The organism is Colwellia maritima, assembly GCF_022669015.1.
GTDB lineage: Bacteria > Pseudomonadota > Gammaproteobacteria > Enterobacterales > Alteromonadaceae > Colwellia > Colwellia maritima.
Map to the genome: position 1 here is coordinate 1 of NZ_JAKKSL010000003.1, position 115,343 is coordinate 115,343.

Consider the following 115,343-nt stretch of genomic DNA (forward strand, 5'->3'; position numbering starts at 1 on the left):
CTGCTGTTTCAACGCGTTTTTCAAAATCTTCACCAAGTAATTCTTTATCTTCTAACCCATTTTCACCTATGGTAAAACCATGCTCTATCGTGAATTTTTCAGCAAGATCATCTTTAATTAATGCCAGTTCTTTTGTTAAGTCAACACTTGCATTATTACCCTCACCTAATAATTCATTAAACGCTAAGTTTACCCCTCTATTGCAAGATCCACCCCTTCAATAGCAACTTTCCTTGCTTGTGGTATGGTAGTACGAATGTGGCTAGCATATTGTTCAACGAGTGCTTGCTGACTTGAATTTAAAGAAATGGCTTTACCACGAACAGTTAAATTATGTTTATTATCAATGGTATAAAGAGTGTTTTTCTTATTTTCAGATTCAAAAAATTCTAATTTCGATTTATCAACCGTCATACCGGCTTTCATGTCAACATCACATGAGCTATGCGCATACACAGCTGAAGTTGAGAATAGCGACACTAATGATGCTGCTATCAATGTTTTTGGAAGTAACGTTTTTGGAAGTAATGTTAATTTAATTTTATGATTCATGATGGCAACCTTTTATAAATATTTGCTGAATAAGTGATTTAACGCTATTAGTTGAATAAGTAATTACAAATACAATGCCAACTTTAATGTCTTATTTTTCAATAGGATATTAAAAACCTAAAGAGCGTTGGTTATCAAAACCCTACTATTTAGTGTAAAAAACTAATTATTAGTGAGAATTCGTTAAAAATTTTGCATCTCGAATAATCGAGACTGGCAGCGTTGAAACTCAAAACTGAGCTGCGTTCCTTGGTAAAGCTGAGTTATGTCAACATCAGCGCTGATGATTAATTGCACCTTAGAATCATAAAATTCGTCAACTAAGGCTATAAAACGGCGCGCTTCATCGTCTAAATGTCGCAACTCGCCCATTAATACTCCGCTACGTTGGTAGCAATCTTCAATGCCTGAAAACACAGCCGGTATAAGATCTCCGGAAACTGTGGCACATTACTAATAAGCACAGTGTCAAATTCATCTGCTATTTGTATATAGTCGCGTTGACTTCTTGGCCCAGAACACAACGCATAAAAATCAAACCAAATATGATTAGATGTTTTAGCTAAATAATTAATTTCTCGGTTATTGACAACAATCACGTTTTTCTTATCTTCATCTATATGTGGCGTTGTTCTCTCTCGTAAACCTTGAAATCGATTTGCTAATAATGTTTCACCTTGTAGGTGAGTAAAATAATAATTTTTGTACGCTTGATTCACGGTATTCGTTAAGCGATGATCTGTATCGCCATCGATAGAGATCACTTGACAATAGTGATTAATCAAAGCAATAGTCGGAACAAAGCGTTCCCGCTGCAAACCATTACGGTAAAGCTGTTCAGGTTGACAGTTAGAGGTGAAAACCAAAATCACGCCTTGCGAAAATAAGGTTTCAAACAAGCCGGCAAGTAGCATTGCATCACCAATATCGCTGACAAAAAACTCGTCAAAACATAACAATTGAAGATCAGTAGCCCAAGTATTTGCTATGTGTGTTAAGGGGTTTTTATCTAAGCGTGTCTTTTGCAATGACTGTTGCATGGATAGCTCATTAAGTTCCGGTGAACATTCTCCATAAAACGGTGAAAATGTATACGTTTCTTTTTTTAATTGGCGTATATTGATAAAACAAATCCATTAACATAGTTTTGCCACGCCCTACTCTGCCATAGAAGTATAAACTTTTAATTGGTGAGGTGGCTTTAGGCTTTGTTTTCTTGGATATATAATGACTGAACAAGTTACCCGATATTATGGGTTCATTTTTCTTTGTGGCTATTAACTGTTTTGATAATAACTGTTTTGATAATAACTGTTTTGATAATAACTGTTTTGATAATTTTTCTAGTTCGTCTACAGCATTAGACTGTGCTTTGTCTTCACAAAGCACTTCTTGCTCGATAAGTTGTTGGTAATGTTTACGCAAAATATATAACTTACTGTTCGACTATTTGTCTCATTAGTTGTCTTTGTGTGTGTGTTTAAACAGTTAAGTGACGTACTTTGTATGTACGCCCTTTCATTTTACCTGTGGATAATTTTCTTAACGCTGTTTTTAAAACTTTTTTATTAACAGCAACATATGATTTATTATCTAACACATTAATTTTACCAACATCTTTGCCTTGCAACTCAGTACCGCTATTTTTAGCATCCGTATTTTTCGACGTTAGTGCTCCCAAAATGTCACCCGGTCTAACTTTTTGCTTTTTGCCACCGTCAATTTGAATAGTCGACATTTTCGCTTGCGCTCTAGCATTATTCAAGACTTCAGTAGAGGGTAATAACTCAGGCTTAATCACTTGATCAAGGGTATCTTCAATTAAACCAACTTTATAACGTTCTTTATCACTAAATAAAGAGATGGCTTTTCCTTGCGCTCCTGCACGCCCAGTACGGCCAATACGATGAATATGTATTTCACTGTCGTGTGCAATGTGGTAGTTCACTACTAAGTCCAAAGAATCAATATCTAACCCGCGGGCGGCAACGTCTGTTGCAACGAGAATTGCCGCACTTTTATTGGCAAAGCGCAATAAGGTTTGATCTCTATCTCTCTGTTCTAAATCACCATGAAGGGCTAATACGCTAAAACCATCATCATGCAAGTTATTGCATACCGCTTGAGTTTCTTTTTTAGTGTTGCAAAATATCACCGTTGATTCAACGGGGTTAGCTAGCAGTAGTAAACGTAATGCTTCAAATCTTTCTATTTCGTTTTCAATAGCATAAAACTGCTGACTGATGTTCGACTGGTCTTCACTCGCACTGATTTGCACCATCACAGGATCTGTCATAATGCTTTCGCTAATAGCTTGAATTTGTTTTGGAAAAGTGGCACTAAACAGTAACGTTTGACGGTCTAATGGAGTACGTTCAATAATATTATCTAACGCCGCTTCAAAACCCATTTCTAGCATACGGTCAGCTTCATCAAGTACTAGTAAATTTAAATCGTCTAGCTTAAGTGTCCCTTTAATAACATGTTCTTCAATTCTACCTGGCGTACCAACAATAATATGAGCGCCATGTTCTAAAGAGCCTATTTGAGGACCAAACGGTGTTCCGCCACACAAAGTTAGCACTTTAATGTTATGAACAGCACGAGCGAGTTTACGAATTTCTGTTGCTACTTGGTCGGCTAATTCACGTGTGGGGCATAGTACCATTGACTGAATTCTAAAACGCTTAACCTGTAGTTTTTCTAACAGCGCCAAACCAAAGGCAGCCGTTTTTCCTGAGCCTGTTTTCGCTTGAGCAATGACGTCTTTACCCACAAGCATTTTTGGTAAGCTTTGCGCTTGTATTGGTGTCATTTCCTGATATCCAAGCGATGTTAAGTTTTTCAATAAATCTTTATGTAAATTTAATGAAGAAAAAGCTAATGGAGATTTGCCATTATTAGTTATTACGCTCAAGATAGTGCCTCTATTGTGTTCAAGTTAGATGTAAACTTTACATCTAGATTTTAAGAAATGTAAAAAAACTTTCAAGGGAAAGTGAATGAGCGCATAATAACAGCAATCTTGCTTTACAGCCATTTAATCAATTTGCTTTAATTAACTTGTTCTAGTTAATTAAAGCAAATTGACGAGCTACTCACTTTAAAGAATAAATAATGAATCGTAAAAAGAAAATCAACGACACCTTAAAAAAGAAACAAAAAAAGCGAATGCTAAATTACATACGAGTAACAAGCCTCGTTACATTTCTAAAGCAGAGCGTGAAAAACTAGCGTTAGCTGAACAAATATCTAAAGACGATTAAAACACAAAAAAAGCTATGAACTACTTTTGCAAGTGATGTCATAGCTTTTAACGTTTTTGCTCTTTTGCTCGATTATTCTAGATTATGCTAAATTCATTTCTTGTACTTTTTCATGCGCAATTTCTGGCGCTGTACTTTGAGGTTTTTCATGTAAATTGGCTTTTAATTGCCCTTTTCGATGTTTTAATGCCGCATCAAGTTTTTTTATACCACTAGCAATCGCCGGGTACATCACATCATTCATACCTTTAACTGATATTCGTGCGCCTTCATAATTCGTTACTACTTCAACTTGGTATTTATTGTGTTCTTTGGAAATAATAACGTCTAAGGCGATTAACGTTGGAAAATGGTTTGCTATTTTTGAGAATTTCTCATCGATATCCTCTTTAATTGAAGGGGTTATTTCAACGTGGTGACCAGAAAGATTTATTTTCATAGGTATTCCTTTTTAACATTTACTTTAAACATGTACTTTTAACATGTACTTTAAAAAAGTATGGTGAACTAAGGTTGCGATTTAAAACGTTGCTATTATAAATAACGTCCTATTAAATAGCTGAGGGCATAAAAATAAAAAACAAGCCTTCGGTGTTTTTATTTATATACTATTTAAAAGTAGCTCAAAAATATAAGAATTACTATAGTGTTATGTAAAGAAATATTTATGTGGGCAGAGTCTGTCGATTAAAAAATCAACTGCATGATAATTAAAGAAAAAATACCGGCTAAAATATCATCTAACATGATACCTAAGCCCCCTGATATTTTTTTATCAATAAATGAAATTGGCCAGGGCTTTAATATATCAAACAAGCGAAATAATACGAAACCAACGGCAATACTTTGCCAACTTATTGGCACCATAATCATGGTGATAAAGTAACCGGCAAACTCATCCCAAACTATAGCGGGATGGTCGTGAACACCTACATCTTCGGCTGCTTTATCGCAAATATAAATACCGACAATACTCACAACGACTACAGCCAACAAATACATTATAGGGGTAAGCAGTGAAAGCAATAAAAACAACGGGATTGCGGCTAAAGTACCAAATGTTCCGGGTGCTTTGGGGGCTAAACCACTACCAAACCCTAATGCTAAGAATTGAATCGGTTGTTTGAGATCAAACTTAACATTTGGCTTTGTATGTTTCATATTGTTTTGTAAACGTTATTTGGCTATTTTAGTTAGATTTTATGTGTTATTGGGTGATGAAAAGTGTTCAAAACATGAATTTTTAATAGGCACAGGCTTATTGTTTAATGTAGTAGAAATGGTTTGCGATGCATTAATTTGACCAATACAAGTTATAGCGACACTTGTTTGAGATAACGCGGTTTCTAATCCCACTTTGTTATCTTCAGAGACGGTAAATAAAAGTTCATAATCATCACCACCATTGAGTGCAAGGTCAATCGCGTCGTCAAATAATAATGACTGCTTCATGGCGTTTGACATTGGAATAGCGTCTAAAACTAGGTTAGCTCCTACGTTAGATGCCTGACAAAGGTGTCCTAAATCTGCGAGTAGTCCATCCGAAATATCAATAGCTGCGGATGCGTATTCACGCAAGGCCTGCCCAACAAGCACTCGGGGTCGAGGAAAGTCTAATTTTTGTTGAACCTGATCAATAACATCTTGGTCGGTTAAGACGTTTTCTTTTAGATGTTGTAAAGCAAGCGCCGCATCACCAAGATCACCCGTAACATAAAGCCAGTCACCTGTTCTAGCACCAGAACGAGATAAATATTGCCCTTCAGGAGTTAATCCTTGTGCGGTTATGGTAATACTTAATGGTCCTTGCGTGGTGTCACCACCAATCAGTTGAACGTTATAAAACTCACATAGCTCAAACACGCCTAAACCAAATTCACTTAACCATTCGTCATTTACATCAGGTAACGTAATAGCCAGTGAAATCCGCTTGGCTTAGCACCCATTGCGGCAATATCTGATAAATTAACAGCAACGGCTTTATGACCAATAGCTTTAGGAGAAGTCCCTAAAGGAAAATGTACTCCCGCCACAAGCGTATCAGTAGTGACAACGATATTTTGTTTTTCTGTACTAGAAACAACGGCACAATCGTCACCTATACCAAGTAATACATCTTTTCTTTTAACGGCTTGTTTGGTAAAAAACTGTTTTATTAATTCAAATTCTTTCATAGCTTCAACAATTTATTCTCGGCAAAAGATACAGACATTAAGCTTGTGGGCGAATCAGCTTGACTGCTTTGTCTAAGACACCATTAATAAATTTATGGCTATCGTCTGCAGCAAATAACTTAGCTAACTCAATTGCTTCGTTAATAACTACGCGGTAAGGAACATCCAGACAGTCACTTAATTCAAAAACAGCCACACGTAAAATGGCTTTTTCAACATGGTCAATATCCTCAATAGGACGATCAACATGCGGAGAAATAGCAAGATCAATTTCGGAAACGTTTTTCGTAACTCCGCGTAACAATTGTTGAAAATATTCAATGTCAAAACGACGCTTACTGTTATCAGTAATAAAACCAACTTCAACATCGGTAACTGAATTTTGACTAATTTGCCACGAATAAACGGCTTGCACCGCTAGCTCACGAGCTTTTCTTCTAGGAGAAGGTTTCACAATAGTTTTCCTAAATTTGAGAGAGAACGTTAACCATTTCTAATGCACCAAGGGCTGCTTCAGCACCTTTATTACCGGCTTTAGTTCCGACTCGTTCAATAGCTTGTTCGATTGAGTCAGTGGTAATTACGCCAAAAGAAACAGGGATCTCTGATTCTAAACACACTTGTGCTAAGCCTTTATTACACTCACCAACAAAATCAAAATGTGGTGTGCCACCACGGATAACCGCCCCTATGGCGATAATTGCATCAAAGTCACCTTTTTTAGCAAGCTTTTTAGCTGCTAAAGGTAATTCATATGCGCCAGGTACACGAACAACGGTGATGTCGTCATCATTAACACTGCCATGTCTTTTAAGTGCATCAACTGCACCTTCTAATAGGCTATCAACAATAAAGTGGTTAAAACGTGATACAACGATGGCAAATTTTTTGCCTTTTGCTTGAAATGAACCTTCAATAATATTCATCTAACTGTTTCCAATAATATTTATATCAAGTTGATTACCCTGTTTGTGGTTAAACAGGTGTTCATCAATTAGACATTAGTAAAAAATTGCCGCAATTCTAGCAAACTACGGCTAACTTCGGTATAGGTTTATAGCTTTTAATGATAATTAATACGTAAACTATTAATAATCAAGTTGCTCTAATAATGCTTCTATTTCAGCTTCTTTATCTTCATCGATAACTATAGGGGGGTTACCATCATATAAACGATAATTCATATTTTGAAAATAAGCGTTTTTAATAAATTCATAGGAATCTGTCGATTCTGATAATAATTGCTCTTGATCTCGTATTGAGGCGCGACCTTCAAGCGCGAGTATGCTTAAACGTGCAACATTTGGCCAAAAATCTATCACAGCTAGTGGCCAATATAATTTATCGACATAATCCCCGACTTCTTCTCTAACAGAGCGGGACCAAGTGCAGGTATTACAATGTATGGGCCATCGCCCACGCCATAACTACCCAATACCTCACCAAACTCTTCTTGGTCTCCAGACCGACCAAAGTCACTAGCGGGGTCATAAAAACCAAACAATCCAATCGTTGAGTTTAGTAGAAAACGACCTGTACTTTTTGATGCATTAACAAACTTCAACTGTAATAAATTATTGATGATGTTAGAGGGTTCATTTAAGTTTAAGGCCATATTGTAAAGCCCTGTTCTTAAAAAAGTTGGTGTGTAATTAGTGTAAAATTCAGAGACGGGTTTAGCGACATACTTATCAGCATAGTCCCAAGTAAAAGTCCAAAAAGGTCTATTGATTGACTCAATAGGATCACGTGGGTCACTATAACTTTCGTTGTTTCTTCGGAGTGCTTGAACATCCTGACAGAATAAAAATACTGGAGATGAATACTAGTCGAAAATATTTGAATACTGAGTACTTCACTTGGAATAGTTCCTTGCCATGTTTATGCGAAATAAGATAAAAAAATTATAAAAAGGTATTTTAACGTGCTTCTTTGTTAAAACACTACCTATCCTTGCGTTTTATTTTGATAAACGGATATTAGCATTTCAACTTCGGCATAAGGCAATTCGCATTCAGCAACTATTTCATCAATACCTGCACCTATTTTGGCTAGCTTAATTGCCCGAGAGTAAAATTTATCTTCACCTTGGTCGGTTTGTAATTGTGCAATAAGATCTTGTTGGGATGTTATTTGGGCTTGGAGGGTTTTGATTCTATGCTCAAGTTGTTTTGAAATAATCGCATTTTCATTATTTGCTTGTTCTTGCTTGACTGATAACGCTTGCAATGCGTTATTTAGTGACTCATTTGTTAGTTGTAAATTATTAACAAGTAATTCGAGCGCTTGAACTTGGGATTCATAAACAGCAAATTTAACCTTATGCTTCTTTGTAATAGCAAAGAAAAAAATAAAGCTAAATATGCTGAGAGCAAGTGCAGTCACAGCGATAATAGGCACCGCTAGCAAAGACATAGTTCAGTGAACTTAAGCGTAAGTATAATAAGCATAGTCGTAATAACAAACCATTCTAAATCAACCTCATTAAGACATCATAAAAGCAATTAGAATTGTTTTAATTCGTCCCATTCGTCGTCAGATAGTAATTTATCTAGATCAACTAAAATCAGTAGTTCACCATCTCGATTAGAAACGCCTTGAATAAACTGGGCACTTTCTTCATTACCTACATTAGGTGCATCATCGATTTCAGATGCTTTTAAGTAAACAACTTCTGAAGCACTATCAACTAATATACCAATAACCTGTTTTTCTGATTCAATCACGACTATTCGAGTGTTATCTGTAACATCACGCGGCTCTAAACCAAAACGAGCACGAGTATCAATAACTGTAACAACATTACCACGTAGATTAATGATACCTAGTACATAAAGTGGAGCTCCAGGCACAGGGGCAACTTCCGTATAGCGTAAAATTTCCTGCACCTGCATAACATTAATTCCATAAGTTTCGTTTTCTAACTTAAATGTTACCCATTGAAGCACTTCATCATTTCCGCTTACTTTACCACTTGAATTACTGTTCTCATCAGACATAGTACTTGCCTCTCAATTATTTATGAATTTACAATCTTGCAATTATATAAAAATCAGTCTTACTAAAGCTAATGTTTTATCGTTTTAATTATCTTGATAGATTCCACTGCCATCATTAAGTAATTGAACTAATGAATCTACATCAAGTAAGGCACACATTTTATCTTTTACCAATCCCGCTAACCATGGGCGCTTACTGGCTGAATCTAACCACTTTACTTCATCTTCTTTCAATACAACAGTATCGACTATATTTTCTGCAGCTAAGCCCCAACCACTATTATTAAGCATAATAACATATTGATAATTTAGCGAACTTTTCATTTTATCGTCACATTTCTCAGGCATTACCCACAAGGCCGTATCGACAATATTAATTTTTTCATCTCTGTGCAGCATCACGCCTTTAAACCAGTTAGGTTTTCCCATTAACGTCGTCGTTTTGTCAATATTGTATATACCGCCTAATTCAATTAATGGCACGGCCACTGTCAACCCCCCTACATTAAAGAACAGGGCTTGAAAACCGCCTTTCCGATAAGCTTTAGGATCTTTTAATGGCAAGGCACCCGTACTTTTGTGGGTAACTAAGGGCTCAGGCTTATTTTCTTTAACAACAGTGTTGATACTGACTTTTCTGACATCACGTTGTTCTATTGTACTTTTACGCGTACTAATAGCATCTTCTTTAACTTTTAGATCTACACTCACATTTTTTAGTAAAGCTTCTAAACGCTTCGTTTCAGCAAGCTTTGTGTTTGTACTATTTTTTAGGTTATCCTGACTACCTTCTTGTATAACAGGATCATCTGTCAATAATTCAGACAGATAATTTGTCATTACTTTTTTACTTGCGGATAATGGTTTTGACATTTATTTAATGCTTCTCTGTGAGATTTTCAGTAAGTACTCTAATAAATTTCTATAAGCCAAAACGCCTCGGGTATTTTCTGCATAATGTGAGGGGACTTGCTGTGCTAAACTAGCATTTCTAAAGTTTGTATCTACGGGTATAACGCCTGACCACACTTTTTCTTGGTAGGTTTCTTGTAATTGTTGGTACGCTAATAGTGATGCCTTTGTTCGTTTGTCGAACATAGTAGGAATAATAGTATATTTAAATGGCTTATCTTGCTCTACTTGCATCATATCCATTGTTTTTATCATACGATATAAGCCTTTTAATGCTAAAAACTCTGTTTGAACAGGGACTAATATTCGGTCTGCCGCGGCAAGCGCATTTACCATTAACACGCCTAAAATAGGAGGACAATCAATCAAAACAATATCATAACTATCGGATAGTTTTAACATTGCTTTTTTCAACACTAAACCCATTCCACCTTTAGCTCCTAATGAGCGATCTAAGGTTGCTAACCCCATGGTTGCAGGCAAGATATCAATATTTTCATATTGCGTTGGGCATAAGCTTTGTAGTATTTGCTCTTTTGAAGAGACTTGCGTAAATAAATCATACACACTTAAGTCTAAATCTTCTGACTCAACACCAAAATAATAAGTCAATGAGGCATGTGGATCTGTATCAACGAGCAATACTCTGTTGCCACGCTCAGCTAATAACCCCGCTAAAGCAATAGTAGTGGTTGTTTTGCCAACACCACCTTTTTGATTTGCTACCGTCCACACTTCCAATCTTTTTTCCTACTTTTTAGTTAATGAATAACATTATATAGTTATCTTAGCTTTTCAGCTCTTTCTAGTTCTTTCTAGTTCTTATTCTCAGACATGTTTTCATTTTCTTTTCTGGTGGAAATTCTAATTCCGCCATTAGGTAAACGAATTACCTGTATTTCATTCTCTTTTTCTTCCGAGATAGCTTCATTTGTGACAGCTTCAACTTCTTCAATTTTAATAGCCGGTGTATTAAGTAAGTTTGATTTTTCTAAACCATACTTTGAAATTGCCACGACTACTTTTCTATTTTTTGCACGCCCTTGTGACGTTGAATTATCTGCCGTAGGATAATACTGGCCATAACCTTCTATTGCCATGCGTGCGGGAGTCATTCCTTGTTTTTCTAATACCCGTAAAATAGCAGTGGCTCGCGCAACGGATAATTCCCAATTAGATGAGAAAATTTCGTTGTTGATCATTTGATCATCTGTATAGCCTCTTATACGAACAAAGTTGCTTGATTCACCAATAACATCAAAAATAACCCCTAAAATACTCTCCGCTGAATTGGTTGCAGAAGATGATCCACTTGGAAACAACAAAGCACTATTTAATTCTATTTCTAACCAATCACCATCAATTTGCAATTGCGCGAAACCTGATTCAATTAATTCGTAAAGCGCTGTATGTAATTCAGTTTCTAATGACGTTAAGTTACTTCCCACTCTCGCGTCTGAAATATTAGAAAGTGTTTGCTCTCCTTCCAACAATTCAGGACCTGCGTCTTCAAGAATGCCATTTCCAAATAATCTTTTATTGGTTTTACTGCTATTAACATCAAGAATGTCATCCCCGTGCCCTCTATTTTTGGGCTTAATTTCATTTGCTTGAAAAACGCGACCAACAGATTCAGTGATCGTTTCAAAAGGCTTTTCATTAACCATGGCCATTGCATACAATACTACAAATAAGGCAAAAAGAAGGGTCATATAATCCGCGTAAGAAACCAACCAACGATGGACATTGTCATGTTCTATCGAGTCTCTTCTTTTACGGAAACGCTTCATTTTCCTAACCTGTATGCTGATAGCTTATTTTCAATCGCATGGGGGTTTTCACCATGGGCAATAGCCACTAAACCTTCAAGTATCATTTCTCGGTACATGGTTTGTTGGTGTATGATTTCTTTGATTTTATTTGCTATGGGTAAATAAAGTAAATTTGCAAACCCCACACCGTAAATTGTCGCAATGAATGCCGTTGCAATACTTTGCCCCAGTAATGCCGGCTCGGTCAAGTTAGTCATCGCATGGATCAAACCCAATACGGCCCCTAATATACCAATCGTTGGGCTATATCCCCCCATCGATTCAAAAACATTAGCAGACCGTAAGTTATATTCTCGGTAAACATCGAGATCTAATTCAAGAGACACTTGTAGGTTTTCTAGCTCTACTCCATCAACCAGTAAATTTAAGCCTTTTTGAGTATAACTATCCTCTTCATCTAGGGCGTCATTCTCAAGAGATAAATAGCCAGACTCCCTAGACTTTATAGCCCAAAGTACAATTTTTTCTATGCCTTTTTCGATATTATAACGAGGTGGAGTAAAAACCCATTTTAATAATGAAAGTGCATGATAAAATTGCGCACTTGACGATTGCAGCATGACAGCGCCTAACGTGCCGCCCACAACAATAATAAAGGCAGGCAATTCAAATAAGGCTGAAATTGAGCCACCATCTAAGATAAAGCCTAAATAGATAGCAAATAGAGCAATAACCAGGCCAGTGACACTGAGCCTATCCATGCTTAATTTCCTTCACTATCGTGCTAGCTATTGTATCTAAGGGTAAAGATACTTGGGAAATACCCGCAACGGCAACAGCTTGAGGCATACCATACACAACACAACTATGCTCATCTTGTGCCCAAATTGTTGCCCCTTTTGCTTTTAGCATGCGTGACCCTTCTCTGCCATCTGAGCCCATGCCCGTTAAAATAACCCCCAAAACATTACCGCCAAAAACCTTTGCCGCTGAGCCAAAACTCACATCAACACTTGGTTTAAACGCTATTTTTAAGGAGTCATCATCAATTATTTTAATTTTGGCCGTGCTTTCGGTACCTGAAATAATCATTTGACGACCACCTGGTGCTAGATAAGCACATCCAGGTTTAAGAATATCGCCGTTAGCCGCTTCTTTTACACTGATTTTGCACAAGGAATTAAGCCTACTCGCAAATGCGTTAGTAAATGTTGCGGCATATGTTGGATAAGAATAATTGGTAACGGAAAATCTTGGGGGAATTCAGTTAATATTTTCTGTAATGCGACTGGACCACCTGTAGAGGTGCCAATAGCTAATAGACTATATTTTTTTCCTGAGGCTGTTCTTTTGGAATGAGAAGATGTCCCTTGTTCTCCGGCAATAGATCTTGTCCTAACCACGGGTTGAGCGCCTTGGCTACCTTTAGCAGCTTGGCTATCTCGCCCAACGTTTAGCTTACTGACACTGCCTTTTTTGGCTAACTGAACAACTCGTTGACGTAATAAACTGCCGGCAACTTCACTATTTTGGGCAATTTCATTGAATTTTTTAGGTAAAAAATCCAATGCTCCCGCTTCCAATGCATCTAAGGTTGATTTTGCCCCCTGATGTGTCAATGAAGAAAACATCAATATCGCCGTTGGCGACTGTGCCATGATTTTTTTTACTGCCGCAATACCATTGAGCACTGGCATTTCAACATCCATCGTAATGACATCAGGCTTAAGTTTAATGGCTTTATCTACAGCCTCTTGTCCATTGACAGCAACATCAATAACTTCTAGCAGCGGATCCCTATTTAGAATATCAGTGACTCGTCGTCTAAAAAAACTCGAATCATCAACAACGAGTACTTTGTAGGTCATTTATTTCCTCTACTTTTTAATTACACGACTTTATGAACGCAGCTTTTTATTCACTGGTGATTTTTTCGCATAAAACTTTAACATGTTAGGTATATCAATAATTAAGGCAATACCACCATCACTAGTGATCGTTGCTCCGGCCATACCTGGAGTACCATGTAATAATCTATCAAGTGGTTTAATCACCACCTCTTCTTGCCCTATCAAGCGATCTACCACAAAGGCAACTTGTTGGCTGCCTAGTTGCACAATCACAACATGGCCTTTATCTCGGTCTTTGACTTTAAAGTCTCTTACAAGCCATTCATCTAAATAAAATAACGGAATCGCTTTTTCACGAACAATAATAGTTAACTGACCATCAACACGATTTGTATTGGTTAGGTCTAAATGAAAAATTTCATTTACTGCAGCCAATGGTAAAGCAAAAGTTTGCTCTCCAATAACCACCATTAGAGTAGGCAATATAGCCAATGTCAGTGGAACTTTTATTTCTAAAACAGTACCTACACCCATTTCTGAGTCTATATTAACGGTACCATTAATTTGGGTGATTTTGGTTTTAACAACATCCATACCAACGCCACGTCCTGACACCTCTGATATTTCAGTTTTTGTTGAAAATCCTGGGGCAAAAATTAAGCTAAACGCTTCTGTATCAGACATTCTTGCCGCTGCATCAACATCAAGAACACCACGTTCAATCGCAATTTCTTTCAGTTTTTCAGCATTCATTCCTGCGCCATCGTCTTTAATGGTTAACAGGATATGATCGCCCTCTTGTGAGGCTGATAATGTAACCGTACCTTGACGTGGTTTACCTTTCGCTTCACGTACGTCAGGCTCTTCAATACCATGATCAACTGAGTTTCGAACCAAATGCACTAATGGATCAGCTAATGCTTCAACCAAGTTTTTATCTAAATCAGTTTCTTCGCCGACTAACACTAATTGAATGTCTTTATGGAGGCTACGTGCTAAATCTCGTACTACTCGAGGAAAACGACCAAATACTTTTTTAATTGGCTGCATGCGGGTTTTCATCACCGCACCCTGTAAATCAGTAGTAACAGCATCTAAGTTAGATACTGCTTTGGTTAAGTCTTCATCGTCAGAAATTAAACCTAAACTGGTTAGGCGATTTCTAACTAAAACCAATTCGCCAACCATGTTCATAATTTTATCTAATCGCTTAGTGTCAACCCGTACTGTTGTTTCGCCTTGTGGCGCCGATGGTTGCGCAGCTTTTTTAGCGGCAGGAGCAGGTGTTGGTTTAGCGGCTTGTTGAGCAGGCACTGGTTTGGCAATAGGAGTCGGCGCAGCAGCATGGCTAGCTTGAGTATTTGCTACTGGCGTTGCTACAGATGGTTTTACCTCACTGGGTTTAGGTGCATTACCTTTACCATGCAACTCATCAAGTAGACTTTCAAATTCATCATCATCTATTTCATCAGACGAGCTATCAGAAACAGACGCTGCTGAGTTATTAATGTCAGAAGAAAATGCACCTTGCCCATGTAATTCATCTAATAGGGATTCAAATTCATCGTCAGATATATCACCACTTGCGTCTGCACTAACAGACGTTTCATTCACTGGGGCTGTACTGGCAGAAGGACTTCCGCCACCACCGTGTAATTCATCTAGTAAGCGTTCAAATTCATCTTCACTCATTTCATCACTGGCATCAGTGCTTTCTACTTCCACACTCGCTTCTTGAGTGGTAACTACAGGCTCAGGAGCAGGCGTTTCAGCTACAGGTGCAGCGCCTTCTGGGCGGCTTAAACGGTGTAATTCTGCTAATAATTTAGCATCTGCTGTGACAAGTGGCTCTCTGCCTTTGACTAAGTCAAACATGTCATTAATGGTGTCGAGTGCAGATAAAATAGTATCCATTAAATCAGCATTAACAGTACGTTTACCGGTTCGAAGTAAATCGAAAATATTTTCAGCACCATGACAAACGTCAACAAGCTCATTTAACGCAAGAAAACCTGCACCACCTTTTACTGTGTGGAATCCTCTAAAAATTGCATTGAGCAAATCAGCATTATCAACATCATTTTCAAGCTCAACTAATTGCTCTGATAGCAATTCAAGTATTTCACCTGCTTCGACTAAAAAGTCCTGTAGAATTTCTTCATCTGCTTCAAATGACATTCATTAACTCCCGTTAAAACCCTAAACTTGATAAAAGATCATCTACATCATCTTGATCTTCTACAACATCGTCTCTTTCTTCTGCATTAACTATTGGCCCTTCAACTAAGTTTTCACCTAATTTAGGTACAGATTTTTCTTGTTCATTAACCGATGATATGCCAAATGCAGTTAACATATTAATTAAGCTTTCTTCAACTTCTCTTACCAAATCAATTACTTTTCGAATAACTTGTCCGGTTAAATCTTGAAAATCTTGCGCCATTAATACATCAGTCATCAAACTGTGAATATGTGTAGTTTCTTTACCTGTAGTCGTTAACAAGCTGTCAATATCTACACATAACGCTTTAAATTCTTTTAAATCAATTTCATTATTCATTAATTTAGCCCATGCAGGATTAACAGCACGAACTTGTCCGGCAATGTCTTCAAGTACGGGGAAAATAGATTCTACTGCATCCATCGTTTTATTGGCTGCTTCTTCCGTACGCGTAATTACATAATTCAGTCGTTCTTTTGCGTCTGGAATATCCGCAGTAGCTAAATCACTCAACCGAGAATCAATATTAAAATTGGTTAAAGAGTCATGTAGTTGACGAGTTAATTTACCGATTTCAGCAAACAATTCTGAATTGATCGGGTTTTGAATTTTAGCAATAACCTCATCTGCTTTTTCTTGCTGATCAGTTTCTAAAAATTCAACCAAAGATCTAGCTTGTTCTAATGAAATGCGTCCCACCATTGCCATATTCATGCAAAGTCCTCAATACCTAACCTAAAGCGCTAACAAAATTTATTTGTGAGCCTTAATTTACACGGCTCACCTAAATAAACACTAACCTAGACGTTCGAAAATTTTATCTAACTTAGTTTTTAGCGTAGCAGCAGTAAATGGTTTAACAATATAACCATTTACACCCGCTTGGGCTGCCATTACAATTTGTTCTTTCTTCGCTTCAGCTGTAATTAATAGAACGGGGATGTGAGCTAAATTTGCATCTGCTCGAATAGCTTTCAATAAATCGATCCCTTGCATTCCTGGCATGTTCCAGTCAGTAACAACAAAATCAAAATCGCCATTTTGAAGCATAGGTAAAGCAGTGCTACCATCATCCGCTTCTTGAATGTTTGTAAAGCCTAAATCACGCAACAAATTTTTCACTATTCGTCTCATGGTTGAAAAATCATCAACAACAAGCACTTTCATATTTTTATCCAAGACACCCTCCGGCTAAACATTCATATTTGTATAGGTTAACATAATTATTATTGTACTTAACTTTGCCAAGATTGCATACGAGCTTTTAATCGATGCATTGCTTGACTATGAATTTGGCTGACACGTGATTCACTCACATCCAGTACTTGACCAATTTCACGTAAATTCAATTCTTCATCATAATATAGAGACAGTACTAGAGCTTCGCGTTCTGGTAAAGTACTAATACACTCAGTTAGACCTTTTTTAAAGGCATTGTGTTCAATACTTTGATATGGGTCATCACTATGGCATGCACCGTCAAACTTCAATGCATCTTCACTCACACCTAAATCATCAATACCCAATATCTTACCTGTACTGACTTCACTTAATATATGATGATACTCATTCAGCGAAATTTCAAGTTTTTCAGCAACTTCAACATCAGTGACATCTCGACCTAAACTTGCTTCTAGTGTTTTAATAGCTTCACTAACCATTCTGCTATTCTTATGGACTGACCTAGGTGTCCAGTCTCCGCGGCGCATTTCATCAAGCATAGCACCCCGAATACGAATACCTGCGAAGGTTTCAAAGCTTGCACCTTTAGTGCTGTCGAAGTTATTAGCTGCTTCAAATAAGCCGATCATACCCGATTGAATTAAATCATCAACAATGACACTTGCGGGTAATCGAGCTAGCAAGTGGTACGCGATTCGTTTAACTAATACAGTGTGCTGTTCAAGCAGCACTGTTTTGTCAATTGGGTTATTATAGGCATTAGTCTTTACCACTTTTTACTATTCCCACCTAAATTATCTTAAAATGTTTGTTGTTACTGTTACACACGACAAACGAGTGATATTAATTAAAAGTTAGTAATCAAGTAATTGTTCAATAAAAAATTCCAAGTGACCTGAAGCTTGATGTGGTATAGGCCAACTGCTGACATTCTTAGCTAAGTTTTTAAAGGCTATTGCTGCAGGAGAATTGGGAAAGGCTTCAACGATAGCTTGTTGTTTGCGTACCGATTTGCGGATATTTTCATCAAAGGGAATTACGGCAACCAATTCAAGTGCGACATCTAAAAACCTATCGGTAACTTTCGTCAATTTTGCAAATAATTGCTGTCCTTCTCTAGGGCTACGAACCATATTAGCGACAACTTTAAATTTGAAAACATTGTGATCTCGACTAAGAAGCTTCATTAAAGCATAACAGTCTGTAATCGATGTTGGTTCATCACACACCACTAGCATGACATCTTGTGCTGCACGTGTGAAGCTTAAGACCATATCAGAAATACCGGCAGCAGTATCAACAATAAGTACATCGAATTGAGTTTTCATTTCACTAAAAGCACGAATTAATCCAAGCATGCTCCGCAGGCGTTAAATCAACCATTGATTGAGAACCCGAGGTCGGTATAATTTTTATATTGCCTGGACCTGTTATAATAATATCATCAAGTTCGCATTCTCCTGATAATACATGGGAAAGATTACGTTTAACTCGTAATCCTAACATAACATCTACATTGGCTAATCCTAAGTCGGCATCTAACACTAAAACTCGTTTACCTTGCTGACCAAGAGCAATAGCTGTGTTTAATGAGACGTTGGTTTTACCAACACCGCCTTTACCACCAGAAACTGCTACTACTTTAACTTTTTTTAAGTCTTGCATTTTTCTTAAGCCGCTCGCTTGATCTGACATTTTTTACTCTTATATTACTGCTTGTATTAATGCATAGTTTATTAAAACACGTCAACGAAAATACCGTTATACAGCCATGGCCTGAGCTACTGGCATAGGCCTAGCTGTTCGTTGAGCATAGGCTACATTATGCTTTGCCGCCATTTTATCAGCAAGCGTAACTAATTTTTCAACATTTGCAACTTTAATATCTTCAGGAACTCTCTGTCCATCAGTAAGATAACCTATTGGTAAGCCATTTTGAATTGAAGTTGTAATTATTTCACCAATACTGACGCTTTCATCAAGTTTAGTATAAATACAACCCGACAGTGGTACTTTTTTAAAGCGATCAACATTTTCTTGCATAACCTGTTGTTGGCTGTTCGCTGCTAATACTAAATAATTTCTTATTCTAACGCGAGTATTGGAAACTAGGTTAGCTAAATTTTCAGCTAAACGGATATCTCTTTGCCCCATGCCTGCCGTATCAATTAACACGAGTTTCTTTTTAGCAAATTGTTCAAGTAATAAATCTAATGCTTGGCTGTCTTTTGCTAGTTTTACTTGGCAACCAATAATTTTTCCGTACGTTGCCAGTTGTTCAAAACCTGCGATACGAAAGGTATCCGTTGAAATCAAGGCAACATGTTCATTTCCATGTACTTGGGCAAATCGTGCTGCAAGTTTGGCAATTGTTGTTGTTTTGCCTACACCTGTAGGTCCAACTAAAGCGACCACACCACCGCGATGAATAATGTCATTCTGAGTAGTATTAAGTTGTTCACCTATTAATTTGGTTGCTTGTTGCCATGCTTCTGTATCGCTGTACTGACTTGGCACATAACCCGCTATTTGGTCTGCTATTTGATCATTTAACCCTAAACCTAATAAACGATTAACTAAAACTGCCCGTTGGGGTTCTTTTTGAGCCATTTCTTGCCACATAAGACCCGACACCTGATGTTCTAATAATTTTCTTATCGATGCCATTTCTTCTTGCATTTTATCAAAATTTTGTTGGTTCGCAAAACCGTTTTGTTCTGTTTGTTGCGTTGTTGAGTGCTGTGATTGCATTTTAATTGCCATATGCTCCGCTTCAAGAGATGTATGACCGTCATGTTGCTCATCATTGTTTGTATTAACTGTTTCTGGTGCTAGGATTGTTCCATCAGGCTTTGAGTGACGTAAACGTTCTGTAAAACTACGCAACTGATCTTCAATATTTTCATCTTGAATTGTAGCTTGATGCATCTGCTCTGCGTTTTCTTGTGCTGAATTACGTGGTAATGCATCATTAGCATCGTTCATATTATTCGACGAACCATTTATATTTGGTTGATGCTGAACTTGTCTATTTAATAAAGCTGATAAGCTATCTGCAGGCGCTGAAGCATTGGTTTCTGTGCTTTGTTGTTCTTGCGCACCAGATGCTGTCTTCGGTGGTATTGATGAAGAATGAGTAATACTTACCGTATCATTTGTTACTTCACGGTTTTGTTGACTATTTTGACGATGTGCGTCGTTTTCTTTCGAAGCTACTCCGGGTTGGTTGGTTATAGTCAACCGCTGCCATTAATTCGACACCTTCAGGTATTTTTTTATTAGACATAATAACGGCATCTACACCTAATTCATCTTTTATTTGGGCTAATGCGCTACGCATATCTTTGCCAACAAAACGTCTAATCTTCACAGTGAACTCCTCATATAGTTTCAAGTTAATGTTAACAAGATGATGTTTGAAATAACGTAATGTCATACGCTGCTTTCTTCTCGTTACATTATTTACTTGTTACTTTTCATACTCATTACTTTATTGCCCAATAGCGCTGACAATTTTAATTTGTTTGTCGTCTGGTATTTCTTGGTACGAGATAACCCGTAAACCCGGAATGGTATATTTTACAAACTTAGCTAACACAGAGCGTAAAATTCCTGACGTTAATAAAATAGGCGTATCACCTGCTAATTCTTGCTTCTGAGCGCCTTCTGTCAGTGACTTTTGTAATCGTTCTGCTAAGCCTGGTTCAATGCCTGCACCATCATCTCCGATACCATCTGCATTGACTGGTGCAACATTTGTTCCAACTCTGGTGCCAAGGTTATGACAGGTACTTCATAAGTTGGTCCAACAAGGTCTTGAATAATGAATTTTCGTAGACTAATTCTCACTGCTGCCGTTAATACTTCCGCATCTTGACTCTTAGGTCCATATTCAACCAAGGTTTGTATAATTGAGCGCATATCACGTACAGCAACACCTTCGTTCATTAAGCTTTGCAAAACTTTAACAACAGTACCGGCGATAATGTATCGGGAATAAAACCCTCCACAAGTTTGGGGTAAGTTTTGGCTAGCATATCGAGTAAATTTTGAACTTCTTCATGGCCTAATAATTGTGAGGCATTATTGGTTAGTATTTGACTTAAATGGGTTGCCAATACAGTCGCTGAATCAACAACGGTATACCCTAATGTTTGTGCCTGCTCGCGTTGACTTTGGTTAATCCAAACGGCATCTAAGCCAAAGGCCGGATCTTTTGTTGCTACACCATCAAGTTTGCCAAACACCTGGCCTGGGTTAATCGCTAATGCTTGATCGTGACGTATTTCTGCACTGCCAATGGTGACCCCCATTAACGATATTTGGTAACTATTGGGATCTAAATCTAAGTTGTCACGAATATGTACTGGTGGTACTAAAAAACCAAACTCTTGGGATAGTTTTTTACGCACGCCTTTGATTCGACTTAGTAACTCTCCACCTTGTGCTTTATCAACTAATGGAATCAATCGGTAGCCAATCTCCAACCCAATAACATCAACATGGTGAACGTCATCCCAATCTAATTCTTTCACTTCCTCTTCTTTTTGTTGAGTTTGTACTTGCTCTTCTTCTGCTATTTTTTCTAATGTCATTGCTTTGGTAATTTTATGTTTACCACCAAAATATGCTACTGCACTAATGCCTACAGCAAAAAGTAAAAAAGCAAAATGAGGCATGCCAGGTATCACCCCCATGACAAACATAACGCCAAGCAGCAATATAAAGTGACTTGGCTTGTCCTAATTGACTACTAACTTGATCTCCCATGTCTTGAGAGGTATTTTGGCGTGTAACAACAATCGCCGTCGCAACAGATAATAATAAACCTGGGATTTGTGCCACTAAACCGTCACCAATGGTGAGCAGGGTATAAATCTCAACCGCGCTATCAAAACTAAGGTCGTGTTGCACCATACCAATCACTAAGCCGCCGATGATGTTAATAAATAAAATCAAAATACCGGCAATAGCATCGCCTTTAACAAATTTACTGGCACCATCCATAGAGCCATAAAAATCAGCTTCACTGGTTACTTCAATACGGCGCTCTCTTGCTTGTTCAGCATTTATAAAGCCTGCGTTTAAATCCGCATCAATCGCCATTTGCTTGCCCGGCATAGCATCAAGAGTAAAACGTGCTGTTACTTCCGCAATACGTCCTGCCCCTTTGGTAACCACAACAAAGTTGATAATAATTAAGATCAAAAATACCACCAAACCTACCGCGTAGTTACCACCGATCACCACAGAGCCAAAGGCTTCAATCACTTTACCTGCCGCATCAGTGCCTTCATGTCCTTCAAGTAAAACTACCCGAGTACTGGCAACGTTTAGCGCTAATCGTAAAATAGTTGCGATTAGAATAACGGCAGGAAATGAACCAAACTCTAATGGTTTAAGGGTATAGACAGTTATGAGTAATACGACTAATGATAAGGCGATATTAAAGGAAAATAACACATCAAGCAGCCATGCCGGCATAGGTAAAATAACCATACCTAAAGCAGCCATTACTAATAGCGGTGTACCAAGTCCCGATATTTGGGATAGGTTTTTCTTATTTATTTGATTTAAATAGGCAGTTAATTGCATTGGATACAGCTTGCTCTTAATGATAATTTTTTGACGCTAATTATGATTTAGCAAAAGGTATACCAACAGGGAAAAATAAATACTTTAGTATTTAAATTCATCTGGAATGGGGAGGTTTTTAGCAACAGGTATTGGCCTTTTAGCACGACCTTTTTTATGCTCATTAAGTTGAAAAATAAAGGCAAGTACTTGTGCTACAGCGGCATATAATTCTTCAGGAATGTCTTGGTTAACTTCTGCAGTATAGTACAATGAACGTGCTAATGCTTGGTGATTGAATAATTTCAACTTTATGTTCTTTTGCAATAGTACGAATATGCATAGCCATTTCATCTAGTCCTTTGGCGACAAGTATGGGTGCCCCACCAACATTTGCATCATATTTTAATGCAACACTGTAGTGGGTAGGGTTAGTGATAACGACATCTGCATTTGGCACTTCCCCCATCATTCTTCTTTGCGACATTTCGTATTGTGTTTGCTTTATGCGCCCTTTAATTTCAGGATTACCCTCAGTATTTTTAAATTCGTCTTTAATTTCTTGTTTTGTCATTTTTAATTGGCGTGTGTGATTCCACACTTGATATGGCGCATCAATCGCCACAATAATGCCAATTGACAGTGCCAATGCTAAAAACATCCATAACAACATGTTAACAGCATGACCAAAATTTAATGGGATTGCTTCTAAGCTTAAGCCTAAAATTTGATCAAAAAGTCCATCAAGTAATAAGAAAGCAACAATAAATACAACAAAAAATTTTAAAATTGATTTTAGTAATTCGACAACGGCTTGCACGCCAAACATGCGTTTAAAACCTGCAAACGGCGATAACCGGCTTGCTTTTGGTGCCATAGCTTCCCAAGAAAACGCCATGCCCCCCAAAGATAGTGTTACCAATAAATGCCGCAATAATAATAATAGCGAAAATGGCAAGCATGGGAAAAACAACATGACCAATACCACTAAAGATGATGTTTGACATAGCATGTACATCCATCGCTTCTTTTCGACTTATTGAAAACATGCGCTTCATTGTTGTCGCCAATGCACTAACCAAAGCATTACCCATTAACATCATAGCGAGAGCACTTCCCACTAATACAAACATGGTACCTAAATCTTTAGAACGTGCTATTTGACCCTTTTTACGGGCGTCAGAGAGTTTTTTTGCCGTGGGTTCTTCTGTTTTTTCACCACTGTCTGACTCAGCCATAAATTATTTCCTTTAAGACATTATGTCCAAGTTACGTTGCTGAACAATCAATTAGGTAACAACTAAAATCAAGCGCTCGTTGCCACTGTAGCTCAAAATGAGTGAGAAAATTACCAAAGGTTAACCACATAATTAATAAGCCGCCCATCATTGTAATAGGAAAACCTATGGCAAATATATTAAGCTGAGGAGCTGCTCGTGTCATCACCCCAAAAGAAAAGTTAATTAATAGCATCGCCGTTAATGGCGCTAAAGCAAGCGACAAAGCGGTTGCAAACATCGACCGCCCCATAAAACAATTTCTTTGTACTTAATACTAGCAAAATGTTCATTGCCAATAGGCAGCGTATCAAAACTGGCGACAATAAATTGTAAATACGCTAAATGGCCATCCATAGTCCAAAAGAGCAAGGTGGATAGTATTAAGAAAAATTGACCTACCGCGGGAACATTCATGCCGCTAGCGGGATCAACCAATGATGCAAAGCCCAACCCTGATTGCATCGCAATGATTTGACCCGCTAAAGTAAAAGTATTAATAACCATCACAGTGATAAAGCCTAAGCTAATACCAATGAGTGTTTGCTGAGCAATCATTAAAAAAGTAGTAAAAGAAAGTAATTGTTCAACTTTCGTTGGTGGAATGGTCGGCATAATAGCCAATGTTAACGTGACACATAAAAAAAGTTTAATACGCGTCGGGATAGTCCGTGCGCCAAAACCAATCATCATCATCACTAACGCAGAAATACGAGTAAAGGGCAAAATAAAATCAGCCAGATATTGATTAACAACTGACTCAGTAAATTCCATTAGCTGACAACACTCGGAATACTAGCGACTAACCTAAAGGTGTAATCCATTAGCTTTTGTACCCCCCAGTGACCACCATAAACAAGTGCCAGTAAAGTGACGATAAGACGAGGCAAAAAGCTCAAGGTTTGTTCATTAATTGACGTTGCCGCCTGAAAAATAGCCACAAGCAAGCCAACAAATAAACTGGGTAAGATCACAGCGCTTACTAGCATAATCACTAGTAATAAAGCATCTCTTAATATGTCTACAAAGACTTCTGGTCCCATCTTATGTTCTCTTCTTTACTTTTATTGAGGTAGTAAAAAACTAAGTGCCTAAACCATAACTGGTTGCAATTGTACCAATGACTAAATTCCAACCATCAACCAATACAAATAACATGAGTTTAAAGGGGAGAGACACGATCATGGGCGATAACATCATCATCCCCATGGCCATTAAAATACTCGCAACGACTAAATCTATAATCAAAAAAGGAATAAATAATATAAAACCTATTTGAAAAGCTGTTTTCAACTCACTAATAATAAAAGCAGGTATAATGACAGTCATTGGTAAATCAGTTGGTTTATCTACAGTCTCAAGACCTGCCATAGAAGCTAACGTATCTAAATCTTTTAATCTTGTTTGTTCAAGCATAAATGCTCGCAATGGTACTTTACCTTTATCAATGGCTTCAACTGACGTTAATTGATCGGATAAGTAAGGCCGATAGCCACTTCATTAATTTGATTATACACAGGGGTCATTATGAACAATGTCATAAAAAGCGTTAGCCCTATAATGACTTGATTCGATGGCGTTTGTTGTAAACCAAAGGCTTGACGTAATATTGCCATAACCACCACTATACGAGTAAAAGAGGTCATCATGATCACAGCGGCAGGTATAAAACTGAGCGCTGTCATAAACATCAAAATTTGTAATGTTACCGAGTATTCTTGTGAACCATCAGGATTTGTGGTCAATTTTAATGCCGACATAGACAGATCATCAGCAGCAAAAACCCCTACACTCAATGTAGAAGCAACTAGCGTGAATAAAACTAACCAGAGAATTTTTTTCATAGGCTCTTATTTGTTGTTTGTTGTGTTACTTGTTGTTTGCGTATCGGTTTCGTTTTTACTATTTCTATTTTGTTGCAAAAAAGATAACACATTCGTCGACAATGCTAACGGCTTACCCACTTGAACATCAATAGGGGTTTCTAAGTTTTTCAATAAGTTTATTTGTTGAGAACTCACGCCCAAAACTAATTGTTCATCGCCTATTTGTACTACAACGATGCGTTCTTTGGCACCTAAAGATAAGCTTGCAATAACCTTTAATTGACTTGAGTTTTGTTGGGTCAAATTAAAACGTTTTAAGACTATTGCACTTATAATTATGACCCCTAACACCATTAATAAAGATAAAATCATACTACTAGCATTCATATTTGCCATAACATGCTTACCCACTTGTGGGGCTTGCTCTATAGCTGAGGGTTCACTCTGCTGAGCAAACGCATATGACGTTAAAAAATAAGAATAACTGCAACAAATGAAAGCTATAATTTTAGTCATTATTTTAATTTTTTAATTCGTTCTATTTGGCTGATAACATCTGTTAAACGAATACCAAACTTGTCATTAACCACAACAACCTCACCATGAGCGATAAGCGTTCCATTAACTAAAACATCTAATGCTTCACCGGCTACACGGTCTAACTCAACAACAGAACCTTGGTTCAATTGCAATAAATTTCTGATGCTGATGTTACTACGTCCCACTTCCATTGAAATAGTGACGGGGATGTCGAGTATGGCATCAAGTTTACGTTTTTCTTCGCCTGTAATGGGTTTTTCATCCTCGGTTAACTCTTCTAGCTCAACAGCTTCAGCTTTACTTGCTCCTTCAGCAGAGGCTTCGGCTTGTTCATCTAACGCCTCGTCCCACATACTTAAATCTTCATCATTGTCATTACTCATTCCGCTTGCCTCAATTTTCAATTTTTTACGATTAATATTCTATACACGCTAGGTGTTATAAGTCGTCTTCTAAAAGCTCAAGTTCTGTTTCGCTGTCAAGGCGTTTGCCGCCTTTGGTTAAAATAGTTAATTCTGATTTAACAGATTCTGGACGTCTAATTTTTTCTTGAATTTTTAGTGCCACGTTTTCTCGACTACGTCCTAGTTTTGCTCTAAACGTAGGCAAATCTTCAATTAACACCGTAATATGTTCAGGCATTTCAATGGGAATTATATCACCTGCTTGTAATTCCATAACCTGGCTCAAGGGTAATTCCACGTCTAAAAATTTAGTATTGAGTGATACAGAAACATCCATAATTTCATCGCGTAGTGCTTTAGACCACCGCATATCTGTGTCTTCTTTATCACTTTGAACACCAAGATCGAGTAGTTCACGTATAGGTTCAAGCATGGAATAAGGTAATGCAATATGGAAATCGCCACCACCACCATCTAGCTCTATATGAAAAGAACTTATTACAACGACTTCTGTTGGGCTAACAATGTTAGCCATAGATGGGTTTACTTCTGAGTCCAAGTATTCAAACGATACATCCATCACTGGAGACCAAGATTCTTTGTAATCTTCAAATATTAATTTCAATAACATTTGAATAATTCGACGCTCCGTTGGGGTAAACTCCCTACCTTCTATTTTTGCATGATATCGACCATCTCCACCGAAAAAGTTATCAACTAAAATGAAAACTAAGCGCGCTTCCATAGTAATAAGGCCGGTGCCTTTTAATGGTCTAAAGCGCACCATATTTAAACTGGTTGGTACAAATAAGGTATGAATATACTCACCAAATTTGATCATTTGAATTCCGTTTATTGATACTTCTGCCGTTCTACGCATCATGTTAAATAAGCTGATACGCATGTGCCGAGCAAATCGTTCGTTTACCATCTCCAACGTTGGCATACGGCCACGGACAATACGATCCTGTGAAGAAAAGTCATAGTCAGCACTACCGTCCTTTAATAGGGAAGGATCCTCAACTATTTCTTCTTCTTCAACATCATCAACACCATGTAAAAGCGCGTCAATTTCGTCTTGGGATAATAAATCACTCACTCATTAATCTCTTTTTAGCTTAATTATATTTTATATGAATTTGTTTACTCTAGTGTGTTTTAACGTAAGTTACATCACTTAATTAAACAGGTTTTAAAGTACATTTTATCCGTTATCTATTGTTGAAACTTTTTAACTTAATATTTTATTTTTCTATTTAAATTTAACACGTTAAATTAAAAAACTTATTGCATCACAAAGCCTGTGAACAGTACTTGTTCAACAGTATCATTACCCTTGAGTTCTTTCATTATCAATTGTACTGCCGTCAAAGATTGTTGCTTTAATGCTTCTTTACCAACACTTGTGCCTAAATCATCAGCATTTGCCTGTGAAAAAACATTGAGTAACGTGCTTTCAATTAAAGGAATATTCATTTTAACACTTTCTTCATTGTCGCCTCCACGTACCAATAACTGTACACGAATTTCAACAAAGCGATCACGTGCAGCTCCGGGCACATTAAAACGAAACGGTCTAGGCATTGGCACATAAAGCGCAGACCCTACTTTAGCATTTTCAACTGCACCTGCTTGAGTACTCTCTGCAGTTGCAGCACCATCAACAGCAGTTTGGGCTGTAGAGTTAGCACTATCGTCTCCCATCAAGAAAAAATACGCACCGCCACCACCGGCAAGTAAAATGACAACAGCGATGATGATAATGAGCATTTTTTTCTTTTTACCACCACTTTCTATTTCTAGATCGACTTCTTTACCCTTTTCGTCTGCCATGAGTTACCTTTATTCTAACCTTAATAAATATTCTTAAACTATATCCTTGAATAGCACGCTAGCCAATGAGTTTTCATCAACTTAGCAGTATTTAGCTTAATTTATCTGCAATTAACAAAGTATATTTTTATTTGTGTCTAAATTTAAGCATAATAATCAATCCCGCGTGTTGAAGATTCGATCATTCTTGCTGACACAGTATGCTCAAGTACATCACTCGCCTCTGCGGTATTTGTTACTGAACGATGATTTGTATCATCACCTTTTTCATTGCTATTTGACTGTTGTGATTGCTGTTCAACATTTGCATCACCAACATCGACACCTTGATTTGCCAACATATCCCTTAGCTTCTGCATATTTTGATCAAGAGCCTCTTTAGCTTGTTGATTTTGCACAATAAAATTAACTGTTGCTTGCTCTCCTTGCAAATTAACTTTCACATGAATATTTCCTAGCTCAGGAGGATCAAGCGTAATATCAAACTGCTGCAATTTTTGTGAGATCATCAACATAACTTTATCTTTAACCGCTTCAGAAAAATCTTTTCTAAAGATAGAAATCGTTTCATTATGTAATTGCGTATTCGTTTTTTGGCTTTGTGCAACCTCAGTGCTGCTCATTGGGTTAATCGTATCTATTGTTTGATGTTCTACCCTATCGTGAGTCGCTAATGTCGCTCTGTTTGTTGCATCAGACGAGTTAGTATTAAAGGCAAAATCAGTATTGGTTTTAGCCATACCTTTAGGGTTCAACTCTTTACTATCACCCACAACCTCTTTGCTTTGCTCAACAGGGTTCTCCGCAATTTTCGTGCTTAATTGCGATTCAGACGATTTTAAATTTACCTCTTTATCTAAAGACTCTGCTGTAGCCTCTCCCAAACTATCTGTCCCGCTATGTTGAACTTTATCTTTAACAACAGGTTGAGTAAAAGACTGCTGAGCATTGGAGTTTACTGATATTAATTTGTCAGCTGATTTTAATATGCCTTTCTCAGCTTTAACATTTTCATTTTGCTCTGTCGTTAACCGCTCTTCATCACTTATTAACTCGTTTTCAAGCAACACTTCATCATTAGCATTCTTCTTCGCCATACTTTGCGATGTCATATTTTGCGATGTCATACTTTTCGTTACGGCCGTTGCTTGAATTTCGTCCTCAGATTTTAGTATGCTAGCTTTCTGATTCACGTCAATATTAATACGCTCTGACATTAAGTCATCTTGCTCACGTGCTTGTTGGATTTGTGTCTTAGCCGCTTTTTCAACATCACCGACGATTTGACTCGATGCTTTTACTGCATTGTCATCCACTTTATTCACTGCTAACCCTGCATCCGGTTGACTTGTTGTTTTAGAGTCAATGGTATTCGTTACGCCTGCATTGATCGCTTTATTTTGAACTAAATCAACAGATTTTTCTTCGGCGTTATTACTTATATCAACGGGGGTTTCATCTATGTTATCCGTGTTATCCGTATTATTTGTTGTAACGTTAGCCAAAGCATTACCATCAATGCTTGGTTTTGTTAGCAGCGGCTTAACATCTTGAGTTTCTTTCCCTTCGCTAGCACTGACTTTTGGTATATTTTGCAATTTCTCTTGTTCAAATGAATAAGCTGATCCAGTTTCTGATGTCGATTTTATTGCCTTTGCTACACCGGATAAGTCAGCGATTAAATCACTCGATTTCAAGAATAGTTGTGCTTCACCTTTTACTTTTTGGATCTCTGCACTCTCTTCAAACGTCGGTATTCTCAACGTTTTTTACAATTGAGGCAGTTTCAGTTAAATTTTTATCGATAAGTATTTTGTCGACAGGCGCTTTTTCTACTAAACCTTGTTCTGTTAGTGTTTTATCCACTTTTGAGAAAAAAGACATTAATAATTCTGATTCACTGGCACTTTGATTCGCTTCGTCTGTTAGTGATCCGTTTGTCATCATTTCACTATCATTGCCGTTTGCGGCAATTTTTTGCGTGTCACTTGCCGAGAGTTCCTCATCCGAAAGGGCATTAACATTATTTTGAATGTTATCAACTTGGCTTTCAGTTTTTATTATTTTTTGATTAGATTCACTGTTATCAGAGGAAGTCTGTTTCGGGGTAATAACCGCATCAAATTCTTTATTTTCAGTTTCACTAATATCCTTATTTTTAGCTAGATGCAACTCAATATGCTGTGAAAATTCATCTTTTAATGGCGAAGGTAAAATAGCAGCTATACTGTCTTTAACTTCGACATTTTGAGAGCCGGAGATAGTTGAAAAATTGAGTTGTTGCATAGTAATCCCAATCGCTAAAATCGATATTAGTTTAAGTATAAACGGACAGAATTTTCTCTTTAATGATATTACAAAGCAATAATCATTCCACTTTAGGTTCGGTGAACTTTATACAATTTAGTTAGCAATGAATGACAATAACTTGACCTCAGGAAAAATAACAAAAAACTAAAATTGCGATATTCTGCGTAAAAACTGCTGTGTCGAAATTTCATCAAACATGCTTTGCTCTTTTTTGCTTTCCACTTTCATCAAAGCAATATTACGTTTATCCGTTAACATTTCTACGGCTTGTACTTTTTGTCTTTGCTTTATCCGGCGTTGTTTACTCTGTTCAACTAACGCTTTGGCTTGATGCATTGCAATTTTTACTTGCTCAGAGGCATAGTCAAGCTTACTGATAAATGCGTGGTAATGATTATATGTAGCACTATCAACACCTTGCAAAGATCGTTGACTTAACCTGTTCATGTATTCAAGCCGATAATCGGCCACACTCTGCAAGCGATTTAAATTCTGTTGGTAATCATGTTCAGCATTTCGTAATGTGTTGGCCGCTTGTTCTTCTTTTTTTTGTTCAAACTTTAATAGGGTTTCAAGTTGCTTATTATTAGCCGCCATAATGTTATTTCCTTAACGTGCTTGCACGCTCTATCAGTCGTATGATTTATGCCGTAGCTTGTTGTTTACTATTAGCCGTTGCCGCTGCGATAATTTCTTGCATTTGCTGTATACTTTGTCCATAAGGTATAACTTCCTGAATTTGCTGCTGTAAAAAGAAATTAATAACAGGTTGAACATTGATTGCTTGATCAATTCTAGGGTCGTTACCCTTGGTGTATGCACCAATAGCGATGAGATCTTTATTTTGCTGATAGAGTGAATATATTTGTTTAAGTTGTCGAGCTAGAGTTTGATGTTCAATACTGGTTACCATTGGCATTACCCTTGAAATAGAACCTTCAATATCAACTGCCGGGTAGTGCCCTGCGTCTGCTAGCTCTCGAGATAAAACAATATGTCCGTCTAAAATGGCTCGTGACGCATCAGCAATGGGATCTTGCAGATCATCCCCTTCAGTTAATACAGTATAAAACGCGGTAATCGACCCTTGTCCTTCTCCTCCGTTACCAAGACGTTCAACTAATTGAGGTAATTTTGAAAAAACTGATGGCGGATAACCTTTTGTTGCCGGTGGCTCACCTACCGCTAACGCAATTTCACGTTGTGCTTGTGCATAACGTGTTAATGAATCAAGTAGTAGTAAAACATTAAGCCCTTGATCACGAAAATATTCACTGATTTGTACGGCGCTTTCGCAGCCTTTTAAGCGCATTAAGGGCGAATTATCTGCAGGTGCAGCAACAACAACGGAACGAGCCCGACCCTCATCGCCTAAAATTTCTTCAATAAACTCTTTTACTTCTCTGCCCCGCTCACCAACTAAGCCCACCACAATGACATCAGCAGTGGTACCGCGCGTCATCATCCCCATGAGTACACTTTTCCCAACCCCCGAACCGGCAAATAAGCCCATACGTTGGCCTTTACCGACGGTAATAAAACTATTGATTGAACGAACCCCTACGTCTAATGGCTCAGTTATGGCTCGGCGTGATAACGGATTAATTGGTTTATTATCTATTTTATAGGTTTCATCGGTTTTAATTGGCCCTTTACCATCAAGTGGCTTACCCACACCATTAATGACTCGTCCAAGTAAATCCATTGATAAAGGTAAATGCAATTTGGTTGAGATAGGTAGCACCCTTGCGCCAGGTAACACGCCTCGTAAACTTTCTTCGGGCATTAAGTAGGTTATATCTTGAGAAAAGCCAACCACTTCTGCCAATAAGTCACCTTGGTTTGTTTCAACTAAACATTGGCTACCAATGTGTGCTTTGACGCCTACGGCTTCAAGAGTTAACCCCACTACGCGTACTAAACGTCCAAAGAACAGGCTCTTTAAATGGATGAATAAAGTCTTGGCTTTTTTTAATCTATCGCTAATGCGCTTGCTATCGACCATGTTTACCCTATAAACATTAAACAAATACACATTGAATTAAAGCGCAAAATAAGTTCCCGCTATAAGTCAAAAAAATTACTGATGTAAAGCATCTTGCAAGAAAGACTCCAATACTTGCTTTAATCGTGACTTCATTTGTAGATCAATATTGGATGTGCTGTTTTCAATCTGGCAGCTGCCAACCGTTAATTGGGGAGCGGCAATAGCTTCCAACCACTTTCTTTAATAAATTGCTCGCCAAATTGTTGTTCTACTTGTTTAATATCATCAGGGTGCAGATAAATTTGGGTAGTCGGTTCATTACTTGGTAAAGCTTTAATACCGGTATTTATCGCCGCCATTAAAATGTCAGGGTTAGTTTTAGCTTCTTGCAAAACAACAGCTTCGGTTAATTGAACAACCAAGGTTAATAGCTGTTCTTCAATATTTTTTTCGACACTGGCTAAAGGTTTGTTCAATTGCTCAATTAAGTGTTGCCAATTTTCACTTAACGTATCAATCGTTTCTTTACCTTGCGCTAAGCCTTGCTCGGTACCTTCTTTAATACCTTGTGTCGTACCTTCCTCAATACCTTGCGCCTTGCCTTCTTCATAGCCTTTAGCAAAACCCTCTTCTTTACCTTGACTAAAACCTTCTTCGTGAGCTGCTTGTCTTATTTCTTCAATTTCTTGAGCGGTCAGTGGTTCCGGTTCTATGATCTCCTCTTCTGGAGGTTCATATTGCCATTCGCGTTTTTGGCCGAAGGCATTCGTTTGGTTTTCTTGCGCTTTGCTCACTGTAGCTTTCACATTAGGGAGCGACCAAACATCTAAATCTTTTGATTGATTAGCTTTTATAATATGTGAGGGTGTTTGGCTCATTTAATGTCTCAAGGCTGATTTTTTAATTTGTCGAACAAAAGTCCGGTTTACGAAATAAATTATAAGAACTCGTCGCCACCGCCACCGCCAAGCATAATTTCACCGGCGTCTGACAATCGACGAGCAACGGCAAGTATTTCTTTTTGCGCTGCTTCTACTTCACTAATACGTACAGGTCCCATGGCTTCAAGATCATCTGCTAACATCTCTGCAGCACGTTTGGACATATTGCCTAAGAACTTCTCTTTAAGTGCTTCATCTGCACCTTTAATTGCTTTCATCAGTGCGTCTTGTTCTACTTCGCGAAGAATCGCTTGCATACCTCGATCGTCAACATCCACTAAGTTTTCAAACACGAACATTAAGTCTTGTATTTGCTGACTCATTTCTTCATCGCTTTCACGCATAGAATCCATCAATATGCCTTCAACATTAGTATCAAAATAGTTCATGATATCTGCTGCTGCTTTCAAGCCACCCATTTTGGCTGCTTGAGCGCCACTTGTCCGGCAAATTGTTTTTCCATTATTTCGTTTAATTCTTGTAATGCTGCCGGTTGCACTTCTTCTAAGTTAGCAATACGCATCATTAAATCTAGGCGCGTTTTATCTGTAAACTGACTCATTATTTCGGCAGATTGTTCAGGGGCTAAATAGGAAAGAACAATCGTTTGAATTTGCGGATGCTCATTTCGAATGATATTAGCCACTTGTTTAGAGTCCATCCATTTTAAAGAATCTAAACCTTTAGAGGCTCCACCCATGACAATTTGATCAATTAAATTACCCGCTTTGTCCTCGCCTAGAGCAGCCGTTAACGCTTTACGAACAAAATCTTCACTTTGGAAACCAATGGTTGAAAAGTTTTGAATCTCATGAATAAATTGTTTATGAACAGCGGTGATTTTTTCTTGTGTGAAATCTTCCATTGCCGCCATTACTGTGCCCACTTGCTGCACTTGTTTTGGCTCTAAATGCTTTAATATTTGGGCGGCATCTTCTTCTGATAAGCTTAGTAATAAAATAGCAGCTTTTTCAGCGCCTTCTAATTTATTAACATCAAAGCCAGAAGGTGCGGCGGCAAGTTCTCCACCTACTTGTGTTTCATCACTCATCTTCGTTCAACCAACTTTTAACTACTTGCGACGATAATTCTGGTTCATTTGCGACTAATGCGCGAACCGCTTTTAATACATCTTCATCTCGGTGAAGGTCTGGTAATTGTAGACTACCATCAGGTGCAAAGCCTACATTGCCTGCGTCAAATTCTGAGGTTAGCATATCCATGGTTTCATCACCTAGATCTATATGGCTATCAAGTGATTTATCGCCATAATCTTGTGGTGTACTGTCTGGGTATATTAAACGTTTCAGCATAGGACGAACTACGGCTACAATGAGAACAATAATCACCAAGGCAGCCATAACGAGCTTTAACATTTTTAAGAACCATGGTTGCTCCCACATTGGTACTACATCAACAGGACCAAAATCAGAGCGACTAAACGGAATAGTAATCACTTCTAGCACATCACCTCGCTGAAGATCGAAACCAATACTGCCTTGTAATAATCGACGAATTGACGCAATTTCAGTTACATTTCGTGGTTCTTTGGCTGCCACAGATGATACGGCATCACCATCGGCATTAGTCGATGCCGGCGGAGCTATTCCATCTACATAATCAAGGGCAACCGACACACTCACTCGGCGAATAACGCCTGCTTGTTGTTTAGTATGGCTAATAGCTTCGTCTAATTCATAATTTTTGGTCGATTCACTGTGTTTTCTGCTAGGTATTGCTTTATTTTGTTGGCCTAATGCATTTTCAGGAATACTTGATTCAAGTGGTGGCTGATTGCTTAATGCGCCAGGAATACCGCCTAATGCACCACCCATGGTATTATCTTCTACTTTCATTTCACTACGCAGTGCAGGTAAATCTGAATTATAACGACGTGCAGTTTCTTCTACATTCGTGAAATCCATTGTTACATCCACTTGTGCGGTGTAATTCCCTAGGCCAACAACAGGAATAAGAATATTATCAATTTTTTCCATGTATTCTTGTTCACGTTTTTGTTCAATATCTAATTCATTTCGTGAACGGGAAGAAATTGAATTCTGGCTTCCTGAATTTAATAAACGTCCGTTTTGATCAGTCACCGTTACACGATTTGGACTCATTCCTTGTACAGCGGAAGCAACAATATCAACAACGGCATCAACTTCTTCAGCAGACAGTAGTCGGCCGCGTTGCAAAGTAAGCACTATGGTTGCAGAGGGGTTTTTCTCTCTACGAGCAAAAATATTTTCAGGGGGAATAGCAAGTAAAACTTTGGCACGTGAAATACTTTGTAATTGTTCAATCGTTTTAGCAACACGTTGCTCCCTACCATACTTTAAACGTTCACGCTCGACACGTTGGCTAACACCGAACCCCATGTCTTTCATAACAATATCTTCACCTTGAGAAGGCTCACTTGTTAATCCTTCACGCGCTAACAAGAGTTTTACTGATTGATATTCGTCAGTGGGGACTGAAATAGTGTTATTTTCTTGACGGTAGTCCACTTCATTGGCATCAAGAAAGTCCATTGTTTTAATCAACTGTTCAGTTGGTTGTTTAGATAAAAAACGATATTCAGGCTCATTAGCTAAGATAATAACGAAGACAGCAATTGCTAAACAAATTGATAATGCAACCACGAGAGTAATTTGTCGCAACATGTCAGCATTACCTAAGCTAGCTGCAAAGCCTGATTTTTTTTCTTCGATAGCATTATCATCAGAATCATTGGCAATCATTGAATTACCACCATCTGCTGCTACCATTGAATTTGTATCTGCCACTGAACTTCTCCGCTTACTACTGCTATTTATTTTTAATTTACTACGTATGACTCAAGTTTAGATGTGAATAAATCATTTGTAACAAGGCGCTTGAATGAGTAATAGCTCGCCTATTGCGATTGAAAGCAACGATGTTAGAATTAATTTAGGCCATATAAACTAGACTGGCATGCTCATTATTTCTTTATAAGCTTCTACAAATTTATTACGCACTTGCACGGCTGCATCTAACGCTACACCCGATTTGGATGAGGCGATCATGACTTCACCTAAAGAAACATTAGGGTCACCTAATTCAAATGCCATTTTTTTAGCACCCGTATCTTGTTGAAGTTCATTAACCGTTTTTAATGCATCGGTTAAGATGTTGCCAAAATCACTACTAGATGAATTAGTGCTATTAACGGCATTAATACCTGAAATTCCCTGCATATCACCACCGACAGCAGGTAACTTATTCCCTGATGCTTGTAATGACATACTCTGCATTTGGGCAAATAATGAATTTGTATTGATATCCATAGTCGTCTCACTTGTGTCAATTTTTTCTTTGGTAAGCAATAAAAAAATCTATATCTATGGATCTTGCAAGCATGGTGCCAAGACCTAAAATAAATATAAAAAGTGATGAGTATAATGATTAAGAAGCAACGGAAGGGGAAATGGCAAGTGCCAGAGTTAAAGGTGAAATGAAAGTCGATAAAACTTACATTATCACCTTATGTATCTGTTATATTAACCTGATGTGATGGTTATATTAGTACACGTTATCTTGGTATTTTAATACCTGAGTCTCGCATTCTAGCGATTTTATACCGTAATGTACGCGGGCTAATACCTAAACGTTCGGCAACGGCTTTTCTACTGCCATGACAAGCTTGTAATGTATCAAGTATTATTTGATGCTCTTGTAATTTTAATTCACTACCTAATTTATCGTCCGACGTCACAATGCTTTCAGCTTCATTAACCTTAGAGGTTTCAAAGTTTTCAATCATCAAATCAGCAGCATCAATCACTTGGTTAGTATGGAGTATTAACGCTCGTTGAATCACATTGTCTAGTTCACGAACATTGCCAGGCCAATGGTATGCATTAAGTTTGCTTCGAGCTGACGGATTAAACTCGGCAATTTTTTCACCATTTTTTTGACAATAGCTTGCTACCATATGTTGTGCTAATGGCAAAATATCATCAGGACGTTCAGCTAAAGGTAACCAAGTTAACGGAAACACATTTAAACGATAATAAAGATCTTCCCTAAAATCACCTTTGCTTACGGCTTCTTTAAGATTACGGTTACTGGTTGCAATAACACGAACATCTAGCTTGATAGTTTTTCGACCACCTAACCGCTCTACTTCTCGCTCTTGTAATACCCTCAGAATCTTCGCTTGTAGCCCTAAATCCATCTCAGTTATTTCATCAAGCAAGATAGTCCCACCTTGTGCTTGTTCAAACTTGCCTGGACACGCTTGGATTGCGCCTGTAAAAGCGCCTTTTTCATAGCCAAATAATGTTGCTTCAAGCATATTTTCTGGGATTGCTGCGCAGTTAATAGCAATAAAAGGTTGTTGTGCTCTTGGTGAGTTATTATGAACGTATTGTGCTAGAACTTCTTTACCTGAACCACTCGGACCAAGCACCATAACCGACGCTTCAGTTGTAGCAACTTTACGCGCTAAACTTAATAATTCTTTACTGTTTTTATCTGCAACTATAGGGGTGTTTTTCTTAACCTCTGACAGCGGAATATATTGACTCACCATGTTTAGCAAGACTTCAGGAGAAAAAGGTTTAGCAATATAATTACATGCACCGTCTTGCATTGCCTGTACTGCATCATCGATCGTGCCATAGGCTGTCATCAATAATACGGGTAAGTTGGGATAAAGGTTTTTGATGTTTTTTAACAAAGACAATCCTGACATGCCGCCCATTTGTACATCACTTACCACAATATCAACGTTATTATTTTTCAATAACAATATTGCGCTTTCACCTGAATCTGCTTCAATACATTGATAATTTGCCAACGTAAGAGTATCAATAAGTGCCTCCCGTAAACCAAGATCATCTTCAACAACAAGTACTTTATGATGACTCATGTGACTTCTCCTGTTTATTAGCTTTACTGTTCACTTTAGAATTTGTGGAACTAGTTGAGGCTATCAAAGGTAATTTTAAGCAAAAATGCGCCCCTTCTCCTGGCTTACTCAAGTACTTCACTAGCCCTTGATGTGCTTCAACCACAGATTTAACAACAGCAAGGCCGAGCCCTGTACCTTTACTACTTGATGTATAGAAAGGTTCAAATATTTTCTCAATATCTTTAGTGATAATCCCTGGTCCATTGTCTTTAACACTGATATAAACAGCATCATTTTGACTGTACACTTGAATGTTAATCGCGGCTTGCTCTACTAACTTAGAGTCAGTGGCTTGTAAAGAATTATGTAATAGGTTCTGTAAGGCGCCTGTTAACGCATTTTTATTAGCTAAAATACAGTGATCTTCACTCGTCATGTGAATATTTACACGGGCATCAGCTTTAGTAATTAGTGCATCCATTGACTGCACACTGTCTTTTATTAATTCATTTACTGACAGCGACTTCACTACTTGCTCATTACCGCTTTTTGAAAACAACAGCATGTCATTCACTTGCTGCTCTAAATCACGTAATCTTGAACTCAGTTTTTCTTGAAAAGTGCTTCGTGCAACCTCTGATAACTTTCTATTAGATAAATTAGCGCTGTATAACATGGCTGCTGATAATGGAGTACGAATTTGATGCGCGAGTGTTGATACCATACGACCTAACGATGAAAGTCGCTGCATTTGGCCAACTTTGTCTTGTAATAAACGCGTTTCCGTTAGGTCAGTGATCATGATCAATTGCCCGGGTTGTGTACCTAAACTGGCTATTTCTAATTTTACACGACGGCCATCTTTTAATGATACCTCATGCCAATCATCTGCTCTGGGTTTAAATGAACGCGCAATCACATTAAACCAAGGTTGTCCTAAAATGGGTTCATCTAACAAGGCTCTCGCCACTTTATTAATTTTAACTACAACACCGTTACCATCTAACATGACGAGACCCGTTGGCATCATTTCTATTAACTGATCTGCCATTTTGGTGTCTTTTACATGATGTTGCTGTTGGTGAAAATTAACATCAGTTTCAAATAGTTTTTGATGTATTACATGATTTTGAGATACATGATTTTGTGATACCTGTGCACGCAATGATGCTAGCTCACCAGGAAAAGCCTCTTTTTCCAATAACGTATTTTTTGCTACGTTATGACTAGCCAAAGGTATATTTACCGAGTTAAAACCGTTATTAGCGATAAAGTGCTGTGCAAGTGCCATAAAACCAACATCCAAATAAAATTTAGTTCAAGTTGATTAAAGCATTTTGTATGCCATATTTTTAAACGTTTTATATCAATAAGTTAAATTGACTTTTCGGTGGGGTTGATGTTGTCAAACTATTGGCTTTTACTATTGATCTTTTGGTTTAGTCGTCTTAAATTCTGTGTGCGAATACAGTATTGGTAATAGATAGTTAAATCCCTACACTATATGATGCCACTATCTTTCGCTTAGTTAACTTCCTCTGATCAAGAAGGTTTTTGTAAATTATATTTCCGCATTTTTTCTACTAATGTTGTTCGACGCATGCCTAATGTTTCTGCGGCCCTAGCAACAACATAATCATGTTTAACTAACGATTGATTGATAAGAGATATTTCTAACTCTGCTAAATACTCTTTTAAATTTAATCCATCTTGGGGTAATAAACCAAACATTGTTAGGAGTACAGCTCAATTCTGTATTGTTATCTTCCTCTTGAGCATCAACAGAGTCTTCGTCATCATCATAGTCATCAAAATCAAAGCCACTAAACAATTCATTAATCGCTTCTTTTTCTTGTATTTCTTCTGGGTATTCAGGCGTATATTCTTCCGCCTCAACATGCTGATATTTAGTAGGTAGCTCAGCTACATCAACAATTTGATCTCCATACATAATTAACATGCGTTCTATCAGGTTCGATAATTCTCTAACATTGCCCTTCCATGAGTGTTCCATCAAGGACTCTATTGCTTTATCGGTAAAACGAATTGTTCTTTTTTGTTCATGTTCATGTTCAAAACGAGATAAAAGTTCTTTTAATAATAATGGAATATCTTCTTTTCGTTCTCGTAATGCGGGTGTTTCAATGGGAAAAACATTTAATCTATAATATAAATCTTCTCGGAAATCCCCTGTTTTAATCATATCTTCTAAGTTTTGATGCGTTGCTGCAATAATACGCACATCTGCCTTTAAACTTTTACTTCCGCCCACTCTTTCAAAAGTTCGCTCTTGTAATACTCGTAGCAACTTAACTTGCATGGGTTGTGGCATATCTCCAATTTCATCCAAAAACAAGGTTCCGCCTTCGGCTAATTCAAAACGTCCTTTACGAGTCGAAATAGCGCCAGTAAAGGCACCTTTTTCATGACCAAACAGTTCACTTTCTAATAATTCAGCAGGAATTGCCCCACAATTTACAGGAACAAAAGTTCCTTGAGCACGGTCAGATAAATTATGAATGTTTCGAGCTACCACTTCTTTACCCGTACCTGATTCACCAAGTACTAAAACGCTCGCCGGATTTTTAGCCACCTGTTCAATGAGAAAGCGTACTTTATTCATTGCCTTACTTGTACCCACTAATGAACGAAATAAAACGCTAGAACCTAACTTCCTTCCTGCTTTAGGTAACTTATTATGATATTGATGGCAATGATGTATGAGTTCAGTGAGTTGAGCATAGTTTAATGGCGTAGAAAGCGTGCCTATCACGTTAACATTAATGGTTATTGCCGACGCATCAAGCACATCGTGTAAGATAAAAGGAATACGGGGATTATTTTTTACTAAAGCACCTAACTCATCATTAACCTGTCCAGTCAAGATCACGGTTAGTATATGACTACTGTCGGCTAATGCAGCAGCGGCTTTTTCTTGTGAGCTATGAATATAATATTCGCCTACAAAAGCCAAAACGGTATTAATTTGTTGGCTTCTAATAGGATCATCATCAATGATCAAAATGCGTTTATGCTCATTGGTTGCAGGTACTGCTGATATTGCTACTGAACTATCATTCATACTTAACTCATTACGGCCTGGAAAAAGTACTATTTTTTTATAGTGTTACGGGTAATTCTAGCTATTAATCTATAATTATCAACAAAAATTTGACGCATTCACGTCATTTATTTGTCGTATTGAATGCGCATATTTTCCCGTGGAGGACGTTATTCCCTATTCTGGCCTAGTAAAAAGGCTAACAGGCTATTTATTTATTCACCTGAGAACCGCTTGGAATAATACATTTTTACATTAAACTCTCTAATAAAAACGCGTTTGAAGATAATTTAACCTGAGCTCATCAGGTAAATTAAAGTTTATTAATTTAAGAATCTGAACAATTACAGTTAGAATTAGATCGTATCAATAGTACAACATCTTTTGGTAGCTACCGCCTTTTTAAGCAAAGTGATGCGTTAGCTACCCATGGTAGTTCAGAAGCAGAGCGTAATCTGCAATCAAAAAAATTGACGATGCGCTAAGCTATATTGATCAACAACGCGCTAGTTTAGCGCGCATTTATGAACAGGCTTGAGCATACTATTTCAAATTTAGGTAACATAAGTGAAAATGTGTCCGCCAGTCGATCCCGTATACAAGATACAGACTTCGCAAAAGAAACCGCTCAACTAACCTCTTTGCAAATTAAGCAACAAGCAACAGCAGCCTTATTAGCACAAAGTAATATTGCTGCAGAATCTATATTAAAGTTATTAGGTTAAACCTCGTGTCAAAAAATTGATAGGCTCTATAATAACAAGACTAATCACCAAACCAGTCGAAAATACGACTCAAGGTGACACATAAATAAAACCTCTAATAACAACACCTTAATAAAAACAAAATTTAAATAAGATCTTTGGCATAAAAAAAGCATAAGTGAATAAGAATATTTTAACCATATTTTATTTTAGCAATGTAGGAATGTAGAATGTTGATTATAAATGGTACTGCTGAATTAATGCATAATGACCAAAATTTTGTAAAAGGTACTCGACACGAATTCACCATGTTTTCAAGAGAAATGCCTTTTGAACAACAACTTAGCCAAATAGAAGAGTATTTAGTTACACGTGGGCGGGACAATATCGAAGTGTTAAACAATGGGGTAATTAGTAATGCAGATGATATAACGCATCATGTATTACAACAAGCTTATGAGAAAGCAGAAAAAGATGGCTTTGCGGTAACCGTAAACCACCAACCTTTAATCTAGTTATTTCGTAGATACATTGTTTCAATTATAAAAGTTTTCTATACTAACGGCTATAGCTAACGTGGAGGTGTCTATGACACATGCATCACTTAAAAAATATCACCAAACAACGAAAAGCACTGCCCAAACAGGCTTCCCCTTACCAGTTAGTTGCCATGCTATTTCAAAAGTTACTAGATAACATAGCAACAGCCAAGGGTGCTATTTCACAAAATGATTTTGACAAAAAAGGGACTCAAATCTCAAATGCTATTGCCATTATTGGGGTGTTAGAGGGATCTCTTGATTTTACACAAGGTGGCGAAGTTTCAGAAAACTTAGCATCGCTTTATCAATACTGCTCAGAGCAATTATTAATTGCCAGTTCAGAAAATAACAGTGATAAGTTAGAAGAAATAATTCAAATTTTACTGCCAATTAAGTCTGGTTGGGATTCTATTCCACTTGAAACACAAAATCAGGTGAGCTTTTAGTGACCGATAGCGTAATAAAATCACTTACTCGAATCAATAATATTTCGCGGCAGTTATTGTCGCGAATACAAGATCTACATGCTGATTTACAAGCTCCCTCGCAAAATCAAGCTGACGAAGATGATGTAAACAATTCAGGTGAAATGATAGTTGATACTGAATTAAAAGAATTAATGTTAAGTAGACAAAGGTTAATTACTGAGTTATTTGAACAACACGCCTTAGCAGAAATTACAGCGCAACACTTATTAGCAAATGAAATGAAATCACTCGATGGCGAATTACTAAATCTTTCGCAATTATATAAGCATGTCCTTGCCGAACAAGTGATTAATATAAAGAAAAGAAAAAAGTAGCGACTTCCTATAAAAAGTATTAACTTACTTCTTTACCTCTTACTTTAGTTTTACTTCAGTTTAACTATCTTGTTTAACAACACCTGGCATATTATCTAACTGAGCCATTAAATAAGTACTAGTAGAGTTTAAGTTTGCCACAATTAAATCCATGGCATTGTACTGAGCGTATAAACGAGCCTCTAACTGCTCCATCCTGCGCGAAAATGCTAAATTATCATCATCTAATCTATCTAATTGAGTAGTTTTACTATCAATACGGTTTTGAATAATACCATCCGAATCAGTATAAAAGCTGGTTAGTTCTTTGAGTGATGCAACAAAGCCATCCGCTGAGTCTGTACCTACAAAAAACTGCTCTACACCATCAACGTTATCGCTAATAAACTCATTTAAATCTTCGGTCTCTAAACTTAAAACGCCATACCTATCGCTACGAACACCAAGTTCAGATAAAGACAAAGTTTTGCCGTTACCAATATCAAAACCTTCACTGAACTGTTGACGCAACTTCCCCATCACACCACGTAATAGAGAATCTCCGGCCAGAGGACCACTACCAGATTCACCTGACGCACCTAATTGTTTACTCAACACTTGTAACTCATTATAGCTTTCAACAAAAGTCTCTAAACCGACCTGAATATTAGCATTATTAGCCGTAAAGCTTATTTGACTAATATCATCATCGACACCATGTAATTTCTTAGCGGTGATATCAACACCATCGATAACATCTTCAAAAACATTAGTACTATTAGTAACCACAAGCGTACCATCAATAGTAATTTGTGCGTCCAGTGCTTCAGTAATCTCTGTTAAGTTTGTAATGGCTGTAGGAAGCGCCGCAGGATCATATGCTAGACGTGATAAACCTAAGTTATCGCTATTATTACCATCGCTGACATCCGTCACGGTTGTAGTAATACTGTTCGCTAACCCGGTTTCCTTACTGGTCATTATAAGGTGTTGACCAAACATCGTCTGTTACGATGGTCGCGGTAACTAAATCGTTATCAACACTATCATTAATCGCATCACGAATATCACTTAATGTATCGGTTGCCGATACAGCAATGTCAAAGTCATTAGCCCCAACGGCTATATTTATATTACCTTCACCTACAGCTTCAGTGTCAGTTATAGCACCAGACATCAGTTTATGGGCTTGCGCCAAAGCGTCAACTTTTACCGAATAATTACCTACTTGGGCATCTTTAGATGCAACAAGTCCAACAAAATTGTCTGCGCCACTCGCTTTGCGTTGTTGATAATTGTCTGCGTCAGCTAAACTTTCAATAGAGCTAGTGACACTTTCAAGTGCTGATTTTAGCGCACCAATAGCGGAGATATCAGTAGTAATTGCTGCTTGTTGCGTATTAGATCGCGAAACAAAAGGGGCGGTTTCAGCGTTAACAATTGCACTGACAATCTCACTAACTTGCAACCCTGAACCTATTCCTGTAAACGTTAAATCAGGCATACCTTCCCCCTATTTTTAAAACAAAATTAATGTGCAAATATTTACACTTTAGCATCAACAAAACCGCCAACCATATCTGATAGTTTAGCAACTAAAGTTAGCACTTCTTCAGACGGAAACTGTTTAAGTAGGTCGCCACTGGTTTTATCGATAACTTTAATCACATCACGGCCAGAATCTTTATCAACAGAAAACTCCAAACCACGGTTCATATCACCAACAAAATCCTGCAATTGTTGCGCCACTTTCTCAAGTTGCTGAATAGTTAACGGCTCATGAACAACTCGATTAACTTGTTCATTAACAATCGCTTTTGGTTCATTATCACTGACAGCAATTTTGTTTTCTATATTATTACTCTCTGATGCCTCTGACTTTTTAAACTCAGGAGATAAACTAGCTAAGCTTAGGTTTGCACCATTTTGTACTGCACTCATTATAGACTCCTTCCTTACTTTATAAACTACATTTTCTTTTTTGTTTATTCAATTAAGAAATAGTAATAAGTTACTTAAACACAAAAAGGAAGGAGTTTAATAGCCCCTTCCTTTATCTCATTTTAAGCTAGGGCTTAGTAATTTCTACTAACCAATTAAGCTTAATGCGGCTTGTGGTAATTGGTTAGCTTGCGCTAATATTGACGTACCTGCTTGTTGCAATATTTGGTTTTTAGTCATATTAGCTGTTTCTACCGCAAAGTCGGTATCTTGTATACGACTACGTGATGCTGATACGTTTTCTTGGATATTTGCCAAGTTACTAATTGTGTATCCAAAACGGTTTTGAATCGCACCTAAGTCAGCTCGACTATCATCAATTGACGCTAATGCAGCATCAATCACTTCAATAGCACTTTGTGAACCAGTTTGGGTAGCTAAATCGATAGCTGATACTGCAGATAAACCTGAGTTACCTGCGGCAGTAGCGAATAATTCAGTACTTGCACCTGAGAAACTAAAACCGGTTTTGCCAGAAAGTACTACTTCACCAATCGCTATTTGTTGCGCGGCTTCCGCAGCAGCAGCAATATTAGTTCCATCATTTGAGGTTAAGCTCATAGTACCTGCAACGGTAGTAACAGAGTCTAAAGTAACCGTAATATCATCATTTGCTGTCAATATCATTTGAGCACTATTGTTAGGATCAACTGTAGCCGTTACACCTGTATTAGCGTTATCATTTATCGCGCCTACCAAAGTAGTTAAGTCACTTTGATTGAAATCAGAAACAGTGATAGTTTGACCACCAACATCTAACACAACATCTTCACCTGCAGTATTCGCGCTAAAAGAAACCTTAACAGTGTTTTCTACCGCAGCATTAACGTTAACATTTGAAGCGGTTGTTGCCGTATTAATTGCAGCTGCAATGGTTGCACTTGAAGCATCATCAGCATAACTAATATCAGATGTTGCCGTGCTATTGCCTGCGTTATCAGCGATAACTAAGGTTGCATTGTTTGTAATCGCATTTAGCGCAGCGCCACTCGTTAAACCACCACCTAATGTACCTTCAGAATTATATACTTGGCTACCTAAAGCTTCAGCAGCAACATTATTCAAACTCATGGTAATAGTTTCGTTAGCGTTAGCACCTATTTGGAATGATTTACCGCTATAAGTACCATCAAGTAGTTGTTGACCACCAAACGAAGTAGTTTCTGAAATACGAGTTAATTCTGCTTGTAATGCTGTTACTTCTTTTTGTAGAGCGCCACGATCTTCATCTGAGTTTGAACCATTGGCAGATTGAAGTGCAAGTTCACGCATACGTTGTAAAATATCAGTAGATGCTTGCATCGCACCCTCAGCAGTTTGTGCAATTGAAATACCGTCATTTGCATTTCGTTGTGCTACACCTAAACCATTTATTTGTGATGTTAAACGGTTAGAAATTTGTAAGCCCGCTGCGTCGTCTTTAGCGCTATTGATACGCATACCTGACGACAAACGTTGCATTGACGTAGCTAAGTTATTACTTGAACTAGTTAAATTACGTTGAGCATTTAGTGATGATATATTTGTATTTACTGATAAAGCCATAATAAAACTCCTGCATACAAAATGTATTGCGTTAATTAGATTTAGATATGGAACTATCAGTATTAATAACTAATTTACATCGTCAAGTTCCCGTTCTAAACACCTTAACGGCAGGATAAAATTTAACTTTAACTTTATTTATAAAAAAAGTTAAAAAAAGAAAATACATGCGATTTTATCTATAGATTATACTTTGCAAATAACGTTACAACCGTTGTCATACTTGGTTATTTACACAAAAAAGATAAATTAAAGATAAACAGAGGATTTATTACGAAGAAAGACAAAAGGCTAGATTATCAACCTAGCCTTTTTACAAAATGTTTAATTAGCCCTATGCTAATGTAAAACTAACCAACCTATTAACCACCCAGTAAACTAATAGCAGCCTGCGGGATTTGATTTGCTTGCGCTAAAATAGAGGTGCCTGCTTGTTGTAATATTTGATTTTTAGTCATTACTGCCGTTTCTACCGCAAAATCAGTATCTTGAATTCGACTACGAGAGGCTGAAACATTTTCTTGAATATTCGCTAAGTTACTAATGGTGTGACTAAAGCGGTTTTGAATCGCACCTAAGCTAGCTCGGCTATCATCAATAGAGGCTAATGCGGCATCAATTACATCAATAGCGCTTTGCGAACCTGCTTGTGTAGATAAATCAATTGCAGATACTGCAGATAATCCCGAGTTTCCAGTTGCCGTAGCAAATAAATCTGCATTAGCCCCTGTAAAACTAAAGCCTTCTTTACTCGACATAACCACTTCACCAACACCTATTTCTTGGGCACCCTCTGCTGCTGCGGCAATAACACTACCGTCATTTGTGGTAAAACTCATAGTACCTGCAACCGTTGACACAGAAGTTAATGTCATAGTGATATCATCATCACTGGTCAATATCAATTGAGCCGAATTATTCGGATCTACCGCCGCAGTTACACCAGTATTTGCATTGTCATTAATTTTAGCCGCAAGTGCCGTTAAATCGCCTTGGTTAAAATTACTGATGGTGATCGCTTGCCCGCCAACATCAAAAACGGCAGTTTCACCCGCGGTATTAGCACTGAAAGAAACGGTTACTTCATTTTCAACTTCTGCTTTTACATCAACATTAGCAGCTGTCGTTGCAGTATTAATAGCTGAAGCAATATCTTTACTTGTTGCATTCAATGCGTAAGAAATATTAGCTGTGGTATTGCCACCATTACTCGAAATTTGTAAATCAGTATCAGCCGTCATCCCGTTTACGGCAGCACCACTAACTAAACCACCACCCACAGTACCTTCTGAATTAAAAACTTCACTACCAATTGCTTCGGCAGCGATGTTATTCATACTCATATTAATCACTTCATTAGCATTGGCACCTACTTGGAAACTTTTTGTGCCAAAACTTCCATCTAAGAGTTGTTGTCCACCAAATGAAGTTGTTTCAGCAATACGAGTTAACTCTTCCTGAAGTGCAGCTACTTCTTTTTGAAGTGCTCCGCGATCTTCATCTGAATTTGATCCGTTAGCTGATTGTAAAGATAATTCTCGCATACGTTGCAAAATATCTGTCGATGCTTGCATCGCACCTTCAGCAGTTTGTGCCATTGAAATACCATCATTAGCATTTCGTTGCGCTACGGCTAAACCATTAATTTGCGAAGTTAAGCGATTAGATATTTGTAAACCTGCAGCATCGTCTTTTGCGCTGTTAATACGCATACCCGATGATAATCGTTCCATTGAAGTCGCAAGTCCTAAACCTGACTTACTTAAGTTACGTTGAGCATTCAACGAGGATATATTGGTGTTGACTGATAATGCCATAATTATAGCTCCTAATGTTTACATTAACTTTATGTTATTAGAAGCTTGTCAAAGCAAGCCTCTGCTTTAAACTGTTAAATAATGAGTAAACTCATTTAGTATTAACTTATTTAACAGACAATTTTTTTACTATTTCTATCTCTATTTAAATAAAAGCAACAATCTTGCCAACATCGTCAGATAACTAAAAATAATTATAAATAATTAAATAAAGATAAATTTTGCAATTTACTAAATGTTTGCTGAGATACTTGTAAGGCCACCTGAGATTGTTCAAATTCAGAGATTGCTTTCGCAAAATCTAAATCTTCGATACCCGCTTTGTTGGTGGTAATATTGAGTTCTATATCTAAATGCCTACTCTGCCGGTTTTCTAGTACTTGCAGGCGAATACCTGCATCAGCTCTACGTGATGAAATATGGTTCATCGCTGTACTCAACTGATTGAGCATAGTGTTGTAATCAACCTGATGTTGCTCTATATCGTTTGAAGTAGCTCCTTGTTCAACTTGACTAATAGCATTGTTGAGTGTTTCAAAAACACTGATCTCTGCTGTTTCTGATAGTGTGAAATTTTCACCCGGCAATGGGTTGCCGCTCAAGGTAACATCAACCCCATTTGAAAGCGGAATATTTTGCCCAAGACTATAACTAGTGGTTGAATAAACATTTGTAACACCATCAAGTACATTTAATTCGTCAGCGCCAGGACCGAACGTAAAGGTATAACTATGAGGGGTGCTGCCATTGTAAGCATGACGATCAGTTATATTTGCGCTTTCAACAGTAACCCCAGAAGTATTAGCGGGGCTGTTGGGATAGTTAGCAGTAAAATCACCAATAGCATTTTCAACATTCAAGAAGGCGTCATCACCAGGTTGGTTTGTTGCTATGTTAATATTCTTCGCTATTTGCAATTCGTTTACGCCTTTGTCACCACTGTATACAACAGAACCGTCAACTTGTTGACTAAAGGGTTGCTGTTCTGTTTGATAGCCTGAAAAAATGTAATCACCTTGTTCATCTTGACTATTAGCAAGATCAATCAATTGATCTAAGCTATTTCGCATTTGACTGGCAATCGATTGCAGATCTTCATCAGACATTCGGCCATTATTTGCCAATAACATATCTTGTTTGAAAGTATCTAATAAGGTTTCAACATCAGCAAAAATCACCTCTTGCATACTATTATTATTTTCTGCCATGGTGATATTACGTTTATATTTTTCAATATTGGCAAGATCATCATTAAAACCCGATAATGTGCTGTAAGAAATAGCGTCGTCTTTTGCTGTAAGTACACGTTTACCACTGGATAAATGCGCCATTTGATCATTAACATCTGCCGTTTTTTGGCTCATTAATTGGGTACTTTGAAAATAAAATTGGGATGTTGAGACACGCATAAATAACTCCTTATCTTACGGCTGCTAAAATAGTATCGAAAATGGTATTTGCCGTAGATATAATTTGCGATGCGGCTTGATAAGCTTGCTGAAACTTTAAAAGGTTAGCCGCTTCTTCATCAAGATTCACACCTGAGGTTGCTTGATTTCGATTATACGCTTGGGTAAAAAGTGCTTGCGCAGTATCGGCCACTAGCTCTGCATTACTTGCATTAGCGCCAACAACAGACGTTGAAATAGCTAAGCTTTGACTAAAGGTTTCGTTACCACCGTTGGTTACCCCAACTTCTTGCGTTTTTGCCATGGCAACAGCATGATTACCATTACCAACACCAAAGGCGTCACCCAAAGTAAACGTTTCTCGAGCATTAGCCCCAAAGACCGGTAAGATCACCTTTAATTTCAATTTGAAAATCTGGAGAAACTGCAGGAATATCAACGACAACACTGGCTCCGGCTGCATAACTACCTGAAGCAATCGTTGGCGGTGGCGGTGTATTGCTATTGTATACACGATAACTAAAAGTTCCTGGAGCACTTTCGTATACATCAACGGTAACGTCGTATGCTCTTGCAGCAACAGGATTAGTTACATTAGTGATTGAAACTTCACCATCACTAACATTGTTGTCTGAGGGCGTGGCAGCAATAGCGGTACTCGCGGCAATAGCATTACCATCCGTTAATGTGGTTTTCATTAATGCTGCACTATTTTTTGTTGGTACAATGGTAAAAGTATCACCCGCAATCGGGGTACCTGTTTCAACAAATGAAAAACCATAATCAGGTGACGAGGGTGTATGTGTTCCTGCCGGTACTCCTGCGCCAGGCGCACCTAAATTCTCACTAGCACCTGTGGTTAAGTTATATAACGTAAAATCAGTGCCATCAAAACGTACTTCAAAGTCATCAGTTGGTAATAATGACACATCATTAATAGTAATTTGAGCTTGGGTTGTACCGGTATTTGATGTAGGGGTTAACACACGCCCTTGTTGTAATTGGGTAGTATTGATATCAGTGAAAATATTTGCACCTTGCAAACCATTTAAATCTAAACCACTCGCTTGACTACCGTTTAACGTTGACGATATTGCCATCGCTAAGCGGTCAATTTCGTTACGAGTTTGCGTTAGGTGTTCGTCTCTAAATTCAAAGTTTGCCCCTAATGAACCACCTAAAGTACTACCACTGATAGCGACGCTACTATTGCCTCTGACTAAACTTAGTTGTGTTTTTTTTGCATCTGGGTCGCCACCATTAACTTGCAATGTCATGGGAGTGATCCCCGCTACAAGCGTTGTGCCTTGCCCTATCATAACAGTTAGAACACCGTTAGTATCCTCAATGGTATTAACCCGAGTATATTCACTTAGTTCACCAATAAGTTGATCGCGTTTATCTAGTAAATCATTCGGTTGACCTGCTTGAGAGGTACCTTGCGAGTGCATAACCGTTTCATTTAATTTTGCCAACTCAAGAGAAATTTCAGAAATTCTTGATGCCACTTGTGAAATTTCGCCATTGACTGCATCAGTCATTTTATCAAATGTGTTCGTTAACTCATTAAAGTCAGTACTTAAAATACTGGCTCGATTTAACACTATACTACGTAAACCTGAATCATTTGGATTATCAGCAACACTATTAAGTGATTGATAAAAAAGATCTAAAGAGGAATTAACTGAACTACCTGAAGTACTCATCACTTGATCAAGTTGTGATAAATGTGTATTAAGTAAATCGGCATTGCCAAGGCTACTTTGCGTAAGTAGCTGCTCTTTATGGGAAAATTGATCGTATAACCGGGTAATATCTTGAATATAAGTGCCGCCACCAATATAGTTATTACCACTATTTAAACCAATAACAGCATTTTGATCCGCACGTTGTCGTGTATATCCTTCCGTATTTACATTACTAATATTATGACCAGTCGTTGCTAACTGTTGTTGTGCAGCTAATAAACCACTGATACCGGTTTGATATAAACTTACTGACATAATGATAGCCTCAACACTTATCGTAATTTACTACGACTTGTTTTATTTAGTGATTAAATTTGAGACTGTACGAAGTGTTGCCATTATTTTGTCGGCATATTGTGGATCGGTCGCATAGCCTGCTTCCTGTAAACCCTGAAAAAACGCTCCACATTGCCGGAATTTTCTAATGCATCTTGGTATCTATCGTTATTGGTAAGAAAGCTGACATAATCATTGAAGCTTTCATCTAGCGATTGATAAGCCCTAAAAGGTGCTGATTTTTTGATCATTGCGCCCAATTCAAACTCTAACGTATCTTTTTGAATATGCTCACCTTCCCAACGGTTATCAGCTTTAATATTAAAAAGATTATGCGAACTAGTCCCCTGTTTATCTTTAATTATTTTTGTTCCCCAAACCTGTTTCTAATGCCGCTTGTGCAATCACAACTTGAAAAGGAACACCGATTTTTTCTTGTACAATTTTGGCAGGTTCAGTCAGTGCTGTAACAAAGTCTTTTGGCTCGGCAAATGAAGGTGTGGAAAAATTGACACTTTGTCCATTTTTTGCCGTTTCATCTAGGTTATTTCTTGGCGGTACAAAAGGAATACGCGTAACACTATCGTTGCCATTTTGCTCGTTTTGATTTGACGTTAGTGCTGCTTTTGATGATGAATATAAGGTAAACGGGTTTGACGGCTGTGTTGCCATATCATCCATTGCTACCGACTTTTCATTAGCGCTTATTTTTGACGATTGTCTGTTGATTTGTTCAAGGTTTCCATCATTGCGTAATACAGTTCTGGGAGTAAAATTGTCATCACCGCCACCCAGTTGTCTCACAATAAGGTCTGTTAACCCTAATGAGCCATTAGAAGATAATTCAATGGCCATTTGTTGATCGCTCATATCACGATAAAATTTAGTTGATTCTGAATTAAACGGACTATCAGACTCTAATACATCTTCGGCTTTACGCATGCTTTTTAATAACATTTGCATAAAAATAGCTTCAAACTGCTGCGCAGCTTCTTGTAAAGCTGCTTTTTTACTTTCACCGTCAGATTCTTTTGATTGTCGGCGAATGGCATTCAAGCCCGTTAGTTCTAATGAATTACGCGCTTGTTCAAAGTTAGAAGTGTTAAGTAAATTATCAGCCATAAATTTCTACCGTTAAATATTTATCTTAAATATTTACCTTAAATAACAATCAGCTCGCCACGAATTGCACCTGCTTGATCAAGCGCTTCTAAAATCGCCATTACATCGCCAGGTCCCGCGCCAACTTCGTTCATTGCTCTAACTAGAGTGTCTAATGTTACCCCAGGTTGAAATACAAACATACGCGCATCTTCTTGAGTAAGGTTCACATTAGAATCATTGGTCACCACGGTTTCACCTTCTGCAAAAGCGCCTGGTTGAGACACTTTTTTAGCTTCATTTATCGTCACGGTAATGCCACCATGCGTAATTGCCGCGGCAAGTAATTGCACCTCTGAACCGATAACGATGGTGCCAGTACGTGAGTTAACTATTATTTTTGCTGAAGGTAATGTTTGGTTCAAACTCTAAGTTTTCTAAAACCGATAAAAAACTAACCCGATCACTAATGTCTCTTGGTGCGGTTACTTTTACTGAAGTGGCATCAATCGCTTTTGCTGAACCAACAATCAGATTGTTTATTGTGTCTGATAAACGTTTTGCTGTAGTAAAATCTGAGTTGTGTAAGTTAAATGTAATAGAGTCACCCATGGAGAAAGGAGATTTAATTTCACGTTCTACGGTGGCGCCATTTGCAATACGCCCTACGGTAGGAATATTGACCAAAATTTTCGAGCCATCAAGGCCACCAAGACCTAAACCACTCACAACTAAGCTACCCTGAGCAACAGCATAGGCATTGCCATCAAGCCCCATCAACATCGTTTGTAATAAGGTGCCACCACGTAAACTCTGTGCGCTTCCCATACTAGAAACAGTTACATCAATGGTTTGACCAGGTTTTGCAAAAGCAGTTAATTCAGCATGAACAGCAACAGCAGCAACATTTTTAATTTTTGGCTTTAAGTTCTCTGGCATTGTAATACCAAAGTTACTCAACATAGTTTTAAAACTTTGTTCTGTAAATGGGCTTTGTTCTCCCGTTCCGGGTAAACCCACAACAAGGCCGTAACCAATCAGTTGGTTTGAACGTACGCCTTCCACATCAGTTAAGTCTTTAATACGTTGTGACTACCGGAAAAGCTCAGTAAAATAAAAATAATTGCCAAGACTGCTTTCATAATATTACCCTGCATAGGAGAATTTGGTACTTAAGTTTTTGAAAATTAATACGGATTGACTACAAATGTCAGTACCTATATTGGCCACCACGAACTATTGAAAAATTTAGTTAACCACCCTTGTTCATTAGCGTCAGCAAAGGTGCCTGTTCCTGAATATTGAATGCGTGCGTTAGCAACCTTTGTCGATAATATGGTGTTATTAGAGTTAATATCTTTAGGACGAATAATGCCTGTTAAACGAATATATTCATCACCATTATTCAAGGTAAGCCATTTTTCGCCTCGGATCATTAAGTTGCCATTAGGCAGAACTTTTAAGACGTGCACAGATATATCACCACTTAAACTATTCCCTTGATCCGATTTTGAATCGCCCTTAAAGCTGTTGTTTTGATTAACTCCAAACTGCAATGACTTACCACTTATTGTTGCCGGCACTCCACCTAGACCAACAATAGGATCCAGTACGGCGCTATTTTCTTTTTTCAATTCGGTTTTTGCATTTTTATTCGCTTGAGTACTTTCGCTTAATATAACGGAAATAATATCCCCAGTACGATGCGCTTTCGAGTCAGAATAAATGTTATTGACGTAGTTTGCTTTAAATAAGGAGCCTGTTGGAATTATTGACGCTTCTTCAACTTCAGGCAAAATTGGCGCGAAGTCAGGGTCATTAGGTAAGGCTTTACTTAATTCAACGGTATTACTACAACCGCTAAGTTGAGCAACAAATAAGACGACTGCTAAACTTATGCTGATTCTATTACGTGTGTTTCTCATAATTGCCTCCAACCTATTACCTTTACTGGTTTTGTTCTATGGGCAAGCTATTGCCCCTTGGGTGGACCAAAGTCCCCTCTGCTTGACTGATTTAATACTTAACTTTAAAAATTAAACAATAGATTTCAGCCGCGAGCAGAACCCATTATTTATAATTGTTGATTGATATAACTTAACATTTCATCAACAGCAGAAATTACTTTTGAATTCATTTCATATACTCGTTGAGATTCAATTAAGTTAACCAACTCTTCTGTTGTATTTACGTTAGACGTTTCTAGAGCGCCTTGTACCAACATGCCATATCCTTCAAGCCCTGGTACACCTTCTTGTGGTGCGCCACTTACGCCGGTTTCTGTAAATAAGTTTTGTCCTATCGGCTCAAGCCCTGTTGGGTTAACAAAATTAACCGTATTAATTTGTCCTACAATCGCCGGCTCTGCTTGCCCTTGTATGGTTACAGATACCTCACCGTCTTGTGATATAACAATATTTACCGCATCTTCAGGTATCGTGACTTGGGGTTGTAATAAATAACCTGCACCTGGCGTAACAATGTTTCCTTCATCATCCATAGTAAATTGACCATTACGGCTAAATGCGGAGGTACCATCTGGCATTTGAATTTCAAAAAAACCTTCACCTTGAATCATCAAGTCAAGCGAATTATCTGTTGTTAACATATCCCCTTGTGTATGAATTTTTTGCGTGGCAACTACTTTTGTACCGGCACCTAACATTAAACCTGAAGGTGCTTCGCTATCGTCAGCCGTACGCCCACCTGGTTGGTTAATGTTTTGATAAAGCAAATCTTCAAATACAGCTCTGCTCTTTTTAAAGCCAACGGTACTGGCGTTAGCAAGGTTATTTGAAATAACGGCTATATCTTTGGTTTGTGCATCTAAACCTGTTTTACTGATCCATAATCTTGGGTTCATACATCACCTCTAAATTTTTCATTGCTTTTCATGACACATTTAATAAACACTAAAATGCTCGTAATAATGCAGAACTGCTCGAATCAATTTCTTCTGCCGTTTTCATTAGCTTCAAATGCATTTCAAATTGTCTTTGTAATGCAATCATATCTGTCATTTCAGACAAAGGATTTACATTGCTTGACTCAAGTGCGCCGCCTTGTACTTGCACATTTGCATCACTCAGCTCAACTTGACCATCTTTACGTCTAAATAGACCATCAGCCCCTTTTTCAATTAACCGAACGTCAGGGTTTACTAGTTTAATACGGCCAACTTCTTCTTGCGCATTCCTAGGTGCACCTTCAGGTTGAACCATAATTGTTCCGTCTGGAGAAATTTGAATATTACTTACCGGTAATGGCAAAATGATAGGACCATTATCGCCTAACACAAGTTCACCATTTGAGGTTTCTAATGTACCATCTTCAGTTAAGCGTAAATGCCCTTGCCTGCTGTATGCTTCACCCTGACCGAACCCTAACGAATTAGCGTTAGATAACTCGGGAGTTTGCACAGCAAACCAACCATCACCTTTAACTGCGATGTCAAGAGAACGACCTGTCATTAATAAAGCACCAGAGTCAAAATTTTGGCTTGCACGTTCTGTCATAGAAAAAACACGTGTAGGCTGACCTTCACCAAATGCTTGCATAGAACGCGCTTGTGCCAAATCAGCCTTGAAGCCTGTTGTCTTGGCATTGGCAAGGTTATTGGCGTTAATTGCTAGCGCTTGCATGTTTTGTTTGGCACCGCTCATGGCGACATAAAGCATCTTATCCATCATGGTTTACCGGTAATTGAAAGTATTAAATTAATAATTGCAAGAAAAATGCCAAGAGTAGAAACCATACCAGTTTCATTAATTAAGTGATCTATTTTATACGTAGAAATGCAAGTAGGAATGATCCCTAGTTAGTGAGATTAATAGTATTAAACAATTCCAGGTGAAATGGGGTGATGTAGGATGTAGAGAGTAATTCATTGCTAAACTGAATTTCGTTGAACAAATAATTGAAAAGCTGCGATGTTCAAGTAATCAACATCACTCGAACATCGCAGCTTTTTTAGCTAAATTTAATTAAATTTATCTGATTTGTAAAATAGTTTGATTCAGTTGGTTATCAACCTCTAGCGCTCTTGAGTTAGCCTGGAAGTTTCGTTGTGCAGAAATTAAGTCAATTAACTCTGTCGTTAAGTTAACATTCGCTTGTTCAAGGGCAGAAGAGTTGATAGTACCAAAAGTACCAGAGCCCGCTTCACCTGCTAACGCCTCACCAGAGCTAATACTCTCTTTCCAACTTGTACCGCCAACTTGTTGTAAACCTTGCTCGTTAGCAAAATTAACCATGGTAATTCTAGATAATGGCTCTGAAGTACCATTACTATAGGTGGCTCGTACTAAACCGTCAGTACCAATGTCAATGCCAGTTAAACGACCTACGGCTAAACCATCTTGGCTTAATGCGGTTACTTCAAAATTAGAGGCAAATTGAGTAGGTTCATTAGAATTAGGTCCACTTGTATCGAGATTAAAATCAATAATAACTTGTTGTGTGGGATCGGCACCATTACTTAAAATAGTAGCACCAAATGCCGCTGTTTGTATGGTACCTGGTTTTTGTTCTATAAAATCCCCACTCGTATTAAATAACAAAACAGCCCCTGTAACGCCGCCCCAGTAGGTTGTACTAAAGTAGACGCTGCCGGATTTGCTGCAGCTGCAGGTATATCAACCATTTGCTCATCTACTGCGGTAAACACATTCCATTCATTAGCAGCAGCTTTAACAAAGTAATAGGTCATAATATGGCTATCACCTAATGAATCAAAAACAGTTACTGACGTTGAATTGTTAAAGGTTAACGGGTCTGTTGGATCAAATGTTCCGTTAGCCGGAGGAACATCACCCGCAGGTAAGTTCATACGAATATCAACTTCACTCGACTGCGTTGGAGCGCCTGATGATGTAGGTATACGAATAGGCGATGCTGTACTTAAGCTAACTGACGCTGACGTACCATCTGCGTTGATAGGAAACCCTAATAAATGCCCACCAAGAGAGTTCACCACAAAATTATCGTCATTTAATTTAAACTGGCCTGCGCGAGTATATGAGGTTTCGAGTGAATCTATCTCTGGCACCGTTGCAAAAAAGCCATTACCCGTTATCGCCAAATCAAGGGCATTATTAGTAAATTGAATACTGCCTTGAGAAAATTGTTGGGCAACTTCTGACGTTAAGACACCATCACCTACTTTTGTTTTTCCTGAGGCTAAAAGTGATGATGCATATACATCAACAAATTCAGCACGAGACTCTTTAAAGCCAACCGTATTTACGTTAGCGATGTTGTTTGATGTTACATCCAAATCTTTTTGTGCTGCGTTTAATCCGCTCAATGCTATATTAAATGACATAATTTACCTCTCTTAAAAATTCTTTCATTGTTCGCTGAAGTATTATTCAGCAATTAATTGACTAACCTTCTGAAACTTCAACCACATCAGATAAATTCATAGCACTTCCGCCATTAAGGTTGAGCACAATATTGCCACCTGAGCCGCCTAACGTGACACTATCAACTTTTCGGTAGGTCATGGCTTGTAATTCGGAAGCTACACCATCAACAAGACCCGCTATTCTAAAACGATAAGCTCCCGCGGGTGCTGCTTCTCCGACCGACGTTTGCCCATCCCAGGTAAATGTTCCGCCGCCTTCACTTAAACTCCCCACAGGAACGGTTTGAATAATTTCACCGGCAATATTCTCAACGTAGATATTGACATTACTCGCTGACTCATCAGTGACTATTTTACCTTTAACTGGCTCGCCTTCCGCCATACCAAAAACATTGTCTTCCACTAACACACTGCGCCCAACAAGCGAAGAAGCTTGTAATGCTTGGCTTGAGGTCATGGAACTAGCAAAGCTAGTAAAAGAGTCATTTAATTGTTGCACGCCATCTGTGGTTGAGAAGGCAGTCATTTGCGAAATCATTTCGTTGTTATCTACAGGCTTAGTTGGATCTTGGTTGGCTAGCTCCTGCGTTAGTAAAGCAAAGAAATCAGCCTGAGTAAGCATGCCATTGTCATTTTCGTCGGCAACTTTATATTCTTCGTTCTGCCAACGCATTGAGTCTAAGGTACTTGTACTGCTAACTGTTGTCATCACCTACTCCTTATCTTTGACCAAGCTGAAGGGTTTTATTTAACATGTTCTTTGCTGACTCAGCTAGTTGCACGTTAGTTTGATATGAACGAGAGGCTGATATCATATTCGTCATCTCCTCTATCACATTTACATTAGGCTTATATATATAGCCTTCTTTGTCTGCCATTGGATGCTCAGGGGAATATTCAACGTTTAACGGTTTGTTACTTTCAACAATACCCAACACTTGAACACCAACACTTGAATCTTGTCCATCGGCAGCATTTTGCATAGCAGCGGCAAAAACTGGATGACGAGCGCGGTATACTTCATCAACACTTGAACTAACACTGTCTGCATTAGCAATATTACTGGCTGTGGTATTCAAACGCGTTGATTGTGCGCTCATACCACTCGCTGTGATACTAAATACGTTAAAGAGACTCATTATGCACTACCTCCCGAAATAACACTTTTTAGGGCTTTTATTTTTCCATTCAAAAACTGAACGCCCGCTTGATACTCTAATGAATTTTCTAGATACAAGTTTCGTTCCACTTGCACATCTACCGTATTACCGTCTCCGGTATCTGGTTGATCTGGCGTGCGAAAATCAACGCTATTATTTATTTCAGTTCGAACATCAAAATGTTTTGCATGGGTTTTATTCATGCCCGCTTGTTGTTGATGATTGGCTTGTTGCATCGCTTTTTGAAAGTCCATCCCCTTTGCTTTGTAGCCAGGGGTATCGGCATTAGCAATATTGCCGCCGATCACTTCTGCCCGCTTAGCACGCAAAAGCATACCTTGTGCGTGAAGTTCAAAACCTTTGTCAAAGCTAATAGCCATAATAACGTACCGTCAATTATATTTAACGATATGTAATACAATATTTATGCCAACAAAAATAATAAGGGGAGGTGAAATAACGATAAATGAGAGGAGTATGTTGATTTACGTTTCAATAAATGAAAAAGCGTTTAATAATGTGTAAGTATTGTATGAGGCTAATAGTGAATAGACAATATAATAAACCCCGCAGTTATCAGTACTTACACGTTTTACACGTTTTACACGTTTTACACGTTACTTTTTCTGATAAATAATGCCGGGGTTACAGCGTATCATATTAAAATTATCATTTAAGCCTGAGAGAGATTCTGATGCACCTAAAAATAAATATCCGCCTTCATTTAAAGCGCCATGAATTTGACTTAAGATGCGCGCTTTTATCTCTGGCGCAAAATAAATAAGTACGTTCCGACAAAAAATAATATCAAATCGTCCCATTAAACTGTAACTATTAAGCAAGTTAAGAGAACGAAATGTAACCATTTTTTTCACTTCGTCTTTAACTTTTAACATCCTGTTGTCGCCATTTTCAAAAAAAGCTTCTTTCTTTCTTCTGATAAACCACGCGCTAAGGCCAGTGAGTCATATTGACCACGCTTACAATGTTCAAGCATGGTAGTTGAAATATCAGTGCCAACAACCTCTATACCTCTAGCAAAAGAGCCGGGATGATTTTTTTGATATTCTAAAATTGATATAGCAATAGAATACGGTTCTTGCCCTGAAGAACTTGCCGCCGACCATATTTTAACGGGCGTTCTTTTGTTTGAGAACACAGGTAACACTTTGTTTTGAAGTAATCTAAAGGGATATTCGTCACGAAACCATAGTGTTTCATTCGTGGTCATTGCATCAATCACTGCTGCACGTAATTGCCGTTCAGCAGATGATAACGTACGCGTAACTAACTCTTCGAGCGAATTAAGATCAAATTTATTTAGCAAGGGCGACAAACGGCTTTTTACCAAATATTGCTTATTTTCACCTAATACAATACCGCATTGTTGCTCTAAAAATTCGCTAATTTTATGATAACTTTTGTCATCAAGTTCTCTTGATAGCACTATAGCTTCTTCCTAATATATCTATTCATATGTCCATATCTTCATCAAGAATGATTCAACCATTTTTTAACTGCCGTGGCTAATTCATCAGGGTGAAATTTAGGAATAAAATCTTCAGCGCCAACTTTTGCAACCATAGCATTATTAAACACGCCACTTAACGAAGTATGTAAGATAATAGGCATTTTAGCCATTCGCTCATTTCCTTTTACTTCCGCTGTTAAGGTATAACCATCCATTTCTGGCATTTCTATATCAGAAACCATCAAAGCGACTTTTTCAGTAATGCTATGTTCACACGTTTCTGCAATAGCTAAAAGTTGATCTAAGGCATCTTGACCATTTTTTGCCAATGCCATTTTAATACCTAAAGGCTCTAATGCTCTTTTTACTTGGTTACGGGCGACCGTTGAATCGTCTGCAATCATAACTATACGTTCACCAAGCTCTACACCAACGCTTTCATCAGCCACGCCATCACTTAGGTCTGTTGAAACAGGACTAATTTCATTGAGCACTTTTTCAACATCCAAAATAGAAACCATTTGATTATCTATTTCAGTAACAGCGGTTAAGTAACTGGATTTTCCCCCTCTGGCGGTGGCATCATATCCTTCCAACTTAGGGTAACAATGCGCTCTACCCCCGCAACAAGGAAACCTTGAACACTACGATTATACTCAGCAATGATAATAAATGACTCATCTGTTTGAGTAATAGAGGGGCCACCGATAGCTTTACTCATATCAATAATTGAAATAGTTTGCCCTCGAATATGCGCAACACCTTTTATAAAAGGGTCTTGTTTTGGTAATTGCGTCAATTTAGGACACTGCAAAACTTCTCTTACTTTAAAAACGTTAATACCAAAACGCTGTCTGCCTACTAGCTTAAAAAGTAGTAATTCGAGTCTATTTTGCCCAACAAGTTGTGTACGTTGGTTAACCGAATCTAATATACCACCATAAAAACCTCATTTGTAATCAAGTAATATAATAGTTACCCTAAAAATTCAAAGAAAAGGCACAATTCTTGATTGTATTTATTATATGTTAAAAAAGTGACAAAAAATTGATACTTAGCAAGCTTTCACTTTTTAAGTAATTTTTATTACGCGTATTAATAAACTTATATCACAGAACTGATGTAATATATAACTATGCCAACTTTAATTTAAGCATAGTTGAGTATTTGAATTAACCTAGCGATAAACGACAAAATATGCGAATGATCAACGTTTTTTTATTTTTATTATTATCTATAATGCCTATTTTGACATTATCTCCATTGGTAAGCTATGCAACCACATGGGATAGTGCTTATATAGAGTCGTTTGCCAAAAAATTTCTTGAGGACGAAATAGCACCGCCAGAAGACGGTAAAATATTTTTTGACATTGCTGACATTGACCCAAGAATCATTATCAAACCTTGCCAAATACCTCTTACAGCAAATATACCTGAAAACACCGACCGTAGAAACGTTAATGTTAAAATAAGTTGCGAAGATGCAACACCTTGGCAAATGTATCTCCCTGCAAAAATAGAAAGAACTTTTGCGGTTGTTATAGCCACCAGTACCATTGCCAAAGGAGCAACCTTAACGAAAGACAATATCGCTATTGAATATATTGCAAACAATAGAATTCGCGGCGAACGACTAACCGATATCAACGCAGTTTTAGGCAGTAAAGCAGAAAAAAGAATTGGCGAAAATTACCCTATTACTCGAAGAAATGTGTGTTTGGTTTGTAAAGGTGACACCATAACCATCATCGCAAAAAGTAAAAACTTCATGATAAAAACCAAAGGTGTGGCACTAAGTTCAGGCAATTTATATGAACAGATCAGTGTTGAAAATTCGAGTTCGGGACGGATAATCAAACCTAAAATCAGTGGTGTTAATCAAGTCACGATTAATCTATAATTTTCAAGCAGAAACATAATCTTTCCTAGATAATTTTTTCTATTTAAAAATACTTTACGTATGTTAAAATTTTTATTTAAGTTATTATCTTTTTTGCCGATATAAGGTTAGAAAGTAAATTTTTAAAGCGCACCTTACCGTAGGGTATTATTATGACTATAAATATCAATAACTTGAACAACAAAACTCAAGTTCACCAAAATCAGCAAACACAAGTTAAGCAAGATGCTTCTCAAGCGGCAACGACAAATACGCAAGTTAAGCATGCAGCACATGACTCTGTTTCGTTAACGCCACAAGCTAAACAACTTAGTGAATTGCAAAAAAAAGCAAATGACTTACCCACCATTGATCAGCAAAAAATTGATGAGTTAAGAAAAACAATCGCTTCGGGAGACTATAAAATTGATCCCCAAAAGCTTGCGGCAAGTATTGCTAGTTTTGAATTTGATTTGCTTTAGTATGATATGTGCCTCAAACTATGAGTTTAAGTGTGTTTATTAACGCAAGGTGCTCATATGTCAGCTTCATCTGAATCAAAAGAATTACTAGCTCAACAATACTCCCAATTACAAGCGCTTGAACAAGTTATTATTGATGAAAAACACATTTTACAGCAGCATCAGCCAAATGAGCTACTGAAAATTAGCGAGCAGAAAAACCAATTATTAATTGCGATTCAAACATTAGATCAACAAATAAGTCTTAACCAAGCATTTGCCTCAGATAAAGCCGGCAAGCTAGCACAAGAATTATTAGAAATTGAAAATTTATTGGCCTCTTGCCAACAAAAAAACCAAGTCAATGGTCAAATTATAGCGCAATCCCAACTCGCGGTTGAACGCATGAAAACCAGTTTATTAGAGGGACACAACAGAGCCTCTGTGACTTATGATAATAAAGGTAAAAAAAGTGGCGGGTTAAGTAGTATAGGGTTAAAAGCGTAAAAAACGTAAAACGTTTGGTGTTATATTTTTATGTAAAACACACATATAGTCTGAATATAACACGCAAGAAGTGCTTTTGTTCTGCTCTCGTTAAAAGTGAGGTTTTGCTCTCAGTAACAGTTAAAAGTACTGTACAGATTTAATTTCTTTTCGGTTCAAACTTGCCTGATATATTTCATACACATCTTTAAAATCTAACTGTAATTCTGTTGTATAGGTATCTCCAACGGGATAGCTTTTAACTACTTTAGCGCCTTTAATTACCCCTTGAACTGATGACGCTAATTGTTGGTTTTCAATTAACATGTCTGCCATTGTGGTTTGACTATTGACTTGTTGCCCATAAACTTGTTCAGCCGGCTCTAAATAGGCGGCAATTTTTGACGCCTTAATGGCCATTAACATCCGCTGAGTTTCATTAGTTGATTTTTGTAAGCTTATTGGCGCAGATCCAACACCATGAATAATAGGAAATGCATCAGGTGCTACGGCTTGCCACTGTACATGTTTATCATAAACACTGCTACAAGCGCTAATTAATAGGATGCTTGCGACAGAAATCGCTATATTGCAGACTGTACTTCTCATAATTTCACCTATACTCAACTTCAGCTATTTTTGAATTTCAACCGCACGTTGATTTTCAATTAACATGGCATTATTTCGAATGATCATGCCATCTTTCATTTTTACATTTTCACTGTGACTTTTTTCTTCGCCTAATACCCATGAAGGAATAAACGATTGCGCCGTGGCAACAACAACATGTGATTGAATACCAATCATACGAGCATTGATAATAATACCGTCTTCTTGTTCCATCATGGTACCGCCCACGATATAGTCAATTATCTGACGTTCAGGTAGCTCTTTCCAATCACGACTAAAAACATAATCGCCTTCTTTGGTCACACGAATATGCCCTGTGGCTTTAAAGTCAATCACAACTAAACCATGACGTTGTAGTTCATGTACAAAATTTTCAGCAATTTGGTTACCTAACCAATTAGTTGACTCAAGATCATTCAGATCAACAAAAGAAGCGACGGCTACCGGGGTTTTCTTATTCACAAAGTTGCTACTTTCTAACATTTGATAAGCTAAACCTTTCACCAAATCATTAATGGCGTGTTTAGGCAAGTTGTAACTATCAATTTGGCCCTTATCAGCTTGTTTTAATTTATAAAAATTATCTTCTTTTTCAGAACTACTACAAGACAAAAACGCCGGCAGCAGTATTAATATAAGCCACTTTTTCATGGTATTCCCCTTAAAACTCACTATTTACACTAGAAACTTACTAACATAAACACTGACAATTTTATTCACTCGGTTGTTTATAACTAAATAACAATGCACATTTCAAGCCAGATAACCTTAAAACAAGCGAACAACAATAAATATTTTATTTAAATAGGCATAATTTGTGCATTAATAATTTTAACTAATGAACGATAGTATAGACAACACAGTACAGACATGCCCCCTTTGCTGACTGTATTAAATTGGTTGTACTATGACAAAGAATTGTACTTTACCTAAGAATTGCCCTGCGTTATCCCGTAGGCTTTTCGTATTTCATAAGAGAGTATATGCGAAACTTAATCAAAAAAACCATCTTAGCAACTAGCTTATTATTCGTCAGTATTGCTTGTAATGGTCAATGGTACGAAGCCCAAGGTCACGCGTCAATAACAGCAAACTCTATTGAAATAGCGCGAGCAAAAGCAACGGAAAACGCTTTAAAAAAAGCATTACTCGTTCTTTGGGGCAAGTGTTTCTAGTATTCAACAAGTAGTTAATGGGTTATTAACTCAAGATCAAATAAGTATTCGTGCTAGTGGTAGCGTTAATTCTATTGAACTTATAGACGAACTGCACAGTAACAACCTAATTACGGTAACGATAAGAGCCGATATTTTTCCCAAAGAAAAACAGTGTTTCGCGTTAGATTACAAAAAATCTATTCTGCTTACTAAAAGCCACTTAATACAAAGAGAACAAGCAAATATAGGGAAAATTTATCAAATAGATTCAGCCGTCATTCGTCACCTGTATAAAAGATTAACGAATAACAGTAGTTACAGCAATGGCAAATTACTACTTCAAAATGCGACCGAATTTTCACGATTAAACACGAGTTTTAATGAAGAAAAAATAAAACAACTGGTGATATCACTAGCGGCACAAGCGATAGTCAATATATACTTTTCAGTGAAATTAATGACGTGTCTTTTCAAGAGCAACGTACTAACGCTTGGAAAGTATGGCAACAAAGCACCTACCCTAGAAATTTTGACCTTACCTTATACCTATATAATGGTTTAAGCGGTGAAAAAATTTGGCAAAACAGCTACCAAAATGCAGCAGTGTGGGACTTTAACAAAAGAAAAAATATTGATGTAAATGCCACGGCCTTTTGGCAAAGCGCCTACGGTACTATGATTGACTCATTACTTGATACCGTTGTCAGCGATATTGACGATAATGTAATGTGCGAACCAAGCGAAGGAAAAATAGTGCAGGTACAAGGTAACGAAATTACGATTAATTTAGGCAAGCATCATGGCGTAAAAATTGGTGACGAGTTTACCCTATTACACAGCAACAACTTCATTAGCCAACAAGGAAAACACTATGTAAGCTACAATATCAGCCCTTACAAAGTGAAGGTAACCAAGTTAACTACACAAAGCGCAACAGCCGCCACAGTAGACAATAATTTATTAGGTAATATTCAAATAAATGATTTAGCTGTACGTTATTAATACAATAAAATAAAATTGAATAAGAACGACGATAAAAACTTAACTTTATTGTGAAAAAACAATACAATATAGCTCACGCCTTTGTAGCTCAGCAGGATAGAGCAAGCGCCTCCTAAGCGCTAGGTCGGAAGTTCGAATCTTCTCAAAGGCGCCATTCAAATCAACATCCAAGAAAAACACCAATAAAATAATTATGTAGCACATGTGTAGCAAATTTATTTGTGATTGAGAGAAACTTCATGGATGGAGTATTTCTAGAATAATCTCAAATTCAGTGATGAGTTCTAATAATGTGCTTTTTTTAGTAATCCTGCTGTTTCCTCTCTTTTTACTTTTAATTTAGGTATCAATCCATTCAAAATAAGCTCAATGATTACTTATCCCCCCTAAGTTCGAACAATATTTACCAGGTGTTCAAATAAAAAGGAGAAATACTATTTTTAAGCATAATAAAAAATCAACAACTGTTTAGCGCAAGTTCGGAAGCTCTTTCTCCTCAAAGGCACCATAACACCAACAAAAATATCCGTATAAAACAATCCCCTTTTAAGACTCGTATTCTATCAAAATACAGGTATACTTAATCATTATTATAAAATAGTTTCTTGGGTTGTTGTTTGATAAGTAAAGTGTTTCTTCTTATTTTCGTGGTAGTTAGCCTTTTAGTAGGGGGTTCTGCTTTTGCTGAAGATAACGAGAAAGAACAGACGGCTAAAATCGCGATTTTTTATCCTAAAGCAAAAGAGCCCTACTTTTCTATTTATCAAGAAATCATCGCAGGCGCTGTTAAAGCAGCTAAAGACTATAATCCTCATATTAGTTATGAAGAATTTATCATCACTAAACAGTACAATAGCGAGCAAATAGCACAAACCCTTAAACAGAAAAAAATTAACAAAGTCATTGTGCTTGGGCGTTTAGGTTGGAAATTAGCAAGAGAACTGTCGAAATATAAGCATGACAACACCACTAATGTTTTTCAAGTTGTTTCAGGTGCTTTACCCCTCAGCCCTAGCGACATTTCAGGGGTTAGCTTAATAACAGATCCGGCCTTTCTCTTTGGTTATCTTGATCAGGTTGCTAGCAATGTTAAGAAAATTCATGTTGCTTACAGTGATAAAAGCGCTTGGTTAATTGAGTTAGCAAAAAAGGCTGCGTTAAAAAAAGGCCTAATACTCAATAGTCACTATGTTACAAATACCGCACAAGCGATAACGTTTTATCAAAAGGTATTCAATTCTGATGTATCAAACCAAGATGCTATTTGGCTACCATTAGATAACATTACTTCACATGATAAAATCACGCTCCCACTTATTTTAGAAGAGGCTTGGGCTAAAGAAGTAGTGGTGTTTTCAAGTAAGCCATCTCACGCCAAACGCGGTGTTTTATTTTCTACTTATCCTAATAACTTTGCATTAGGTCAACAGCTTTTCACCATGGTGCAAGGGCTTGAGCAACAACCGAATCAAAAAACTTTGCGGCATTAAAATCAACTCGCTTAGCAGTCAATTTACGTACAGCAGCACATTTAGGATTAAAATATAGTTCAGAGCAACAACAACAATTTCAATTAACGTTTCCACAATAATACTTATGATAAATACTCAATTAACAAGTATCTCCCATGCCAGCCTTTAAACGACAGTTGTTGACACTTCTTATCGTCAGCATTTTTATGATTACTATCATCACGTCATTATTAACCGCCTGGCAAACCACCCAAACGTTACGAGAAAATACCATTGATACAAGCCTACAAATTACCCAAAACTTTGCTGAACAAACCATGTTAGCCTTACTTACTGGTAGTAAAGAAAACGGGCAAGAAGCAATACAAAGAGCGTTAGGTTTTACCTCAGTGGTTGGTGTTGCTGTATATAAAATCGATGGTGAGCTATTAATTCAATCAAGTAAAATGGCCCTGCAAAAACCTTTACTTCAAGCCGAGTTACCACCAAACAAAACACAATTACTTTTTGAAACTGAGCAAATTTGGACTTATGCCGCTGCTGTAATCTATGTTGAAGATAGCTATGATAGCGACATGATTAACCCGGATGATGAGGTTATTGAGGAAAAAACATTAGGTTATGTATTGGTACAATATAATAAAGACGAATTACACCAAATACAGCGCTCAATTTTTATTAGTAATATAGCTATCGGGGCACTAGTCGCCTTTCTTTTCGCCCTTTTAATACAATATGTTATTAATCATTTAACCCAACCATTATTAGCATTGTCAAATACCATGGCATCGGCCAGAGATTCGGGTCTGTATCCTAAAGCAGTAGTGAATGGCGCGTTAGAAATAAGACAAATGGCAAAAACCTATAACCAGATGATGGCAACCCTTGAGCAACAAAATACAGCACTAGAAAAAAGCCATAACACCTTAGAGTCTGAGGTAGAAATAAGAACACAAGAACTGGTTGTTGCCAGAGATAGTGCCTTAACTGCCAGTCGGCATAAGTCTGAATTTTTAGCCAATATTAGCCACGAGCTGCGCACACCATTACAAGCGATTATTGGCTATAATGATCTGGTACGGGAAGATTTAGAGCTTGATGGCATGGATGCTCAAGCTGAAGATTTAAATAAAAGTATTCAACGCACATCATTTGCTTGAACTTATTAATAACATTTTAGATTTGTCTAAAATTGAAGCAGGTAGAATGGATCTGTATTTAAAAGCGGTTAATATTAAGAATTTAGTTCATGAAGCCATAGACACTGTGCAACCTATGGCTAAAACAAATAATAATGAATTAAAAGTTAGCATGGGCGCATTAACTTCCATTTTATATATTGATCGCCAAAAAGTATTACAAATTTTTCTCAACTTACTCAGTAATGCCTGTAAGTTTACCGAAAATGGTCTGATAACGTTTAACATTCATAGCGATAAAAACTTTCTTTATTATTCAGTATCAGACACAGGTGTAGGCATTGCTAAAGAGAAGTTGGGTTATATATTTGAGCAATTTACTCAAGTAGACGGTAGTCAAACTCGTCAATTTGAAGGGACAGGTTTAGGCATGGCAATCACGCAAAATTTTTGCCAATTAATGGGTGGCACGCTTACCGTAGAAAGCGAACTGGGTTTTGGCTCAGTTTTTACCGTGAAACAGCCATTACAACATGATATTTAATTGTTTAGCTAGAGGTTACTCATGCAGCATTCACGAAATTTTTTAACCCTATTTATCTCAGGGTTTTTTATCATACACAGCCCATTATTGCTTGCAAACACTACGCAATCAACGCGCCCATTGATCAGTGTTGAAGAAGAATTTGTTGATGGAGGAGATCAATCATTAGAAGATTTTTATGGCGATGAAGATTTTGTTAGCATTGCGACAGGTAATAAAGTTTTAATTCATAAAGCCCCGTCTGTAGCTACGGTTATTACTGCAGAGCAAATAGAAAACATGGGTGCAAAAACAGTATCTGAAGCATTAGAAAATGTTCCGGGACTTCATGTTTACCCCTCCCCTTTTAATCGATTAAACACCTCGTTTTCAATACGAGGGATCTATACAGATCAAAACCCACAAATTCTATATTTAGTTAACGGCTTACCAGTAAGAGAGGAGTATACAGGCGCGCGCCCACAAGCATTTAAAATGCCTGTTCATTCAGTTGCAAGAATTGAAGTAATTCGTGGCCCTGGCTCTGCCGTTTATGGTGCAGATGCTTACGGGGTAATCAATGTCATCACAAAAGACCTGAATAAAATAAAAGAAGCAAATTACGGTGGAAGTTATGGTAGTTATAATTCGTCAAATTTATGGTATCAAAATGCTTTTAAGTTAGGTGAAGTAGAATTGGGCTTTTCCTTAGAGACATTAAAAAGTGACGGAGATGATAGCCGGATTTTAACACGTGATTTGCAAACTATATTTGATGAAATTTCCCAAACATCTACTTCGCAAGCACCAGGTGAACTTAACACAAACTATAACATTGTTGATATAAGACTAACTGGCGAGTTAAACAGCATTAAAACTAACTTTTGGTATTGGGATAATAATAATGCAGGTGTTGGTCTTGGGTCTGGACAAGCGTTGGACCCTACCGGTACCCAAAATACGTCTATCTATCAATTTGATGTAAACTACGACTGGCGTATAGCTTCATGGGAAGCCAAAGCTCAATATAGCTTTTATAAAATGAAAGACAAAGCACAGTTTTCTGTGTTGCCCGCGAATTCACAGATACCCATTGGTGCAGATGGTAATTTAAATTTGACCTCTCCTGTTGGGATAGGTCTATTTGTGGATGGCTATTTAGGAAATCCTCAACCAACTGAAAAACTACATTCTCTTGATTTTACCTTTCTTTCTACAGACCTAAACGAACATCAGCTAAGGGTTGGTGCGGGTATTTCCCAAAGAAAATTAACGGCTAAAGAAGAGAAAAATTTTGGCCCCGGTGTTATTGATACTCAAAAAATGGCTGAATTATTTGCGATTGGTCAGATGATGTTAATTGATGGCACATTAACGGATGTGTCTAATACCCCATATGTTTTCGTAAAAGATGTTAAAAGAAAAAACACCTATATTAGCATTCAAGATCAATGGCAATTTGCCAATGACTGGGAATTAACAACGGGTATTCGTTATGACTATTATGATGATTTTGGATCGACTCTAAATCCACGGTTAGCGTTAGTTTGGGCTGTTAGCCAAAATACAACCACAAAACTACTTTATGGTAGAGCATTTAGAGCACCAGCGTTTGACACCCTTTATGCCATTAATAACCCTGTTGGTACTGGTAATCCTAATTTAGAACCCGAAACAATTGACACAATTGAATTCAGTCTAAATCAATATTTACAAAATAATATTCATTGGTCTGTCAATTTATTTAAGTACCACAGTAGAAATTTAATCGAGTTTGTTGCTGATCAGAACACAACGAGCACCACAGCGCAAAATTCAAAAGGCCAAAAAGGATACGGTTTTGAAACAGAACTGAGTTGGAAATTTAACAACAACGCTTTAGCGCTTAATTACTCATGGCAGCATTCAGAAGATGAATCTACAGGTATAACAACACCTTTAGCGCCTGAACAGCTCTTCAGTGCAATATATGATAATGAACTATCAGAATCTCTGACTTTTAATACAAAAATAAACTGGATTGGAAAAAGAGAACGTGAAGTTGATGATTCAAGACCCGCATTAGCTAATTATGCTAGCGTAGATATGGCTATTCATTGGACACTTAATTATGTCGGCACATGGAGGTTGTCACTGTTAGGGAAGAATGTTTTTGATAAATCTGCTTTTGAGCCTTCACACCCATTAGTGCCAGAAGTGCTTGGACCGATGGGAGATTATCCAATTCAAGGTAGAAGTGTTTATATTCAAATTTCTAAAGGGTTATAAAACAAAATGAGTGAAAGAAAAGTAAAAATCACAAGCAGAAATGACCATTTTACATCAAAAATAAAAAGTGACATTACCCTAGAAATTCCGGCAGATGATAATAACTTTTTAGTGAAAGAAACTCGGACACATGGGTATAACGTGCTAGATTTAATGGATGATTGTGACGTTAATGATGTTTTTTTCTTACTTTATAATGGTGAATTACCCAACGATACCCAAAAACAACTATTAAGGAAATTATCAATTTTCCTAATAAACCTTGGTCCTCGTCATTCATCTTCAAGAACTGCAGCCAATGCAGCCATTGGTAGAACAGATGTAAATCATATAGTACCTATTGCCATGATGGGCATGAGCGGCGCTTATGGTGGTTCAAAAGAAATAGAAAATGCTATGCGTTTTTTAAAAAAACATCATAATGATGTATCCGAGGCTATTGCTCAACATTGTCTCAATGCCACGGATGATCCTACCCATGAAGATTGGATAATAGCACCGGGTTTCGGCACAGACTTTAGAGGGCAATCCCCTTTTATTATCGATGCTAAAAATAATCTGTTGCTTGCCTCGCCAACTGATGGCTACCTTAATTGGGCAAATACATTTGTTAGTTACCTACCGGCAGATAAACACTGTGGTTGGCGACTAGCAGGAGTTGTTGCCGCGGTGTTACTTGATTTAAATATAGCACCTAGGCTTGGTCTTGGAATTTTTCAAATATTAGCCGGACCCGGGGGCCTTAGCCCACGGAATCCATTTTTCTAACCAACCTATTACCGAAATACCTTTTTTAAAAGATGAAGATTATGAAATCAAAAATGACCAATGAATTGTGGCAGTTAAAACGCGGTAAAATATCAACCAATCGTGGCGGTTGGCGTATTGGTGAAGCAATTTACAATTGCGGCTATTCTATGATGGATGATCTAGTGGGTAAAAAGTCTTTTTTCCAAACACTGATCCTCAATGTTACGCGTAAAATGCCAAGTAAAGTACTTGCTGATTGGTTTGAGGCTAGTTTCATTTGTTTAAGCCGGCCTGACTCTCGAATATGGTGTAATCAAAACGGCTCCTTAATTGGCTCTGTTAAAGGTTCTCCTGTAGCAGGCATTGCTGCAGGAATTCTTTCGGCTGACTCAAGAATGTATGGACCAGGCTCAATTACGGGTGGTGCAGAATTTATTCAGCAGGCATTGAAATGGCATAAAGAAGGCATGACACCATTAGAAATTATTAAAAAGGAACTCGCAACTAAGCATACAAAGCCAGGAACTAAACCAGTTATTGTTGGATATGCTCGCCCAATAGCAACAGGTGATGAGCGCGTTGAGGCTATGGAAAAAGTAACCAAAAGCTTGGGCTTTGCAGAAGGTGAACATTTAAAACTAGCGTTCAAAATTCATACAACGCTTGCTGAGCATTATCAAGAAAACATGAATTACGTTGGTTATGTAACGGCTTTTCTTACTGATCAAGGATTTACACCAACAGAAATGTATCGCATTTACAGTACGTGGGTGCACTCAGGGGTTCATGCCTGTTATGCGGAGGCAAACGACGACATTGCAGGAGGTTTTCTACCGCTTGCCTGTGAGGACATTGAGTATACAGGGACTAAGCCGAGAGCATTACCCAAACGTGAGTAAAGGCAATTATCCTCCGGGTGTTGCTGATTCTTTTTGATCCGCTAAGCCTTTAACCCTTTGTCCCATCGGGGGAACTTCATTAGGGTCAATAATGACATTAAGCAGTGTCGGCCCTTGTTTATTTCCTAAACGTTGCCAGTCAAGGTCCATTAACTCCCCAGGTGTTTTAATAGTAATGCCTTCTACTCCCATAGATTGTGCCATCATGGCATAATCTATTTTAGGAAGTTCAAAACCAATTTGTTCAGCCCCACCTAATTGTTGACCATGCTTAACCATGCCTAATTCACTGTCATTTAAAATAACGTAAATAACAGGAATTTGGTGTTGTAACGCGACGGTAATTTCTTGTCCTGACATTAAATAACTACCATCGCCCGTAATACAAACTGATGGTTGCTTACTCCCTAAACAAGTACCTATTGAAGCTCCAATGGCCCACCCCATTGAGCCAAACCCCATAGCAATATGATAAAAACCTTGTGAACTTTTGCGATGGCAATAATGTGTAAACCATGCCCATGTATTTCCTGCATCCAAATGTAAGCGAAAATTCAATGGAATAGAACGAGAAAATTCTGTTACGACACGCTGTGGCTTTAATGGTATAGCGTCAGATAAACAAGCTTCAGGATTATCTAAGGTAATTTGGTATCCGTGATTTTTAGTTACGGATTTTTTTTCAAAAAACTTTACCTGAATTGGATCAACCGCCCCCCACGATCGCCCCCATTTAAGGCCTTGACGAATATTTAAATTAAGCTGCTTAAATATTGATTTAAGATCACCACAAACATGATGCTGTGCCATTGGCGTGCGAGTAAAGTGTTCAATGATGGAATCAATATGTACTAACCTATTACTCAATATATTAGTATGCCAACCCGGTTCCTAACTCAGTAATCGGTGTGCCAACGGCAATTAATAAATCAATCGTATTATCTTCCATTGTCTCAAGGGCACTTTGATGACCAAAGCAAAGCCATAAACTCCGCGATAACGTGTATGATATCCATCAAGCCAACGTTTACCCGCCGGAGCCGTAACAATTGGCGCATGAGTAAGATCAGAAAACTCCATAATTTCGTCAATAGCTGAACCACACCCTTTGCCTAGAAATAAAGCTATACGCCAAGTATTTGAAAGCATAACGGTTAATTTTTCTACCGCGTCATTATCGGTTAACGTAAAATCCTGAACTAAACGGCCTATTTTCATTTTTGAAGCAATCACGGTTGGTTGGCGCAAAATATCTGAGGGGATACTAATGTGTACAGGCCCTTTAGGTATACGATTAGCTGCCATAATAGCGGAAATGAGTTTAGGGTGTATTTGTTCAGTATGAGAAATTAACGTGCTATAGCGTGTACAATGTTTAAAAATGGCAACGGTATCAATGGCTGTGCATGAAGATTCTTGTAATGCATTTCGTCCAAACTTAGGTAATGGCGTTTGCGCTGTAATCACCAATACAGGTACATTGTCAGCGTATGCTGACGCCACACCTGTTAATAAGTTAGTTGAACCAGGCCCTGTTGTTGCACAACAAACGCCTAACTTACCCGTTTCTCTGGCATAACCTTCTGCCATAAATGCCGCGCCAGATTCATGACGCGCTACCACTATTTTTGGACTGTAACCATCATTTGAACGCGCTATAGCATTGAATAAAGGCTCTATTGCACCACCTGGTACACCAAAAATATAATCAACTTCGAGTAGTTTTAAATAATGAATGATTAAATCGGCATTATCCCACCCCTCACCTAGTTGAATTTCTTTTTCAAAATTTTCTCTAGCATGTGAAGACAAATTCACTATAAACCTCGTCTTTATTATTATGATTCTTATGAGTGTTACAACGGTATGCTTTGATTAATTCATGTTATTTAAAAAGCTCCTCTACCGGTTTAGGTTTACCGAAATGATAGCCTTGTGCGTAAGTCACACCTATTGTGGCTAACAATTGCAAGGTTTCTTCATTTTCTACAAACTCAGCAACTGTTTTCTTACCTAAAGCCGTAGCCACTTCATATATGGCTTTAACTAGGGCCAAATCTACAGGGTTAGTTGCTAGATCAATAATAAATGAGCCATCAATTTTCACTGAATGTGCAGGTAATTGTTTTAAGTAATTAAAGGTACTAAAACCTGTACCGAAGTCATCAATTGAAAATTCGCATCCTAGAGCGCTAAGTTTTGCAACCATACTTTGTGTTGCCGTTATATTACTTAAGCCGGCACTTTCTGTTAATTCAAAAATTATACGACAGGGATCAACATTATACTGATGCAACTTTTCTTGAATAAGCGGTAATAAACGTTCATCACTAAAGCCTTGTGCAGACAAGTTAATGGCAACTTTATTTAACTCAGGGTGCTTAGTTAAATAATAAATAGCTTTGCTGATCACTTGTCTGTCAAGCAAGCTCATATCACCTTCGCGTTCTAACAGCCGGAATAAACTCGCCGGGCTGCACTAGTTCACCATTAAGCTCTAATCGAACTAAGGCTTCATAATAAACAACGTCTTTACTCGCAATATCGATAATGGGTTGAAAATGGAGTATTAAATTATCATCTGCTACCGCTTGGCGAATTTTTCTTATCCACTTAAGACTAGCAAGTAGATCTTTACTTAAATCATCACTTTCATTGTATATATGGGCTAAATTTCTACCTAATCGTTTTGCTGCATATAAAGCGATATCTGCTTGTTTCATGTATTCGTCTGCAGGATATGCTTTACAATCTATCTCCGTAAGACCAATAGAGCAGTTGACTTTAATCACTTTGCCTTCAACTCTACATTGATAATCATCGAGCAATTTACAAATATTACTTGCCAAGTTAAATGCCGTATCTTGGTTAGTATTGGGTAGTAATAGGGCAAATTCATCACCGCCAATACGTGCAATAAAATCGCTCTTTCTCAACCGAGAACTGACCAATGATGATACATTTCTTAACACCATATCTCCGTGATGATGCCCTAAAGTATCATTAATTACTTTAAAGCGATCGAGATCCAAATACAGCAATGCATGAGGCCCGTTTCCTCGAGAAGCCATGGCGGTAAATTGCTTTAATTCAGTTTCAAAATAAAGACGATTATACAAACCGGTTAAACCGTCATGCATGGCGATATGTTCTAATTCTTCTTGGGCTTTTTTACGCGAAGTGATATTTTCAATGGTGCCAGAAATAGTATTAGTCTCATGCTTGCGGGTAATATCAAAACGAGCTAACACCCATAATGCATTATTAAATTTATTTTTTAAACGAAATTCAAATTGATGCGAATTAGTATTACTTGATAAGAGACTAACGATTTCATTAGATATAAAAGCATCTGCATGCTCTGACGTTTCGATAAAATCATTCAATGGCCGATGGTTCGATTCTTCAATGGTGAATCCCGTAAATTTCTCCCATGCTTTATTTAAAAAAACAATGGCACCATTTTTATTCAGCTCAATTATGATAGTACCAATTTGATCCAACAACTGTTGATGCTGCTCTGATACATTTTTATACTCTGCCCGACTTTGATTTAACGATTGAACTTTATTAGCAAATTGTAAATTACTAATAATAAAATCTTCACGTCTTGCTGCTGTCTCACATACTCGTCTTAACTGTTCAGCCCTAAAAGGTTTAGTAACAAAATCGGCAGCCCCTTTAAGCATGAGTTCTTCGGCCAATTCCATTGTATGATTCGCTGTCATGATAACAACAGATTGCTTTGGATTTTCTTTCATTATATGGTCAAGTACTTGATTACCAGACATCCCTGGCAGCATGACATCTAACAATACTAAGGCATAATTATTCTCACGCCATAATTCCAGACCGACTTCACCATTACTAGCACTATCAATAGTAAATCGCGTGTTTAGTATTCTATTTACCAGGTGACAAGTATCTGAATTGTCTTCTATTACTAATAACGAAGACTTTTCCATATCTTTTAAGGGAATTAAATCTTCGTTATTAATAATATTGAGTAATTTTTCATATTCTGAAAAAGCAATCAGACTATTTATGCCAAATTCACGTGCCGTAGCACTAGCTAGGTGTTCGCACCATGTATTAGCTACGACGACAAAAGGGGTATCAGCAGAACACTTTAAAACACCTGAACGCACCATGCGGGCCAGACGCCAACCATCAAAGTTATCTAAATTTATATTACTGACAACAAAATCAATATTATCTCTTTTTAAAATATCGATAGCGCTTCGTGTATTAGTTGCAAGTACAATAGTATAATCAGTACCAGAAACTAATAGTTTTTCAAGCTTTGTGAGCCGTTCAGCATTGGTATTAAGTAATAATAATTGTTTAGATGAAGAAGGCTGCAATATATTTCCTAGTATCAATAAAGTATAAAAATTAAGACCTTAATTAAAAAGCAACTGTAATATAACAACAATTGTTTCCTTGTGTAAATGCTTTAGTTTCGACTTGTTTTTGTATTCACGATAGGACAATGTTTTTATAACAAAAAAAAATCAGATTACTGGTTTACCAGTAATCTGATTAAAAAGATAGTTAAAATTAATTAACTAATAGCAATACTTAAGAGAATTGATTAGACGTGTTTTTTGCACCGCCGGCTTTAAGTGCATTCTCACCGGCAAAGTATTCTTTGTGATCATCACCCATGTCTGAGCCAGACATATTTTGATGTTTAACACAGGCAATACCTTGACGAATTTCTTCACGTTGAACATTTTTAACATAACCAAGCATACCTTGTTCACCAAAGTACTCTTTAGCTAAGTTGTCAACAGACAATGCAGTAGTGTGATAAGTAGGTAATGTAATCAAGTGATGGAATACGTTTGCTTCACGTGCAGTGTCCGCTTGGAAAGTACGAGTACGTTCATCAGCTATTGCAGAAAGTTCAGTGTTGTCGTATTCAGCACTCATTAAGTTATCACGAACATAGGCAGATACATCTTTACCCGCTTCAGCCATTGAATCGTAAGTTTGTTGACGGAAGTTTAACGTCCAGTTGAAAGATGGCGAGTTGTTATAAACAAGTTTCGCATCTGGGTGAACTTTACGAACATCATTCATCATGCCGGCAATTTCATGTACTGTTGGAATGGCCGTTTCAATCCAAAGTAAATCGGCACCCGCATTAAGTGCACCAATACAGTCAAATACACAACGTTCATGACCAGTTCCTTGACGGAATTGATATAAGCCAGAAGGTAAACGCTTAGGACGAACAAGTTTACCATCGCGGTTGAAACATACATCGCCTTCGCCCATGTCAGCTACATCAATTTCTTCAACATCTAAGAAAGAATTGTAAATATCACCAGAATCACCAGGCTCTTTAACAACTGCAATTTCTTTTGTTAAGCCAAGCACCTTCAGAGTCAGTACGTGCAACGATTAAACCATTATCAATACCAAGCTCAAGGAATGCATGACGTAAAGCACGTATTTTTGCATGGAAATCAGCATGAGGAACCGTTACTTTACCGTCTTGATGTCCACATTGTTTCTCATCAGCCACTTGGTTTTCAATTTGAAGGGCACAAGCACCGACTTCAATCATTTGTTTAGCCATTAGGTAAGTTGCTTCTGCGTTACCAAAACCGGCATCGATATCGGCAACAATTGGCACAACATGAGTTACGTGATTGTCAATTTGATATTGAATATCTGCTTCTTTAGCAGAATCACCAAGCATCTCTAGCTGCATCTAGCTCACGGAATAGACCACCTAGCTCACGTGCATCTGCTTGACGTAGGAATGTGTATAGCTCTTTAACTAATGAGGCAACAGATGTTTTCTCGTGCATTGATTGATCAGGAAGTGGACCAAACTCGCTGCGAAGTGCTGCTACCATCCAACCAGAAAGATATAAATAACGGCGATCAGTTTTGCCATCAAAATGTTTCTTGATTGAAATCATTTTTTGTTGACCAACAAAACCATGCCGGCAACCTAGAGATTGTGTGTACTTAGTCTTGTCAGCATCAAATGCAGCCATATCACGACGCATAATGTCTGCAGTGTACTGAGCAATTTCTAAACCTGTTTTGAATCTATTTTGAGTTCGCATACGAGCGATAGACTCAGGATTAATTGGATCCCAAGCGCTACCCGCCTTTTCTTTTATTGCTTTAACTGCTTCAATTGCACTTTGATAATTAGACATAATATTCTCCAATGGTCTTATTTCACACTAATCTAGGTTGTATAACTAATTTGTTTGGTTGGTTTGATGTAACTCACTTAGAAAGCAATCACACCGGACAACAAAAATAATAGTCAACAAACAAACATTTATGAAATATATAATTATGATTACCACCATTCACACAAGAAATACCACAACATGCGCACTTTACAATAATATCTTTTATGCATAAATAACAATTAGTTACATGTTTACCAATAATTATCCAGTTATATTATGTATGGAAGGAATCTGAATAATCATTGAAAATCATCAATACTTAGCATATATTTATTTAAGTTATACTTTTAATTGGAAACATTAAACTCATGAATATTTCTAAAATTGATTTAAATCTACTTATTTATTTAGACGTGCTACTAAGAGAAAAAAATGTAACCCGTGCGGTGGACAGCTTAATATTACTCAGCCTGCTATGAGTAATGGTTTAAAAAGGTTAAGAACACTATTCAATGATCCTATCTTAGTTCGTACTTCTGATGGAATGTCTCCAACTGAAAAAGCAAAAACCCTTGCCCCCGCCATTAGAAAAATATTACTTGAGTTAGAAAAGACATTGCAAGGCGAAGAAGAGTTCAATGAACAAAATAGTACTCGCGTATTTCGGATTATGGCTAGTGATTACGCTGCATCAACATTATTACCCAAATTACTAAGGCTGATAAACCAAACAGCTCCTAATATTACAATAGATATCATGACGCCCGCCGATGTTACCTTTCATGATGTTGAAGCGGGTAAAATTGATATGGCTATTAACCGTTTTGATGAGCTGCCACAGTCATTTCATCAAAAATCAATATGGCGTGATTCTTTTTCATGTTTGATAAGTGCGGATAATCCTGTTGTGGCTAAATTCAATTTAAACTCTTACTTAGCTACAAAACATGTATGGGTGTCAAAAACGGGTTTTGGTGTGGGCGTTGGTATGAATCCAAACGATGTACAAAAACTTGGGCGGGTAGATGAAGCGCTAGCAAGGCTAGGTAAAAAGCGTGATATAAAAGTTTTCACACGTAATTACCATGTTGCTATGCAACTTGCTTTTGAAGACAATTTAATTGCGACATTACCAACGAAAGCCGCGATGTTACATAAAAATGATGTCAATTATATTATTGTTAAACCCCCTTTTGACATTCCAGATATGGAATTAAAAATGATCTGGAGCCCCTTGTTGCACCACGATGCTAGTCATATATGGTTTAGAAAGTTGGTCATTGAAGCCGCTAGGCAAGTACAAGCAAACGAATAAATTACTTATAGTGGTACTAACTTACTAAAAACTTATTGGATAATAACTTACTGACTAAAGCATGATGAAAAACATTCTTTACACCATTGCTGCAATTATTTTTTGTTTGTTTGCAGGAAAAATGCTTAATAATGCTATAGGCGGTTTACCCGCTAGTTTATATGGCATGATCATTTATTGTTTGCTTTTACAGATGGGCGGCTCGCGCCTGATAAAGTACATCAAGCGAATCAATGGGGTATCAATCATATGGGGGTTTGCTTTATCCCCGCGGCTGTTGGCGTGATAAATCATTTTGAATTAATCAAAAACCATGGCTATAGCATTGTTGCTATTATCTTCTTTACGACTTTCTTTTTAATTACGTTTGTTGGTATTTTAGCGGAAAAATATTTATCAACTAAACCCACTGAATTAGATCCTACCCCTGATAATAAAGGGGTTTGATATGTTCGAAAGCATAAACCTAATTGATTCTTTAATGCTAACGTTATTAACCTTAGTAATTTATCAGAGTGCCGCGTGGATACAGAAAAGATGGCAACTTATTTTACTGAACCCTATGCTACTGACCATAATCATACTTGTTCCCTATTTATTAGTTAACAATATAAATTATGACAGATATCATCAATCTACTCATGTATTGAATATATTGTTAGAGCCGGCAACTGTTGCTTTAGGTTACCCCTTATACCGACAAATTCAACATATTAAGCGTTATTGGAAACAGCTAGTAACGATTATTGCTCTAGGCATAGTGATTGTTATCACAATTAGTTTTTCACTCACAATGCTGTTAATCCATCAAGAAGAAATTGCAATTGCACTTTCGCTGAAATCAGTGACAACCCCCATTGGTATTACCTTAACTGAACAACTGCATGGTGATAGTTCAATCACATCGTTTGCTATCATGATTGCGGGCTTGTCAGGGGCATTATTAGGCCCTACTTGGCTTAAATTCATAAATGTTAAAAGTGATATAGCCATAGGGCTTGCTATTGGTTCGGGCAGCCATGTGATTGGCAGCATAATATTATCTAAAGATAATGTTTATCAAGGTGCTTATTGTTCAGTGGCATTGATTACATCGGCATTATTAACCGCATTTATAATACCTATACTCGTCCCTTTACTTTTACCCTTTTTTTCATAAATGAGTCACGACGCCATACATGAAAAACAAAACAAACGCCTACACCATTCACAAAATAAATAATAGTTATTGTAATACGAATATTGCTAGTCAGTGATTTTAGCAATAGGATAAGGAAATATAGAATATCACCTAGGGTGAAATTTCATCTAACTTTACCTTATTTATCTTAATATAAGTAAAGAGCAAGCAAAGTAAGCGAGGAAAATATGACTCAAACAGTACAATCAGCAGGCTTATCCATAAACCAAGATCTATTTGAGTTTATTGAGCACGAGGCATTACCAAATACCGGCATAACGTCTTCTCAATTTTGGCAAAATTTTGCTGATCTTATTAATGACTTATCTAGTGAGAATGCAAAATTACTTAGTAAGCGCGATGAATTGCAAGCGCAAATAGATAATTGGCATAAGCAGAATTTAGGCGAAAAATTTGATTTTGGTCGTTACAAACAGTTTTTAACTGACATTGGTTACTTAGTTCCTGAAGTTGATGATTTTTCAATAAGTACTGAAAATGTAGATGCTGAACTTGCCACTATGGCGGTCCTCAACTTGTAGTACCTATTATGAACGCACGTTTTGCTTTAAATGCTGTGAATGCTCGTTGGGGTAGTTTATACGATGCACTTTACGGCACTGATGCGATTAGTAGTGATAACGGTGCAGAAAAAATGGGTGCATACAACCCAGTGCGCGGCTCTAAAGTTATTCACTATGCTAAAGATTACTTAGATCAAGCCATTCCGTTAGTTAGTGGTAGCCATCAAGATGTTGTAGCTTATCACTTAAATGAACAGCAATTAATGGTTAGCCTAAGTAATGGCGAACAAAGCGCCTTACAAGACACCCAGGCTTTTATTGGTTTTACTGGCAGTATTAGCCAACCAAAAACCTTAGTATTTAAGCATAATGGTTTGCATTTAGAGTTAGTTTTTGACGCCAAGAGTGAAATAGGTAAAACAGATCCTTCAACATTAAGTGATATTATTATTGAGTCTGCCTTAACAACCATTATGGATTGTGAGGATTCTGTTGCTGCTGTTGATGGCGAAGATAAAGTTATTGCTTATCGCAACTGGCTTGGTTTAATGAAAGGCAACCTAACTGAAAATATAAGTAAAGGCGGCAAAGAATTTACCCGTAAAATGAATAACGATAGAAATTATCAATCGTTATCAGGTGATACGGTCACACTTAAGGGTCGCAGTTTAATGTTTGTTCGCAATGTTGGTCATTTAATGAAAAACAGTGCCATTGTTGACAGCAATAACAATGAAATACCTGAGGGTATTTTAGATGCCATGATTACTTCACTTATCGCCTTACATGACCTAAAAGGTAACAGTACCTTAAATAATAGCAGCGAAGGTTCGATATATATTGTTAAACCTAAAATGCATGGCCCTGATGAAGTGAAGTTCGCTGACACCTTATTTGCCCGTGTTGAAGATGCATTGTCTTTACCTCGTAATACCATAAAAATGGGAATTATGGATGAAGAAAGACGCACAAGTGTCAACTTAAAGAATTGTATTTATGCCGCAAAAGAACGTGTGGTTTTCATTAACACTGGCTTTTTAGACCGTACAGGTGATGAAATTCACACTTCTATGGCTCTTTGGTCCTATGGCGCGCAAAGCAGACATTAAGTTAACGCCTTGGATTGGCGCGTATGAAAATAACAATGTTGATGTGGGATTAGCCTGTGGTTTTAGTAAAAAAGCGCAAATAGGTAAAGGCATGTGGCCAATACCCGACCAAATGGCTAACATGATCGCCACTAAAATTAACCATGTTGAAGCAGGTGCCAATACTGCATGGGTACCGTCACCTACGGCTGCCACATTGCATGCATTACATTATCACCGTGTCGATGTATTTGCGCTACAACAAACCTTAATGCAGCGGAAAAGTGCTAACCTGGATGACATATTAACGATTCCATTAGCAAAAGATACAAACTGGACGGCTGAAGAAATCGAAGAAGAATTAGATAATAACGCTCAAGGCATTTTAGGTTATGTAGTACGTTGGATAGACCAAGGTATTGGTTGTTCAAAAGTACCTGATATAAATGACGTGGGGTTAATGGAAGATAGAGCAACATTACGTATTTCAAGTCAACACATTGCTAACTGGCTATACCATGGTATTTGTACACAAGCACAAGTGGAAGCGAGTTTAGAAAAAATGGCTAAAATAGTTGACGGGCAAAATGCTAATGATCCAAGTTATCAAGCAATGAGTACTGACTTTGACAGCAGTATTGCCTTTAAAGCGGCTTCTTCACTTGTTTTTTGTGGAGCCAATCAACCGAATGGTTACACAGAGCCACTTTTACATCAGTTTAGGTTAGATAAAAAAGCCTGTAGTTAAAACGAGGTAAATAAAAACCCTATCAAATAAAGTCCTATGAATTGAAAAAATTTCAATATAGGGCTTTATTTTCCATTTACCGCACCCAATATACTGCTTATCTCATTATTGTGGTATTAACCTTTGCAACAAATTATAGTAAAATACTATAGCTAAAATGATGATTTGTATTTTTATCGTCAAACACAATACTTAACAGGGGAGTTACAGTGAAACAATTATTCGCGCTTGTATTGATCATTTCTATTACCGTTATCTCATGGTCTAGTTGTGCTAAAAACACAAAAATAAAAACAAACCACCTATATAATCAATCAGTTATAACAATAACTCCCGTATTTTTAACTTCATCTTTGACTAATGATGTCAGTAATGAAAGCTTTACTATCATGCCCAATAAAACATTAAATAAACACAATTTTTTGTTTGAAAGTACCATGATCTTTAATGACAAATTACACCAATTTATCGCTTTTTTTAATCGCTTTTATAATGGTGTAGATGACGTTGCAAGTAATAATCTTCAGAAAACTCAAAAAAACACGCAAAAATGTAGTGAAAATAGTTAACTATTTTCTGCTTTTTATTTTTATTTTTATTTTTATTTTTATTTTTATTTTTTAAGTAAAGTAAGCGCTAAATCGCCCAATACAATAAAAGCTTTTTCACACATACCCGAATTAGTACCTATCGTTCCAACTTCTCGATAAACATCAAAAAACATAGCTTTTATAGTTAAGCCACCTGCTTCACCAACTACTTCGTTATTTAATAATTAGAACAACTAGTTAACCATATCTTAAACCGAACTCAGATTAGTTATTGAAATAAATGCCTTGTATTAGGCAATTTTTTCTACGTTTAAAATAGATCACTTAATTAATGAAACAGGTATAAAACGTGATTCTGTGATGAAACACACTCATTTTCATTAACATAACTAAACATTATGAATACTCAATATAGATCCTTTAAAATGCGCAGAAAATACGGTATTGTTACCCAAATTTATTTTAATTTACTCTAGATAGGAAAAACTATGTCTCAAGCTGCAGCTCGCCACTTACTGGTTGATACTGAAGAACAATGTTTAGCACTAAAAGCTGAAATAGAAGCGGAAAAGATTTTGCTGACGTTGCTAAAACCCATTCAAACTGCCCATCAAAGGCACAAGGTGGCGATTTAGGGACTTTTGGCCCAGGTCAAATGGTACCTGAATTTGATAAGGTGGTATTTTCAGCACCACTTAATGAAGTACAAGGCCCGGTAAAAACGCAGTTTGGTTATCATTTACTTGAAGTAACTTCACGTAGCTAGTAATCAAATATTTCTGTCATTTCTGTCACTATGATCACAGAAATGACACTTAATAATCCTAACTGCACTTCTACTACAAAAACTCTATCACACGTTGGATATAATCCTGTCATTGATTGTAAATTATCCACTGTTTTATATGAACCACTTATCCGCACAATGCTAATGATGGTAATCAGATGACCACACAAAAATATTTCCCACACGTAAACGGTAAAATGTTTGCCGAAAATGTTGCCCTAAGTAACATTGCAAAACAGGTAGGCACTCCCTTTTACTGTTATTCAAACACAGCAATTAGTCAGAATTTCAAGGACTATCAACAAGCATTTTCTACCGCATTAACAAATCAAGAAACCCTGATTTGCTATGCTGTTAAAGCCAATGGCAACCAAGCGGTATTATCTACGCTTGCTAAACTAGGGTCTGGTGCTGATGTGGTATCAATGGGTGAAATACGCCGAGCCCGCGCTGCCGGTATTCCCGCAAATAAAATTGTCTACTCTGGTGTGGCCAAGGTTGAACCAGAAATAGAATATGCCTTAAACGAAGGTATTTTTCAGTTTAATATTGAATCTGAGCCTGAACTTGAATTAATCAGCCAAGTTGCAACGCGTTTAAATAAAATAGCAGCTATTGCTTTTCGTATTAATCCTGATGTTTGTGCCAATACCCATGCAAAAATTTCTACTGGAAAAGCGGAAAATAAATTTGGTGTCCCTATTAGTAAAGCCCGCCAAGCTTATAATCGTGCTGCGTCACTGCCAAATATTAAAGTACAAGGCGTTGATGTGCATATTGGTTCTCAACTTACTCAACTTACTCCGTTTGAGGAAGCTTATAAACGAATAGCACAATTAGTTATAGACCTAAGAAGTGATGGTCATGATATTAACGTCGTCGATATCGGTGGCGGATTAGGGATTACTTATAATGACGAAGTTATTCCGGCCAAGGAAGATTATGCTGCCATTGCCAAAAAGCAATTAGGCCATTTAAATTGTAAAATTGTAGTGGAACCCGGTCGTTCTTTATTGGGGAATGCCGGTATTTTAGTTTCTAGCGTTGTTTATGTGAAAACAGGGGAAGAACGTCAGTTTTTGATTTTAGATGTGGGTATGAATGATCTGATTCGCCCAAGTATGTACGATGCTTTTCATGAGATTATTGCTGTTGATATCTCAAAAACAGCACTTAAAACCTATGATATCGTTGGCCCTGTGTGTGAAACAGGTGACACATTTGCTAAAGGTCGCCAAGTACATGAGTCACAGTCAGGTGATTTAATTGCCATTATGAGTTGTGGTGCTTATGGTGCAGTGATGGCGTCAACTTACAATACGCGTATGTTAGCACCAGAGATCATGGTAAAAGACACTGATTTTGCGATTGTTCGACCACGTCCAAATTATGATGAAGTCATTAATGCTGATATAGTACCAAGTTGGGTATAACAAACGTGCAATATTGTGAAAAATAACAAAATTCTATGTTATTTTTCACAATTAATATTCATCATTCAATACCTATCAAAAAGCACAACAAATATCATCAAGCATACAAGTTATAACCCATACATTTTTATATCCTACGCGTTTGAGTTGTTCAGCTGAAAATGTTGCTCTTGCACCTGTTGCACAATGAATAAAAATGGCTAAATTTTCATCTGGATATAGTTGTAGCATTTTCATTTCTAATAATCCGCGAGGAATATTGATTGTATTTTTCCCCGCTTTCGCAGCAAATTCTTCAGGCTCTCGAACATCAATAATAATGCCCTTTTCTTCTTTACATTTTTTTCAGCATCCACTGCAGTAATGGTATTGAGAGACTTCATTGCATGAGAAATGACTTCTGGGATTGTTTTTAACATCGTAACTCCTTGATAAATTTATTAGCATGTTAAACTTTACATTAAGGTTTTAATTTGAATTCTATTCAATATGTTAACTAACCTGAACACGGTTTAAGATACAATTAACCTGTTGAAAAATAATAATTAAAATTTCGCTCACTTCTAGCTTGATAGTTTTACTACTTTAGTCCGCAAAATAAGCAAGGCAAATTTACGCGTCAATAGCCGGCCTATTGCAAGTGAATTTAACGCCGAAGTTAGTAAAAATAGCAGCTAGAAAAACACTTATTAAGCCGAGCATCAGGTTAACTACATTTTTCATGGCTTTCTTTCAAGCCCAGTTTTTTTAAAATAGACATCATTAAACACCATTTGCTAAAAGATGATTGCAAAAGATTTACACCAATGAAGGCAGTAAACCAAACCCAATTGGCTGAATGATAATGCGTTAATAATAAAGAAATTAGAATCATTATTCCCGCAATTAAACGAAGTGCTTCATTTACTGTCATGATACGCCCCTATAAAATAAATAAAATATACTACTGATTTTCTACTCATCAATTTTGATGACTTCCTCAATTCCTCAAGATAAAGTTAATTTAGAAAATACTAAATTAACTTTATCTTATATTAGTTATATTAGCCTTTACTAAAATAAAGTACAATAGTAGACTAAAATTAAATTACTAAAGAAATGAGCTTTAAATAATCATGATAACGGATCAAACCAAATTACTAGAAAGTGCTCAACATGTATCGGCAATACTTAAGCAACTTTCTAACCCTTACCGGTTAATGGTTTTATGTTGTATTGCTAATGGTGAACAAACCGTTGGGGATTTAAACGAGCAAATTGACTTATCTCAATCGGCTCTTTCGCAACATTTGGCAAAATTACGTGATAGTGAAATAGTCGCCACAAGACGTGAGTCGCAAACAATTTATTATCGAATAGCAAACCCCAAAATTAAATATTTATTAGAAGTGTTACAACATCAATTTTGTGAACATATTTAAATTAATGCAAACACATTTACTAAGGAAAGCTGATTGAACATGCAGACGCCAACCAACCTTACCGCTAAGATACTCAGTACAATATTAGGTAGCAAACTACCTTTTATTCTTCTTGTTGTATCAATGTTAGCGGGCATAATGGCTTTAAATTACACTCCTCGTGAAGAAGAGCCACAAATTGTAGTACCTATGATTGATGTAGTTGTTACTGCATCCGGCGTTGCTGTTCAACAGATGGAACGGTTGGTTACAACGCCATTAGAGAAGTTACTCGCACAAGTTAACGGTGTAGAGCACGTTTATTCTGTTACTCATAATAGCCAAACAGTAGTCACATTGAGATTTCATGTAGGTGAAAACCGTGAACAAGCGTTACTCAATACTTATAACAAATTACATTCTAATACTCATAAGATCCCTGCTATTGTTGATAATTGGCGAGTACAACCTATAGAAGTTGATGACGTTCCTATTGTTTTGTTGGGTTTATGGAGTAGTGACAGCAAGACAGTAAACGATTATGAACTGCGCCGCTTAGCGGAAGAAGTTTCTACATTCTTACAAGCCATAGAAAATACTAGTGAAGTTAATATTGTTGGAGGGCGTTCAAGAGAAATACAGGTGAATTTAGACCCTGAGCAAATGACCGCAAGAAAAATATCAATAAGTGAAATATTTAATGCTATCCAATCGTCGAACAGATTACAGCACCTAGGCAACCTCGCAATAGAAAATCAGTCTGTGCGATTAGAAAGTGGGGACGTTTATAGAGATATAGACACATTAAAGCATACCCCAATTAGTGTAATAGATAACAGTGTTGTGCTATTGCAAGATATTGCCAACATCGTAGATGGCCCCGCAGAGCAACAGAGCTATACTTGGATTGATTTTGCTAACCGTTATCAACAAGCTCATTATTCAAACAAAACAATTACCGACACAAAATCGTCTCAATCACCTAACAACGCGACTTTAACCAATAATGGCGATTACCCTATTGTAACTATTAGTGTTGCCAAACAACGTGGCAGTAATGCGGTTGCGGTGGCACAAGCTATACACGACAAAATTCAAACCCTACAACATTCTATATTTCCAGATAATGTACACGTTGAAGTATTGCGTGACTATGGTCAAACCGCTAATGAAAAAGTGAATAACTTAACTACCAGTTTAGCCTTTGCTGTATTTACCGTTGTTATTTTTATTGCGGTATTTTTAGGTTGGCGCTCCGCTGTTGTTGTGGGCTTAGCCGTACCTATTTGCTACGGTATTACGTTATCGCTAGATCTACTTTTTGGTTACACTATTAATCGTGTAACGCTCTTCGCCTTAATTCTTTCTTTGGGTTTACTGGTTGATGATCCTATTACCGGCGTTGATAATATTGAACGTTACTTAAAAGAAAAAAAGGCTCATTGCACGAAAAAATTGTAGGGGCAATTAATGAAATTCGCGTTCCCTTATTAATGTCAACCCTAACCATCGTTCTCGCTTTTGTGCCGCTAGCTTTTATTACGGGTATGATGGGACCTTATATGGCACCAATGGCATTTAATGTGCCCTTAAGTGTAATCAGTTCAACCTTAGTTGCCTTTCTAGTTACACCATGGTTAGCGTCAAAAGTAATCAAGCCACCCCCTATCATTTCAAGTAACGATAACGTAACAACAAGTGAAGACCAAAATGACAACCAAGGGTTTGGTCATTTTTATCGTCGCATGCTAACACCACTTTTAGAAAACAGAACAAAAGGCAAACGTGTTTTATGGCTAGTTTTCGTTTTATTTATACTGGCAGCAATGCTACCAGTATTGCGTTTGGTCCCGCTAAAACTATTACCTTTTGATAACAAAAATGAAATACAAATTCTGATTGATATGCCAGAAAATTCGACATTGGAGCAAACAGCAGCAATGGCAAAAAAAGTATCAACTAAAGTACAACAATTGTCAGAAATTAAAGCGATTGCCGCTTATGTTGGTACCTCATCTCCTATTGATTTTAATGGTATGGTACGCCAATACTATCAACGCCAAGCTCCTTACACGGCAGACTTGAGAATAATTTTACTTGATAAAACAGAGCGAGAACATCAGTCTCATGCCATTGTATTAAGATTAAGAGAGCATTTATCATCCTTGAACAACTCAGCGACCTCAGGCGGCATTGTGAAAATCAAAGTAGTTGAAGTGCCTCCTGGGCCACCTGTATTTAGCACGCTTGTTGCTGAGCTTTATGGCGATGAATTTACTCAATACAGTGAATTACAAGAAGCGGCAAGTATTGTTGAAAATAGATTTAAGCAAGAGCCACATGTTGTTGAAGTTGATTCAACGGTAACAGATGATCAAACCAATTTGCGTTTTATTGTTGATAAAACTAAGGCAGCATTGTCAGGCATTGCAACAGCACAAATAAATCAAGCTTTAATGACAGCGAATAGCGGACAAGTTGCAGGATTTCTACATGTAAATAATGAAGCAACTCCTTTAGCTATCAAGGTAAGACTACCTATTGAACAGCGCGAAACTTTAGCTGATTACCACAGATTGACGATCAAGGGCCAAGCAGGTATTGTACAAAACAGTACACCACAAGGCATCGATATTGCTCCCGACCCCTAGTTTCTCTGGGTGAATTAGGCAAGTTTGAACGACAAAAAAGTGACAAACCAATTTTTCATAAAGACTTGAAACCTGTGGTTTATGTTACTGCGGATATTTCTGGTAGAACACCTGCTGCTATTATTGCCGATATAAGCAGTGATCTACAATATTCAACTAATGCAGTAGAAAATAAAACTAACAATACCGCCCAAACTCAGCAAAATAACTGGGAAAAACGTACATTTTTATCAAGCGGTAGTGGTAATACATGGTATTTACCTGAAAACATTCTCTTATCTTGGAGTGGAGAAGGTGAATGGCGCATCACGATTCGCGTGTTTCGTGATATGGGTATCGCCTTTGCCTTTGCTCTTGCCGCTATCTTTCTCGTTTTAAGAGTACAAACAGGATCAGCGGCATTATCTGGTATTATTATGTCGGCAATTCCACTAACGGTTATCGGAATAATGCCTGGTTTTTTTATGCTTAATCAATTTGGTGAACGTCAAATTGCCAATGCGCCTGATCCTGTTCTATTTACAGCAACGGCCATGATCGGCATGATCGCTTTAGTCGGAATTGTAGTAAGAAATTCATTGATTTTAATTGAATTTATTACCCAAGCACGAGATAGAGGTGAAACAATAAAAGAATCCTTAATACAATTTGGTGCTGTGCGTATGCGCCCAGTATTATTAACAGCCGGCACCACATTGTTAGGAAATTTAATAATTACACTTGACCCCGTTTTCAGTGGTTTAGCCATCGCTATTATATTTGGTATTATTTCATCAACTGTTTTTACCTTATTGGTTGTTCCTATTGTTTATATTTTAGTTTTCGACAATGAAGATGAAAAACCAAAACAAATTGAAGTAACCCAACAAACAGTCATAAACAAGCGCTAACTTAGGAAAAATCATGACTCAAAACAACACAAAAAAAGTACATTATCAAAGTTATTCATGCCTGTTATCGCGCTTGTGGTGCTATTATTAATGGTTGCCTGGCTAGCAGGAAGCTTTGATGACAAGATATCTCCCTCAATAAACGAACAATCGCTCAATCCGTTAAAATCTAGCGACTTTAACAAAAACGATATTTATAAAGTCACTGCAAACACTGAAATGATTACCGAATCTATAGCAGCCGGCGTAGAGGCAAAACAGGCAACCAAAATCTCATCCAGAATTTTAGCCCGCATTAACGCTATAAACGTCAGAGCAGGCGATAAAGTAAAAAAAGGAGATGTGTTAATTGAACTTGAAAAAAGCGACCTTCAATCACAAGTACTTCAAGCTAAACAAAATATTGTGGCACTACAAGCACGACATAAAGAAGCAAAGCAGAATTTAGACCGCTTAACAGCCTTGTTCAACAAACAATTAATTTCAACGTTCAATCTTGATAAATCCAACGCTGATTATCAAAGTATTTTGGCCGAATTAACCTCAGCGCAACAATATTTATCTCAAGCTAAAACCACACTCAGTTATGCTACATTAACCGCGCCAATTGATGGGCTGATTGTTGACCGATTTGCGGAGCCAGGCGATACAGCCCAAGCAGGTGCAAAACTATTATCTTTGTACAACCCTTTATCCTTGCGCGTTGAAGCGCAAGTGAGAGAACAATTAGCTATCACGTTAAAACATGGTCAAAAAATTAATATTGAATTACCTAGTATTAAAAAAGAAATGATAGGGGAAATTGAAGAAATAGTACCTGCAGCGAATACTGGCTCGCGCAGCTTCTTAGTGAAAGCGCGTATAATCAACATTGAAAATCTATTACCTGGTATGTATGCGCGAATATTGATTCCTTCTTCTGAGCAAATAACACTAACTATTCCCGGCAATAAAGTTGCTCATGTTGGCCAATTAGATTTTGTTTGGGTAAAGGTTAACAATGAGATACAACGTCGATTTGTTAGGTTAGGAAAGCCACAACCTAATAACATGGTTAATGTTATTTCAGGTCTAGTCGCGGGTGAAGAAATCATCACACCAAGACACCCTTCTATTCCTTAAATATAAGTTTTCTCAAGAAAAAACTTTAGAAACAGTAAATAAATAGTTACTATTTAAAATTAGGATATAATATTTTATAAAAAATAGAGGTGTTTAGTATATGTTCGGCTTACCAAGTAAAAAAGAATTTGAGGCATTACAGCAAGAAAATACGGCACTTAAAGAACAACTTTCATCATTAGAAGCACAAGCAACACATGCCAATGAAGAAAATGAACAGCTTGTGCAAGATATGGCAAATAATACTGAGCGATATCGTCATCAAGAAGAAATTAATAACTTATGGTTAGGCTCCACTGAATCTGTTAATAATATCCGAGAAGAACTCGCCTCTTCTTCAAGTAACTTGATTGAACACCGAGACCAATTTCAAGCATCTCAGCATATTTTTACTGAAATTCTTTCGATGTTAGCTTCAACTATTGATGCAACAAATAAAATAAGCGATGACAGCCAAAATGCCTCAACATCCGTTGACAACCTAAAGTCAGCCACTGCAGGTATCAATGATTTTGTTAATATAATCAAAGGAATTTCGGATCAAACTAACCTATTAGCACTCAATGCCGCAATAGAGGCAGCTCGTGCAGGTGAACAAGGTCGAGGTTTTGCGGTTGTTGCTGACGAGGTAAGAACATTAGCGCAACGTTCCGCAGAAGCTTCAAATGAAATATCTAACTTAATTGAACAGGTAAACCAACAGATGGAGCAGGTAATTGATGGCATCCATGGGGTTGGAGAAAAAAGTACCGAAATTAACGAAAGTACAACCACAATAGAAGCTACAGCAAATAATATTGTAGATCTATCAAAGAGCATGTACTCAGTAATAACCAACTCAACTACGGATGCTTTTTTACAAACAGTAAAAATGGATCATGTGGTTTGGAAATTAGAAGTGTATCAAGCCATGCTAGGCATGAACGACAAAGAAATTTCTGATTTCACTACCCATAAAGATTGCCGTTTGGGTCAATGGTACTTTCAAGGTGAGGGGGCAGAAAAATATTCAAGCTATAGTGCATTTAAACAACTCGATGAGCCACATGCCCAAGTGCACGACTACGGATTAAGTGCATTAAAATCGATAAAAAATGGTGATATGTCTCAAGCCGTTAAAAACTTAGCAAGTATGGAAAGTGCTAGTACAGAGGTCATCAATTTATTAACGTCATTATCACAACAACTTAGGTAAATTAGCAATCGTTAAGCAAGTTATTGATTACTATTTATCAATATTTCCTGAGAATTTCTTTCCATGAAGGATCATCAGAAATACCGTTAACTATAGGTAATATTTCATCATAAACAGCTTTTTGAGCATGAGGCACCAATATGCGCCTTTGGTATTTATCATGAGGCTGTTTCGATATATAAAATTTATTCTGCCACCCTTTAGTTTTCGCCAAGTAATTTAGTGTAAAACGAGACACAACCCCGACGTCCACTCTTTTCAATAAAATCATTTGCAGCACTTCATCCTCTCCAACCGTATCATAACGAACAATACTACCTTGGTTAACTTTTTCACTGATACAAGATAATAAAAGCCACGTACGCCTGCCATCACTTTTCCTGAAAGAGAATCAGCTCCCGTATATTCAATGCTATTGTCAACGGAAGAAACCACTTCGTCTTGATCCTCAGAGAAACTACCTGTCCATAAAAACTTAGTTTCATTGATATCGTTAAACCACAGGGGATTAACACCTAGCAGAACGCCATTTAACTTGCCGTCCTTAAGCATACTACCAATGCGTTTGCGAGGAACATAAACAATCGTAAAGTGATAACGCTCAGTTTTACTATTAATATAATCAGCAAAATCAAAAAACATTCCTGTTTTAGTTGCTGTATTCAGCGCATAAGGTGGCTGTAAATGATAGACATACATGTCAACATTAACTTTTTCTTGAGCATAACTACGACAGCAAAAAAATAACAGAATGAAAGAACTGAAAAACTTGAGTTTATTAAACAAAGTAAAACCTTGGGGGTATACAAAAATATAAGCAGTGTGAATCTAACATGTGAAATCAAACGCGTCTAGGTATTGCTAACCTACAACGAGTTACTTAAAATAAAAGCTAACCTAACCTATTATCCTTTGGACTCTCATGGCACTCCCTGACAAATTTATATTTTCTATGAACCGCGTAAGTAAAGTGGTTCCCCCAAAACGTACTATTTTGAAGAACATCTCTCTTTCATTTTTTCCTGGGGCTAAAATTGGTGTTTTAGGTTTAAATGGCTCAGGTAAATCGAGCCTATTACGTATTATGGCGGGTATAGACAAAGACTTTGAAGGTGAAGCCAGTGCCTTAGCAGGTACGAATATTGGTTACTTACCGCAAGAACCTCAATTAGATGAAAATAAAACGGTACGTGAAGTAGTTGAAGAGGCGGTATCAACCGTGAAAAACGCGTTAAAACGTTTAGATGAAGTTTATAATGAGTATGCAGAAGAAGACGCTGATTTTGATGCGCTTGCTAAAGAACAAGGTCAGTTAGAAGATATTATTAACACTCAAGATGGTCATAATATTGATAATGTACTTGAACGGGCTGCGGATGCTTTACGTTTACCACCTTGGGAACAAAAAGTATCAGTACTCAGTGGTGGTGAACGTCGTCGTGTTGCTTTATGTCATCTGTTACTTCAAAAGCCTGACATGTTGCTACTTGATGAACCAACCAACCATTTAGATGCTGAGTCTGTAGCTTGGTTAGAACGCTTCTTACATGATTATCCTGGTACTGTGGTTGCTATTACCCATGATCGCTACTTCCTTGATAATGTCGCGGGTTGGATTTTAGAGTTAGATAGAGGAGAAGGTATCCCGTGGGAAGGTAACTACTCATCATGGCTTGAACAAAAAGATGCACGTTTAGCACAAGAAAGTAAAAGTGAAAATGCCCTGCAAAAAACGATTAAGCAAGAACTTGAGTGGGTACGTTCTAACCCCAAAGCACGCCAAGCTAAAAGCAAAGCGCGTATGGCACGCTTTGAAGAGTTGAATAGCCAAGAAAATCAAAAACGTAATGAAACAAATGAGTTATATATTCCCCCTGGACCACGTTTAGGTGATAAAGTACTCGATGTTAATAACCTAAAAAAATCTTTTGACGGTCGCGTATTGATTGACAATTTAAGTTTTAGCGTTCCCAAAGGAGCCATTGTTGGTATTATTGGGGCGAATGGTGCGGGTAAATCTACCCTATTTAAAATGATGTCTGGTACCGAACAACAAGATTCAGGCACTATTGAGATTGGTGAAACAGTTAAACTTGCGAGTGTTGATCAATTTAGAGATAACATGGGTGAGAACAACACTGTTTATCAAGAAATCTCAGAAGGTCATGATATTTTAGAAATAGGTACTTACCAAATACCCAGTAGAGCTTATTGTTCGCGCTTCAATTTTAAGGGTAATGATCAACAAAAATTCATTAAAGATTTATCGGGCGGTGAACGTAATCGCGTTCATTTAGCTAAATTAGTGAAAACTGGTGGTAATTTATTATTACTCGATGAGCCAACCAATGACCTTGACGTTGAAACTTTACGTGCTCTTGAAGAAGCAATTCTAGAGTTTCCAGGATGTGCCATGGTTATCTCTCATGACCGGCGGTTTTTAGATAGAATTGCTACACACATTTTAGACTATCGAGACGAAGGACAAATCAACTTTTTCGAAGGTAACTTTAGTGATTATGAAACATGGTTGAAAAAAACATTAGGTGCGGCAGCCATTGAGCCTCACCGTATTAAATACAAAAAAATAGGTTAAAAAACAAGTAAGGCAAGTACACTTCAAAACGTTTATCAATAGTTTTGAAGTGGCTATCTTAAAGATATCTATAGTGAGTAAAATAACGCTTATATAACATTTTTAAGTGCCTTTTTTTAAAAGACGGCTATGCTAAAGCTATTATCAACAATAATGAACACATTAGATGGAAAATAGACGACAATTTACCCGCATATTATTTTCAAGTAAAGCTGAGCTCTGTGTTGAAAATAAAACGTACCCTGTATCAATTCATGACATATCCCTTAATGGTGCATTGGTGAGTGCAGTGAATTCTAAGGAACCATTAAAAGGTAAATTTGGCGATTTATCATTTTGTCTTTCTGATGAGGAATCAAAAGTGACCATGCAGATTGCTGTTGTTCATGAACAAAATGAAGAAACAGGCTTACAATGCAATGCCATAGATATTGACAGCTTAACTTTATTACGTCGTATAGTAGAGCTCAATCTAGGCGATACCAAACAACTTGATAAAGAACTTAACCAACTTTCTAGAACACATTAATACGCTTTCCTCCCATGAAAAACGCACTTAAGGATCCTTATGAATCATATTATAATTTCATGCATTGGTGCCGATAAAAAAGGTATTGTTGATACCTTATCTAATGTCATTAATGAACACGATGGCAATTGGCAAGTCAGTAGTTTACATCATTTGTCGGGTTATTTTCTTTGGTGTCATTGAAGTGGCAGTGAGCGAAGAGAACACGCAAGCTTTAGTATCTGCACTTCATTGTATTGATAGTTTAAATTTTCAAATTGAAATAGCAAAACAAACATCAGAAAAAGTTAACTCTACATTAGTACTAGAGCTGACAGCTAACGATAGACCGGGCATAATACAAGAAATATCATCAGTAATTCATCGTCAAGGAGGAAACTTAATTAAGGTAGTTAGCTCTCAGGCAAGTGCCCCACACACTGGTCAGTTAATGTTTAAAGCTAAAGTGCAAATAGCCATGAATGAAACGGATGCAGATGAGTTAATTAGTGCTTTAGAACACATTGCTGACGATTTAATGGTAGACATTGCCAGAGCATAAGAACCATTATATCGCCAAAAAAAAGCATCAAAAAAGAGAGTGATTAACAAAATAAATATTCATCAAAATAAATTGAAAACTCACTCCCTTCTCCCCAAGTACTGGTAATAATTAATTCTGCTTTGTGGTGCAGTAATACATGCTTTACTATGGCTAGACCAAGTCCTGAACCGCCAGTGTCTCGAGAACGTGATTTATCAATACGATAAAATCGCTCGGTGAGCCTATTTAACTTTTCCGGTTTAATACCATCACCATTATCTTTAACACTGAAAACAATCTTATCTCCTCTTTTTTCCCAGTTAATTTCAATTAATCCGTGGGCAGGAGTATAAGCAATCGCATTAGAAATCAAATTAGCACATGCACTCTTTAATTCTGTATCAACACCAAACACACCAATACCTTGGGTAATATTAGTACGTATTTCATGCTGTTTCATTTGGTTTAACCATTTGGCGTCTTCAACAAGACTTCTGATCAGATACGGCATATCAACAGGTTTCATATCATCGTAATCACGATTATTTTCAACTTTTGACAAACTCAGTAATTGCTCTACTAAGCGTTCCATTCGGGTAACTTGTCCTTCAATGGTGCCAAAGATTTTTTGCCATTGAGGGTCCAAAGCGTGATCTGTTTCTTGAATCATTTCAACATAGCCACGTACCACCGTCAGGGGGGTTTTAAGTTCATGAGAAACATTCGCCACAAACTCTCTACGCATTTTTTTCATTCTATGATACTTAGCAATAGCTCGAGACATTAACATTACGCGTTCACCACCAAAAGCAATAACCGAAATTTCTAACTGTAGTTCATCATTAATCGGTGACGTAATAAGACAAGGTGATTCAAAGTTATCTTGCATTAAGTATTTAGAAAGTAAGGGATCAACAAGTAACTCTCCAACATGCTTACCAATATCATCAGGAAACCGAACACCGAGTAAACGCTGTGCCTTTTTATTGCCCGATACAATCAATAAATCCGTGGACAAAATCAGGGCGGCATCAGGTAATGCTTCAATTCCCGATTGAAAACGAAAATCTTGAGTCTTTAGCGTATTAGAGAGAGAATTCATTGTTGCTTTTACTTTTGTTAAAGGGGGTGGGGAGACTGTTATTCATTGCATTTAGCTTCTAACTATTTAGTTTCTAACTTTTTGCACTGTTTTACCTGAAAAGCGATATCCTGCACCACGCACAGTTTGAATAAAATCTTCGTGACCTGAGCCTGAAATAGCTTTTCTCAAACGACGAATATGTACATCAACCGTTCTATCTTCAACATAAACATTGGTTCCCCACACATTATCGAGTAGCTGCTCTCGAGAATAAACTCGCTCGGTATGCGTCATGAAAAAATGTAATAAACGAAATTCAGTCGGACCAAGATCCAAGGCTTCTTCATTGATAGTCACATGGTGAGAAACAGGATCGAGTTTTAAGCCATGAAACTCCACTTTTTCAGCCAATAATGTTGGCGAAACTCGGCGAATTACCGCCTTAATTCTAGCAATCAATTCTTTAGGAGAAAAAGGCTTAGTAACATAATCATCAACCCCAAGCATCTAGACCTTTAACTTTATCGTCTTCATCTGCACGAGCAGTCAGCATAATAATAGGAATGTTACGACTATATTCCCCTTGCTTTAATTCTTTCGCCAACTGAACCCCACTGCCACCAGGTAGCATCCAATCGAGTAGAATAAGATCGGGGTAAGGCTCAATAATTTTTTCCTTGGCTTCTTTTATATCAACAGCTTCAACAGCGTTAAACCCGTTTTGTTCTAATACAAAAGTAATCATTTCCCTAATTGGAGTTTCATCTTCAACAACTAAAATGTAACCACTCATAAATACGCCTTAAAATAATAAATAGTTTTCATGTAATTTCAATAGTGCCATTATGCGTAACAATAATGACACTTTTATGACATTGTTTTTATTAGCACCAAATAACAATTAATTGCTTAATTTTTTTGTTGAATAAAATAGATCACCTAATTAGTGAAACAGGTATAATTAAAAATTATACTGAATACCTGCCGCTAAATAATCTTCGTCTTTATTTTCTGTTTTGATATCAAACGTTGTATAGAAAGCATATAGCTTAGTACTAGCTGCTAACTTATAATCGACCCCGACCGTCATACCACTATTTTTATCAGCATTTTTATGATCAGCTATTTGATACTGACCTTTCAGTGTTGCTGCGCCTAATTTATATTTAGCTGAAACCATAACACCATCCATTTCAGCGCCTGTATCGATATTCTCTTGATTTTGTAACATTAACCCTAATGTAACACCTGCAACTTTTCCTTGTACCGTTGCTCTTAATGTATCATAACCTCCAACTTCTGAATCCATGGCAACAGAAACAAAAACCGTTGATTTCTTAAGGCTTTTATCGCCATAAAAAGCAGCAACAGAGAATGCATCTTCACCATCAACATCTTCTTCAGCCACATAGCTAGCACCAAATTGAAAACCATTAAATTTAGGTGATTTATAAGTAATAGAGTCACTTAAACGATTTTCCCCTTTCCAAAGCACCTTAATATCAGCATTTAAATCGCTAAATAAATCAGCCTTCCCTTGAGATTGTTTGAGCATTGAATCATTTTTCCCCAAAAGCACTTCACCAAATGCACCTTTTAATCCAATAAACTGGTTTCTTCCCTTAAATACATCATCACTATCGCCATCAATGTCCACTTCAAATTCTGCTTGATAAATAACTTCTAGATCATCATTTAATGTGTGAGTACCTTTAAAGCCAATACGAGATGCATTACTTTTAACCTCACTAAAGCTGCCTTCCCCCTCATCTGATACCTGTAAAGACACATCCGCTCTGCCGTATACATCAACCGATGCAGCCATGGCAGGATAAGCTAGAATGGAACATAGAGATAATGCCAACACGTTTACTTGTTTCATGTTTTACGCCTTCTTTATAATTTGAAATATATTTTATGTGCCTTAAAGGCAAATGGTAAATTACTTGCCGGGTATGCTAAAGCGACTATATTACATAAATATGACAACCCTTGATAAAAACAGCAATAAAATGGCAATATTATTACAGTTTTATTAAATATTTATTTCATTTATGGCAATAAAGCCATAATACTGTTACTTTTTTATTAAATATTTATTTCAAACAGAAAAGGTCATTTGATAATGTTGGTTTATTATCATAAAAAATTTTATCCTTTTCACAAAAGTAGTTAGAATAATAATAATTAATCAAAGCGAAAATTAATCCTATGAAAGTAAAGAGCATTTCTCGAAAATTACTAACAAGAGTACTTTCATTTTATTTTATTTTAACGTTGAGCGTTACTGGCATCCAAGTTATCGCCGAATACTTTAATACAAAAAACCACATCAACAGTGAACTTCTTACGTTAGAAAAAACCATTAGTGGTAGCTTAACTCGCGCAGTTTGGGAGCTTAATACTCAACAAGCTATCGATATTTCAGAAGGCCTTGTTGCAATCCCCATGATCAAAGGTATTACTGTTACTGATGAATCAAACAACATAATTACACAATTAGGAGAAACCATTTCTCCTGAAAAAATAACGATAAAAAATGAAAATTCAAACGATGAATTAATGGGTATTAGCTCACTTACAGACGGTTTATTTGGCCATTCTTTTCCGCTAATATTTGAATTTTCAGGCAGAACAACTTCTGTCGGTAGGGTAACGTTATTATCAAGCGATGCGGTTATTTTTAGCCGAATTAAAGTCGGTATCTATTTTCTTATTGGTAACGCAATCGTAAAAACAGCATTCTTAGTGTTTTTATTTTCGTTGGCTTTTAATAAATTACTAACCACTCCTTTACAAGAACTTACCCAACAAATTAGACAGATAGATCTAGATGATCCTGAAGCCTCTAAAATTCATTGCATGAATTATGAAAAAAACGAACTTAATATCCTTGAAGATGCCTACAACAACCTAGTCAATAAGTTAGTGGAATTTAAGGAAAAATTAGCTTTATCACAATTAGAAACAGATAAAGCCAAAGAGCTACTTGACGAACATAATCTATTGCTTGAACAAGAAGTGGCAAGAAAAACATCCTCGTTGAGCAGTACAATGCTTAAAATGGAAGTACAACAAAAAGAGTTACGAGAACAAAAACAAAACCTACAAGAAGAAAACATTCGCCGCAGTAAAACAGAAAAAACGCTAACAACAACCAACAAAGATCTTATTCATTCAATTACCGAATTAAACAAAGCGAAAGAGCGACTGTTAGAAGCAGAAAAAATGGCTTCGGCGGGAGCACTATCTGCTGAAGTTTCACATGAATTATCTACTCCTGTAGGTATAAGCATCACATCATCTAGCTACCTGCTAGAACAAATAATACATCTACAACAAACATTAATACAAAATAAGTTATCTAAAAAATCCATTGAAGTCTTTATTGATAATGCGAATAAAAGCACCGAACTATTAATAAACAACCTGCAACGAGCCTCTGAATTACTGACCAGTTTTAAACACATTGCTGTGGACCAAACCAGTGATAAAATTCGTATGGTCAGTATTGCACTTTATTTAGATGAAATTATTCAATCTTTACATCCAAAATTACGAAAAACTAATCATACAATTAACGTGCATTGTGATGAAAGTATTGAGGTTTATAGTCATCCTGGTGCTATTGCCCAAATTATTATCAATTTAATTATAAATTCCATCACTCATGGATTTGAAAACATCAATAACGGCAAAATAACCATTGACGTTACCTTTCATCACAATTTGCTTACGATTGACTATGCCGATAATGGCCAAGGAATAACTCAAGAAGCTAGTGAAAAACTATTTGATGCATTTTATACAACTAAATCGAATAAAGGCGGCATAGGCCTAGGTACACATATCATAAAAAACTTAGTTATTGACACCTTAAACGGTACAATTTCCGCACACTCCGAGTTAGGTAACGGCTTAAGTTACCATATTGAACTACCAGATATGCGGACCTAAAACCATAAAATATTAACATAACTATCTGTAAAACAGATGTTTATATGTTTTTTTACACCTAACACTTGAGCTCGTTCTCAATTAATATAGCGGCAAGTAAACACCCGCCGGTTACGATATAGCCGTATTAGAAAGCAATAGCACTACGTAAACACGTGTAAAGTTTTTTGTAATATTCATCATATTGTTTTTATTTTATTTCACTATATCACTCATTTTCAGCCCGCTTTACTTGTTTTATTCTTATTTGAGATTAAGTTTTAATGAATGCTAATGATCCCCTTCTTTTTTTCAGGTAATATAGCGTTTTTAAAAATAAGCCCTACCGCTTATTAACTTTTTAAGCATTCACGCTAGGATCATTTTTATGTGGTTTAAAAACCTATACTTTTTCGCTTTTACTAGACCATTTAAACATTCGGAAGAAGATTTAGAAAAGCATCTCAATGAACATCTTTTCACCCCCTGTGGCTCTACCGAACTATCACATTTCGGTTGGGTGAATGCTTTAGGCAAACATGGAAGTAGTAGCGTTCATAGTGCCAACGGCAACTTTTTAATATGCGCAAGAAAAGAAGAGAAAATTTTACCCGCCCCTGTTATCAAAGACATGATTGAAGAAAAAGTAAACCTACTTGAACAAGAACAAGGCCGTGGCGCAACGAAAAAAGAAAAAGAACAGTTTAAAGAAGATATTGTTTTTGAACTACTACCACGTGCTTTTTCACGTATTTCTGACACGCACGCTTATATAAGCCCAAAAGATAACATTATTGTTATTAACGCTAGCGCACGTGGTAAAGCAGAAGATTTACTAGCCCTACTGCGTAAAGTGTTAGGCACATTACCTGTAACAACGTTAGAGCCTGATGTTCAAGCCGATGAAACCATGACTGATTGGTTAGTGAAAAAAGATCTGGGGGCTAAGTTCCAATTAGGTATGGAAGCCGAATTTAACGCAATTGGTGATGATGGCGCCGTCATTCGTGTTAAAAATCAAGATTTAGAAAGCGATGAAATAAAATCTCATTTAGATGCAGACAAATACATGGTAAAAGTTGCACTTGAATGGGACGAATCACTCTCTTTTATGCTTTGTGATGATTTATCTATCAAACGTATTAAATTCTTTGACGTTATTCAAGAACAAAATGATGACATAAATAGTGACGATGTTGTTGCAAAGTGGATGCTGACTTTGCATTAATGGCCGGAGAATTAAATCGCTTTATTCACGATTTACTTAACGAGTTTTCCTTAAAAACAACTGAATTATTAGAAAACGACTAACTCTATTTAGCTAGAAACTGATTACTTATTGGGAGTAAAAATGACTATTATTAAAATGTCTGATTTAACATTAACAGATAAACGCGTTTTAATCCGTGAAGATTTAAACGTGCCCGTTCAAGACGGAAAAATCACCTCGGACGCTCGGTTACAAGCTGCATTACCTACCATAAAACTGGCTTTAGATCCGGCGCAAAAGTGATGATAATGTCTCACCTTGGTCGTCCAACTGAAGGCGAATATTGTGAAGAGTATTCTCTTAAACCTGTTGCTGATTATCTAGCAGGTGCCCTTAATTACCCTGTTCGCTTAGTTAAAGACTATTTAACAGGCGTAGATGTAGCGGCCGGAGAGCTTGTTGTTTTTGAAAACGTTCGTTTTAATAACGGCGAAAAGAAAAATGATGACGCCCTAGCCAAACAACTTGCTAATCTATGTGATATCTTTGTTATGGACGCTTTCGGCACAGCTCATCGTGCACAAGCAAGTACCCATGGTGTAGCTAAATTTGCACCAACGGCTTGTGCCGGTCCATTACTGGTCAGTGAATTAGCTGCTTTAAGTAAAGCGCTAGATAACCTTGACTCGTCCTTTAGTTGCCATTGTAGGTGGTTCAAAAGTATCAACTAAACTCACAGTTTTAGATGCATTATCAAAAATTGCTGATACCATCATTGTTGGTGGCGGAATTTCAAATACATTTGTTGCTGCGGCGGGAAATGAAGTGGGTAAATCACTCTATGAAGCTGATTTAATTCCAGAAGCACAACGTCTATGTAAACAAACACAAATAATATTTGCTGACGATGTAACAGTCACTCGTGATGGTTTCAGCGATTGGAAACATGATTCAGCTACACAAATCAAATCGGCATCTGAAGTAGACGCAGAAGATGACATCATTGATTATGGCCCAAAAACTGCCGCAAAAGTGGCCGAAATAATAAAAACTGCGGGCACCATTTTATGGAACGGTCCTGTGGGCGTTTTTGAAATGGACGCTTTTGCCAAAGGTACTGAAGTTATTTCTCATGCTATTGCTGATAGCGCCGCTTTTTCAATTGCAGGCGGTGGCGACACTTTAGCTGCTGTTGATAAATACAATATTAAAGATAAAGTTTCCTATATTTCAACAGGGGGCGGTGCCTTTTTAGAATTTTTAGAAGGTAAAAAATTACCTGCAGTTGAAATATTAGAACAAAGAGCAGAAGGTTAATCATCAAAAAATCAAGTTTCGGGCTTAATAAATAAGAAACAAAATTTACAAGGTTTTATCTCTTATTTGCTCGAAACTTATTTAAAGTGACGCTTGGCTGTTCACATAGTAAAACCATAAAATAACACTATACTCTGTAATTTATACCAACATTATGGGCAGGTTAACACTCCATCCCTCGGAGATTCACCTAAAACAAAGCTCAATCTAAAGGAGAATTATATGTCTTTGAGCGATTCAACAATGGCATCAATGCTTAAAAAAGTAACGACTGAACAAGGTTTCATTGCTGCACTAGACCAAAGTGGCGGTAGTACCCCAAAAGCATTAGCATTATATGGCATAGATAGCTCTGAGTTTTCTAATGATGAGCAAATGTATGATTTAGTACATCAAATGCGTACTCGTATTGTAACTAACCCTGTTTTTACAGGTGAGCGTGTTTTAGGCGCTATATTATTTGAGAACACACTTGATAGAGAATTTTTAGGTCAATCAGCAGCTCAGTATTTATGGCAAGAAAAGCAAGTTGTCCCTTTTCTCAAAGTAGATAAAGGCCTTTGTGATGAAAAGAACGATGTGCAATTGATGAAAGATATACCTGCACTAGATTTACTCCTTGATAAAGCCGTAGAACAAGGCGTATTCGGTACAAAAATGCGATCAGTAATCAAATTAGCAAATCCGCAAGGGATTGATGATGTTGTTGCGCAACAATTTACCATTGCCAAGCAAATACTCGCGAAAGGTTTAATACCAATAATTGAGCCAGAAATCGATATTAACAGTCCAGAAAAGGCTGCTGCTGAAAGCTTACTAAAGTCAGCACTACTGAAAGCGTTGAACAACTTAGCTAATAACCAAAAAGTCATGTTAAAAGTAACGTTACCCGATACAGATAATTTTTATGCCGAATGTATTAATCATCAAAATGTGATTAAAGTAGTCGCATTATCGGGTGGTTACACAAGAGAGCAAGCCAATGAAAAAGTTGCTGCAAATCATAATATGATCGCAAGTTTTTCTCGTGCTTTAACGCAAGGGCTAAGCGCTAAACAATCAGATGAAGCATTCACAAAGGTGTTAAATCTAGCTATTGAAGATATTTTTAATGCATCGAAGACTTAGTATTCACTAAATATTTATGAAATCCCCTAAACCACACTTATTAGTGTGGTTAACTTCCTAACATTTACACCAATGTATGTTAAAAATGAACTTTTTTGAATAGTTTTAATGTAATTTTAATACAAAAATACATTATTCAACTTCAAGCTATCAAAACCACAACTTTTACTGCATGAACACGATAAACCCTGCTATAATTCTGTCAATGTAACCAAAAGGTTTCATTTACACCAACAAATTTTAATTGGCGAATTTAGGAGTACCCAATGGCTTTAATTTCCATGCGTCAAATGCTAGATCATGCAGCAGAATTCAACTATGGCATCCCGGCGTTTAACGTAAATAATTTAGAGCAAGTGCGCGCAATCATGATTGCCGCAAATAAAACCGATAGCCCTGTTATTCTTCAAGGTTCCGCCGGAGCTCGCAAATATCTTGCCGGAGCACCATTTTTACGTCATTTGATTTTAGCCGCGATTGAAGAATTCCCACATATACCTGTGGTAATGCATCAAGATCATGGAACATCGCCCAGTGTTTGCCAACGCTCAATTCAATTAGGTTTTTCATCAGTAATGATGGATGGCTCATTAATGGATGACGGCAAAACGCCAAGTAGCTATGAATATAATGTTGACGTAACCCGCAGAACGGTTGAAATGGCACATGCTTGTGGTGTATCTGTTGAAGGTGAGTTAGGTTGTTTAGGTTCATTAGAAACAGGTGAAGGCGGCGAAGAAGATGGCATTGGTGCTGTCGGTAAATTATCATTAGAACAAATGCTAACCGATCCAGAAGAAGCCGCTGACTTTGTTCAAAAAACACAGGTAGATGCTTTAGCTATAGCGTGTGGCACGTCACATGGTGCTTATAAGTTTACCCGTCCTCCTACAGATGATATTTTAGCTATAGATCGCATTAAGGCCATCCATGCCCGTATTCCTAATACGCATTTAGTTATGCATGGTTCATCATCTGTTCCACAAGAGTGGTTGGCCATTATTAATGAATATGGTGGTGATATCCCAGAAACTTATGGTGTACCTGTTGAGCAAATTCAAGAAGGTATCAAAAATGGCGTACGTAAAGTTAACATTGATACTGATTTACGCCTAGCATCTACTGGTGCAACCCGACGATTTTTAGCGCAGAACCCAAGTGAGTTTGACCCTCGTAAATTTCTTGGAGAAACAACTAAAGCAATGTCTGATATTTGTGTTGCTCGATATGAAGCGTTTAATACCGCAGGCCATGCGAGTAAAATTAAACCCATTAGCCTTGATACCATGTTTGACCTCTACCAAGCAGGTAAGCTAAAAGCATTAATCAAATAAATTCCTATATTATTTCAATAAAATAAAGGGCTACGGCCCTTTTTTGTCTTTTAATCGTCGAAACCTACTTTAAAATATTAATAACTTCTTTATAATGACTATAAACTTAAGTTATAGTTTTAGTGTTTTACCCCGTTAGTACACTTACTTATAAATCTACTTTTCTTTGGTTCTAAGTTATCTTATGTGCCGTAGAAAGGTTATTGTGCCCTGAAATTGAGATTAAAATGATTCGCTCAACTTTTTACCTATTATTATTCGTTTTGTCTTTTAATACTTTTGCACAAGAAAAGAATATTGACGGTGAACATGCAACAGCGGCAGACATAATATCGAGTCTAGAAACACCACAAAGCCCCAAAAAGAAGAATACTCCTCCTATTATGTCAAGCTCAGCTGAGTTAGGTTTTCTTTATAAAACAGGTAACACTAACAGTGGGGATATTAAAGCGGGCTTAGATTTTCGCTTCGAAAAAGATTCATGGTTGAGTTTATTAAACGTCGATTTACTTATGAAAAAAGCCGACATTACAGATGAGAATGGCAATAGCCACTTTAAAAAAACTGATCAAAAGTGGACATTAACTTCTCAAACAAACTATAACTTAGACAATAAAGAAAAAAACTACATTTATGGCAATGCTTGGTTTGAAGAAAATGAGTTTAGTGGTTTCAAAAACCAAGCCTCACTCTCTTCCGGTTGGGGTCGACATTGGTATAAAAGTGAAATGGCATCACTTTGGGGAGATATCGGCCCTGGCTACAAACGCGATTTAATTAAAGAATCTGAAACCGTCTCAAAGAGAACAGCAGATACTTGGATGATTCAACTACAAGCCTTATACATCAGAAAGCTAGGCGAACATATTGAATTAAAACAGTACCTTAGTGCAAAACAAGCCCTAGATACAGACGAAAATAGTATTTATAAAGCCGTATCAACAATTACAACAAAACTCATATCAACACTACAGCTCAAGTTTAATTTCACTTTAGGTTATAACAGTAAAGTTGACATTGACAAAGAGAAGTCGGACACCCAAACAGCGGTAACCATTGTATATAGCTTTTAAGCCTACATACGTTTTAGAAAACTGCTTATTTTCAGATATATTATTAGCTATAATATCAGCTATAATACTATCTAATATTTATAACATTAATTAACTTAAACATTAACATTACTTAATATTGAAAAGGAAAATCATGAACCTAAAACTAGCCCTCCCTACTTTATGCCTACTGCCATTTATAACACACGCAGTAAACGCTGAAGAAGCGAAAAAAGTAAAACCTACCATTACTGCGTCAGCAGAATTAGGCTTTCTTTATAAAACAGGTAACACGAAAAGCGCCGACGTAAAAGCAGGCTTTAACCTTAAGCATCAAAAAGACAAATGGCGTTCAGACGTTTCTTTTAATATTCTAGCGAAAAAGTTAGAAAAAGAAGATGACGAAGGCAATGACGAATTTGAAACCACTGATAATAAATGGGATATAGTCGGTCAAACCAACTACACCATTGGAGAAGAAGGGAAAAACTACCTTTACGGTAACCTAGCCCATGAACAAGATAAATTTGGTGGTTTTGAATCACAAAGTTCATTTTCATTTGGTTGGGGCCGTAACTGGCTTGAAACTGAAACCTCATCATTTTTTGCTGATATAGGCCCGGGTGTTACACACGATGTAACACGTGAAACAGAAACCAAAGCGTCAGAAAGCAGTTCTAACCTAATCGTTCAAGTACAGGCTTTATATACGCACAAATTCAATGAACATGTTCAATTTAAACAACATTTCGTTGCAAAACAAGCGACTGAATCAGGTGAGAATAGTATTTATAAATCTGAAACATCTGTTACAGCTCAGTTGGTTGACGCATTACAATTGAAATTTGCTTTACGAATCAACTATGATACTGAAGTTGAGCCTGAGTATGAAAATACTAACACGGAAACCTCATTGACTTTAATTTACAACTTCTAAATAAAGCGTAGTTTTTCAACAACTACACTAGCACTATACAGTTATTATCTGCTTAACGATAATAACTGTATACATCAAAAAATTGTGACGCTTATACAATTAGTCATCAAGTTTACCGCTACTTTGCTCTATATAGCACTCATCTATTTTTTTTAGTCGTTCTACATGCTTTATATGCGCACGCCGTGCTGCATAAAGAAAAACACTGACGATGATAATTACAAGAGTTGCTATTGAATATGTTCCTTCAATAAAAAAATTACTTAACCATTCCATGGAAAATTCCTACTACTTTTGTTTAAACAAGGTTAACTATCATTATTTACTATAATTGTTAACTAAAATTGAGAAGTGAAAGGTTCTGATTAGAACATGAAAACCTTCCCTAATAGGCTTATAAAATTGTACTATAAATTATTATACCATATAGGGTATTACCTGTTTCTGAGTATAGTATAAAGCGTAATAATAATACAACCCATGCTTTAACAGTGTCATCGCTCAGTATTCCAACTGAAAAAATAAGCGCCTAGCGATAAAAATACCGAACTCATAACCAGTAAGCAAATTATATGGTAGCTAATATCACTTAACGTAGCACCTTCTACAATAATTTCTCTCGCACCAAACAACTAAATGAGTTAACGGTAAAAAATCTGCAAAGGTTTGTAATGCAGGTGGTGCCCCCTCAAGACTAAACCAAACACCGGATAACATCATCATCGGCCAAGATGTCAGATTTAACAAACCACCAATAAGCTCTTCGCTTTTACTTCTACTAGCAACCAACAAGCCAAGACTAATCAAACAAAAAGCGCCTAACATACCGATTACAATAAGATCAAAATAGCTGCCAAGCATAAAAAAATCAAATAACAGATTACAACCAGTGTAGACAACTGACGACAAGAACATCACAATAAATAATCGAGATAATAGCTGAGCAGATACAAATTCAAATGCTGAAAGTGGTGTTGCTTTTAAACGCTTTAATACGGCATTTTTTCGATAACGCACAATAACGTAACCCACCCCAAAAAGACAACTAAACATCATGTTCATACCCAATATCCCAGGCAGTACCCAATCTACATAGCGAATTTTTTTACCTGTTGTTTCTAAACGAGTAAAGTCTTCAATTTGAGTACTCACTATTTTTTCTACTAAGTAACTTTTAGCTGACTCTGTATTTACCCAATATTCTTTAGTTAAGGGATTAACTACTAAATCAATGGTATGGCGTGTCAGTTTATTTTTAGCCGTTGTTTCATTTTCGTAATAAATAAAATCAATAAAACGAATACTTTTCAAGTGCTCATCGATGTCGGTTGTTTGTATTACACCATCAACCGATTGATTTAGAATACCTACTTTATAAGCCGACCGACCATCACCAGAAAATATAAATGAAAAACCGACAAGTAAAAGCACGGGAAAAATTAAATTCCAACCTAAAGAGGATTTATCGCGAAAAAATTCAATATTTCTCGCTTTAAATACAGCAAAAAAACGTTTTATATTCATGTGTATGCTCATTCTCTTAGCGAGTGCCCAGTTAAATGTAAAAACAAATCATCTAAATTGGCCGATTTTACATGTAAGCCATCCAATGACACTTTGTGTTCCATTAGCAAAGCTAAGGTTTTTTCAACATTATTTGTGGTGATCTCCACTCTACCAGACAATATGACCCATTGATTTTCTTCTATTAATTTTAAAGGTACTTGTTGCTCTGGCAAATAAATAAAAACATTTTGAAAATGCTTACTCAGTAGCTGATGGGGTGTCCCTGTTTCTATGATAGAGCCCTGATCCATAATAACAATATCATCACAAAGTTGTTCAGCTTCATCCATATAATGAGTCGTTAGTATAATGGTTTTATTTTGTCCTTTAATATTTTTAATTAATTGCCAAAAATTGCGTCTTGCATGGGGATCTAACCCCGTGGTTGGCTCATCTAAAAATATAATTTCTGGATCATTTATTAACGCTAAAGCCAATAATAATCGTTGTCGTTGTCCACCAGACAACAAACGGTTATCTCTATCTAGAAAGCCTGATAAATCACAAAGTTCGATCAACTGCTTTTGCGGTAGAGTATCTTGATAGAAAGAAGCAAATAAGTTTAACGTTTCTTTAACCGTTAGAAAATCTTGCAACGCTGTATGCTGAAATTGAATACCTATTTGCTGTGATATATTGTGATCAACTTCTTTGTCATGATGTTGATACACAACAGAACCGGAACTCGCTTTAATAATTCCTTCCATGATTTCAATGGTCGTTGTTTTACCTGCACCATTGGGGCCTAATAGGCCAAAACAGTGCCCTTGTTTAACATCAAAGCTTATATTATTAACCGCTGTCACATCTTTATATTGCTTAGTTAACGCTTGAACACAAATAGCAACACTCATGTTTTAAGCTCCTTAAACCCATTTTTTCAACATTGTACTGTACTTAAACAATAAAACATTAAATTTCTTTACATGATAATAGTTATCATTTGCATTAAGTTGTTATTTAGTTTATTTTACCAACACGTAAATAATAAATGCTCATAAGGATAAAATATCATGGGATCGAAAATACCTCCCTCAACTTTGAATACATCAAAAGTACAACTTGAATTACCTAGCAATATACTTAAAAAATTACTTTTATCCGGTATGCTCCATGGTGGTGATTGTAAGTGTTTAAATGCAACGGCTAAGCATGTGCTTTGGCAAACTTTATTAGCAACAAGTACAGACAATCAGGTAAATAAAGAGAACAATTTATGTGCATAAAAGTCTCATCAGAATTTATACAACTTGAGAACTGGCTTTCCCTATTAATTGCTACCTATCAAGAACACCCCTCATGCGGATTGGCAAAAATTATTAACTATTATATAGAGCGGCTATCACGACATGACGACATGGACTTGGGTGGTAAAAACTCATGTGAATATCTGGGAATGAGAAAGTTTTGGCAATGGCAAGCTCAGCAGTAATCCTATTCTCAATGGGCCACTACAAGAGCATAAAGGTGTTATAAGAGTTGACGAACTTTTGATCTTAACAATTGTTCAAGCTCTCTTTTCCCTGTAATCCCGTAAGTGTTGCATACATCAATGACTGAATGTTTTTGCATAATACGGCTAATTAATACCATGTAATTTGACTCATCAAGAATGGATATGCCAGAGAGTTGTTGTTTTAACCATAAGTGTAAGCTAAACACGCAGCTTGAGTACTGTCTATAGCCTTCTGCAAAGGCCACGATATTCGCTTTATCCCGCGCACTTAATATCGAGCATTCATTAAGCGGACAATCGCTCAAAATCAATAAAACTAAGTCTACCGCTAACTGTTTATATTCTTCTGTTAATAAATAATCAAAACTGCGGTAAAACTCATTAACAATACCAGTTAGTTCTGCTTCTCCTGACGTGGTAAGTGCTTTTAACACTAATGAAGACTGTTCGCCACTGGCTTTATCTTGAGTAAAGCCGATTCGCGCAATCCGAAAATCATTTTTTAACCAAAAAGAAAGTAATGACTTCGTTGCTCCAAAACTGGATGCTAGAAAATCAGCGCCTTGCGCGGTTGAAAATTCGCTAATTTTACTTAAAAAATAACTTCCCAACCCTTGCTGTTGTACTTGAGGATGAACAGCGATACGCATAACACGCATATAATGATAAGTAAAAGCCCGCTCTATACCGCACTGAGTTAGTAGTGATTGCGGAACAAAGTGATTTTTCAAACGTTTTTTTCCGTGATTTACAGCATTAATTAACGGTGCTTCAATCATATTATCACACGTGCTACCTTCAACAATCAACAACGCTACCGCAACAACGTGTTGTGATAACACGCCTTCAGTGATTGTTCCTTCATCAGATTTTTTGTAGTGATTAGCAAATAAACAGACAAGTTTCACCTGCTCATTATCTAAAAGCATCTTTACATCACTGGGTTTAGTTTGATAGTGAGCAGTTACCAATACAGAAAATATTTCTTTCAATAAATTTTCGTCAGCAACCAGTTCAGTGGCGCTAAATTGTTTAAATACCAAGGTGCGTTCTTGGCTTCGTTTGACATCTTCCGGCAGTGTTGTCAGCTCAGCATTTAACAAGCAGGATTCAAAAACTAACCTTTCAAGGGGATCATTAACTCGCCGGCGAATAGGTTCGTTTACATGCATATTTCTCCAATAGGGATATTGCATGGCTAATGTTTTCTGAAATTTTAACGTAAAACCTCGTCCAAAGCGCCTTCATAACCATGAATAGTACTTGAGAACACTAAACGAGAATAATTATCTAGTAACGCTTCCAACAAATAAATAGGAATTGCCGATGCTTCATCAACTAACACAAGATTAACGGCATGCTTTTCCTTCAGCAATTGATCTATTGGAATAAACTCAACCAAGCCAGACTCAGTGCAAAACTTGTTATGTTGAAGTTGTCCACTGGTTACGCTAGTCACTAACTGACGAAAAAATATCG

The 115,343-nt window shown here is 37.2% G+C and carries 102 protein-coding genes, 1 tRNA gene and 25 pseudogenes (1 of these 128 running past the window's edge); 43 read left to right on the forward strand and 85 right to left on the reverse strand.

From position 1 onward, the window contains the following. Positions 1 to 224: hypothetical protein (locus tag L3081_RS15750; protein ID WP_242287065.1), on the forward strand; the 224-nt coding region annotated here is incomplete at its 5' end. On the opposite strand, the gene L3081_RS15755 is transcribed toward L3081_RS15750, so the two are convergent. The 5 genes from L3081_RS15755 to dbpA form a co-directional block, all read right to left on the reverse strand. Then, positions 190 to 552, reverse strand: coding sequence for a DUF2884 family protein (locus L3081_RS15755; protein WP_242287066.1), 363 nt, complete (start codon positions 550 to 552; stop codon positions 190 to 192). The genes L3081_RS15750 and L3081_RS15755 overlap by 35 nt on opposite strands. Positions 553 to 735: 183 nt before the next feature. After that, on the reverse strand, positions 736 to 924 hold the full coding sequence (gene zapE, locus L3081_RS27095; RefSeq protein ID WP_274620592.1) for an AFG1/ZapE family ATPase: 189 nt from the start codon (positions 922 to 924) through the stop codon (positions 736 to 738). Further along, positions 924 to 1,592, reverse strand: coding sequence for a cell division protein ZapE (gene zapE / locus L3081_RS27100; protein WP_274620593.1), 669 nt, complete (start codon positions 1,590 to 1,592; stop codon positions 924 to 926). Before zapE (L3081_RS27100) ends, zapE (L3081_RS27095) begins: the two co-directional genes overlap by 1 nt. 10 nt (positions 1,593 to 1,602) lie before the next feature. Beyond that, on the reverse strand, positions 1,603 to 1,977 hold the full coding sequence (gene zapE / locus L3081_RS27105) for an AFG1/ZapE family ATPase (protein WP_274620594.1): 375 nt from the start codon (positions 1,975 to 1,977) through the stop codon (positions 1,603 to 1,605). Between the two features lie 55 nt (positions 1,978 to 2,032). Next, positions 2,033 to 3,469, reverse strand: coding sequence for an ATP-dependent RNA helicase DbpA (gene dbpA / locus L3081_RS15765; RefSeq protein WP_242287067.1), 1,437 nt, complete (start codon positions 3,467 to 3,469; stop codon positions 2,033 to 2,035). Between the two features lie 200 nt (positions 3,470 to 3,669). Here dbpA and L3081_RS15770 point away from each other — a divergent pair. Beyond that, positions 3,670 to 3,818: pseudogene (locus L3081_RS15770) on the forward strand (DUF2986 domain-containing protein). A gap of 82 nt (positions 3,819 to 3,900) precedes the next feature. Here the strand turns inward: L3081_RS15770 and hpf are convergent. The 40 genes and pseudogenes from hpf to L3081_RS15980 all read right to left on the reverse strand — a co-directional run bounded on the left by hpf (position 3,901) and on the right by L3081_RS15980 (position 41,581). After that, positions 3,901 to 4,257 (reverse strand): ribosome hibernation-promoting factor, HPF/YfiA family, encoded by a 357-nt coding sequence (hpf, locus tag L3081_RS15775; RefSeq protein ID WP_242287068.1) that lies wholly within the window; start codon positions 4,255 to 4,257, stop codon positions 3,901 to 3,903. 248 nt (positions 4,258 to 4,505) lie between these two features. After that, positions 4,506 to 4,979 carry a phosphatidylglycerophosphatase A family protein gene (locus tag L3081_RS15780; protein WP_242287069.1) on the reverse strand — a complete coding sequence of 158 codons (474 nt, stop codon included), beginning with the start codon at positions 4,977 to 4,979 and terminating at the stop codon, positions 4,506 to 4,508. 39 nt (positions 4,980 to 5,018) lie between these two features. Next, positions 5,019 to 5,992, reverse strand: a pseudogene (thiL, locus tag L3081_RS15785) (thiamine-phosphate kinase). A 37-nt stretch (positions 5,993 to 6,029) separates the two neighbouring features. Next, the gene (nusB, locus tag L3081_RS15790; protein WP_242287070.1) at positions 6,030 to 6,446 is read right to left on the reverse strand and encodes a transcription antitermination factor NusB; all 417 of its coding nucleotides are present in this window, start codon (positions 6,444 to 6,446) and stop codon (positions 6,030 to 6,032) included. Positions 6,447 to 6,456: 10 nt separating this feature from the next. After that, positions 6,457 to 6,918: a 6,7-dimethyl-8-ribityllumazine synthase gene (ribH, locus tag L3081_RS15795; RefSeq protein ID WP_242287071.1), complete on the reverse strand. Its 462-nt coding sequence runs from the start codon at positions 6,916 to 6,918 to the stop codon at positions 6,457 to 6,459. 162 nt (positions 6,919 to 7,080) lie between these two features. Beyond that, positions 7,081 to 7,733, reverse strand: a pseudogene (locus L3081_RS29170) (MlaA family lipoprotein). A gap of 206 nt (positions 7,734 to 7,939) precedes the next feature. Next, entirely contained in the window at positions 7,940 to 8,407 is a 468-nt protein-coding gene (locus L3081_RS15810; RefSeq protein ID WP_242287073.1) for a DUF2802 domain-containing protein, read from the reverse strand. Between the two features lie 89 nt (positions 8,408 to 8,496). Further along, positions 8,497 to 8,991, reverse strand: coding sequence for a chemotaxis protein CheW (locus L3081_RS15815; RefSeq protein ID WP_242287074.1), 495 nt, complete (start codon positions 8,989 to 8,991; stop codon positions 8,497 to 8,499). 84 nt (positions 8,992 to 9,075) lie between these two features. Beyond that, on the reverse strand, positions 9,076 to 9,864 hold the full coding sequence (locus tag L3081_RS15820; RefSeq protein ID WP_242287075.1) for a chemotaxis protein CheW: 789 nt from the start codon (positions 9,862 to 9,864) through the stop codon (positions 9,076 to 9,078). After that, positions 9,865 to 10,644, reverse strand: a complete 780-nt coding sequence (locus L3081_RS15825) for a ParA family protein (protein WP_242287076.1) — start codon at positions 10,642 to 10,644, stop codon at positions 9,865 to 9,867. 74 nt (positions 10,645 to 10,718) lie between these two features. After that, the gene (locus L3081_RS15830) at positions 10,719 to 11,693 is read right to left on the reverse strand and encodes a flagellar motor protein MotB (protein WP_242287077.1); all 975 of its coding nucleotides are present in this window, start codon (positions 11,691 to 11,693) and stop codon (positions 10,719 to 10,721) included. After that, positions 11,690 to 12,436, reverse strand: a complete 747-nt coding sequence (locus L3081_RS15835) for a flagellar motor protein (RefSeq protein WP_242287078.1) — start codon at positions 12,434 to 12,436, stop codon at positions 11,690 to 11,692. The genes L3081_RS15830 and L3081_RS15835 overlap by 4 nt, the downstream gene beginning before the upstream one ends. Then, positions 12,429 to 13,543 (reverse strand): annotated as a pseudogene (locus L3081_RS15840) (protein-glutamate methylesterase/protein-glutamine glutaminase). Before L3081_RS15840 ends, L3081_RS15835 begins: the two are co-directional and overlap by 8 nt. A gap of 30 nt (positions 13,544 to 13,573) precedes the next feature. Continuing rightward, on the reverse strand, positions 13,574 to 15,703 hold the full coding sequence (locus L3081_RS15845; RefSeq protein ID WP_242287079.1) for a chemotaxis protein CheA: 2,130 nt from the start codon (positions 15,701 to 15,703) through the stop codon (positions 13,574 to 13,576). A 13-nt stretch (positions 15,704 to 15,716) separates the two neighbouring features. Next, positions 15,717 to 16,460: a protein phosphatase CheZ gene (locus L3081_RS15850; RefSeq protein ID WP_242287080.1), complete on the reverse strand. Its 744-nt coding sequence runs from the start codon at positions 16,458 to 16,460 to the stop codon at positions 15,717 to 15,719. A gap of 81 nt (positions 16,461 to 16,541) precedes the next feature. After that, a complete protein-coding gene (cheY, locus tag L3081_RS15855) occupies positions 16,542 to 16,925 on the reverse strand; it encodes a chemotaxis response regulator CheY (protein ID WP_242287081.1) in 384 nt (127 codons plus the stop codon). A 56-nt stretch (positions 16,926 to 16,981) separates the two neighbouring features. Then, entirely contained in the window at positions 16,982 to 17,701 is a 720-nt protein-coding gene (locus L3081_RS15860) for an RNA polymerase sigma factor FliA (protein ID WP_242287082.1), read from the reverse strand. Between the two features lie 81 nt (positions 17,702 to 17,782). Then, a pseudogene (locus L3081_RS15865) lies at positions 17,783 to 18,623 on the reverse strand (MinD/ParA family protein). 66 nt (positions 18,624 to 18,689) lie between these two features. After that, the gene (gene flhF / locus L3081_RS15870) at positions 18,690 to 20,168 is read right to left on the reverse strand and encodes a flagellar biosynthesis GTPase FlhF (protein ID WP_476728556.1); all 1,479 of its coding nucleotides are present in this window, start codon (positions 20,166 to 20,168) and stop codon (positions 18,690 to 18,692) included. Continuing rightward, positions 20,152 to 20,298 (reverse strand): annotated as a pseudogene (locus L3081_RS29420) (flagellar biosynthesis protein FlhF); the annotation flags it as partial. The pseudogene L3081_RS29420 and the gene flhF, both read right to left, overlap by 17 nt. A 120-nt stretch (positions 20,299 to 20,418) precedes the next feature. Next, positions 20,419 to 22,523: pseudogene (gene flhA / locus L3081_RS15875) on the reverse strand (flagellar biosynthesis protein FlhA). A gap of 84 nt (positions 22,524 to 22,607) precedes the next feature. Then, a pseudogene (gene flhB, locus L3081_RS29175) lies at positions 22,608 to 23,740 on the reverse strand (flagellar biosynthesis protein FlhB). A gap of 31 nt (positions 23,741 to 23,771) precedes the next feature. Beyond that, positions 23,772 to 24,553 (reverse strand): annotated as a pseudogene (gene fliR, locus L3081_RS15895) (flagellar biosynthetic protein FliR). Then, entirely contained in the window at positions 24,553 to 24,822 is a 270-nt protein-coding gene (fliQ, locus tag L3081_RS15900) for a flagellar biosynthesis protein FliQ (RefSeq protein ID WP_242287084.1), read from the reverse strand. Before fliQ ends, fliR begins: the two are co-directional and overlap by 1 nt. Before the next feature lie 40 nt (positions 24,823 to 24,862). Further along, positions 24,863 to 25,623, reverse strand: a pseudogene (gene fliP / locus L3081_RS15905) (flagellar type III secretion system pore protein FliP). A 6-nt stretch (positions 25,624 to 25,629) separates the two neighbouring features. After that, positions 25,630 to 26,121, reverse strand: coding sequence for a flagellar biosynthetic protein FliO (fliO, locus tag L3081_RS15910; RefSeq protein ID WP_242287085.1), 492 nt, complete (start codon positions 26,119 to 26,121; stop codon positions 25,630 to 25,632). Continuing rightward, a complete protein-coding gene (gene fliN / locus L3081_RS15915) occupies positions 26,121 to 26,528 on the reverse strand; it encodes a flagellar motor switch protein FliN (protein ID WP_242287086.1) in 408 nt (135 codons plus the stop codon). Before fliN ends, fliO begins: the two co-directional genes overlap by 1 nt. A gap of 55 nt (positions 26,529 to 26,583) precedes the next feature. Beyond that, a complete protein-coding gene (fliM, locus tag L3081_RS15920; RefSeq protein WP_242287087.1) occupies positions 26,584 to 27,648 on the reverse strand; it encodes a flagellar motor switch protein FliM in 1,065 nt (354 codons plus the stop codon). A 185-nt stretch (positions 27,649 to 27,833) separates the two neighbouring features. Beyond that, positions 27,834 to 28,382, reverse strand: coding sequence for a flagellar basal body-associated protein FliL (gene fliL / locus L3081_RS15925; RefSeq protein WP_242287088.1), 549 nt, complete (start codon positions 28,380 to 28,382; stop codon positions 27,834 to 27,836). 143 nt (positions 28,383 to 28,525) lie between these two features. Beyond that, complete coding sequence (locus tag L3081_RS15930) at positions 28,526 to 30,145, reverse strand: flagellar hook-length control protein FliK (RefSeq protein WP_242287089.1); 1,620 nt, start codon at positions 30,143 to 30,145, stop codon at positions 28,526 to 28,528. Then, a complete protein-coding gene (locus L3081_RS15935) occupies positions 30,126 to 30,668 on the reverse strand; it encodes a hypothetical protein (protein WP_242287090.1) in 543 nt (180 codons plus the stop codon). Before L3081_RS15935 ends, L3081_RS15930 begins: the two co-directional genes overlap by 20 nt. Before the next feature lie 168 nt (positions 30,669 to 30,836). Further along, on the reverse strand, positions 30,837 to 31,289 hold the full coding sequence (gene fliJ, locus L3081_RS15940; protein ID WP_242287091.1) for a flagellar export protein FliJ: 453 nt from the start codon (positions 31,287 to 31,289) through the stop codon (positions 30,837 to 30,839). A 46-nt stretch (positions 31,290 to 31,335) separates the two neighbouring features. Continuing rightward, positions 31,336 to 32,697: a flagellar protein export ATPase FliI gene (gene fliI / locus L3081_RS15945; protein ID WP_242287092.1), complete on the reverse strand. Its 1,362-nt coding sequence runs from the start codon at positions 32,695 to 32,697 to the stop codon at positions 31,336 to 31,338. A gap of 185 nt (positions 32,698 to 32,882) precedes the next feature. After that, on the reverse strand, positions 32,883 to 33,557 hold the full coding sequence (gene fliH / locus L3081_RS15950) for a flagellar assembly protein FliH (RefSeq protein ID WP_242287093.1): 675 nt from the start codon (positions 33,555 to 33,557) through the stop codon (positions 32,883 to 32,885). A gap of 59 nt (positions 33,558 to 33,616) precedes the next feature. Further along, positions 33,617 to 34,671 (reverse strand): annotated as a pseudogene (gene fliG / locus L3081_RS15955) (flagellar motor switch protein FliG). After that, the gene (gene fliF / locus L3081_RS15960; RefSeq protein ID WP_420839749.1) at positions 34,664 to 36,409 is read right to left on the reverse strand and encodes a flagellar basal-body MS-ring/collar protein FliF; all 1,746 of its coding nucleotides are present in this window, start codon (positions 36,407 to 36,409) and stop codon (positions 34,664 to 34,666) included. The pseudogene fliG and the gene fliF overlap by 8 nt, the downstream one beginning before the upstream one ends. A 159-nt stretch (positions 36,410 to 36,568) precedes the next feature. Continuing rightward, positions 36,569 to 36,931, reverse strand: a complete 363-nt coding sequence (gene fliE, locus L3081_RS15965) for a flagellar hook-basal body complex protein FliE (protein WP_242287094.1) — start codon at positions 36,929 to 36,931, stop codon at positions 36,569 to 36,571. A gap of 245 nt (positions 36,932 to 37,176) precedes the next feature. Continuing rightward, positions 37,177 to 38,517 (reverse strand): sigma-54-dependent transcriptional regulator, encoded by a 1,341-nt coding sequence (locus L3081_RS15970; RefSeq protein WP_242287095.1) that lies wholly within the window; start codon positions 38,515 to 38,517, stop codon positions 37,177 to 37,179. Then, the gene (locus L3081_RS15975; protein WP_242287096.1) at positions 38,504 to 39,790 is read right to left on the reverse strand and encodes a sensor histidine kinase; all 1,287 of its coding nucleotides are present in this window, start codon (positions 39,788 to 39,790) and stop codon (positions 38,504 to 38,506) included. Before L3081_RS15975 ends, L3081_RS15970 begins: the two co-directional genes overlap by 14 nt. A 251-nt stretch (positions 39,791 to 40,041) precedes the next feature. Then, positions 40,042 to 41,581: pseudogene (locus tag L3081_RS15980) on the reverse strand (sigma-54 interaction domain-containing protein). 503 nt (positions 41,582 to 42,084) lie between these two features. Between L3081_RS15980 and L3081_RS15985 the strand changes: the two are divergent. From L3081_RS15985 to L3081_RS16000, 4 genes are all read left to right on the forward strand, one after another. Beyond that, complete coding sequence (locus L3081_RS15985) at positions 42,085 to 42,285, forward strand: flagellin (RefSeq protein WP_338027366.1); 201 nt, start codon at positions 42,085 to 42,087, stop codon at positions 42,283 to 42,285. A 209-nt stretch (positions 42,286 to 42,494) separates the two neighbouring features. Further along, positions 42,495 to 42,779, forward strand: a complete 285-nt coding sequence (locus L3081_RS15990) for a hypothetical protein (RefSeq protein WP_242287097.1) — start codon at positions 42,495 to 42,497, stop codon at positions 42,777 to 42,779. A gap of 80 nt (positions 42,780 to 42,859) precedes the next feature. Beyond that, a complete protein-coding gene (gene fliS / locus L3081_RS15995) occupies positions 42,860 to 43,252 on the forward strand; it encodes a flagellar export chaperone FliS (RefSeq protein ID WP_242287098.1) in 393 nt (130 codons plus the stop codon). Beyond that, positions 43,252 to 43,608: a hypothetical protein gene (locus tag L3081_RS16000; protein ID WP_242287099.1), complete on the forward strand. Its 357-nt coding sequence runs from the start codon at positions 43,252 to 43,254 to the stop codon at positions 43,606 to 43,608. The genes fliS and L3081_RS16000 overlap by 1 nt, the downstream gene beginning before the upstream one ends. Positions 43,609 to 43,668: 60 nt before the next feature. On the opposite strand, the gene fliD is transcribed toward L3081_RS16000, so the two are convergent. The 20 genes and pseudogenes from fliD to L3081_RS16090 form a co-directional block, all read right to left on the reverse strand. After that, positions 43,669 to 44,568: a flagellar filament capping protein FliD gene (fliD, locus tag L3081_RS28425; protein WP_338027367.1), complete on the reverse strand. Its 900-nt coding sequence runs from the start codon at positions 44,566 to 44,568 to the stop codon at positions 43,669 to 43,671. Continuing rightward, positions 44,558 to 45,091: a flagellar cap protein FliD N-terminal domain-containing protein gene (locus L3081_RS28430; protein WP_338027368.1), complete on the reverse strand. Its 534-nt coding sequence runs from the start codon at positions 45,089 to 45,091 to the stop codon at positions 44,558 to 44,560. The genes fliD and L3081_RS28430 overlap by 11 nt, the downstream gene beginning before the upstream one ends. A 41-nt stretch (positions 45,092 to 45,132) precedes the next feature. Beyond that, positions 45,133 to 45,528 (reverse strand): flagellar protein FlaG, encoded by a 396-nt coding sequence (locus tag L3081_RS16010; protein ID WP_242287100.1) that lies wholly within the window; start codon positions 45,526 to 45,528, stop codon positions 45,133 to 45,135. A gap of 147 nt (positions 45,529 to 45,675) precedes the next feature. Further along, positions 45,676 to 47,133 (reverse strand): flagellin, encoded by a 1,458-nt coding sequence (locus L3081_RS16015; RefSeq protein ID WP_242287101.1) that lies wholly within the window; start codon positions 47,131 to 47,133, stop codon positions 45,676 to 45,678. 362 nt (positions 47,134 to 47,495) lie between these two features. After that, the gene (locus L3081_RS16020) at positions 47,496 to 48,950 is read right to left on the reverse strand and encodes a flagellin (RefSeq protein WP_242287102.1); all 1,455 of its coding nucleotides are present in this window, start codon (positions 48,948 to 48,950) and stop codon (positions 47,496 to 47,498) included. Between the two features lie 194 nt (positions 48,951 to 49,144). Further along, a complete protein-coding gene (flgL, locus tag L3081_RS16025; RefSeq protein ID WP_242287103.1) occupies positions 49,145 to 50,359 on the reverse strand; it encodes a flagellar hook-associated protein FlgL in 1,215 nt (404 codons plus the stop codon). 10 nt (positions 50,360 to 50,369) lie between these two features. Then, entirely contained in the window at positions 50,370 to 50,753 is a 384-nt protein-coding gene (locus L3081_RS16030; RefSeq protein ID WP_242287104.1) for a flagellar basal body rod C-terminal domain-containing protein, read from the reverse strand. Then, positions 50,728 to 52,362, reverse strand: coding sequence for a flagellar hook-associated protein FlgK (flgK, locus tag L3081_RS16035; RefSeq protein ID WP_242287105.1), 1,635 nt, complete (start codon positions 52,360 to 52,362; stop codon positions 50,728 to 50,730). The genes L3081_RS16030 and flgK overlap by 26 nt, the downstream gene beginning before the upstream one ends. 83 nt (positions 52,363 to 52,445) lie before the next feature. After that, entirely contained in the window at positions 52,446 to 52,748 is a 303-nt protein-coding gene (locus L3081_RS28435; protein WP_338027402.1) for a glucosaminidase domain-containing protein, read from the reverse strand. Beyond that, on the reverse strand, positions 52,741 to 53,505 hold the full coding sequence (locus L3081_RS16040) for a rod-binding protein (RefSeq protein ID WP_242287106.1): 765 nt from the start codon (positions 53,503 to 53,505) through the stop codon (positions 52,741 to 52,743). The genes L3081_RS28435 and L3081_RS16040 overlap by 8 nt, the downstream gene beginning before the upstream one ends. A 38-nt stretch (positions 53,506 to 53,543) precedes the next feature. After that, a pseudogene (locus L3081_RS16045) lies at positions 53,544 to 54,567 on the reverse strand (flagellar basal body P-ring protein FlgI). 134 nt (positions 54,568 to 54,701) lie between these two features. Further along, on the reverse strand, positions 54,702 to 55,409 hold the full coding sequence (flgH, locus tag L3081_RS16050; RefSeq protein ID WP_242287107.1) for a flagellar basal body L-ring protein FlgH: 708 nt from the start codon (positions 55,407 to 55,409) through the stop codon (positions 54,702 to 54,704). A 149-nt stretch (positions 55,410 to 55,558) separates the two neighbouring features. Further along, positions 55,559 to 56,347, reverse strand: coding sequence for a flagellar basal-body rod protein FlgG (gene flgG / locus L3081_RS16055; protein ID WP_242287108.1), 789 nt, complete (start codon positions 56,345 to 56,347; stop codon positions 55,559 to 55,561). Positions 56,348 to 56,396: 49 nt separating this feature from the next. Continuing rightward, a complete protein-coding gene (locus L3081_RS16060; RefSeq protein WP_242287559.1) occupies positions 56,397 to 57,170 on the reverse strand; it encodes a flagellar basal body rod protein FlgF in 774 nt (257 codons plus the stop codon). Positions 57,171 to 57,473: 303 nt separating this feature from the next. Beyond that, positions 57,474 to 58,807 (reverse strand): annotated as a pseudogene (flgE, locus tag L3081_RS16065) (flagellar hook protein FlgE). 61 nt (positions 58,808 to 58,868) lie between these two features. After that, on the reverse strand, positions 58,869 to 59,558 hold the full coding sequence (locus L3081_RS16070; RefSeq protein ID WP_242287109.1) for a flagellar hook assembly protein FlgD: 690 nt from the start codon (positions 59,556 to 59,558) through the stop codon (positions 58,869 to 58,871). Between the two features lie 10 nt (positions 59,559 to 59,568). After that, a complete protein-coding gene (gene flgC / locus L3081_RS16075; protein ID WP_242287110.1) occupies positions 59,569 to 59,988 on the reverse strand; it encodes a flagellar basal body rod protein FlgC in 420 nt (139 codons plus the stop codon). Further along, on the reverse strand, positions 59,988 to 60,389 hold the full coding sequence (flgB, locus tag L3081_RS16080; RefSeq protein WP_242287111.1) for a flagellar basal body rod protein FlgB: 402 nt from the start codon (positions 60,387 to 60,389) through the stop codon (positions 59,988 to 59,990). The genes flgC and flgB overlap by 1 nt, the downstream gene beginning before the upstream one ends. Positions 60,390 to 60,626: 237 nt before the next feature. Further along, positions 60,627 to 61,456 (reverse strand): annotated as a pseudogene (locus L3081_RS16085) (CheR family methyltransferase). Positions 61,457 to 61,500: 44 nt separating this feature from the next. After that, positions 61,501 to 62,414 (reverse strand): annotated as a pseudogene (locus L3081_RS16090) (chemotaxis protein). 305 nt (positions 62,415 to 62,719) lie between these two features. On the opposite strand from L3081_RS16090, the gene flgA reads away from it, so the two are divergent. The 3 genes from flgA (at position 62,720) to L3081_RS16105 (ending at position 64,329) form a co-directional block, all read left to right on the forward strand. Beyond that, positions 62,720 to 63,382: a flagellar basal body P-ring formation chaperone FlgA gene (gene flgA, locus L3081_RS16095; RefSeq protein WP_242287112.1), complete on the forward strand. Its 663-nt coding sequence runs from the start codon at positions 62,720 to 62,722 to the stop codon at positions 63,380 to 63,382. Positions 63,383 to 63,534: 152 nt separating this feature from the next. Further along, the gene (flgM, locus tag L3081_RS16100) at positions 63,535 to 63,843 is read left to right on the forward strand and encodes a flagellar biosynthesis anti-sigma factor FlgM (RefSeq protein ID WP_242287113.1); all 309 of its coding nucleotides are present in this window, start codon (positions 63,535 to 63,537) and stop codon (positions 63,841 to 63,843) included. A gap of 57 nt (positions 63,844 to 63,900) precedes the next feature. Continuing rightward, positions 63,901 to 64,329 (forward strand): flagella synthesis protein FlgN, encoded by a 429-nt coding sequence (locus L3081_RS16105; protein ID WP_242287114.1) that lies wholly within the window; start codon positions 63,901 to 63,903, stop codon positions 64,327 to 64,329. A 120-nt stretch (positions 64,330 to 64,449) separates the two neighbouring features. Here L3081_RS16105 and L3081_RS16110 read toward each other — a convergent pair whose 3' ends face one another. Both L3081_RS16110 and L3081_RS16115 read right to left on the reverse strand, forming a co-directional pair. After that, positions 64,450 to 64,917: an LPP20 family lipoprotein gene (locus tag L3081_RS16110; RefSeq protein WP_242287115.1), complete on the reverse strand. Its 468-nt coding sequence runs from the start codon at positions 64,915 to 64,917 to the stop codon at positions 64,450 to 64,452. Positions 64,918 to 64,941: 24 nt separating this feature from the next. Next, positions 64,942 to 65,589 (reverse strand): FlgO family outer membrane protein, encoded by a 648-nt coding sequence (locus L3081_RS16115; protein ID WP_242287116.1) that lies wholly within the window; start codon positions 65,587 to 65,589, stop codon positions 64,942 to 64,944. 332 nt (positions 65,590 to 65,921) lie between these two features. On the opposite strand from L3081_RS16115, the gene L3081_RS27110 reads away from it, so the two are divergent. The 10 genes and pseudogenes from L3081_RS27110 (at position 65,922) to L3081_RS16160 (ending at position 74,148) form a co-directional block, all read left to right on the forward strand. Further along, on the forward strand, positions 65,922 to 66,113 hold the full coding sequence (locus L3081_RS27110; RefSeq protein WP_274620595.1) for a flagellar assembly protein T N-terminal domain-containing protein: 192 nt from the start codon (positions 65,922 to 65,924) through the stop codon (positions 66,111 to 66,113). A gap of 1 nt (position 66,114) precedes the next feature. Further along, positions 66,115 to 66,426: pseudogene (locus tag L3081_RS27115) on the forward strand (flagellar assembly protein T N-terminal domain-containing protein); the annotation flags it as partial. Positions 66,427 to 66,503: 77 nt separating this feature from the next. Continuing rightward, positions 66,504 to 67,097: a flagella assembly protein FlgT middle domain-containing protein gene (locus L3081_RS28440; RefSeq protein ID WP_338027403.1), complete on the forward strand. Its 594-nt coding sequence runs from the start codon at positions 66,504 to 66,506 to the stop codon at positions 67,095 to 67,097. 77 nt (positions 67,098 to 67,174) lie between these two features. Continuing rightward, positions 67,175 to 67,251 (forward strand) — tRNA-Arg (locus tag L3081_RS16130). A gap of 493 nt (positions 67,252 to 67,744) precedes the next feature. Further along, complete coding sequence (locus L3081_RS16135; RefSeq protein WP_242287117.1) at positions 67,745 to 68,587, forward strand: ABC transporter substrate binding protein; 843 nt, start codon at positions 67,745 to 67,747, stop codon at positions 68,585 to 68,587. 137 nt (positions 68,588 to 68,724) lie between these two features. Next, a complete protein-coding gene (locus L3081_RS16140; protein WP_242287118.1) occupies positions 68,725 to 69,729 on the forward strand; it encodes a histidine kinase dimerization/phospho-acceptor domain-containing protein in 1,005 nt (334 codons plus the stop codon). A 22-nt stretch (positions 69,730 to 69,751) separates the two neighbouring features. Continuing rightward, positions 69,752 to 70,252, forward strand: a complete 501-nt coding sequence (locus L3081_RS16145; RefSeq protein WP_242287119.1) for a sensor histidine kinase — start codon at positions 69,752 to 69,754, stop codon at positions 70,250 to 70,252. A gap of 21 nt (positions 70,253 to 70,273) precedes the next feature. Further along, the gene (locus tag L3081_RS16150; protein ID WP_242287120.1) at positions 70,274 to 72,499 is read left to right on the forward strand and encodes a TonB-dependent receptor plug domain-containing protein; all 2,226 of its coding nucleotides are present in this window, start codon (positions 70,274 to 70,276) and stop codon (positions 72,497 to 72,499) included. Between the two features lie 6 nt (positions 72,500 to 72,505). After that, entirely contained in the window at positions 72,506 to 73,267 is a 762-nt protein-coding gene (locus L3081_RS16155; protein ID WP_242287121.1) for a citrate synthase family protein, read from the forward strand. A 41-nt stretch (positions 73,268 to 73,308) separates the two neighbouring features. Beyond that, the gene (locus L3081_RS16160) at positions 73,309 to 74,148 is read left to right on the forward strand and encodes a citrate synthase family protein (RefSeq protein ID WP_242287122.1); all 840 of its coding nucleotides are present in this window, start codon (positions 73,309 to 73,311) and stop codon (positions 74,146 to 74,148) included. A 6-nt stretch (positions 74,149 to 74,154) separates the two neighbouring features. On the opposite strand, the gene L3081_RS16165 is transcribed toward L3081_RS16160, so the two are convergent. The 5 genes and pseudogenes from L3081_RS16165 to L3081_RS16185 all read right to left on the reverse strand — a co-directional run bounded on the left by L3081_RS16165 (position 74,155) and on the right by L3081_RS16185 (position 80,330). Next, positions 74,155 to 75,015, reverse strand: coding sequence for a thiamine pyrophosphate-dependent enzyme (locus L3081_RS16165; RefSeq protein ID WP_242287123.1), 861 nt, complete (start codon positions 75,013 to 75,015; stop codon positions 74,155 to 74,157). 54 nt (positions 75,016 to 75,069) lie between these two features. Next, a complete protein-coding gene (locus tag L3081_RS16170; protein WP_242287124.1) occupies positions 75,070 to 75,966 on the reverse strand; it encodes a thiamine pyrophosphate-binding protein in 897 nt (298 codons plus the stop codon). Positions 75,967 to 76,033: 67 nt separating this feature from the next. Continuing rightward, on the reverse strand, positions 76,034 to 76,582 hold the full coding sequence (locus tag L3081_RS16175) for an EAL domain-containing protein (RefSeq protein WP_242287125.1): 549 nt from the start codon (positions 76,580 to 76,582) through the stop codon (positions 76,034 to 76,036). 1 nt (position 76,583) lies between these two features. Continuing rightward, complete coding sequence (locus L3081_RS16180) at positions 76,584 to 78,512, reverse strand: GGDEF domain-containing response regulator (RefSeq protein WP_242287126.1); 1,929 nt, start codon at positions 78,510 to 78,512, stop codon at positions 76,584 to 76,586. Positions 78,513 to 78,729: 217 nt separating this feature from the next. Continuing rightward, a pseudogene (locus tag L3081_RS16185) lies at positions 78,730 to 80,330 on the reverse strand (isocitrate lyase). Between the two features lie 350 nt (positions 80,331 to 80,680). Here L3081_RS16185 and L3081_RS16190 point away from each other — a divergent pair. The 6 genes and pseudogenes from L3081_RS16190 (at position 80,681) to L3081_RS16215 (ending at position 86,484) form a co-directional block, all read left to right on the forward strand. Continuing rightward, positions 80,681 to 81,627: pseudogene (locus L3081_RS16190) on the forward strand (LysR family transcriptional regulator). 177 nt (positions 81,628 to 81,804) lie between these two features. After that, on the forward strand, positions 81,805 to 82,074 hold the full coding sequence (locus L3081_RS16195) for a CidA/LrgA family protein (protein WP_242287127.1): 270 nt from the start codon (positions 81,805 to 81,807) through the stop codon (positions 82,072 to 82,074). 1 nt (position 82,075) lies between these two features. Continuing rightward, complete coding sequence (locus L3081_RS16200) at positions 82,076 to 82,786, forward strand: LrgB family protein (protein WP_242287128.1); 711 nt, start codon at positions 82,076 to 82,078, stop codon at positions 82,784 to 82,786. A 209-nt stretch (positions 82,787 to 82,995) separates the two neighbouring features. Next, a pseudogene (locus tag L3081_RS16205) lies at positions 82,996 to 85,167 on the forward strand (malate synthase G). Positions 85,168 to 85,376: 209 nt separating this feature from the next. After that, positions 85,377 to 85,736, forward strand: coding sequence for a hypothetical protein (locus tag L3081_RS16210; RefSeq protein WP_242287129.1), 360 nt, complete (start codon positions 85,377 to 85,379; stop codon positions 85,734 to 85,736). A gap of 470 nt (positions 85,737 to 86,206) precedes the next feature. Then, a pseudogene (locus L3081_RS16215) lies at positions 86,207 to 86,484 on the forward strand (peptidylprolyl isomerase). On the opposite strand, the gene L3081_RS16220 reads toward L3081_RS16215, so the two are convergent. Further along, positions 86,481 to 86,675, reverse strand: coding sequence for a hypothetical protein (locus L3081_RS16220; protein ID WP_242287130.1), 195 nt, complete (start codon positions 86,673 to 86,675; stop codon positions 86,481 to 86,483). The pseudogene L3081_RS16215 and the gene L3081_RS16220 overlap by 4 nt on opposite strands. On the opposite strand from L3081_RS16220, the gene lysA reads away from it, so the two are divergent. Further along, positions 86,664 to 87,938, forward strand: a complete 1,275-nt coding sequence (gene lysA, locus L3081_RS16225) for a diaminopimelate decarboxylase (protein ID WP_242287131.1) — start codon at positions 86,664 to 86,666, stop codon at positions 87,936 to 87,938. The genes L3081_RS16220 and lysA overlap by 12 nt on opposite strands. Before the next feature lie 75 nt (positions 87,939 to 88,013). Here lysA and L3081_RS16230 read toward each other — a convergent pair whose 3' ends face one another. Both L3081_RS16230 and L3081_RS16235 read right to left on the reverse strand, forming a co-directional pair. Beyond that, positions 88,014 to 88,259 (reverse strand): rhodanese-like domain-containing protein, encoded by a 246-nt coding sequence (locus tag L3081_RS16230; RefSeq protein ID WP_338027404.1) that lies wholly within the window; start codon positions 88,257 to 88,259, stop codon positions 88,014 to 88,016. A 385-nt stretch (positions 88,260 to 88,644) separates the two neighbouring features. Further along, positions 88,645 to 88,851 carry a YgaP family membrane protein gene (locus tag L3081_RS16235; RefSeq protein ID WP_242287132.1) on the reverse strand — a complete coding sequence of 69 codons (207 nt, stop codon included), beginning with the start codon at positions 88,849 to 88,851 and terminating at the stop codon, positions 88,645 to 88,647. Between the two features lie 202 nt (positions 88,852 to 89,053). Here L3081_RS16235 and L3081_RS16240 point away from each other — a divergent pair, with 202 nt between their 5' ends. The 4 genes and pseudogenes from L3081_RS16240 to L3081_RS27125 all read left to right on the forward strand — a co-directional run bounded on the left by L3081_RS16240 (position 89,054) and on the right by L3081_RS27125 (position 95,196). Further along, complete coding sequence (locus L3081_RS16240; protein ID WP_242287133.1) at positions 89,054 to 89,359, forward strand: ArsR/SmtB family transcription factor; 306 nt, start codon at positions 89,054 to 89,056, stop codon at positions 89,357 to 89,359. Positions 89,360 to 89,398: 39 nt separating this feature from the next. Next, positions 89,399 to 92,879 (forward strand): annotated as a pseudogene (locus L3081_RS16245) (efflux RND transporter permease subunit). 57 nt (positions 92,880 to 92,936) lie between these two features. Further along, positions 92,937 to 94,001 (forward strand): efflux RND transporter periplasmic adaptor subunit, encoded by a 1,065-nt coding sequence (locus L3081_RS16250; RefSeq protein ID WP_242287134.1) that lies wholly within the window; start codon positions 92,937 to 92,939, stop codon positions 93,999 to 94,001. A 100-nt stretch (positions 94,002 to 94,101) separates the two neighbouring features. After that, a complete protein-coding gene (locus L3081_RS27125; RefSeq protein WP_274620597.1) occupies positions 94,102 to 95,196 on the forward strand; it encodes a methyl-accepting chemotaxis protein in 1,095 nt (364 codons plus the stop codon). Positions 95,197 to 95,233: 37 nt separating this feature from the next. Here the strand turns inward: L3081_RS27125 and L3081_RS16265 are convergent, their stop codons facing one another. Beyond that, positions 95,234 to 95,476 (reverse strand): type 2 periplasmic-binding domain-containing protein, encoded by a 243-nt coding sequence (locus tag L3081_RS16265; protein WP_338027369.1) that lies wholly within the window; start codon positions 95,474 to 95,476, stop codon positions 95,234 to 95,236. Beyond that, complete coding sequence (locus L3081_RS16270) at positions 95,464 to 95,982, reverse strand: hypothetical protein (RefSeq protein ID WP_242287135.1); 519 nt, start codon at positions 95,980 to 95,982, stop codon at positions 95,464 to 95,466. The genes L3081_RS16265 and L3081_RS16270 overlap by 13 nt, the downstream gene beginning before the upstream one ends. A 136-nt stretch (positions 95,983 to 96,118) precedes the next feature. On the opposite strand from L3081_RS16270, the gene ettA reads away from it, so the two are divergent. The 4 genes from ettA to L3081_RS16290 all read left to right on the forward strand — a co-directional run bounded on the left by ettA (position 96,119) and on the right by L3081_RS16290 (position 98,862). Then, the gene (ettA, locus tag L3081_RS16275; protein ID WP_242287136.1) at positions 96,119 to 97,792 is read left to right on the forward strand and encodes an energy-dependent translational throttle protein EttA; all 1,674 of its coding nucleotides are present in this window, start codon (positions 96,119 to 96,121) and stop codon (positions 97,790 to 97,792) included. Between the two features lie 166 nt (positions 97,793 to 97,958). Continuing rightward, a complete protein-coding gene (locus L3081_RS16280) occupies positions 97,959 to 98,321 on the forward strand; it encodes a PilZ domain-containing protein (RefSeq protein WP_242287137.1) in 363 nt (120 codons plus the stop codon). Between the two features lie 39 nt (positions 98,322 to 98,360). Further along, entirely contained in the window at positions 98,361 to 98,504 is a 144-nt protein-coding gene (locus tag L3081_RS16285) for an ACT domain-containing protein (RefSeq protein WP_242287138.1), read from the forward strand. A gap of 1 nt (position 98,505) precedes the next feature. Further along, entirely contained in the window at positions 98,506 to 98,862 is a 357-nt protein-coding gene (locus L3081_RS16290; protein WP_242287139.1) for an ACT domain-containing protein, read from the forward strand. Positions 98,863 to 98,905: 43 nt separating this feature from the next. On the opposite strand, the gene phoR is transcribed toward L3081_RS16290, so the two are convergent. The 3 genes and pseudogenes from phoR to L3081_RS16305 form a co-directional block, all read right to left on the reverse strand. Beyond that, positions 98,906 to 99,946, reverse strand: coding sequence for a phosphate regulon sensor histidine kinase PhoR (gene phoR / locus L3081_RS16295; RefSeq protein ID WP_242287140.1), 1,041 nt, complete (start codon positions 99,944 to 99,946; stop codon positions 98,906 to 98,908). 66 nt (positions 99,947 to 100,012) lie between these two features. Then, a pseudogene (gene phoB, locus L3081_RS16300) lies at positions 100,013 to 100,721 on the reverse strand (phosphate regulon transcriptional regulator PhoB). A 168-nt stretch (positions 100,722 to 100,889) separates the two neighbouring features. Continuing rightward, entirely contained in the window at positions 100,890 to 101,810 is a 921-nt protein-coding gene (locus tag L3081_RS16305) for a porin (protein ID WP_242287141.1), read from the reverse strand. 329 nt (positions 101,811 to 102,139) lie between these two features. Here L3081_RS16305 and L3081_RS16310 point away from each other — a divergent pair, with 329 nt between their 5' ends. The 7 genes and pseudogenes from L3081_RS16310 to L3081_RS16340 all read left to right on the forward strand — a co-directional run bounded on the left by L3081_RS16310 (position 102,140) and on the right by L3081_RS16340 (position 110,842). After that, on the forward strand, positions 102,140 to 103,885 hold the full coding sequence (locus L3081_RS16310) for a sensor histidine kinase (RefSeq protein WP_242287142.1): 1,746 nt from the start codon (positions 102,140 to 102,142) through the stop codon (positions 103,883 to 103,885). A gap of 367 nt (positions 103,886 to 104,252) precedes the next feature. Then, positions 104,253 to 105,175 (forward strand): annotated as a pseudogene (gene rdgC, locus L3081_RS16315) (recombination-associated protein RdgC). A 40-nt stretch (positions 105,176 to 105,215) separates the two neighbouring features. Beyond that, positions 105,216 to 106,391: pseudogene (locus tag L3081_RS16320) on the forward strand (phosphoglycerate kinase). A gap of 228 nt (positions 106,392 to 106,619) precedes the next feature. Then, positions 106,620 to 107,519 (forward strand): fructose bisphosphate aldolase, encoded by a 900-nt coding sequence (locus tag L3081_RS16325; protein WP_420839758.1) that lies wholly within the window; start codon positions 106,620 to 106,622, stop codon positions 107,517 to 107,519. A 266-nt stretch (positions 107,520 to 107,785) separates the two neighbouring features. Further along, positions 107,786 to 108,853 carry a class II fructose-bisphosphate aldolase gene (gene fba, locus L3081_RS16330; protein ID WP_242287144.1) on the forward strand — a complete coding sequence of 356 codons (1,068 nt, stop codon included), beginning with the start codon at positions 107,786 to 107,788 and terminating at the stop codon, positions 108,851 to 108,853. A 227-nt stretch (positions 108,854 to 109,080) separates the two neighbouring features. Continuing rightward, positions 109,081 to 109,926, forward strand: a complete 846-nt coding sequence (locus tag L3081_RS16335) for a DUF481 domain-containing protein (protein WP_242287145.1) — start codon at positions 109,081 to 109,083, stop codon at positions 109,924 to 109,926. 133 nt (positions 109,927 to 110,059) lie between these two features. Continuing rightward, positions 110,060 to 110,842, forward strand: a complete 783-nt coding sequence (locus L3081_RS16340; protein WP_242287146.1) for a DUF481 domain-containing protein — start codon at positions 110,060 to 110,062, stop codon at positions 110,840 to 110,842. 99 nt (positions 110,843 to 110,941) lie between these two features. Here L3081_RS16340 and L3081_RS16345 read toward each other — a convergent pair whose 3' ends face one another. The 3 genes from L3081_RS16345 to L3081_RS16355 form a co-directional block, all read right to left on the reverse strand. After that, a complete protein-coding gene (locus L3081_RS16345) occupies positions 110,942 to 111,118 on the reverse strand; it encodes a hypothetical protein (protein WP_242287147.1) in 177 nt (58 codons plus the stop codon). 309 nt (positions 111,119 to 111,427) lie between these two features. Continuing rightward, positions 111,428 to 112,366, reverse strand: coding sequence for an ABC transporter permease (locus L3081_RS16350; RefSeq protein WP_242287148.1), 939 nt, complete (start codon positions 112,364 to 112,366; stop codon positions 111,428 to 111,430). A gap of 8 nt (positions 112,367 to 112,374) precedes the next feature. Further along, positions 112,375 to 113,262 (reverse strand): ABC transporter ATP-binding protein, encoded by an 888-nt coding sequence (locus tag L3081_RS16355; RefSeq protein ID WP_242287149.1) that lies wholly within the window; start codon positions 113,260 to 113,262, stop codon positions 112,375 to 112,377. A 159-nt stretch (positions 113,263 to 113,421) separates the two neighbouring features. Here L3081_RS16355 and L3081_RS16360 point away from each other — a divergent pair, with 159 nt between their 5' ends. Together L3081_RS16360 and L3081_RS16365 are read left to right on the forward strand one after the other, a co-directional pair. Next, the gene (locus tag L3081_RS16360; protein ID WP_242287150.1) at positions 113,422 to 113,634 is read left to right on the forward strand and encodes a hypothetical protein; all 213 of its coding nucleotides are present in this window, start codon (positions 113,422 to 113,424) and stop codon (positions 113,632 to 113,634) included. Next, the gene (locus tag L3081_RS16365) at positions 113,625 to 113,840 is read left to right on the forward strand and encodes a hypothetical protein (RefSeq protein WP_242287151.1); all 216 of its coding nucleotides are present in this window, start codon (positions 113,625 to 113,627) and stop codon (positions 113,838 to 113,840) included. The genes L3081_RS16360 and L3081_RS16365 overlap by 10 nt, the downstream gene beginning before the upstream one ends. Positions 113,841 to 113,878: 38 nt before the next feature. Here L3081_RS16365 and L3081_RS16370 read toward each other — a convergent pair whose 3' ends face one another. Together L3081_RS16370 and L3081_RS27130 are read right to left on the reverse strand one after the other, a co-directional pair. Next, a complete protein-coding gene (locus L3081_RS16370; RefSeq protein ID WP_274620599.1) occupies positions 113,879 to 115,060 on the reverse strand; it encodes a GNAT family N-acetyltransferase in 1,182 nt (393 codons plus the stop codon). 20 nt (positions 115,061 to 115,080) lie between these two features. Next, positions 115,081 to 115,343, reverse strand: partial view of a tRNA(Met) cytidine acetyltransferase TmcA domain-containing protein gene (locus L3081_RS27130; protein ID WP_274620600.1) — the end only. Its footprint extends 721 nt past the window's final position; the window shows 263 of its 984 coding nt (coding positions 722-984); its start codon lies beyond the right edge, outside the window; the stop codon is at positions 115,081 to 115,083.

What these genes read in the sequence shown, in the direction of transcription:
- L3081_RS16285 (WP_242287138.1), top strand. Translation starts at nt 98,361, where the DNA reads ATGAATCATATTATAATTTCATGCATTGGTGCCGATAAAAAAGGTATT.
- L3081_RS15935 (WP_242287090.1), bottom strand. Translation starts at nt 30,668, where the DNA reads ATGCAACAACTCAATTTTTCAACTATCTCCGGCTCTCAAAATGTCGAA.
- L3081_RS15815 (WP_242287074.1), bottom strand. Translation starts at nt 8,991, where the DNA reads ATGTCTGATGAGAACAGTAATTCAAGTGGTAAAGTAAGCGGAAATGAT.
- L3081_RS16010 (WP_242287100.1), bottom strand. Translation starts at nt 45,528, where the DNA reads ATGAGTGCAGTACAAAATGGTGCAAACCTAAGCTTAGCTAGTTTATCT.
- ettA (WP_242287136.1), top strand. Translation starts at nt 96,119, where the DNA reads ATGGCACTCCCTGACAAATTTATATTTTCTATGAACCGCGTAAGTAAA.
- L3081_RS16365 (WP_242287151.1), top strand. Translation starts at nt 113,625, where the DNA reads ATGTGCATAAAAGTCTCATCAGAATTTATACAACTTGAGAACTGGCTT.
- fliQ (WP_242287084.1), bottom strand. Translation starts at nt 24,822, where the DNA reads ATGGGACCAGAAGTCTTTGTAGACATATTAAGAGATGCTTTATTACTA.
- flgH (WP_242287107.1), bottom strand. Translation starts at nt 55,409, where the DNA reads ATGAGAAACACACGTAATAGAATCAGCATAAGTTTAGCAGTCGTCTTA.
- flgK (WP_242287105.1), bottom strand. Translation starts at nt 52,362, where the DNA reads ATGTCAGTAAGTTTATATCAAACCGGTATCAGTGGTTTATTAGCTGCA.
- L3081_RS16370 (WP_274620599.1), bottom strand. Translation starts at nt 115,060, where the DNA reads ATGCAATATCCCTATTGGAGAAATATGCATGTAAACGAACCTATTCGC.
- fliJ (WP_242287091.1), bottom strand. Translation starts at nt 31,289, where the DNA reads ATGGCGGCTAATAATAAGCAACTTGAAACCCTATTAAAGTTTGAACAA.
- hpf (WP_242287068.1), bottom strand. Translation starts at nt 4,257, where the DNA reads ATGAAAATAAATCTTTCTGGTCACCACGTTGAAATAACCCCTTCAATT.
- flgL (WP_242287103.1), bottom strand. Translation starts at nt 50,359, where the DNA reads ATGCGTGTCTCAACATCCCAATTTTATTTTCAAAGTACCCAATTAATG.
- L3081_RS15975 (WP_242287096.1), bottom strand. Translation starts at nt 39,790, where the DNA reads ATGGCACTTGCACAGCACTTTATCGCTAATAACGGTTTTAACTCGGTA.
- L3081_RS16345 (WP_242287147.1), bottom strand. Translation starts at nt 111,118, where the DNA reads ATGGAATGGTTAAGTAATTTTTTTATTGAAGGAACATATTCAATAGCA.
- L3081_RS16150 (WP_242287120.1), top strand. Translation starts at nt 70,274, where the DNA reads ATGCAGCATTCACGAAATTTTTTAACCCTATTTATCTCAGGGTTTTTT.
- fliE (WP_242287094.1), bottom strand. Translation starts at nt 36,931, where the DNA reads ATGGATATCAATACAAATTCATTATTTGCCCAAATGCAGAGTATGTCA.
- L3081_RS16340 (WP_242287146.1), top strand. Translation starts at nt 110,060, where the DNA reads ATGAACCTAAAACTAGCCCTCCCTACTTTATGCCTACTGCCATTTATA.
- fliL (WP_242287088.1), bottom strand. Translation starts at nt 28,382, where the DNA reads ATGGCAGACGAAAAGGGTAAAGAAGTCGATCTAGAAATAGAAAGTGGT.
- L3081_RS16070 (WP_242287109.1), bottom strand. Translation starts at nt 59,558, where the DNA reads ATGACAACAGTTAGCAGTACAAGTACCTTAGACTCAATGCGTTGGCAG.
- fliO (WP_242287085.1), bottom strand. Translation starts at nt 26,121, where the DNA reads ATGACTAAAATTATAGCTTTCATTTGTTGCAGTTATTCTTATTTTTTA.
- L3081_RS27125 (WP_274620597.1), top strand. Translation starts at nt 94,102, where the DNA reads ATGTTCGGCTTACCAAGTAAAAAAGAATTTGAGGCATTACAGCAAGAA.
- L3081_RS16175 (WP_242287125.1), bottom strand. Translation starts at nt 76,582, where the DNA reads ATGAGCTTGCTTGACAGACAAGTGATCAGCAAAGCTATTTATTATTTA.
- fliD (WP_338027367.1), bottom strand. Translation starts at nt 44,568, where the DNA reads ATGACCAGTAAGGAAACCGGGTTAGCGAACAGTATTACTACAACCGTG.
- flgB (WP_242287111.1), bottom strand. Translation starts at nt 60,389, where the DNA reads ATGGCTATTAGCTTTGACAAAGGTTTTGAACTTCACGCACAAGGTATG.
- L3081_RS16105 (WP_242287114.1), top strand. Translation starts at nt 63,901, where the DNA reads ATGTCAGCTTCATCTGAATCAAAAGAATTACTAGCTCAACAATACTCC.
- fliI (WP_242287092.1), bottom strand. Translation starts at nt 32,697, where the DNA reads ATGGTCGATAGCAAGCGCATTAGCGATAGATTAAAAAAAGCCAAGACT.
- L3081_RS15810 (WP_242287073.1), bottom strand. Translation starts at nt 8,407, where the DNA reads ATGTCTTTGCTAGCGGTGCCTATTATCGCTGTGACTGCACTTGCTCTC.
- L3081_RS15985 (WP_338027366.1), top strand. Translation starts at nt 42,085, where the DNA reads ATGAACAGGCTTGAGCATACTATTTCAAATTTAGGTAACATAAGTGAA.
- L3081_RS15990 (WP_242287097.1), top strand. Translation starts at nt 42,495, where the DNA reads ATGTTGATTATAAATGGTACTGCTGAATTAATGCATAATGACCAAAAT.
- L3081_RS16140 (WP_242287118.1), top strand. Translation starts at nt 68,725, where the DNA reads ATGCCAGCCTTTAAACGACAGTTGTTGACACTTCTTATCGTCAGCATT.
- L3081_RS27110 (WP_274620595.1), top strand. Translation starts at nt 65,922, where the DNA reads ATGCGAAACTTAATCAAAAAAACCATCTTAGCAACTAGCTTATTATTC.
- ribH (WP_242287071.1), bottom strand. Translation starts at nt 6,918, where the DNA reads ATGAATATTATTGAAGGTTCATTTCAAGCAAAAGGCAAAAAATTTGCC.
- L3081_RS16250 (WP_242287134.1), top strand. Translation starts at nt 92,937, where the DNA reads ATGCCTGTTATCGCGCTTGTGGTGCTATTATTAATGGTTGCCTGGCTA.
- L3081_RS16115 (WP_242287116.1), bottom strand. Translation starts at nt 65,589, where the DNA reads ATGAAAAAGTGGCTTATATTAATACTGCTGCCGGCGTTTTTGTCTTGT.
- L3081_RS16335 (WP_242287145.1), top strand. Translation starts at nt 109,081, where the DNA reads ATGATTCGCTCAACTTTTTACCTATTATTATTCGTTTTGTCTTTTAAT.
- L3081_RS16360 (WP_242287150.1), top strand. Translation starts at nt 113,422, where the DNA reads ATGGGATCGAAAATACCTCCCTCAACTTTGAATACATCAAAAGTACAA.
- fba (WP_242287144.1), top strand. Translation starts at nt 107,786, where the DNA reads ATGGCTTTAATTTCCATGCGTCAAATGCTAGATCATGCAGCAGAATTC.
- L3081_RS16040 (WP_242287106.1), bottom strand. Translation starts at nt 53,505, where the DNA reads ATGGCTGATAATTTACTTAACACTTCTAACTTTGAACAAGCGCGTAAT.
- flgG (WP_242287108.1), bottom strand. Translation starts at nt 56,347, where the DNA reads ATGAACCCAAGATTATGGATCAGTAAAACAGGTTTAGATGCACAAACC.
- L3081_RS15970 (WP_242287095.1), bottom strand. Translation starts at nt 38,517, where the DNA reads ATGAGTCATCATAAAGTACTTGTTGTTGAAGATGATCTTGGTTTACGG.
- L3081_RS16305 (WP_242287141.1), bottom strand. Translation starts at nt 101,810, where the DNA reads ATGAAACAAGTAAACGTGTTGGCATTATCTCTATGTTCCATTCTAGCT.
- L3081_RS16200 (WP_242287128.1), top strand. Translation starts at nt 82,076, where the DNA reads ATGTTCGAAAGCATAAACCTAATTGATTCTTTAATGCTAACGTTATTA.
- L3081_RS16110 (WP_242287115.1), bottom strand. Translation starts at nt 64,917, where the DNA reads ATGAGAAGTACAGTCTGCAATATAGCGATTTCTGTCGCAAGCATCCTA.
- fliH (WP_242287093.1), bottom strand. Translation starts at nt 33,557, where the DNA reads ATGAGCCAAACACCCTCACATATTATAAAAGCTAATCAATCAAAAGAT.
- L3081_RS15845 (WP_242287079.1), bottom strand. Translation starts at nt 15,703, where the DNA reads ATGTCATTTGAAGCAGATGAAGAAATTCTACAGGACTTTTTAGTCGAA.
- L3081_RS16350 (WP_242287148.1), bottom strand. Translation starts at nt 112,366, where the DNA reads ATGAATATAAAACGTTTTTTTGCTGTATTTAAAGCGAGAAATATTGAA.
- flgM (WP_242287113.1), top strand. Translation starts at nt 63,535, where the DNA reads ATGACTATAAATATCAATAACTTGAACAACAAAACTCAAGTTCACCAA.
- L3081_RS16155 (WP_242287121.1), top strand. Translation starts at nt 72,506, where the DNA reads ATGAGTGAAAGAAAAGTAAAAATCACAAGCAGAAATGACCATTTTACA.
- L3081_RS28430 (WP_338027368.1), bottom strand. Translation starts at nt 45,091, where the DNA reads ATGCCTGATTTAACGTTTACAGGAATAGGTTCAGGGTTGCAAGTTAGT.
- L3081_RS16160 (WP_242287122.1), top strand. Translation starts at nt 73,309, where the DNA reads ATGAAATCAAAAATGACCAATGAATTGTGGCAGTTAAAACGCGGTAAA.
- L3081_RS16235 (WP_242287132.1), bottom strand. Translation starts at nt 88,851, where the DNA reads ATGACAGTAAATGAAGCACTTCGTTTAATTGCGGGAATAATGATTCTA.
- phoR (WP_242287140.1), bottom strand. Translation starts at nt 99,946, where the DNA reads ATGAATTCTCTCTCTAATACGCTAAAGACTCAAGATTTTCGTTTTCAA.
- L3081_RS16060 (WP_242287559.1), bottom strand. Translation starts at nt 57,170, where the DNA reads ATGGATAAGATGCTTTATGTCGCCATGAGCGGTGCCAAACAAAACATG.
- L3081_RS15850 (WP_242287080.1), bottom strand. Translation starts at nt 16,460, where the DNA reads ATGAATATGGCAATGGTGGGACGCATTTCATTAGAACAAGCTAGATCT.
- L3081_RS15820 (WP_242287075.1), bottom strand. Translation starts at nt 9,864, where the DNA reads ATGTCAAAACCATTATCCGCAAGTAAAAAAGTAATGACAAATTATCTG.
- zapE (WP_274620593.1), bottom strand. Translation starts at nt 1,592, where the DNA reads ATGCAACAGTCATTGCAAAAGACACGCTTAGATAAAAACCCCTTAACA.
- L3081_RS15830 (WP_242287077.1), bottom strand. Translation starts at nt 11,693, where the DNA reads ATGAAGCGTTTCCGTAAAAGAAGAGACTCGATAGAACATGACAATGTC.
- zapE (WP_274620592.1), bottom strand. Translation starts at nt 924, where the DNA reads ATGGGCGAGTTGCGACATTTAGACGATGAAGCGCGCCGTTTTATAGCC.
- flgC (WP_242287110.1), bottom strand. Translation starts at nt 59,988, where the DNA reads ATGAGTCTCTTTAACGTATTTAGTATCACAGCGAGTGGTATGAGCGCA.
- lysA (WP_242287131.1), top strand. Translation starts at nt 86,664, where the DNA reads ATGACCACACAAAAATATTTCCCACACGTAAACGGTAAAATGTTTGCC.
- L3081_RS15755 (WP_242287066.1), bottom strand. Translation starts at nt 552, where the DNA reads ATGAATCATAAAATTAAATTAACATTACTTCCAAAAACGTTACTTCCA.
- L3081_RS16240 (WP_242287133.1), top strand. Translation starts at nt 89,054, where the DNA reads ATGATAACGGATCAAACCAAATTACTAGAAAGTGCTCAACATGTATCG.
- L3081_RS15780 (WP_242287069.1), bottom strand. Translation starts at nt 4,979, where the DNA reads ATGAAACATACAAAGCCAAATGTTAAGTTTGATCTCAAACAACCGATT.
- fliS (WP_242287098.1), top strand. Translation starts at nt 42,860, where the DNA reads ATGCATCACTTAAAAAATATCACCAAACAACGAAAAGCACTGCCCAAA.
- L3081_RS16355 (WP_242287149.1), bottom strand. Translation starts at nt 113,262, where the DNA reads ATGAGTGTTGCTATTTGTGTTCAAGCGTTAACTAAGCAATATAAAGAT.
- L3081_RS16020 (WP_242287102.1), bottom strand. Translation starts at nt 48,950, where the DNA reads ATGGCATTATCAGTCAACACCAATATATCCTCGTTGAATGCTCAACGT.
- L3081_RS15835 (WP_242287078.1), bottom strand. Translation starts at nt 12,436, where the DNA reads ATGGATAGGCTCAGTGTCACTGGCCTGGTTATTGCTCTATTTGCTATC.
- L3081_RS16280 (WP_242287137.1), top strand. Translation starts at nt 97,959, where the DNA reads ATGGAAAATAGACGACAATTTACCCGCATATTATTTTCAAGTAAAGCT.
- L3081_RS16310 (WP_242287142.1), top strand. Translation starts at nt 102,140, where the DNA reads ATGAAAGTAAAGAGCATTTCTCGAAAATTACTAACAAGAGTACTTTCA.
- fliN (WP_242287086.1), bottom strand. Translation starts at nt 26,528, where the DNA reads ATGAGTAATGACAATGATGAAGATTTAAGTATGTGGGACGAGGCGTTA.
- L3081_RS16015 (WP_242287101.1), bottom strand. Translation starts at nt 47,133, where the DNA reads ATGGCTTTATCAGTAAATACAAATATATCATCACTAAATGCTCAACGT.
- flgA (WP_242287112.1), top strand. Translation starts at nt 62,720, where the DNA reads ATGCCTATTTTGACATTATCTCCATTGGTAAGCTATGCAACCACATGG.